Here is a 113,293-nt window from a genome sequence, read left to right on the forward strand (position 1 = left end):
TGGTCCACAACCTTGGCACCAGCAACAACCTCACGCAGGCCACCCTCGAAGTCAGCGTTAGTGGAAACCTTCGGAGTGTCCTTCTCGTCGTCACCAGGGGTACCCGGCTCGTTAGGCTCGGTCGATTCAGAAGGCTCGGTCGGCTTATCCGGGGTCGTCGACTCGCCGTCCGAAGGCTTGTCAGACTCAGAGGTCTCGGAAGCTTCAGAAGACGTGGTCTCTACAGACTCGGACTCAGAAGACTCACTGGACTCAGACTCAGACGGTTCCTCAGACTCGGAAGGCTTCTCACTCTCAGAGTCACCCGGCTCCTCAGACTCGCTGGCCTCGCTAGTCGTCGAGGTAGAGGAATCCTCAGAGGAAGAAGGCGTAGAGGTTTCACCCTCGCCACCGTGACCAGGCTTATCCGGAACCTCCTCGGTAGAGGTGGCGGTCTCCGGAGTGGTGGTCTCGGAAGGCTTGTCAGACTTTACAGTCTGAGCCTCGTCCTCGATATTGGTGTGCTCGGCGATGTCATTCTTCTCACCAGTGGTGGAATCCTCGCCGTCCTTGTTAACAGCAGTGGAGGTCAGGTACTCGAAAGCAACTGCCTCATCAACGGCCTCGGTAACACCCTCATCAACGGTGATCTTGACTTCTACCGTGCCCTCGGAGGTCTTCGGTACGAAGGTCTTCTCACCGTGGCCGATTACCGGGAAGTCACCAGTGGTCTCGTCCTTGACCTTGGAACGCAGCTCTGCATTCAGAGTGTATTCCTTGCCAGGAACCAGGTCGTTGTACTTAACCTTATCGGTAATGACGGTGCCAGCCTTGATCTCATCGCCCTCAGCCTTCTCAGCCTTGGTGCCGATGGATGGCTCCATCTTGGAGGTTACGGTCTGTGCCTCATCATCGATGTCGCGGTGATCGGTAATCTTCTTCTCTTCGTCAGAGTTCGGAGTGTCCTTACCGTTCTCATCGACCTGCTTGGAATAGAGATCCTCGAATGCGACGGCAGCCTTGATAACGCCTTCAACGTCATCGTTGACCTTAATGTCAACAACCTGCTCGCCGGAAGACTTCTTCGGAGTGAAGGTTACATCGCCCTTGCCGACGACCTCGTGCTCACCCTTATCATTCTCAGCCTTGTTACGCAGCTCAGCCTTCAGGGTGTATTCCTTACCCGGCACCAAATCGGTGTAGGTAACGGTGTCCTTGACGGTGACGCCAGCCTTTACCTGCTTAGCGTTGTCAAATTCAGCCTTAGTCTGGATAGACGGGGTCCACTTGGTGTTAACGGTCTGCTTCTCATCGTTGATGTCTTCGTGAGTAGCAATCTCGTTCTCATCGGAGGAGCCAGTGGTCTCGTTGCCATCCTTGTCTACCTCGGTAGATACAAGCTTCTCGAAGGCAACCGCAGCGTCAACAGCAGGATCTGCCTTCTCGTTGACGGTGATCTCAACCTTCTGTTCACCGGCGGACTCCTTCGGAGTCAGTTCCGCAGAGCCTTCACCCAGTACGGTTTCGCCATCTTTCTTGGAGATGAGTTTTGCCTTCAGGGTGTACTTCTTACCCGGAACAAGATCCTTATACGTCACAGTGTCAATAACCGTGGCACCCTTCTCTACACGGTTGCCATCCTTGATCTTGGCCTGCGTGTGAATCTCAGGATTCCACTTGGTATTGACGGTCTGCGCCTCATCATCAATGTCCTCGTGCTTCGCAATGAAGTTGCCATCGCCGGAATCGTTCGGGACATCCTTGCCGTTCTCATCCACCTCGTGGGAGTACAGCTTCTCATAAGCAACGGCAGCAGCAACAGGGTTCTTCACACTGTCATCGACATTGATCTTTACCTCAACGTCCCCGGACTCACCCGTAGCTTCAAAGGTCTCAGAACCGGTACCAAGAATAGCGTGCTCGCCGTTCTCGCCAGCAGCCTTGTTACGCAGCTCAGCCTTTAGGGTGTACTTCTTACCCGGGACAAGCTCCTCGTAGTGAACCTTATCCTTAACGGTAGCGCCAGCAACGACCTGCTGCTTGTCGCCATCAAAGGAAGCTTCAGTCTTAATCTCCGGATTAAGGTCCTTCTCCTGCTCTTCAGTGCCTGGAACCGGAGCGGTCGGCTCAGTCACCTTAGTGGTCTCGTCAGGAGAGGTCGGTTCAGTAGTGGAATCCTTTGGAGTGGTCTCCTCAGTGTTAGACGGCTCAGAATCCGTGGTCGTCTCACTATTAGGGGTAGTCTCCTCACCCGGATTCTCAGGAGTGGTCTCATCGGACGGATTTTCCTCCGTCTTCGGAGTCTCCGGAGAAGTAGTAGGTTCCTCAGTTTCACCTTCATCGTCGGGCAGACCCGGCTGATCCGGCGGCATTACTCGCTGCATGCCTGGAGCCCTTTTCCCATTCTTCTCAACCGGAATAACCACAGTGACGAAATAGTCTGCAGGTTGCTCAGGAATCTCTGAAACCTTCTTGAAAGAAGGGCCCTTATTTCCCGGAGTATAAGCGCTCTCAATCTCAAGACCCGTTAGATCTGTGAATTCTTTCATAGAGCCATTAAAGGTCGGAAAGTTGACTTGATCATAAGGGTTGTTGTACTTGGGCTGTTGCCCGTTAATGGTATAGGCGGCCGCAGTCCTGTTATCCGGACGTTCACTTACCAGCGCTATCATGTATACCACATACGTACCCGCAGCGGCCTTATCCCCAGCCTTAATGGCCTTTTGCCACTCGAGAGCTAACCGAATCACAGCGTCCCGATACTCGGAAGGAATGCTCAATTTTGTCGCGTTGTCCTTCGAGTACAAAACGCTAGTTTTGTTATTTGGGTACTTGTCAAGAGGATCTATACACCAAGCCCACCCCACGTTGTTATTTGGGTTTGCCTTCGTGCCATCCTTAGGGGGACCTGCCCACGTCAGAGAGCCCCATGCCTGGGCGTCCTCGCCTACATTAACCCTACCGCCCATCTCTACGTTCGGCGTAAAGTCGGTAGGCTCAGCAGCCCCTGCCTTACTACCCGGAACGGTGACCATGGCCGCGATTACCGCAATTGCAGCAAGCACTGCGGTAAAGACCATCCACCCCTCTCGGGATATATTTCTTAACTTACTCATTCTTTCCTCTTCGAGCGGTACAAATACTTACATTCGTTTTCCTGTACAGCGAGTGTCTTCGCTGAACAGAACCTGAAATTGAGACTTGAACACACTGCGGTTAATCAGGGTTTTGAACCCGAATCTGGATTAACTCTTATCGTGCCCTCAGCATAGTATCACGGGAAAATTTAAGGCGCCAGCCAGAAAGCTTTAGAAAACTGCAGGTTATGCAGGATTTCTAATTTCATACCCACAGGTGGATGCACTTATTTCCACGGTTAACCTAGGTTTAAATACGTATGTTCAATGTATCCTAGGCCTTTCTTAAGGTCTGGACACCACACTAATGGCTTAATCAATACTAAGATTAGCTTTAACAAGACCTACGTAGATATTTCTTTACGCTGTGCTTTATCTAATTTCTTGCAAATTTTAGAGAGGGGGGATTGCACGCAATTTCTTCGCGTCACCCCGCTACCATCCCCAGAAAGTTGGTGTTACAGGTGTAACTGCATGGCATTCGATAAGAGTGTACGCACGTTCGACATTTAGAAATGTAGTAATCCTTAACCCTTTTGCCTCTCATCTCCAAGAAGGGCTGTGTGAGCGAAAACTCTGCCTAAGGTCGTCACAATCACACTTAGGACCCCCGAATAGGGAGTGAGGGAGAATTGGGCAAAGAAAAATCCGCACGGGCGTCGGCAAGCGGATGCTTTACCGAGGCCGCAGTGCGGATCCTGGAATGAACTAGGCCTTAAAGAACGGCAGTAACCCGGTAGCCCTTTTCCTGCAGGAGCTGGGAAACCGCCTCAAAAGTATCGCCATCCTTGTCCGGGTTGTAGGTCTCCGGGTTCAGGGCAATATGGGCGGTGTCGCCTTCGTAACGGACGCTGATGAAGTCGTAGCCGGCTTCGGCATGGGCGGCGTCGATAAGTGCCTGCACGTCGTCGTTGTTGCCCTGCCCAGCAACGGCAACCTGCTCCTGCTCAGGAGCCGGCGCAGCCTCCTGCGCCGGGGCGCCCAGGCCGAAGAAGCCCATAATCGTGGCTAGCAGGCCGCTCACAAGCTTGATAATCATTGAAGTAACTCCCTGTGTAGTAATACGCGGGAATAGGGCCCGCGAAAGCTGAAAAACTCTCAGTACTTAAAGCAATCTTAACTTTAGCTTAGTATCTAGTTACGTTCAACAGGGAAAGCCTTAATTCACCAAATCATGGGCTTGAGGTGGTTAAGGGGCGCTGAAAACGCCACAGCGCCCGTGCTCCGTCTCAATGACGGGACACGGGCGCTTTCACTCAATTAGGGCTAAATCCTTAAAGGGACCGCGAGCTGGATAGGGGTAGCAACCTTTGTTGTCTGCTTGGAGGGCTAGAAGAAGCATCGTGCAGAGAGCCAGTTCAGCTGTGCTAGAGAGTGGGGCTCTCACCCCAGGCTAATAAGGACTACATCCTTACTGGTCTTCCATGACATCGTGACGCACGATGGTCTGGTCGCGGCCCGGACCAACGCCGATATAGGAGATACGGCAGCCAGACAGCTCTTCCAAGCGCAGGACGTAATCCTGCGCCTTCTGCGGCAGCTCTTCAAAGGTGGAGCACTCCGTGATGTCCTCATCCCAGGCCGGCATGGTCTCGAAGATGGGCTCGGCGTGGTGGAACTCGGACTGGGTAAGCGGCAGCTCGTCGTAGCGCTTGCCGTCGACGTCGTAGGCCACGCAGATAGGAATCTCGCCAATGCCGGTGAGAACGTCCAGCTTGGTCAGGAAGTAATCGGTAAAGCCGTTCACGCGGGTGGCGTAGCGCGCGATGACGGAGTCGTACCAGCCGCAACGGCGCTTGCGGCCGGTGTTGACGCCAATCTCGCCGCCGGTGGTCTGCAGGTATTCGCCCCACTTATCAAAAAGCTCGGTGGGGAACGGGCCAGCGCCCACGCGGGTGGTGTAGGCCTTGATGATGCCCAGGGAAGTCTTGATGCGGGTTGGACCAATGCCGGAGCCCACGGAAGCACCACCGGCGGTCGGGTTAGACGAGGTCACGAACGGGTAAGTGCCATGGTCCACATCCAGCATGGTGGCCTGGCCGCCTTCCATGAGTACGTGCTTACCAGACTCGAGGGCCTTGTTGAGCTCGAGCTCGGCATCGATAACCATCGGGCGTAGGCGATCGCGGTAGCTCAAGAAGTACTCCACAATCTGATCTGCCTCGATGGCCTTGCGGTTGTACATCTTCACCAGCATCTGGTTTTTAATGTCCAGCGCAGACTCCACCTTCTGGCGCAGGATGGACTCATCAAAGATGTCCTGCACACGGATACCGATGCGCGCGACCTTATCGGCATAGGTCGGACCAATGCCGCGGCCGGTGGTGCCAATCGCGCGCTTACCCAAGAAGCGCTCCTGCACGCGGTCGAGCGTCTGATGGTAAGGGGCTACTAGGTGCGCATTGGCGGAAATCTTCAGGCGCGAGGCATTCGCACCGCGGGCTTCGAGGCCATCAATTTCATCAAAGAGCGCCTCGAGGTTAATTACCACGCCATTGCCCAGCACCGGGGTAGCGTTCTCAGACAAAATGCCGGCCGGCAGGAGCTTCAGCTCATATTTATCGCCGCCTACCACGACGGTGTGGCCGGCGTTATTACCGCCGTTCGGCTTGACCACGTAGTCAACCTTGCCGCCGAGGATGTCGGTCGCTTTGCCCTTGCCTTCGTCGCCCCATTGGGCGCCGACAATGACGATCGCTGCCATTGTTTAGTCACTTCCTCATTATTGAAGCCAAAATACTCTCCAACTTTACACTTTCCCGGCCCAAAAAGCGCGCGTAGCATGGTGCGCATGCGTTTTTTGTTCCTCCGCTGCGGCGCCCCGGACATTTCCATGCCCGCTGAGGCCCACGATCTCTCGGCCGTTCCTACCCGCAAAGAGCTCGCGCTTATCGACGCCTTCCTCAACCCCCTCCTCCCCACAGACCCCACTCCCTCGCTCGATGACATCGCCGCCCAACCCGATGTTCGCCACCTCGGCACGCCGGAGCCATCCCCGCAGGCGCCCCACCTCACAGAGCCCGCCCGCATCGTCGTCGCCGGCTCCGATGCTGCGCTTTCGGCCGTACTCACCCGCCTCATGCGCTCCGATCGCCTCTGGGCCGAAGTCGCCTTCATCCCCGTGTCCTCGGCTACTCCTTCCGCCGCCGCACAGAACTGGGGGCTTCCCACCGACCCGGCCGAAGCCCTCGACTTCGCCCGCACCGCCCCGGTCCGCCCAGCCCCTCTCATCCGCAATGATTCCGGCCTCGCAGTCGCTGGCTCTGCCACCATCTCAGATGCCACAAACGGAGCTTTCACCGGCGAAATCATCATCGACGACCACACTCTCGCCGCCTCCTCCCCCAAGACCTTCGGCGCACGCCTGGTCCCGATGACCGATGCCCCCGGCATCCTCGCCGCCCGCGCCACTTCCCCCGTCGAGTCCCAGGGCCGCCTCCGCTCGCTGCTGCGCAAGCCCGGCCAGCTCGCCCCTGAATCTGTACGCACCGGCCGCGCCGTCCAGGCCGGCGGCCCACAGCTGCGCGTCATCGTCGATTCGGTCCCCCACAAGCGGCCGGTGACCCGCGTGACCTTCTACCGCCACCTACGCGATCTCCAGATCGTCCGCCCTTAGCCCCGCGCGACGACTTCAGTCCTCGCGCCCCCACACCTCCGGTGGATAGGCCGGATGCTGCGACGTCGGCACGAGGTGCGCCACGGCCGACTCACGCGAGAGCCCGCACACCATCAGCATATCGACCACAATGGAGCGCGTCTGGCCCAAAATCATATAGGCCGATAACGTGCCGTCCTTGTCGATGATGTCTAGCCCGGCGCGCCCGCCCACGATGCGCAGCCGCTGCACGAGGTCCGGAATCTCAATCGCTTCGTCGTGCCCATGCTGTTTGCCTTGGCCGTAGAGCTCGCTGATGGCGAGCATGATTTCAGAAAGCTCATCGAGCAATTCCACCTGCGCGTCTGAAACCTTGTCGCGGTCCTCCGTCAGGCCTAATGCCTGGCGGGAGAGCACGCGCACGCCGCGCACCGCGTTATCTACCGGCATGAGGATGCGCTCCAGCGAGCGAATGCTGCGCCGCGATGCCCACAACAGTGGCGAGACCTCCGAGGCCTCCCTGCCCGATTGCGCCGCACTCAGCAGGGTATTCACGCTGTCTTGCGTACCGCGCACCGCCTCGCGCGCATCTCGGATAACGGCGGGGTCTTGCTGGCGGATGCCGTACGTGACGTCGGCAAGAATGCTCGAGGCAATCTTGAGCACCTTCGATACCTCGCGCCGCGCCTCCACCAACGGGGAATTGGGAATCAACGCGATGGTTATCAGGCCAATGCCTGAGCCAATCATCGCGTCGATCGCGCGGTGCAGGCCACCCGGGCCCTCCGTGGGTGGAAAAATCGTCGCAATCAAAATCGCGCCAAAGACAATCTGGTTAGTAATCAGCGGCGACTTGGTCAAAAACGAGCCCACCACCAGGCCCGCGCCCACGATGAAGAAAATCTGGAACGGCCCCTGCCCCACAATCTGAAAGAGCAAGTCGCCTACGGCCACGCCGATGATGCCGCCAATCGACATCTCCAGCGCCTTCTTCATCCTGTCCCCACCGGACATCCCTAAAATGATGACCGCGGAAATCGGCGCAAAGAACGGCTGCGGGTGCCCCACCACATCGCCGGCCACCCAGTACGCGAGCGCCGCACCAATGGTCGCCTGCACAATATAAACAAACCGCGAGCGGATGCGGTTTACCCGCGAGAGCACCGAGCGGTCAATCACCCGCAGCTTTTGCCGCGTTGAGACTCTTTCCTTCGCTTCCGACATGCCTTCCAGCATAGAAGACCGCCCCTACCATCGCCGCTGTCCCCGCGCATCTTGGCCGCCGGCTAACCTGTAGACAGCTCTTGCCGACGCCCCCTTTCCCCCACTCATCCACAATTTCTCCCTCCCCGGCCGCGCACCGCTTGTTCAGCCCTCGCGTGCCCTTTAACTTCGGCCGTGTGAACACCGATTTTCTTCTGCTATGCCGCCGCGGCGTCGACCTCGTCGCCGAATTTCGGGGCTGCTCCGAAGACTCGCTTCTCGAAGCCGGAGCCAGTCCCCTTCTGGCTGCCCAACTCGCCCGCCTGCAGCACGTCTACTTCGGCCGCACGTCGAATACCCGCAAGCAACGCCACGCCCGCGAGGCCGCCCGCAGCCGCGGCCATGACCTCACCACGCTCGATAGCATCGAGTCTTATACCCGCCGCGTACGCGATCCCAACCGCGCTTGGGACCTGCGCCTAACGCACTGCCGCACCGAGGCCCGCCTGATTCCCTCCGTGGCCAAGAAGCTACTCAAGCAGCTCAATCCACCTCGCCGCCCCGAGCCCGGTGTGCGCTATACTCGCCGCCCCGACGGCCCACACACCATCTCTATTACGGCCGATCCCACCGATATCGCCGATATCAAGGGCGTGCTCTCCTCCGTCAACAAAGACGATCCCCTCGCCGCCGCCAAGAAGGTGCTCCTCGAGGGCAATCCCGGCGCGCTGCCGGCCGTGCATACCAACGTCATCCTCACCCTAGACCAGCTCGACCGCATCGTCGCCGCGCCTTCCGACGCCTCCGATATCACCCTCCAGCTCACCAACGGCGCCCGCATGACCGGCGCACAGCTGGTTGCCCGCGCTCTCGCCCAGCGCGGCTATGTCAGCCTCGTTCACCCCGAGCACGGCCCGGTAAACCTGTATCGCACCGAGCGCATGGCCACGTGGAAACAACGCATGCTCGCCGCGGCCGAGCACCCCGTGTGCGCGTGGCCGGGTTGTAATACGCCTGCCGACGACGCCCAAGTCCACCACCTCACCGCCTGGTCCACCGGCGGACCCACAAACCAAGAAAATCTGGTCACCCTGTGCGCACACCACAACGCCATCAACCAGGATGACCCCTCCCGACCCACAGAACGCGGCCGTATGGTGCGCGTAAGTGGCCGCATCGCCTGGGTACCGCCGTGGAGCAATACCCCGCGCTTCGTCCCCAGCCCCACCCGGCCACCGAATCGCCACACGCAGCCACCTGGTCCTTAGCCCCTCGGCCCCACCACCCGCCAGCGCCGCCCGCGGAAACCTGGCCCTGGCCGAAGGCATGAAAAAGCCGCCTCCCACGTGGGGAAGCGGCCAGTTCGGCGTGCCTACTTAAAAGGCTGTCGCAGCTTGGAGAGGTTACTTGGAGAGGGACTTGCCCACAGAGTGCAGGTCCTGGCAAGACTCGATGACGCGCTCGGACATGCCCTGCTCTGCCTTCTTCAGGTAGGAGCGTGGGTCATAAACCTTCTTGTTGCCAACCTCGCCGTCAATCTTGAAGACGCCATCGTAGTTTTCCATCATGTGGCGAGCAACCGGGTTGGTAAAGGCATACTGGGTATCGGTATCCACGTTCATCTTGATGACGCCGTAGCGAAGTGCCTCTTCAATCTTTTCCTTCTCGGAGCCGGAGCCACCGTGGAAGACGAAGTCGAAGGCGTACTCGTCCTCACCCAGGCCGAGCTTCTTCTGTGCAACCTTCTGGCCCTCCAGCAGGACCTCTGGGCGCAGCTTCACGTTGCCTGGCTTGTAGACGCCGTGAACGTTGCCGAAGGTAGCGGCCAGCATGTAGCGGCCCTTCTCACCGGTGCCCAGGGCATCGATGGTCTTTTCAAAGTCCTCCGGGGAGGTGTACAGGTTAGCGCCTGCCTTTGCCTGAACGCCGTCCTCTTCGCCGCCGACGACGCCAATCTCAGCCTCGAGGATGACGTGAGCGTTCTTAGCCTTTTCCAGCAGTTCCTGTGCGATGACCAGGTTCTCGTCGATTGGAATAGCGGAGCCGTCCCACATGTGGGACTGGAACAGCGGGTTCTCGCCGCGGTCGACGCGCTCCTGGGAGATAGCCAGCAACGGGCGGACGTACTCATCGAGTACCTCCTTCTGGCAGTGGTCGGTGTGCAGCGCGATATTGACGCCGTAGTGCTTCGCGGCCTCATGAGCGAATGCGGCCAATGCCTGAGCACCCTTGACCTTATCCTTCAGTGCCAGGCCGGAACCGAAGGCTGCGCCGCCGGTAGAGAACTGGATGATGCCGTCGGACTCGGCCTCCGCAAAGCCCTTCAGAGCTGCGTTAATGGTCTCAGAAGAGGTGCAGTTGATAGCTGGGAACGCGAAGCCATTCTTCTTCGCGGTATCCAGCATCTCGTTATAGACCTCAGGGGTTGCAATTGGCATGAATTTCCATCCTTAAAAGTGGGTTTGTGGTCAAACACGTTCCAGCACCCAAGTATGCCCGTTTCACGGAATTTCTGCCGCAAAAACTCTGTGACATTTTCAACCCATCTATGCGCGCCGCACAACTGGCCCGCCCCTGCGGACTATTTAGATAGATGCCGCGTCACGCGAGCGCAGGCCTCCATCAGCATCCATCCGGAAAGTTGCACGGATAAATCGCGCTCGTCCACGCGGATGATGCCTACCTTCTCACTCATGGTGCGCCGGCCGAAGCCGTAGTTATGCGGCAGGCGCGCATCGGACAACCAATCAGAGCCGAAGATCGGCAGACCATCAACCTCTAAGCGGTGCTCCCACACCGACTCGGCCGAGGCCATCACCATGCGCGCGGCCAGCTTCTTCGTGGCACGGTTGGCGGGAGAATCGCCGGGCAGGCGCACGGCGACGTCGGCAAGATAGCGCATCAATATGCCCTTAAACAGGCCCCCATCACCATCGCCGGTCTCCCAGTCCACCACGCCCGAGGGGGTAGCCATGCCCGAAGCCACCGTCTGCACCAGGCCGCGGATGCGGATAATGTAGTCCATCATCTCGGACGCCAGCTCGGCCTCGTGCACGCTGTCGATTTGCTCCAAATCACCGATACCGGCCTTTTCCCGCAGCGCCAGCACAATTTCCAAGCACGCACCTAGAACCACGCCTTGGCAGTAGGGGTGGATGTTTTTTACCACCTCAGGGCCGTCCATGCGCATGCGCACGCCGTCCATGATGTAGCCGTCGTCATCAAGCAGGTGATCGTAGATCCAGTCGATGATGTGGCGCGCTTCCTCAATGCGCCCCATCCGCGCCAACATGATGGCGCCCGGGCCATTGGAGGGCACGTTCATGAAATTCTCGCCGAGGCGCCACGGCAACACGCCGAGCGATTCATCGAGTCCTTCGTGGATATTGCGCTGCAGCTCCGCCAAACGCTTCGGCGTCTTCGCCTTCTTTAGCTCCTCCACGCGGCCGAAGGCCAAGGCGAGCCACCCCTTGTCATCGTAGTATTTATTCTTCGTCAGCTGCGTCAGGTTGCGGATACGAATCCCCCGCATGGTGTCGAAGATGCGCTGTCGGCGCACCTTGGTGTTATTGCGCAGCGCCGCATCAACGAGGCAATCCAAATAATGGGCCTGCCACCAGTAGTGCCAATGGATGAAGAGTTTTTCTTTCGTGGTAGGCGGCCAGCTCACCACCGCAAGATTGGTGCGCGGCAGGCCCCACACAGGGTGCGCGTGGCGCTCATTGATGGCCGCTTCTGCAAGTTCGGCGCGGTGGGCCCATTTTTCTTCCACGATTCCTCTATCACTCCAGTTACGCGGGTAGATATAGCTAGTGTAACGATCTTCCTACCAAGAGTTGGCTAGATCAGCGTGCTGGCGAATCCAGGCGTGCATGGCGATTCCGGCCGCGACGCCTGCATTGATGGAACGAGTAGAGCCGAACTGGGCGATGGAGCAGGTCATCACGGCGGCGTCCTGGGCAGCTTGTGTCACGCCGGGGCCTTCCTGGCCGAAAAGTAAAAGGCTGCGCTCGGGCAGCTCGGCCGTTTCCAGGGGCACGCAACCGGGGGTGTTGTCGATGGCGACGACGGTCAGCCCCTCCTCGGCCGCCCACGCAATAAGCTTCTCGACGCTCTCATGGTGCATCAAGTGCTGGTACCTATCCGTCACCATTGCCCCACGCCGATTCCACCGCCGGCGGCCGACGATGTGCACTGTATCGACGGCGAAGGCGTTGGCGGTACGCACGACGGTGCCAATATTGGCATCGTTTTCAAAGTTCTCGATAGCGATGTGCAGGCTATGCCGGCGCTTATCGATGTCCTTTTTGATCGCTTCCCTGCTCCAGTAGCGGTAGGCATCGACGACGTTGCGACGGTCGCCTTCAGCGAGCAGCTCTGGGTCGTATTTCTCAGCCTCTGGCCCTTGCGGCAGCGGACCTTCCCACGGGCCTACGCCATGGCGGCCCTCGTTCCACTCGGTCGGGCCCTTGGCCTCGTCTGCGTTAGGCAAGGTCAAGGTCGCCCAGGCCCAACAGGGAGCGGTATTCAAGGCCTTCTGCGGCGATGACGTCGCCGGCACCAGTCTCGCGGTCTACGACGGTCGCTACGCCAACGACCTCGGCGCCGGCCTCGCGCAGCGCAGCCACGGCGGTCAGCGGGGAGTTACCGGTGGTCGTGGTGTCTTCTACGACAAGGACCTTCTTTCCTTCCACGTCCGTGCCCTCGATGCGGCGCTGCATGCCGTGCTTCTTGGCTTCTTTGCGCACGACGAAGGCGTCGATATCGCGGCCGTCGGCATGCATGATGGAAGTAGCAACAGGGTCAGCGCCGAGCGTTAGGCCACCGACGGCCGCGAAATCCCAATCGGCGGTCAACTCGCGAAGCAGCGCACCGATGAGGCGGGAGGCCTCGTGGTGCAAGGTAGCGCGGCGCAGATCCACGTAGTAGTTAGCTTCCTTGCCCGAGGACAGGGTCACCTTGCCGTGGACTACGGCCAGTTCCTTGACTAGCTCGGCAAGGCGGGCCTTCTTCTCGGCATCCAGGTTCTGGGCATTCGCGGTGTGCGCATTGGTGTTGTGAGAATCCATAGTCATCTGCTCCTTGTCGTGGTTCGTGCGCGGCGGTTCGCGCGTGGTGGCAGGCCGCCAGTATCGGTCTCTAGGCTACTCTTCCCGGCGGGGGTCCGATTCCTCGGCTGCACGGGAATCGGCCGCGCCGGGGGCGGGCCCACTAGTGGAATCTTCGGAGGGGCCGTCGAAGATGGAGGCAGCGCGGAACTGCTGGCGCGGCAGGCGGGCGGTATGAGAATCGGGGGTGGGGCGCTCGCGGCCGTCGGCAATAGCGTCTACTTCGTCGCCGCCTAGCGCGCTGTGTTCGACCGGGCCGCGGGTTTCGGAGTACGCCCGGGACGGCATGTGCAAAGGCTCTTCCGGCCGCTGGATGACGGGACGCTCAAACACGGGCGCACCGGCAGCCGGCGCACCGCCGACAGCTTCCGCGATGGGCTGGGCGGGAATCTCGCGAGCTGGATCCAATTCCTCTAGTCGCACCACGTGAGTGGCCGAGGAGCGCGGTGGCAAGACACGGGCGGCGTCTGCCAATAACGCAAGCGGCGGTAGCATCGCTTCCCATTCCGCGGAGCGCGCCTGCTTCGTAGTCTGTGCTAGCACCCACTCAGTTTCCATCCACAGTGCGGTGACCGCTTCGGGCATTTGCTGCAGGGCGACGTGAACACGCTCGTCTACCATGCGCTCGGTAACAGCACTATCCGAGGAATACACATCAAACCCCTCAAGAGTCATGGCTAAATGCAGATCCTCGGAGGCCTTCGTGTCTTCGCGGTCGAAGCGACGGAAGTCCACCACCATGTCTGAGGCCGCTCCGGTGCGCATCGCCATGACGTTGACGCCATCAATATCCATCAACAGCATCTCGTGGCCATACACGTTTCCCGCGACAATGTCTTTTGGCGCCGCACCGGTAGAGGCCACTCCCCTCGTCCATTCATCTACGAGGTAAGGATCGGACTTCATAAATTCGAAGTCTTTTGCTTCTGCCCAACTGCGGCGCTCGCGACGCAACGTTCCCGGCAGAATCGGCCGATGGCGGGTGTGCGGCTTGGAGGGCGCGCGGTTCTCGCTCGCGGTCTCCTGGCTCGGATTGTGGCTTCGCTCGTGCTTCGGCTCGTTGCTCGGCTCCTGGTCTGGTCCGCGCTCAGGGGTTGGCTCAGGGTCTTGCTGGGTTTCAGACTCCGGTGCGGACTCTGGTGTGGCTTCGGCATGGGACTCGGGAGCTGGGGCAGCTGGCGAAGACGCTAGGTGAGCTGGGTCGACAGCGGGGGCATCGCTAGAGGTCGAGTCAACGGGAGCGGTATCGGAAGAAGCAGGCTCGGCGGACTCGGTGGACTCGGTCCTGGGCTCAGGCTCGGGGGAAGCGGCGTCGACAGGCGCGGCGTCTGCGGGAGTGGTGTCTGCAGGAGCGGTGTCCGCGGGCGCGGTGTCTGCAGGCGTGGCGTCAGCGGGCGTCGGGTCCGTGTCGGCGGAGAGTGTAGGGGCGGAGGTGCGCTGTTTGCCGTCGTAAAGCAGCAAGGCACCGCCGACAATGCCGAGAAGTAGCGCCAAAGCAAGGATTAGAAAAGCCATCACCCCACGATAGTAGTAGGAACAAACAAGCCCTCAGCGCTCGGCGCGCGGAGGCGGGAGGCTGAGGGCGAGGGGTGAGCGTGGGCGATTAGCCGTTGACGGTAAGGCGGTCGCCGCGCTCGACAGGGTTCTTAGGGTTAGCGGACCACTGCGACCAGCCGCCGACATAGTGGCGCAGGCCGGTGAAGCCGGCGTCGTGCATGGCGGCGAGGGCGAGGGCGGAGTGGTTGCCAGAGCCGGAGTAGATGATGGCGCCTTGGACATTGTCGGGGGTTAGTCCGGCGTCGAAAAGAACTTCGCGGATTTCACCCGCAGACTTCCAGGTGCGCAGGCCGTCGTTGTGGAAGAGGCGCTCCGGCACATTGACGGCGCCGGGGATATGACCGGCCTTAAGGTCGAGGTTTTCGCGGCGGCCGGCAAAGCGGTTGCGGGTGCGGGTATCGATGAGCAGGCCATCGTGACTGCGCACGTCATCGATGGTGGCCACCGGCATCTGGCCGGGGTTTACCGTGGCGCTGGCGCCCACGGCGAAGTTGCCGGGGCCGGTCAGCGTCGTATAGCCCAGGTGGCGCCAATTGGCCAAGCCGCCGTCGAGGATGCGGACGTTGTCCAAGCCGGCCCAGCGCAAGGTCCACCACGCGCGGCCGGCGAATAGGCCGCGCCCCTCGTCATAGACCACGACGGGGCGGTCCTCACGGATTCCCCACTGGCGGAAGTGCTCCTGCAGCTTATCCGGATCCGGCAGCGGGTTGCGGCCTACCTGTGAACCGGGGAGACCGGCGAAGGAATTAGCGGTATCGCTAAACAGTGCCGTAGGAATATGCAAGGAAGTGAACTGGTTATAGCTCTGACGCAGCTGTGGCTGCCAGTGGGTGGCCAAGAGGGTAAATCGTTCGCCGTGATAAATGGATTCGCGGAGTTCTTGTGGGGAGACCAAAATGCTCATGCCCCGAGTCTAGGGGCATGAGCAGGATTTGGCGCGGCGGGCGGTACGCGGCCGACTAGCGGGCGGCGATGTCTAGCTCGGCACCGCCATCTGCGACGTCCACGTGGACAGTGTCGCCATCGACGATATCGCCGGCCAACAGCTTCTTGGCGAGCTTGTCACCAATGGCCTGCTGGATGGTACGGCGCAGCGGACGGGCACCGTAGGCTGGGTCGTAGCCGCGCTCGGCCAGCCAGGACTTGGCAGAATCCGAGACTTGCAAGGTCAGGCGGCGGGCGTCGAGACGCTCGGACAGGCCGCGCAGCTGGATGTCGACAATGCCGCGTAGAAGCTCCTCAGAAAGGGGCTCAAACATGACCACGTCATCGAGACGGTTGATGAATTCAGGCTTGAAGGCCTTCTTCACCGCATCCATGGTTTCCTCCCGGGTGCCGCCGGCGCCCAAGTTGGAGGTCAAGATGATGACGGTATTGCGGAAGTCGACGGTGCGTCCCTGGCCATCGGTAAGCCGTCCCTCATCCAAGACCTGTAGGAGGACGTCGAAGACATCGGGGTGGGCCTTTTCTACCTCGTCGAAAAGCACGAGCGTGTAGGGGCGACGGCGCACGGCCTCGGTGAGCTGTCCGCCGGCCTCGTGGCCGACGTATCCCGGAGGAGCACCAACGAGGCGGGAAACGGAGTGCTTCTCCCCGTACTCGGACATATCGATGCGAACCATCGCGGATTCATCGTCGAAGAGGAAGTCCGCCAGGGCCTTCGCAAGCTCGGTCTTGCCCACGCCGGTAGGACCGAGGAAGAGGAAAGAACCGGTGGGGCGGTTCGGATCGGCCACTCCCGCACGGGAACGGCGCACAGCATCCGATACCGCGGTAACGGCTTCCTTCTGTCCCACCACGCGCTTGCCCAGCACGGATTCCATATTGAGCAGCTTTTCTGTCTCGCCCTGCAGCATCTTGCCGGCCGGAATGCCGGTCCAAGCGGAGACGACCTCAGCGATGGTGTCTGGGCTTACTTCCTCATCGAGCATGGTATTGCGCTGCTCGGTGGCCTTAACTTCGGCGGCCGCAAGATCCTTTTCCAGCGGCGGAATCTTGCCGTAGTTAATCTCAGAGGCGAGTGCGAGGTCGCCATCACGCTCGGCGATTTCTGCTTGTCGGCGCAGGTCATCGAGTTCTTCCTTGATGTTTTGCACATCATCGATGGCCTTCTTCTCATTAGCCCAGCGGGCCTTGAGCTCGCCGAGCTTCTCGCGCTGGTCCGCAAGCTCACCTTGCAGGGTGGCCAGGCGGTCTTGAGAAGCAGCGTCCGATTCCTTCTTCAGCGCGAGCTCTTCAATCTCCATGCGGCGGACGATGCGCTCGAGCTCGTCGATTTCCTGCGGGGAGGAATCGATCTCCATGCGCAGGCGGGAACCTGCTTCGTCGACAAGGTCAATGGCCTTATCCGGCAGGAAGCGGTTGGTGATGTAGCGATTGGACAGCTCGGCGGCCGAAACCAACGCGGAGTCCATAATGCGCACGCCGTGATGCACCTCGTAGCGCTCCTTCAGGCCACGCAGAATACCGATGGTGTCCTCCACGGAGGGCTCGGCAGCATAGACCTGCTGGAAGCGGCGCTCCAGAGCGGCGTCCTTTTCGATGTACTTGCGGTACTCGTCCAAGGTAGTGGCGCCTACGAGGCGCAGCTCGCCACGGGCCAGCATGGGTTTGATCATATTGCCGGCGTCCATAGAGCCGTCACCGGTAGCACCGGCGCCGACGATGGTGTGCAGCTCGTCGATGAAGGTGATGATCTCGCCCTCAGAGGACTTAATCTCATCGAGCACGGACTTTAAGCGCTCCTCGAATTCACCGCGGTACTTAGCGCCAGCGACCATGGAACCCAAGTCCAGGCTGATGAGGGTCTTGCCCTTGAGAGACTCGGGGACATCGCCAGCCACGATGCGGCGGGCCAAGCCTTCCACGATGGCGGTCTTGCCCACGCCGGGCTCGCCAATGAGTACCGGGTTATTCTTCGTGCGCCGGCTGAGCACCTGGACCACGCGGCGAATTTCCTGATCACGGCCGATGACCGGGTCGATCTTGCCTTCGCGGGCGCGAGCAGTGAGGTCAGTGGCGTACTTTTCCAAAGCCTGGAATTGGTCCTCCGGATTCTCGGAGGTTACCTTGGCAGCACCGCGCACGGAAGGGAAAGCGCCCTTGATGGCGTCATAAGTAGCACCGCGGCCGGTAAGCAGCTCGGCGGCATCGGTCTTGGAGGCGGCGATGGCAGCCAGCAGAACCTCGGTGGAAACGAATTCATCACCAAGCTCACCGGCCAGTTCCTGCGACTGCGTTAGGACGTTGAGGCCGTCGCGGTTAAATTGCGGGTTGGCCATATTGGCGCCCTCGGCCTTGGGATAAGAATCAACAAGCTCGCGGGCTTCCTTGAGCACAGTATCCGGATCTACGCCGGTGGCCTTAAGAACCGGAGCGGCGATTCCGCCGTCCTGGCTGAGAATTGCCGCCAGCAGGTGAGCCGGGCGGATATCCGGGTTTCCATTAGAAGAGGCGGTTTGCAGGGCGTCCTGCAAGGCCTCTTGTGTTTTAGTGGTGGGGTTAAATGAGTTCATGTGTGCGTTGCTCCTTCTAAGATTTATTCACCCACTGTAGGGCTTCACTTAGTACAACGCACCCAGAGTTGAGCCTATTCCACTCAACCTAAATATTTTTGAGCGTAGGTCGCTCAACTTTGCACAGGGTGATTAAACCTGCTTGAACTCCTCGTTTTCATGGCCAAGAATCTGCAAGCCATGGGCGATGGCAAAGAAGGACACGGTTACCACCTGGATAAAAAGCGCCCACTTGAGATCTTCATTAAAGCTCTTGAAATCGCCGATGCTGCACAGATGGGCAATGCCATTGGCCCCTGCCCACACGGCCAAAGTGCTGATATAAACCAGCTGGTCGGTGGGAGTAATTCCCATCTCGATGACAAACTTGCGGAGCAGATCCATCATGATGGCGAAGTTCTTGGTCATGCCCTCATGCGAGCTACCATCACCATTGTGCGGAACTACAGAACCGCTGGCCAGCGCAATAATGGAGCTGAAACGCTCTGGGTACATCATCGCGTAGTTAAAGTAGGCGGCCGCAACAATCTGCAGGCGGTCTACCGTGGGGGTGTCATCCGGAAGCTCGGCGAGGCAGGCCTCAAAGATCTTCGCCATCTCTGTGGTGGTGAGAGTTTCTGCCACCTCACGCAGCGCGAAGTCATTGTCCACAATGGTGGTCAGGAAGTCTTTGGAGGTACCAAGCTTTTCGGCCACGTGGTCAAAGAAGCGACGGTCGACGCCGTTGCGACCAGCAACGCGCAGCGCGGCCTCAATAATGACCTTCTTGGCTTCCTCCGGGTCCATTTGCTCGAGGTTATCCGGGGCTACGAAGGGCTTTTCACGTTCGCTACCCATGACCTTTTCTACAATGCCGCGGGCATCGTTCATAATGGGGCGGCGCTGCGGGATCTGCTTATTTTTAAACCAATATTGCAGGGCATCAACCACGAGGCGATCCACCTGCTTCAGGTTAGCGGCGCGAATAACGGCATGCTGCAGGCGCAAGATGCCCACCACACTCAGGTGGCCCATGCCATGGATGAGCGACCAGAGGGCCAAAGTAATGCGGCCGATTTCCAGGGGCGAGATATCTCCGTCTGCCGCTACGACGGCACCCTGCTCTTCGGCAAAGCGCTTGACGACGTTCAGCGCCATGTCCGCACCCGGCGTGCCCGACTTTTCCCCCTTGGCAAATTGGCAGACCCGCTCCTCATCCATGGCATCGTACCGTTCGAAAAGGTAGTGGTAGATGTCGGGCTCGTCTTGCGCGTAGGCAAAGTAGGCCTCCGCCAACTGCATGAGGACATCGCCGCCAGAGTTACCCTCTGGCAGGTGACGTGCAGCCTCCACCATGTATTCAGACATGCGGCAATCCAAAAAATCTGGGATTTCCGCAAGCATGGCAGCACCGCTGCTAAATTCCTCAGAAACCGCCTCCGGCGAGAGGCCAGCCTGGTCTGCCACAGATTCCACGGTAACGGCCTGCTCGCCTTCGCAACCCGCTACATAAACAGCGGCTTCCAGGATAATCACCCGCCTGGAAGCCCCATCCAACTGGTACATCTATTTCCTCATCACGCCAGAGATTGACACCAGCTGATTCTAACAAATTTTAAGGTTTAGGGATAGTCCCAATCGATTGCACTTTTCAAGTATTTTTACCCTCACCGATGTTGACGGTGGTAGCGGGACCGATAGGCCATGGTCACGACCGCAGCCGCGTCCACCCGCCTCGCACTGGGAACCATTTTCTAAGTTTTGGTGCACCCAATCTCATAGTTTTTTAAGGTAGCGATGCGGGAGGGGGGACGTCGGCAAGCGCGGCTATTCCTGCCTTTGTCCTACATGGCCAATACCCTCTTGAAAGATGGTGCCGCGCGGTGGCATAAGACGCATGGATTTAAAGGCGATATAGACGCCGATGGAAATCGCCAAGGAAATGGCGCCGAAAATGCCGGTAAACCCGTACATGACGGCCATTGGCGCGATGATGGTCCACGAGATTTCAAAGGGTCCGAAGCCGATATAGGCCATGCCATATTCAGACAGGGTGCCGGACTTGAGCTTGGGATCCACGATCTTCAGGATGGCAATGCCGGTCGCCACGGTGGCGGTGGCCCAACCCCAGCCAAAGATGCCGCGCTCAATCCAGCGCTCACCAAAGAACTCGGCCGGGAACCACAGCAAGAAGAACACACAGAAGATGGTGCCGAGGATAAAGAGGAGAAGAAGCGCCTGCCAGTAGGAAGCAATGGCGGCCGGAACGATGGCGGCCACGCCGAAGGCAATGAGGTAGTCCGTGGCTGCTCCGGAGATGGAGGAAATGGAGTCCTTATCTAGGTAGTCCTCGGCGCCCACGAAGTTCATAAGCGCGCGGAAGAATAGTCCCACCACCATGGACATGGCAAAGAGCGGCACGGAGACATTCTCCCAGATGCTGCTCAAACCCTGGTTGATGCCGTAGGCAGTCATCACGGTCAGGATGATGAAGCCGAAGTGCAGTGCGAGCGGCTCGATGGACGAGGGATTGGTGGTAGCGCGGCCGAGCGACGGACGATCATCAATGTTTTTGATGTAGCCGCGGCGCAGCTCTTCCGGCAGCTCCTTGGGCACGTGGGAAACCTTGCCCTTGCGGATGCCCCAGTTGCCGGCGATAACGCCGCCAATGATTGCGGCCAGCGTGCCGACGGTCGCCGAGGTAAAGCCCAGCGAGGATGCCGCATCAGCGCCTACACCTTCGAGCGCGCCACCCACGGCCGCGGCGGTACCAAAGCCGCCGGTAAAGCCAACGGGCAGCATCATGCCGAACCAATTTGGGGTATCAAATAGCGGCGCAAAGAGGAAAAGACCCAGCACGATGAACAGGCCCCACTGGCCGGTAAACATCATGGTGGAGTAGCCCCACATATTGCGCGCACCCTTGCCCATATTTCCGCCTACTTCCATGGAGTAGGCCATAGACGCAAAGACCACCGCGATGAGGATGGAGGTGTAGTCACCCAAGTTATCGGAGAAGTTAATCCAACCCAGCACGTTTGGACCAACCAGCAAGCCGATGAGGCCGGCGGTAATCGGGGCAGGTAGCAACAGGTCCTGGAAGATGAACTTCACTTGGTGACGCAGGACATTGCCGATGACCATGAGCAAAGAAATCCAGCCCACATCCAGCATGAGCGTATAAGCGGAAAAATCTTCCATGGAGACCCTTTCTAGCTGTGCAATTATGGCGGCTTGCCCCCGTTAGAGGGCAGACGGATAGGGAATACAATACCTTCCACTAAGTGATCCACAACATAGGCTCCCGTTTTCACCCCCACTACAGCTTTCAGTATGTAGCTCGACCTCCGGTGCGGCACCGACTATTAGGATGATGAGACATGTGGGAATTGGGCGAGCATTTTCGAAATTACGCAAACGAGTACCGCGATGCGGTGCACGAGCATTTCTTTAACGCGGTGCCCGAATCCCGGCAAATATTCGCCCTGTCTATGCGCGATACCCATACCTCTCTGGTCCCCGCGCTGGCGTGGGTGATTGAACATACGGAGCCGGGACAGCCCCTGCTTTCCGAAGTCTCTGCAAAGCTCACCCAACTCGCCCGCGATCACCGCCGGCATGGGTTTCCGGCCGAGATTTATTCTCGTTTTGAACACGCCCTGATAGCGGGCCTGCGAGTCCTGGCACTGACGCAGTATCAGTACGATTTCGCCCGCGATGTCATCCACCGCATATGCACGACGATGGCCCGGGTTGCCGGAGAATCTGATGCCGCCGGCGAAGCACCGGCGCACTCGGCGCAAGTGGTGGCTGTAGACCATCCCACCCGTGATACTTCTATTATTCGCGTGGAAGCCGGCTTAGCCGTGCCCTATCAACCGGGACAGCACTTTCCCGTGACCACGCAGTACTTGCCCGGTCAATGGCGCATGCTTACTCCCGCACAGCCTAGCGACGGAACCGGCCAGTTAGTCTTCCACGTCTCCACCGCGGGTGAGGCCTCTCGGTCCCTCGCGCACGCGCAGCCCGGTGATTGGTGGACCCTTGGCCAGCCCGCTGGTGGAATAAGCCTCCACAACGCGGGCGCAGAAGAGCTAATCATCATTGCCTACGGCACCGGATGGGCCACGGCCCGCTGCGCGGCGCTCGCCGCGCTGGACGACGGCGACCACAATCACGTACCGCGCATCTTTGCCGTAGCGGGCAGCCCCGGTGCTCACTATGACACCTACTTCCAGCAAAATCTGGCAGCGCTAGGAGTCCGAGTGCGCCGCATCGTGCGGGAAGAAAGGGACCCGTGGTTGCTCAACGCCCGCGAATTGGCCCCCGGTGCCGATTATGTGGTCTCCGGAGAGCCGACCGATGTAGTAGTCAACGAGGTGGAGTTATCCACAGGCACTCCCCCGCGCTTCCTGCTCGTCGGCCCCGCCGAAGAGGTTGCGGAAGGTAAACAAGAGTTGGTTAAGAAGGGCTTGAACAAGCAGCAGATCGATGTCCTTAGCTGGGGCCGCGACGGGCGCTGGCAGCCGGAGGATTACGCAGCACTCGCCTAGTCCGCAGGGGTCACGACCGGCAAGGTGCGGCGGGTTTTCGCTACCTCATTCGGATCGATCTCGGCATAGAGGATGTCATCTTCGTAGCCAGCCTCGGCCACGCGCACCCCGTTCGGATCAACGATGGTGGAATGTCCAATGCCCGTCGGGCCGGAGGGATTGCCCGCTTTTGCGTCACCGCCTGGGCGCGATTGGCCGGCCGCCACAATGTAGCTGGTGGAATCCAAGGCACGCGCGGCCGTAAGCAGGCGCCACTGCTCCAGCTTGCCGGGGCCGTCTGCCCAGCTGGTAGGCACCACGATAAGCTGCGCGCCCTGGCTAGCTAGCTCCTTGAACTGCTCCGGGAAGCGAATGTCATAGCAGGTGGCCACGCCCACTACAAGGTCATCAACATCAAAGGCAACCAGCGATTCGCCGGCCAAGACAGTATCCGATTCGCGGTAATCGAAGGCGTCATAGGTATGAATCTTGTCGTACCCACCTAACACGCCAGGCCCTGCAATAAGCGCTGTATTGCTAACCCGATTGATGGTCTTGCCATCGCGCTCAACGGTATCGGCTGGGCAAAACATGCCGGCTACGACGGTAACCTCGAGTTCTTCTGCCAGAGCTTGGATCGCCGTGGCAAACGGACCTTCGAGTGATTGCGCCTGCTCATCAAGACGCCCGGAGCGGAAATTCTGTGACGTGGCCTCTGGCATCACGATAAGTCGCGCCCCGTTTCCAGCGGCTTCACGGATCTTTGCTAGGGCTATCTCCTGGTTTTCGGTGATATTTCCGGTGGATGTTAACTGCACTGCTGCTACCTTCATGCCTTCCAAAGTAATGAAGCGGAACCGAGTTATCCACAGGCTGCCTCTGTGCCCATAGCGCTGAACCGCGAGGTCCATCAGGCTAAAGGGCATGAACTATGTAGAAATTCCCACGCACTTACCCGATTATGTCCGTTCCCTGCTCTCACGGCCTCCGCTGCCACCGCCGACGGCCGCGCTCGATACCGCCTGCCGGACCGCGGACGCGCTGGAGCGAGCCCGGTCAGCTTGGTCCAGCACCGTGTCCGCAACTGAGGATGCCACGGCCGAGCAATTGCGCTCCGTCGCGGACTTCCTCAACACCGCCGCCGGGGTGGATTCCCAGCTAGGCCAATCGCTAGGAGCCGCTCGATGACCCTCTCAGCGGCTCTAAGAAATGGCGCCAGCCAACTGCGCACAGAACGCTCTGAACTGCACGTTCGTTTTATAGATTCGCACCATGATTGGCTTAGTCTATCGCTGGGAGGGCCTGCTGGCGACGCCGCTCGGACCAGCTTGGCAGGCTTTACCGACTTGCTGGCACCGTCGTTGCACCAGATGGAGCACGTTGCCGCCACCCTTGACCGCCACGCCAACCTGCAGGCCCGCCGTGAGGAACTAGAAGATCGCATCATCGCATTCCTAGGTGAGATAGACGAGCATAATGTCGCGGCGGCCAGCGCCGCTGGGCTCCTATTAAGTCAGGTACGAGCATTGGGCGATTCCCTCGATTGGCTCTGTTCCCAAGAAATTGATGCCCTGTGTACGCCTGCTGGTGTTTCTCCTCCCGTGCGGTTTGAAGAATTTTCCGATCTACCTGTGGACACCATTCACGAGATTAACCTAGCCCAAGCCAACGAGCACGTGGCTCAGCTGGCCACGAAAAACCCAGATATGAAGGTATTAGAAGCAAGCGACGGACGGCTTGTTGCCATGGTGGATCCAGGCGAATTCCGGACCACGCCGGCATCGCTCACCACATTTGTCGAAGGAGTTCACTCCTCCGATCCAGAAACCTGGCAGCGCGCGGTGGACCGGGGCCGCAACTTGGCTAAAGCCAGCGGTGGGCCGACCGTGGTGTGGTTAGGCTACCAGGCGCCATCTTCCCTGCCTCGGGCAATTCATGCCGACCCCGCGCGCACCGCTGGCCAAGAGCTCGTCCGGTTTCAGCGCGCGCTTGGTGCGCGTTATCCGCAGGCCAAGCGCACCGTAGTGGGATATTCCTATGGTTCAGTAGTCACCGGGCACGCCGCTAAGGAGGACAAGATTGCTGATGACGTGGTGCTCGTCGGCAGCCCCGGAACCGGCGCTAGCCACTCCTCAGAACTCCATGGCCGCATCTGGGCAGCTACCAACGCGCACGACCCCATCGCCATTGCGACGGGGCCGCACGGCGGCATCCATGGCCCCGATCCCACCACGGATGCCTTTGGTGCCACTCCCCTTCCCGGCGCAGATGGCCTCCCTGGTGACCACGGCACCTATTGGGAGGACCCACGGTTCCTGCGCGGCCTAGGCCAAGTGGCACGGGCGCGCTAGGCCGCACGACATTGTGGAACCGCCTGCACAGATTTACCCGCGGGAGGTGTTTTAGAACAGGCCGGCCGGCTGATCCGAGTAGGAGACCAACATATTCTTAGTCTCCTGATAGTGGCCCAGCATCATCAAGTGGTTCTCACGGCCAAGGCCGGATTCCTTGTAGCCGCCGAAGGCGCTGTGCGCCGGGTAGTCATGGTAGTGGTTTACCCATACGCGGCCGGCCTGAATATCGCGGCCGGCGCGGTAGCAAATGTTTTGACTACGCGACCATACGCCTGCACCGAGGCCAAAGTTACTAGCGTTAGCGATGGCAATCGCCTCGTCATAATCTTTGAACGTGGCTACAGAGAGTACTGGGCCGAAGATCTCCTCCTGGAAGATGCGCATGTCATTATTGCCCTTAAACACGGTGGGCTCAATGTAGTAGCCCTTTTCCAAGCCTTCTACCTTGTTCACGTGGCCACCGATGAGGGTCTCCGCGCCTTCCTGCGGGCCGATCTCCAGGTATTGCTTAATCTTGTCCATCTGCTCCTCGGAAGCCTGCGCGCCCATCATGGTTTCCGTATCAAGTGGGTGGCCAATCTTGATCTTCTTCACGCGCTCAATGGCCAGCTCCAAGAATTTATCCGCAATGTCCTCGTGCACCAGGGCGCGGGATGGACAGGTGCAGACCTCACCTTGGTTGAGGGCGAACATAACGAAGCCTTCAACGCACTTTTCCAGGTAGGAATCATCTTCATCCATGATGTCTTTAAAGAAGATAGATGGGGATTTACCACCCAGTTCCAGGGTGACGGGGATGACCTTGTCTGCGGCGGCTTTGTTGATGATCTTGCCCACTGGAGTAGAGCCGGTGAAGGCAATCTTGGCAATGCGGTCCGAGCCAGAGAGTGCCGCGCCTGCCTCCTCACCTAGTCCGTTGACGATATTGAGCACGCCAGCAGGGAGGAGGTCACCGATAATATCCATGAGAAGCAGGATTGAGGCAGGGGTTTGCTCCGCTGGCTTCATAACAATGCAGTTACCTGCAGCCAGTGCGGGCGCGATCTTCCAAGCGGCCATGAGCAGCGGGAAGTTCCACGGGATAATCTGGCCCACTACTCCGAGCGGCTCATGGTAGTGGTAGGCCACGGTGTCCTGGTTGAGCTGGGATAGGCGGCCTTCTTGGGCGCGGATGGCGCCGGCAAAGTAGCGGAAGTGATCTACGGCGAGCGGAATATCGGCGGCAAGGGTTTCGCGCACAGCCTTACCGTTCTCCCAGGTTTCAGCGACCGCGATCTTTTCCAGATTTTCCTCGACGCGGTCCGCTATGCGGTGCAGGAGCAATGCGCGCTCGGCTGGAGTGGTTTTGCCGAAGGTCTCGAAGGCTTTTTCCGCGGCGTCGATAGCCAGGTTGATATCGGCTTCTTTGCCGCGAGCTACCTGACAGAATACCTCGCCGTTGACCGGACTGATGTTGTCCATATATTCGCCGTCGACGGGTGCTACCCACTGGCCGCCAATGTAGTTGTCATAGCGTTCGCGGTAATCGACGATGGAGCCTTCGGTTCCCGGAGCTGCGTACAGGGTCATGGTGCGTGTCCTTTCCTGGAGAATACGAGGATCATCGGTGGTACATGACACTCGTTATGGTTTATGTGCCATAGGTCACCTTTGTGTTGAATATACTAACCCCAAACTTTGCAACGCGCACTGATTGCAGCTATCCCCTTTGCAAGCCTTAACATCACACCGTCACTGTGCAGGCAGAAGAAAACCCCGCAGCCAGCGGCGACGCTGGCTGCGGGGCGGGATGTACTCGTCTGCAGAGTAAGAATTAGTCCTGACCGTTACCACGGCCGCGGGCGCGTTTACGCTCGCGCGCGGTACGCGGACTCCACATCACCACGGAGGTAGACCGAGGGACATGGACAAGTTCGCCGCTGCGCTGCGGGCGGCGCCCGGCGGCCTGTTCGCGCAGGGTCCGAACCTCTTCAGCTAGGGCGTCGCGCTCGGCTTCAAGGCGATCGCGTTCCTCGGTCAGCTCGATGATGGACTTGATTCCGGCAAGATTGACGCCATCGTCTTGGGATAGCGCTTGAATCTTGCGCAGCAGCTCGATATCGCGGTCGGAGTAGCGGCGGCCGCCGCCACGGGTGCGAGCCGGGGAAACCAAGCCCATGCGGTCATAGGTTCGCAGGGTCTGGGCGTGCATTCCGGATAGTTCCGCGGCCACGGAAATCACATATACCGCGGTGCCGGAATCTTCTGCCTTTCCAGTGCTCATTCCTTAACACACCTCCTACCCTAAGCCTTCTCGGCGCCGGCCCAACCCGCACGCGGGTTGAAACCGGAGTCCTTTTCCGCTTGAGCATAGGTACGCAGGGCACTGGAGGCGGCGGCATCGAGCTTGGTGGGCACGGTGACCTGAACGGTAACCAAAAGGTCACCGGAGTTGCCCCCGCGCTTGGCGATGCCCCTTCCGCGCACCCTCAGCGTTCGCCCATCCGGCGTGCCGGCGGGGATCTTCACGCGTACCGGGTTATCCAAGGTAGGAACTGCGATGGTATCGCCCAAGGCCAGCTCCGTGAAGGAGACCGGGACGGTAACGTGCAGGTCATCGCCTTCTCGAGTGAAGACCTTGTCCGGTTTGACGGTTACCGCCACGAAGAGGTCACCGGCTGGAGTGCCGTTCGGGCCGGCTTCGCCCTGACCAGCAAGGCGAACCTTTTGGCCGTCAATGACGCCGGCAGGGATGCGCACGGTGATATTGCGGGTGCGATGAACCGTGCCGGTACCGTGGCAGTCCTTGCACGGGTCCGTGATGCGGCGGCCGGTGCCATCGCAATCCTTGCAGGGGGCGGAAAAGCCGAAGGCGCCGCGGTTTTCAGAGGTAAAACCGGTGCCACTGCAGGTGCCACAGGTAGAGGTCTTGCCGGATGCAGAACCCGAGCCGTGGCACGTGGTACACGGAGCATTTCCGCTCAGCGCTAGGGGGATGGTGGTTCCCTTGGCGGCCTCGCGGAACTCGAGGGTTATTTCCGTTTCGACGTCGGCCCCCCGCGACGGTTTAGCTGAGTGGCCAGCACCACCGCCGCGGTTGAAAACGCTACCGAAGATATCCCCAACACCGCCGCCCTGAGCCGCTCCTCCAGCGGATCCTCCGAAGAGGTCCGAGAGGTCGAATTCTTGCGCACCTTGTCCACCCATGCGCGTGGATCGAAACCCGCCGGGAAATCCGGCGCCTCCCATCCGTCCAAAGCCCCCACCGTTACGGAGCATGGCCTTGAACTGGTCGTATTCCTTGCGCTCAGAGGCATCGGAAAGCACGTCGTAGGCTTCCGCCACCTTTTTGAACCTTTCCGCTGCTGCGGGGTCGTCGGGGTGGGTATCGGGGTGGTTTTCGCGTGCTAGCTTGCGGTAGGCACGCTTAATTTCATTCTGTTCTGCGGACGAGGAGACCCCCAGATCCGCATAATAATCTTTGTCTGCCCATTCGGGTTTAGCGCTCACTGGGCATCTCCTCCTTTCAAAGAGAATCGATAAAGTTAAGTAAAAGAGCGCCGCGGGAAGGTCAATCGTCAGTTCCCAGGGCGCCCTTTATGTTATTTACTCGGAATCTTCCGAGCCGCTGGACTCATCGCTGGGGTCCGCGATGATGACCAGGGCATTGCGGACGAGCCTGTCGCCCACACGGTAGCCCTTGCGCAACACGGTGCCCAGCACCTGCTCATCGCCTGAAGACAAGTCCTGCACGGCCTCGTGAACCTCCGGGTCGAAGGCGTCGCCTTCTTCGCCAAAGGCGGCAAGCTCGTGCTTTTCCAGCGTGCTGTGGAGCTTATCCGCAAAAGCCTTGAGCGGGCCTTCCAAGTCACCGTGTTCATCGGCCAGTTCCAGGTCATCAAGGACAGGCAGAAAATCTGCGATGACCTTGGCCTTGGCGGTCTCGATTACGGCTTGGCGGTCGCGCTCGGTGCGGCGGCGGTAGTTGGTGTATTCCGCATTCAGACGCTGTAGGTCTTCCGTGCGTTCTGCCAACTGTGCTTCCACATCGCTGACGCCGTTGCCAGCGGGCTCTTCACCCGCGGCCTCGGCCTCTACCTCATCAGCGTTGACGTCTGCCAGCGCTTCTTCAAGGTCAGCATCGAGAGTGGGATCCAGCTCGGCTTCTTCGGTGGCATCAGCCTGCGCTTCCTGCGCGGCCTGGGCCTCCTCAGCCTGCTCGGCAGCAGCCTCAGCGCGGTCAGCCGAGGTAGCCTCCGGATCCGTGTTTTCCGGGTCGCCTGGGTTATGCGGCATTCCGCTGTCCTGAGTCATTACTTATTGCCATCCTTATTCTCATCCTCGTCAACTACCTCAGCGTCGACGACGTTCGGGTCACCCTGAGCAGCGCCAGCATCAGCCGCGCCCTCAGCACCAGCCTCAGCAGCCTGTGCTTCGTAGATCTGCTTGCCCATCTCCTGGGATTCGGTGGACAGCTTCTCCACTGCGGACTTGATGGCCTCGAGGTCATCGCCCTTCAGAGCCTCATCAACGGCGTCAGCAGCCTCGGTAACCTTGGTCTTAACATCCTCGGATACCTTGTCAGCATTGTCGTCCAAGAACTTGCGGGTCTGGTAGGAGGTGGACTCTGCGTTATTGCGCAGCTCCTGCTCCTCGCGGCGCTTCTTGTCCTCTTCGGCGTGCTGCTCAGCATCCTTGACCATGCGGTCGATTTCTTCCTGGGACAGGCCGGAACCATCCTGAATCTTGATGGTGTTTTCCTTGCCGGTGCCCTTGTCCTTTGCAGTCACGTGGACGATGCCGTTGGCATCGATATCGAAGGTGACCTCAATCTGCGGAACACCGCGCGGTGCCGGAGCAATGCCGCCGAGCTCGAAGGAGCCGAGGAGCTTATTGGCAGTAGCCATCTCGCGCTCACCCTGGAAGACCTGAATCTGCACGGAAGGCTGGTTGTCTTCTGCGGTGGTAAAGGTCTCGGACTTCTTGGTCGGAATGGTGGTGTTGCGCTCGATGAGCTTGGTCATCACGCCACCCTTGGTCTCAATGCCGAGGGACAACGGGGTGACGTCAAGAAGCAGCACGTCCTTGACCTCGCCGCGCAGAACGCCTGCCTGCAGGGCAGCGCCTACGGCAACAACCTCGTCCGGGTTAACGCCCTTGTTGGCATCCTTACCGGTGAGTTCCTTGACCAGGTCCGATACGGCCGGCATACGGGTGGAGCCACCAACGAGAACAACGTGGTCAATATCGCCGACGGAAAGGTCAGCATCCTTGATGACCTGGTTGAACGGAGCCTTGGTGCGATCCAGCAGATCCTGGGTGATCTTCTGGAACTCGGTGCGGGTCAGGGTCTCGTCCAAGAACAGTGGGTTCTTATCGGAGTCAACCGTGATGTACGGCAGGTTGATATTGGCCTGCTGGGAGGAGGACAGCTCAATCTTTGCCTTCTCTGCAGCCTCGCGCAGACGCTGCACGGCGCGCTTATCCTTGGTCAGGTCAACGCCCTGGGAGGTCTTGAAGCGGTCTACCAGCCAGTCAACGATGCGCTGATCCCAGTCATCGCCACCCAGCTCGTTATCGCCGGCGGTTGCCATAACCTCAACCACGCCATCGCCGATTTCCAGCAAGGAGACGTCGAAGGTGCCGCCACCCAGGTCAAATACCAGGATGGTCTGCTCCTGCTCGCCCTTTTCCAGGCCATAAGCCAAAGCGGCTGCGGTTGGCTCGTTGACAATACGGAGCACGTTCAGGCCTGCAATCTGGCCAGCTTCCTTGGTGGCCTGGCGCTGTGCGTCCTCGAAGTATGCAGGAACGGTGATAACGGCGTCAGTAACATCCTCGCCAAGGTAAGCCTCCGCGTCGCGCTTCAGCTTCATCAGTGTGCGGGCGGAGATCTCCTGGGAGGTGTAGTCCTTATCGTCAATGTTGATCTTCCAGTCAGAGCCGATGTGGCGCTTGACGGAACGAATGGTGCGATCAACGTTGGTTACCGCCTGGTTCTTGGCGGACTGGCCCACCAGAATTTCGCCGTTCTTTGCAAAGGCAACGACGGAAGGCGTGGTGCGAGAGCCCTCGGAGTTAGCGATAACGGTGGACTCGCCACCTTCCAGTACGGAAACGACGGAGTTCGTCGTACCAAGGTCAATACCTACTGCGCGTCCCATGATTTCTTCTCCTTTTATCTTGGGGTAATTAATAAAGTTGACTGTCAGTGACTCAACTTCTCGTTGTGTCCGAGCGCTACTGTAACAGAACTTTCACACCCAGTCACACAACCTTGAGCCTGTGTCACTCAATCTCTACAACGGGCAGCCTACAAAAGTTATTCCCCAAGACTCAACTTTTTCTCAAATGTCCCACTTTTACCAGCTCACCGCCGCTCTTTCCGACGCCCACTTTCCCACCCCTGCCCATTAACCCCCTCCCCCACACAGCCTCATACCCAAACGGAGATCCTTAAACATCTCTAAGAGGATCCAAAAGTTACCTCAGAAAGGATCCAAAAGAGGATTGGCGGCGCGCCCCCACTGCCGCATACTAGGAATCACAGCAGTTAAGAGCTGCTACCCCAGAGAGAGATTGTAGTTTTACTCCGCCTATCCGAAAGGAATGTATATGTTCGATTCCCTAGTAGACCTCAGCTCCGCCATCGACTTCGAGGCACTCGTCAAGGGCATCAAGGGCCTCGTCGAGGCTTCCTCCGAGTCCAACACCGACTCCGAGGGCCTGGCCTCCGTATTCGAGGGCCTGTCCTCCAAGGATGACGCAGAGGCTGCTGCAGAAGCTAAGTAATTAGCACTCTGCACTCCTTCATGAAGACCAGCTAAACCCCCTCACCTTCTACCTCCGCACGGAACCCACCACAAGGAACCGTGCACGAAGGTGCGGGGGTTTCGCTGTTTTCAATCGCTGTTTCACGTTCGCTGTACCTACACTAGGGAGATAAACCCCATTGAGCCTTAGCATCCAGGAAGCGTGGACAGCACCGTGTCGAAACCTTCACAGCCGCCCCTTCACCAACGCATCCGCGCGGCCATGACCCTGCAGCGAACAGCCGCCCTAACCGCGGTGATTTGTGTAGCACTGACACTACTTGGCGCATTCCTTACCTCCACTGAATATCAATTGTCCGCAGCAGTCTTGGGACTGGCCCTTACAGCCATTGCTACGTCTGCTTACCGCTGGCCGTTGAGCATGAGCGCCGCGTTCGTCATCACTTGGGCGATCGCCACGCTTCTCGCCAGAACCCCTCTTGTTAGCTCAATATTTCTCGCTCCTGTGTTTCTTGCAGTAGTGGCGTATCACGGAAAGCACATACGCACGATCGCAATAGGTTTGGTTCTGTGGCTTTGTGGACTAGTCGATCCTGTGGAGCTCACTTTAAGCTTGCACCCTGCACCAGCCCTTACGTGGGGAATGCTTATTGGAGTCGGCGGCGTTATTGGAGCAATATTCGCGCACTCAGCTGATCGCTACAGATCCGCAATGATGGAGTGGAACGATGACGTGAAGCGTCGTCAATCTGATCTCGCTGAAACCTTGCACAACTCGGTAGTTTCTAATCTGACCGTAAATACGATGCAGTTGGAGGCTCTCAGCCTTGAATACTCCAAACAGCCGGAGCTAGTCCGAAAGCTCGATGCACTCAGTGATTCCATGCGCTCATCAATGTCCGAGGTTCGCGCACTAACAAAGGTCCTGCGCAACAACATTGATGGGGTAAACGATGGCATGAGTTTTGGCACCACGACAAAACCCACGAGTTTTGCTCAACTCATCTCAGAGGAAGAAGAGCGCCTTCAGCGCCTCAACCGGGCGCCCGTAGTAGAAGTACGCGGTGAGGAGTTTGCGCCGGAATTCCCACAGGAGATCCTCGACCCCATCGCGGCTATCACTACGGAAGCATGCCTTAACGCCGTGAAGTATTCACCTCCGGGCGCAGAAATTACGATTTCTGTCCGCCCGCATGTGGGTTGGACTGTCGTAACCATTACAAATCCCATTGCAAAACCCACGAGCAAGACCACCGATATGTCCTCCGGTATTGGAATGTCCTCGATGACTCGGATCGCTGCTACGATCGACGCACGCTTAGAGACAAACTTGGAATCGGAAAGATGGGAGTTGACTCTTTCTCTGCCACCCAGTCTCCATAAGCGGCGTTAGTTCCACCACGTTGTATAGCAAGCGTTTAATTCTTGCACTAAGCTGTCGCTTGTTTCTGGCAAATACAAATCTTTAAAAAGGAGCGCCCTCATGCAGGCCGCACTCGCTAGCTTTCTCGCCCCACTGATGTTGTCTTCTTCCATCTTCGGCGCTGGCCTTACACCCGGCGAGCTGCCGCAAACTACGAAATACGAATCTCCTGTTGATATCGCTTTCGGCTGCCCTGCACCATGGTGCGGGAGGTAAAAACATCCCTCTTGGTCGTCGATGACGACCCACTTGTCCTTGAGGCCTTGGGGCGCTATTTTGCCTCGGCTGAGGACATGGAGGTGCGCGCCACCGCAGAAAATGGCAAGGTCGCTCTCGCGCTTTTGCAGGAGCAGGACTTTGACGTCATTGTCGCGGACATCCATATGCCCGAGATGGATGGCACTACCCTCTTGCGTGAGGTCAATAAGCTGGAAGACCCACCGGTCTTCGTCGCCATGACCGCAATGGACAATGATGAAACCCTCAAAGAGGTCATGGCCAATAAGGCTGCGGCTTATATTCTGAAAAGCTCCAAGCCGGTCTACATTTTGGATACTGTGCGTGAGGCTGTACGCGGCGGCACGGTTGTCACCCCGCAATCCCTCACCCGCCTATTTGAACAGCTTCCTGATTGGAACACTGAGGGCACCGACGCTAATACAGCAGCAGCGACCGCGAAGATTAAGGACAACCACCACATCTCGCCTGCTTTAGAGCAGGTCTTGGACCTGGTCTGCCAAGGCAAATCCAATGAAGAAATTGCCAAGAGCACACACTATGCACCGGGCACAGTGAAGAAGTATGTGTCCACCCTGCTCAGTGAATTCCACGCCAAGTCGCGGCTTGAGCTGGCAGTGAAGGCGCTCAAGGCCGGCTACGGTTCTTAGAACCCAATTGTTGGACAATCCGGGGGTGGGCTACCCCCGGATGCGTCAATACCCCCTCTAAACCCCACATGCTGGGGTTTATTTTTTGTTTTTCTACCCCCGTTACCGTTTTGCAAAGGAGACTAGCATCACGTTTGGTGCTTCCCTATAATTACGACAACACCAAAGTTCATAGTATTTCCTAGGCAACAATCGCAGCCTGAACCTGCAGGGTTGCCGCGAGTCAGAGCGCTATACCGCTCACGTTTCTTCCTCTGCCCCTATAGTCACGTCATAGAAAGCAGGTGAGTGTTGAACACCAACCTGGCGCGCGTTCGTCGCAGCAGCGATAGGCCTCCCGTCCGCATTCGGCCCGCATAAAGGCCCGCTGAACATCGCATTTCACCACGAATCTTTGCGACCCTCACATTGCGTCGCGCGCACCCGCGTGTTCGCTCCTCACCCAGCTGCACCCTGCAGCACCACATAGCTCACCGCTCACCATCCAGACGCCGTATCGCCCAGCAATTCCAGACCGGCGCAGATACATCTACCTTCACTCCCGCGTGAAGGGTGGTGTCTAGGATGTGACCCGTTTGAAATAGAGGTAGAACCCATATGACTTCTCCTGCAAATACCCGCTTGCCCATCTCTGATGATGTGGAAGCAGTCCTGCCCGCAGCGATTAGCCGCGCCCACGACTGGTTGAAGTCCACTGCGGACGAAGAAGATAAGGCCACCGAACAGCTCGCGGACCTACTGCGCGATGAGGACGGAGTGAAGTTCACCATGGACTTCGTCGACCGCGTCATGCGCCCAGAAGATGACAAGGTTGCCGCACACGCGCTGAAGGATATTTCCTCCCACTATGACCCGTCGTTCCTGGGCAGCATCAATGGTGCGCTCGTTGGTGCCGGTGGCTTCTTCGGCCCAATCCTGCCCAACCTGGTCATGCCGGTGGCCCGCCTGTACATGCGCAAGATGGTTGGCCACCTCGTTCTGGACGCCGAGTCTGATGCACTCAACAAGATTCTGGACAAGGCCGCCGAATCCGGCGAACAGCTCAACCTCAACCTGCTGGGTGAGGCCGTGCTCGGTGAGGAAGAGGCTAAGTCCCGCGCGCAGCGCACCCTCAAGCTCATCCAGAACCCACGCGTGACCTACGTTTCGGTCAAAGCTTCCTCCATGGTGGCCCAGCTCAATCACTGGGATATTGATGGCTCGGTAGAGCGCCTCAAGGAGCGCCTGCGCCCGCTGTATCAGGCTGCGGCCGACCGCACCGACAAGGTCTTTATCAACATGGACATGGAGGAGTACCACGATCTCCACCTGACCATCCGCCTGTTCAAGGAGCTGCTCAGCGAGCCGGAGTTCCTCACCCTGGATGCCGGCATCGTGCTGCAGGCTTACCTGCCAGATACCTTCGATGCGCTCAAGGATGTCGCTGACTTTGCCAAGGAGCGCGTGGCTAAGGGCGGCGGCAAGGTCAAGGTGCGCATTGTAAAGGGCGCGAACCTATCCATGGAAACCGTGCAGGGCGAGGTCCACGATTGGCCGCTGGCTACCTACACCAACAAGCTCGACGTTGACGCCAACTACTACCGCCTACTGGATTTCATCCTGCGCGAAGAGTACGCCGATAGCGTCCGCATCGGTGTAGCAACCCACAACCTCTACACCGCAGCTATGGCCTATGAGCTGGGCAAGAAGCGCGGCGTGCTGCACATGATGGATTCGGAGATGCTGCAGGGCATGTCCCCAGCACAGCAGGCAGCGGTGCGCAAGGTCTTTGACGGCCGCCAGATCCTCTATACCCCGGTTGTCCACGCAGAAGACTTCGATGTCGCCGTGTCCTACCTGGTGCGCCGCTTGGAGGAGAACTCTGCGCCGCAGAACTTCCTCTACGCACTCTTTGCCCCAGGCGAGGAGCCGCTTGCGGACCAGGAAGAGACGTTCCGTCGGGCCGTCGCCAAGCGCTGGGACACCTTCGCTGGCGCCCGTCGCACCCAAAACCGCCTCGAGGAGGATGGCCGCCAGGCACCGCGCACCGGCCGCTTTACCAACGAGGCCGATACTGACCCGGCTCTCGCCCCGAACCGCCAGTGGGCGCAGGAAGCGCTCAAGCGCAACCCGGGCGAGCACGGCATCGCGGAGGTCACGGACCCAGCAGCAGTAGAAAGCCACATCGCCCGCGCCAAGGAGCTCGGCACCGAGTGGGGTAAGCGTCCTGCCGCCGAGCGCGCTGCGGCCCTCGAGGCGGTCGCGGACGAGATTGCTTCCCAGCGCGGTAAGTTCATCTCTGTGGCTGCGTATGAGGCCAATAAGACCGTTACTCAGACCGACCCTGAGGTCTCTGAGGCGATTGACTTCTGCACCTACTACGGCCAGTCCGCGCGCCTGCTGGAGGAGTCCTACTCCCAGTTCACCCCGCACACCGTCACCGTGGTAACCCCGCCGTGGAACTTCCCCATTGCCATCCCGACCGGCGGCATTGCGGCGTCCTTGGCGGCTGGCTCGGCGGTTATCGTCAAGCCAGCCCCGCAGGTAGTTCACTGTGGCAAGCTCGTGGTGGAAGCCTTCCGCACCGCCCTCGAGGCGCAGGGCCTGGATCCGGATTTGGTGCAGCTCGTGCTCACCGATGAAGCCGAGGCCGGCAAGGCGCTGCTCTCCCACGATGATGTAGACAATGTCATCCTCACCGGCGCGTCCGATACCGGTGCACTCTTCCGTTCCTGGAAGCCCAAGATGAACATCATGGCAGAGACTTCCGGTAAGAACGCGCTCATTATCACCCCAGCGGCAGACCCCGACTTGGCCATCGATGACCTCTACAACTCCGCTTTCGGTCACTCTGGCCAGAAGTGCTCGGCGGCCTCCCTGGTCATCTTCGTCGGCGCGGCAGGCAAGTCCGAGCGTCTGCGCACCCAGCTATTGGATGCTGTCAAGACCCTTAAGCCGGGCCCGGGCTTTGATATCACCACGACCATGAACGGCTTGGCCGAGGAACCAAGCGAGAAGCTCCTGCGCGGCCTCACCCAGCTCGAACCGGGTGAGAAGTGGCTACTCAAGCCGGAAAAGCTCAACCAGGAAGGCACCCTGTGGTCCCCGGGCATTCGCGATAATGTGCAGCCGGGCTCCTGGTACCACAAGAATGAGTGCTTCGGCCCCATCCTTGGCATCATGTACGCCGATACGTTGGAAGAGGCTATTGCCTGGCAAAACGACACCGGCTATGGCCTGACTGGCGGCATCCACTCGCTTGATGACGCCGAGATTGAGTACTGGATCGACAACGTTGAGGTGGGCAATGCCTACGTCAACCGCGGCATTACCGGCGCGATTGTGCAGCGCCAGTCCTTCGGCGGTTGGAAGAAGTCCGTCATGGGCCCGGGTGCTAAGGCCGGCGGCCCGAACTACGTGGCGCAGATGGGTGAATGGGCCGATGGCGAGCTCAAGCCACGCAATGTGGACATCGCTCCAGCTAGCCTCGCCGCGCTGCACCGCCTGCGCGATAACCTCTCCGGCAAGCTCACCGAGGACGACATCACTTGGCTGTGGCGCGCCGCAGAGCTGGACCAGCTGGCTTGGCAGGAGGAGTTCGGCCGCAACCACGACCGCACCGGGTTGGTCTCTGAGGCCAATATCTTCCGCTACCGTCAGCTACTGACCAAGCTGCGCGTGCGTGTGGGCGAGGGCTACGCGCTGCGCGAAGTTGCTCGCCAGGTGCTGGCAGCCGCCATCACCGGTACTGCAACGGAAATCTCCGCCACCCCGGAGGTTGCTACCCAGCTGCAGGACCTCGGTTTCGATATCAAGGCCATTACCGACGAGGCTTTTGCCACCGACGTGGCCAATGCCCCCTCCTCCCGCGTGCGCGCCTTGGGCACCGTGCCGGATTCCATCTACGAGTCCGCAGTGCGCTCCAACTCCGTGGTGCTGGACCAGCCCGTGCTTGCCGACGGCCGCCGTGAGCTCATCCCTTACCTCCTTGAGCAGGCAGTCTCTGTAACCATGCACCGCTTCGGCATCATCCGCAACGTAGGCAACCTGCGCGAGGAGTAATCTCCCGCCGCATTAAAGGCACTCCCAGGAGGTAGCGTCCCGCCCGTGGGCCGCTACCTCCTTTTCGTATATGCGCTGCACGTTTTATGTGGCATAGTGGTAAGCAATGTCTACATCACATAATTCATCTTCCCGCGACGAGGCCCAGCGCCCGTCTGCGCAGGAACAAGGCACCGCAACGCAAATCCAGAAGCCAGGCGAAGAAGATTCGCATACCCTCGTCGCTTATGATGATGCGCATCTCGGTGCAGAAGCCGCCAGCGAGCACCCCGCTGAGCGCGATGATAAATCTGCCATCCTGGCCAAGGACTTCCGCACCATGGCCAAGGTCTCGGTGGTCTTTATTCTCATCGTCGCCGGCTTGGCCCTGGCGGGCTATTTGCTCAAGTTCATCTGGGTAGGCCTGCTCCCTGTCCTGCTCGCCATCCTTGTCTCCACGGTGCTCTACCCAGTCAGCGCCTGGCTGCGCGGCAAGGGATTCCCGCGCTCACTCGCGGCCGTGAGCACTTTGCTCGGCCTGATCATTATCTTCTGCGGCGTCTTTGCCGCCATGGCCCCAGTGGTCACCAGCCAAAGCCAAACGCTCATTGACCAAGCCGAGGATGGCATTAACCAGCTGACGGAGATGGTGGAAAAATCCCCCATCGATATCCGAAGCGACCAGCTGCAATCCGTGCTCCAAGACGTGGTCAAGTTTGCCAAGGGTCAAGCATCCACCATCGCCACCGGCGTCATCTCTGGTTTCTCCATGGCCAGCTCCATCGTCGTGGCCGCGCTGATCATGCTCTTTGTCACCTTCTTCATCATCAAAGATGGCGACAAATTCCTGCCCTGGCTGCGCAAGTACACCGGCAACTCCACCGGCTGGCATGTCACTGAGCTGGGCGCGCGTATCTGGAAGACCTTGTCCGGCTTTATCCAGGCCCAAGCCGCCGTGGCCATGGTGGACGCTATACTTATCGGCCTTGGCCTGTGGGCTCTGCAAGTTCCGTTAGCACTCGTCATCGCCGTGGTGACCTTCTTCGCCAGCTTCATCCCCATCATCGGTGCCGTAACCGCCGGTGCTTTGGCAGTTATTATCGCTCTGGTATCCAATGGACTAACCAACGCGCTTCTTGCTTTGGCAGTTATCATCATCGTTCAGCAAGTAGAAGGCAACGTCCTCCAACCATTGCTGCAGTCCAAGGCCATGGGCCTGCACGCCACGGTCGTCCTACTCTCTGTGACCGTTGGCTCCACCCTGGCCGGCATTGTTGGCGCGTTCCTCGCCGTCCCCGTGGCCGCAACCATTGCCGTTGTCGTGCGCTACCACGCCGAAATGGCTGCGCTGCGCTCCGGGGAAGTCGAGCCTTCAGATATAGACATCATCACCGGCTCCAAGGATGATCCTGAAGACTTCAGCGACGTCACCTACGAACATGACGAGACTCCACGCGATATGGTAGAGCAGCTCTACCAGTCCATGAGCCCGCTGAGCTAAGACTCAGCGACCACAAGCAGCGCGCCGGCCCTCCGCCGGCGCGCTTTAGTATTTAGCGCAGAAAGCCTAGATCCGTAGCGGCCGAGGCGAGCTGGCGCGCGCCTCGGTCGAGGACGTTGGCCCACGTGCCCTTGGACTCCTCATTCGCGGAATCGGAGACCTGCTTGAGCAGGGTGCAGGGCACGTCGAAGCGCTGGCATACTGCGGCAATGGAATAGCCTTCCATGTCGCAGAGCTGGGATTTTTGGGCCAGCTCAGTGCGCAGGGCGGTATCGGAGACAAACATATCGCCCGTGGCCAGCCCACGAACCGGCAAGCGGCCGGAGGTTTCCAGCTCGATGACCTCTGGCAGCAGGTAGCGGTTGATATCGGTAAGCACCTCGAGCTTGAAGTCGTGTTTGGTGACCTTGCCTACTTCGAAGACGCCAGCCATGCCGTCGACAAGCGCGCCGGCCGTGCCGATATTGACCACGCGCTCGGGAAGGGCGCCATTAGCGCGGGCGTCGGCAAGAGCCTCCGTTAAGGCAATGGCCGCTGGAACCGTGCCGATTCCAGTAATGAGCAGGGGCTCGCCCTCCGGAATGTGCGCGGCCTCCGCATCGACAGCGGCGACGAAAAGGGTACGTCCGTTGAGATTCTCCATGCCTGTGAGAATACCTGCCCGCCCTAATCGAAGTTCAACGTGCGGTTCTTCTGGCGCAGGCGAATCGTAATATTCTTCTGGCCAGCACCGAGTGCGATAATTTTCCCGCTGAGCACGCGCGCGACCGCCAGGTCGGCCTCCGTGGGGGCTTCGGCGGCCACCTGTGCCGTGGGTAGCCAGGCGTCGTGCGGATCAGGCGCGCCAAGGTGAATGAGCCGCTCGCGCTCCACGTCAATCCAATAGCCTTCAGTGGCCATAAAGCGATCGTGGCTCCCATCGAAGGAATCGCGGCGCCACCCGCCCTCGGCCACCCGAAAGACATACGGGCAATAGCCAAAGCGCGAGGGCACGATATAACGCGTCTGGGGGCTGACGCGCCAATGGCCGCGCGCGGAGCTCCAGACTTGGCGGTAGGTATCAGCCAGGCTCATACCCAGCCGCAGGCGCTGTTGTCTGTCCTCGTCTAGCCCCGCATCTTCTACCTGCGTATCTAGCTCACCCAGGCGCGTAGCATCTGCCACGTACATGCCCAGCCATGCCTCTTCCGGCGTCGTATACGGCCCGGTGATATCGCGGTGAAAGGACCCCGGAATTGCCTTGTGCGCGTCCTGGGGCAGGCGCTGGCGCGCGGCAAAAGCCCACAGCCGCGGATGCCCCATGCGGTAGAGCATCACCGTCGCCCGTGGCAGGCGGTCATGCACCTGTTGGCGCGTCAAGTAATCACCAGCACTGATGCGCCGCAGCAGCTGCTTGGCGACGTCCCCCTCCACCTGCTGCTCCATTCCCGGCGCGACTTCCATGTCCGACAGCTGGCTAAGCAGCATCAGATCGATGATGTCTCCCAAATCAAAGACCTGGTTCAATTCCGACTGTGCTTCGGAGCCGAAGGCCTCGATAGCGTCATAGCCTAGAGCCCCACCCAAGCGGCGGATGAGATCCGGGGACACACTCACCCGGTTGCGAGTTGCGTGCAATTCCGCGGCGTTGAGATTGCGGTCCAGCCCCACGAGGGCTCCTTTCTCCCCCTCATTGGGGAAATAATTTTTGGTCATGCTTGGGCTTAAGTCGGACATTGTCCACCGTGCAGGATGGACCCAACCGTTCTGTGTATAGCCTGAATGTTTCCTAGCAAGGTTGTGTAGGCATTTTCCATATCCCAAACTCGCCTCGGTGACTTTTATAGGTCATTTAGATTCATCCATTTATGTCTAGCTTAATCCATTCGGGTTACATTTACTACCATCCGAACTGACTAAACTTACCCCTTCAGGACACCTTTTAGAAGAATTTATGCAACTCCTGTGCCTATAGTATGACGCGGATTGATTCTTAGCTTTCCATTCTCTTTCGCTTTCCTATTTCACCCAACGCACATAGGAGTCCAGCCCTTGACTGATAACAATGCTTGGGGCCGACCGGAACCTTCCTCCTCAAACCCTGGTTCCTCGGGCAACACTCAAACTTGGGGTACACCCTCCTCCCCCGCCTCCCCTACACAGGAGCCAGAGGCAAAATCCACCGGCAAAGGCAAGCGACTAACCATAATCGTGGTTGCGGTTCTCGCCGTACTCGCGCTTGTAGGCGCTGGTGCATGGGCCTTGCTAAATAAACAAGATTCCGGAGACGACCAAGGGGCCGCGACAATGGCCACAACGTCTTCACCTTCAGATTCAGCAACCTCTGAAAAGTCTTCTTCGACCGATTCCGATGAAGATGCGGAAAAGAAGACAGAGGGCAAGGCTAACAACGCCGCTTCGGCGAATGCTCCCACCAAATACGAAAAATGCAATGACTTCGCAGATGAGAAGCTCAGCTCGTGGACAAGACCAATTAAGCAGTACTGCGATGACTCATGGCTTTTTGTCGGTCAGGACGGAACTGCAAACTTCTCCTTGTACTATTGGACCGACAATGCTTGGCACAAATACGATACGGATGGAAGAGCATGGCCTTCCGATATCGGATGCTATGACCAAGACAAGCTTAAAGACGCAGGAGCACCGCTTCCCCTCCTTGACAAGGTCACGCTCTGCACCGATGAAGGCGACACTTCAACAGAAGCTGAAGAAGACGACGAGGAACCAGCAGCAGACGAGTTTGCTTGGGCCGGTAAGTGGAACGGCAAGTGCGATGGTCGCTATATCCTCATTGTCGAATCCGCGCTCATCAGCGGCCCAGAGCCTTATACTGAGACCTCTCGAATTCAAGATAAGTACCCCGGCTCCAAGATTCTTTATGGCGGGGCCTGCAGCTCCCTTCGCAATACGGTGGACGGAAAATCCGTCTACGCCATCTACTACGACGCTGGCTACAGCGTGGACAAAGTCTGTTCCCTCAAAGCACAATATGGCGGCAACGCTCGTTCCCTAAACGATGATGGGGACTTCTCCGACCCTTGCTAGTCCCCCAATATTTCTTCCCTATCACTCTCCTTCCCACATCTGTCACCTCCGATTTACACCTGAAAGGATTCCCTCGTGGCTCACTACAACCTCTACGATTCTCTCTCCCTCGACCCCACCGCAGACTCTTCTCAGCTGGTAGCTGATATCGACGCCAAGCTGGCACAACTAAGCCCAGAAAATGCGGCAGCTCACGACGAGCTCACCACCGCTCGAGAGATCTTCTCTGTTAAAAACCGCCGGACGAAGTACGACGAGGAAATCGCCAACCCCACCGGCCCAGAAGTAGATATCGCGCGCATTCGCAATATCGCTGCTCTACCTCCTGCAAGTGCTACTGATTCCACTAGCCCTGCAGCCAAGCACGAAGCACCATCCCCAAAAGCAACCGGCACCTACACTCCTGCACCCGGATACACCGCCGCACATACACGGCAACCACAACAGGGATGGCCTGCCCACACCGCTAGCCAGCAGGCTTCCTCCAACAACACCGGTTTCAGTAGCTCCAAAAAGCAATTCACCGTCGACTTCAGCAATATGGCCTTCCCGGTCGCCCCCGCCCGCCAACGCTGCCAGTCCATCATGTGGTGCGTAATTTGGGGAATCTTGCTGCTGATGTGGCTGATAGCCGGTATTCGCGGCCTTTCCTTAGCCAACACTGCTGGCGACGCCACCGCGATGAGCCTGCTTTTTGATTCTTCAAATCTCGAAGCGAGAACCGCTGACTTCGCTGCCTCGATAATTAAGACCCTTATCGCGACTCCGCTCCTACTCGTACTGGGCGAGTTCATTTGGTCTATTCGCAAAACCATGGGCCTTAAGGCAGCGGACGATGCCTAAGCGTCCGCTAACGGTATGCAGCTTGCTTGCAGGCCTTGTCCTCACCGCTTGTACTGCAGAATCTCCAGACTCCACGCCACAGGAGCCCTCGATGGCCACTGCGACGACGTCAACAACAAAAGAAGACACAGATGCCCAGCAGGAAGAAACATCCTCTCCCCCTGCTGCGAAGGAAGAAAACTCCACTCGCCCGATGCCACCTAATGTCCTCTTAGACGACGAAGAACCCGCTTCCAAACCGGAAGCCGCACCAGAGTCCGACACGTCTTGCGGTTCTGGTGATGCACAGTCCGCCTTTTCTCAGGGCGTATCGCAGGTGCCCCTGTGGGGCACCATTGGCTGGGAGCTTTTCGACTCCTCCGGCTACGACCCCTGCGCTTCCCTATCGTGGGAGACTCTGATGATTGAAGGAGGAAGCAGTTCCTCACCTTTCCATATCATGCTGTTTAACCACGGCGAATACTTGGGCACAGCAACGGCTAAGCCCTATGGCTTCGCCCCCACCATTGAGCGGGTGAGTGATTCCGAAATCGCGGTGACCTACCACTGGCCGCGTGAGGGCGAAGGAAGTGCCAACCGCTCGGGGACTACCCAAGCGGGCTTCCGCTGGGATGAAGGTGCGCAAAAAGTGATTATGTCTGGAGATGTCCCGCCCACGGGATAGAAGGAAGCTCACAACGGCATTTCGGCGTTTCTTGATGGGAGCTGTTGCTACTCTCGGGAGTAACACAGCTCCCTACGATTAGCTCCGTGGAAGGAAGCCAGATCATGCTGAATACCCGCCCCCGCTTCATACGTCATTCGCGCTCCGCCGCAACATTAGCTAGCGTCGGCGTCCTCTGCCTTTCTTTAGCAGCTTGTGGAAGCGGTTCCGGAGATTCAGGGGATTCACCAACCTTCTCTGCCGCGAGGGAAGCCACTTCAGAAGCGGATGGAGCTACTTCTTCTGCTAACGAAAAGACCGAAGAAAAGCCCTCCCGAAAGACCACTACCGTCACGGAAGTTCCTCCAGAGGAGGAGCAGGAAGAGAGCACGCCGCGTCGAGGTAAGGGCAACGACGGGTCTTCTGAGTGCGGCTCAGATACTGCCGAGACCGCCTATGAAAAGGCTATACCGCAGGTAGAGCCTTATCCGGGACTTGATGCCCCGTGGGGTCCTTTTTCCTCTCAATACGATCCATGTGCAGCTCTTTCATGGATTACTGTAACGCTTGAAGGGGCAACTGTTTCCTCGCCGTATCACATCCTGCTTTTCCACAATGGTGAGTATCTGGGAACGGCAACAGCTAAGGCATATGGCTTTTCTCCGCGAATTAGCCGAGTAAATGATTCCGAAATTGCAGTTACCTACCGCTGGCCAAAAGATGGTGAGAGCAACGCTGCAGCATCAGGGAAGAGCCAAGCCGGTTTCCGCTGGGATGAAGGCGCGCAAAAGGTAATTATGTCTGGGGACGTACCACCGTACTAGGCCGAGGCGAAGCGTGCTTGTTTAAGTCCAAGAGCGGCCAGCGTTATGTTGATGCGAAGCCTCCACGGGTGTGCGAGCCCATTTAGTGGACACGTTATGGGCTTTCGCGGAAAGCTGGCGGTAGTTAGCGTGGCCGTTTTGTGGCGGAAGGAGAGGTAGGAATGAAGGAGATGACGTTTCAACAGAAATTTGGAGTCTTCGCGCTGGTGGCGGCGGTTCTTCTGCTGATCGTGAACCTAGTCGTAGTGGGGACTACGGTGCTGGGGATCTCCTCGCCACTGCTGCTCGGAATCACGGGCATCATTATGATGCGCGGTGACAGAAGTGAGAGCAGCAGCGGCACGAAGAACAACTAACGCAGGCGGTGGCCCACGAATCCGGCGGCGAGGGTGTTGCCGGAAGATTGGTCGATGAGCAGGAAGTTGCCCACCGCACCACGGGCGGCGTAGTCCTCGACGGGAAGCTCCGCCTGGGTCTGGATGGTGATGTGGGCGATGTCGTTCATAGCGACGGACTCGGGGTTCTCAACATCGGAGACGCCATCGAGGTCCAGGGTGCGGGTGATGGCGGCGATGCGGGCTTTGACCAGGGAGGAGCTGTAGCGCAGTTTGAGCATCTGGCCGGGCTTGATGTCCTTTTCGGTCAGGCCAACGACTGTGGCATCGAATTCGCGGGTGGCCGCGGGGCGTTGGGACCCGGCGATGAGATCGCCGCGGGCGAGATCGATGTCGTCGGCAAGCAGGAGCGTCACGGAGTCGCCGGTGGTGGCGGAGTCGGCGGGGCCGTCGGCAGTGTCAATCTGGGTGACGGTGCTGGTGCGGCCTTCGGGAAGGCCAACCTCATCGCCCACGGAGATGGAGCCTGCCTTCACGCGGCCGGCGTAGCCGCGGTAATCGGAGGCGTGCTCGCGGATGACGTACTGAATGGGGAAACGGAAGTCCAGCTCATCGGCGCGGCCAGTGGCCACGGGGACGGTCTCGAGCACCTCGAGGACAGTCGGTCCGGTGTACCAGGGCATATTAGAGGAACGCTCGACCACGTTATCGCCCTTGAGCGCGGAAATCGGCACCACGGTGGTATCGGTGATGTCTAAGCGCGCGGCGATCTGGTTGAACTCGGACTCAATATCGCGAAAGACCTGCTCGTCATAGTCCACGAGGTCAATCTTGTTCACCGCGAGGACCACGTGGCGCACACCAAGGAGGGCGGCGACGTTGAGGTGGCGGCGGGTTTGTTCGACGACGCCATGGCGGGCGTCGATAAGAAGCACCACTACCTGGGAGGTAGACATGCCGGTGACCGTATTGCGGGTGTACTGCACGTGCCCCGGGGTATCGGCGAGGATAAAGGTGCGCTTATCCGTAGCGAAGTAGCGATAAGCCACGTCGATGGTAATTCCCTGCTCACGCTCGGCCCGCAGGCCGTCGACAAGCAAGGAAAGGTCCATGCCGTCGAAACCGCGGTCAGTGGAGGTGCGCTCCATGGACTCGACCTGGTCCGCGAGCACGGACTTGGTGTCATAGAGCAGGCGGCCGACGAAGGTGGACTTGCCGTCATCGACGGAGCCGGCGGTGCACAGGCGCAGGGTATCGCGCTGCTTGAGGGCGCCGACATTCGGCGCGAGGGTGGTCGTCATCAGAAGTAGCCTTCCTTCTTACGGTCCTCCATAGCGGACTCAGAGAGTTTGTCATCGGCGCGGGTGGCGCCGCGCTCAGAAAGGGTGGAAATGGAAATCTCCGCCAGCACCTCATCCGGCGTCGATGCGGTAGATTCCACGGCACCGGTGCAGGACATATCGCCCACGGTGCGGTAGCGCACGGTGCGGGTTTCTAGTTCCTCGCCCTCGGCCGGGCCACCCCATTCACCAGGGGCTAGCCACATGCCATTGCGCTTGAATACCTCGCGCTCGTGGGAGTAGTAGATGGAGGGCAGCTCCAGTTCGCGGGCGCCGATGTATTCCCAAATATCGGACTCGGTCCAGTTGGAAATAGGGAATACACGGACGTTTTCGCCGGCCATCTTGCCGCCGTTGTATAGATCCCAGAGTTCAGGGCGCTGGCGGCGGGGATCCCAGCCGCCGAAGGAATCACGGATGGAGAAGATGCGCTCCTTGGCACGGGCGCGCTCCTCATCGCGGCGGGCGCCGCCGCATACGGCGTCATACTCGCGCTCGGCGATGGTCTCTACCAACGGCACCGACTGCAGCGGGTTGCGGGTGCCATCGGGGCGCTCCTGCAGGTCACCGCGGTCAATCCAATCTTGGACGCGGGCCACGTGCAGGCGCGCGCCGGATTCTTCTACCAGGCGGTCGCGGAAGTCGATGACCTCGGGAAAGTTATGCCCGGTATCGACGTGGAGGAGCTCGAACGGAACCGTGGCCGGAGCGAAGGCGCGGCGGGCTAGCTCGAAAACAACAACGGAATCCTTGCCGCCAGAAAAGAGGATGCCTACCTTGTCGAATTGGCCGGCCACCTCGCGCAGGATGTGGATGGACTCGTTTTCAAGGTCTTTGAGGTGTGGGGAAAGTGTGCTCATTATTCGTGTAACCCGCATTCTGTCTTGCCGTCTGCAAATACGCGCCCGGATCGGGCATCTTCGCCTTCGCCAACTGGGAAGGTCAGCGGGGCGCAGCCGATGGAGCGGTATCCCTGCAGGGTGAGTGGGTGGATGATGAGGTCGTTGTCCTCGATATAGCGGTCTGTATCGTCTAGATCCCAGGTGATGATGGGCGATATCTTCAATCGTCCGGTGCGATCCAAGCTCAGCGCCGGGGCGGTGGCGCGGTGCTCGGAATCGGCGCGGCGCAGGCCGGTAACCCAGCCGGCATACGGGTCCATCGCCATATTGAGCGGCTCGACCTTGCGCATGCGGTTATAGGCCGCGGTATCGCGGGCATACAGGCGCGGGCCGTAGACCTCATCTTGTTCTTCTGGGCTCAATAGCGGCATCACCCGGACTAGGGGCAGGTCCGAGTAACGCTTTTCTACCTCATCGGCCACCTGGAGGGTTTCCGGGAAGTGCCAGCCGGTATCGATGAAAAGCAGATCCGCATCGAGCCCGGCGCGGTGGGCGAGCTCGGCCAATACCGTATTTTCCATGGACATGGTCACCGCAAGGCGGCCGGGAGCGTGCTCGGCGGCCCATTCGGTGATGGTTTTGGCAGAGGCATCGTGCAGCTTATCCGCCCACTGGTCTACCAATTGCTGGTTGCGCGCGGCTACCTCGGCGTCCAGCGGCGCGGTATCCCGCGTGCCTTCCGGGGAGATGCTGGGGTCACGGTAGTTCTTGCCACCGTCCAGCAGGTTCGTTGTTGGGTTCATGCCGTCACACATTAGGCAAAACCCCAAGGCGGTGCAGGAGATTATGCGCGAAAAGCCGCTGAGCTTGGCGGGAGGTGCGAATAAAAAGTTTCCAATCCGTACTAAGCGGACTAGATTTACAGACAAGACAGTCTATTGCGGGGTATTTGCGCCCCACCCAAGGAGGCACTTCCATGCAGCGTATAGCCATCATCGGGGAGGGGCCGTCCGCCCTATCCACCGCCGAAAAGCTTATCAGCGCTGGCATGTGTGTGGACCTCATTACTCAACGTACCGCACCATTCGGTCTACTTCGACGCTTTGCCGGCCTCGCGGGCGTGCTTGCCGACGCCGTCTCAGGATCCCACTGCGGCCCCGGCACCACTCCCCGGCTCCGGCTGATCGGCAACGTGCGCGTAGGGTCCGACGGCGATATCACCCATAACGAGATCCATCGCCTTGCTGCCGCTGGTGACCGCGAACTGCTCCTGCTAGAGCTCAAGGCCCGGGGCATCGCCGTTACCACTTGGGAAGGGCTGTGCGCTCCCCTCGAAAACTTCGAGGATTGGCACAGCGTCATCACCCGCGCGCAGCTGGCGCATGTGGGAATTTAAGCCCCGCCCAGCCCTAGCGCCGCCGCGCAAAGCAGATATAAACTTGCACAGCTAGATAGCTTCAGTATGAAAGAGTCGCAAGTTTATGGATTTGCTTCGCATCCTTTGGACACGGTCCGCGCCGTATGCACCATATGTCATAGCGGTTCTAGTGTTTCAGGCTCTATCCACGGCCGCCACGCTGTACCTCCCATCGCTAAATGCCAAGATCATTGATGAAGGTGTGTCTCAGGGCGATGTGGACTTCATCTGGCGCACCGGCGGCATCATGCTGGCCGTAGCCTTTGCCCAAGTCATCACCGCCATCGGCGCAGTTTGGTGCGGCAGTCGCACCGCTATGGGGGTGGGCCGGGATGTGCGCAGCCAAGTCTTTCGCCACGTTAATTCCCTGTCCACTGAGGACATGAGCCGTTTTGGCACACCTACGCTTATTACCCGCGGCACCAATGACGTCCAACAGGTGCAAATGGTCTACATGATGATGCTGAACTTCATGGTGACCGCACCCATCATGTCCATCGGCGGCATCATCATGGCCGTGCGCGAAGACGCCGGGCTGTCCTGGCTGGTGTGGGTGTCCGTGGCGGTATTGCTCGGCACGATTTCCGTCATCATTGCCCGCCTCATGCCACTCTTTCGCTCCATGCAAGACAAGCTGGACGCCATCAATGGCACGCTGCGCGAGCAAATTACCGGCATTCGCGTGGTGCGCGCCTTCGTGCGTGAGTCTTATGAAACCGAGCGCTTCACCGAGGAAAATAAGAACATTACCCGCCTGTCCTTGAACATCGGCCGGCTTTTCGTGGTGATGTTTCCGCTCATTACGGTGATCCTCAACGTGGCCACGGGCGCGGTGCTGTGGTTTGGCGGTCACCGCGTGGATGACGGCCTAGTCAATGTCGGCTCGCTAACCGCATTCTTGCAGTACTTACTGCAGATTCTCGCTGCGGTAATGATGGGAACATTCATGGCTATGATGCTTCCGCGCGCTATCATTTGCGCCCGCCGCATCACTGAGGTTCTCAACCATGAGCCGTCCATTACCCCACCGGAGTCCACCACAACACCGGCGACGTCCGCCGGCACAGTGGAATTCCGCAATGTCAGCTTTTCTTATAGCGGCGCAGAGGCACCGGTGCTAGAGGATATTTCCTTTACCGCCCAGCCCGGCACCACGACGGCCATCATCGGTTCGACCGGCGCGGGCAAGACCACCCTCATTTCCCTTATCCCGCGCCTTTATGTCCCAACCGAGGGCCAAGTGCTTATCGACGCCACCCCTACCACCTCCCTGGCCCGCCAGGACATCGTCCAGCGCGTGTCCATCGTTCCACAAAAGGCCTACCTATTTAGCGGCACGGTGGCCTCCAACCTGCGTCTTGGTCGCCCAGAAGCTACCGATGAGGAGCTCTGGGAGGCGCTGCGCGTAGCCCAGGCGGATTTCGTGGAGGACCTAGACATGCCTATCGCTCAAGGTGGCACCAATGTCTCCGGCGGCCAACGCCAACGCCTATCCATCGCGCGCATGCTGGTCGCCCGCCCGCTGGTCTATCTCTTCGACGATTCCTTCTCTGCCCTTGATGTGGCTACCGATGCCAAGGTGCGCGCCGCAATGCAGGCTTCCTTCGCACAGCGTGAGCAACCGGTGACCAGCATAATCGTCGCCCAGCGCGTGGCCTCTATCCGCTATGCCGACCAAATCCTGGTACTCGATGCCGGACGCATTGTTGACCGTGGCACGCACGAAGAACTTCTCGATCGCTGCGCGGTGTACCAAGAAATTGTTGATTCCCAAGAAACCGCCGCTGCTGCAGGAGGCGAGAACTAATGGCTGAAAATACCGCCTCCACCGCCGAGCCCACGGATAACGCTCCTGACGTCATGGGGGAATCTGCACCCCGCCAAGCCAAGAATTTTTGGCCCTCCATCAAACGCCTCTTTTCCTTGCTTGCTCCATTTAAGCGCAGCCTATGGGCCGTGGCAGCTATGAATGTTGTCTGCATTTTCTTAGCCGTTGTGGCTCCAAAAATCATGGGCAAGGCCATGGACGTCATCTTCGCCGGAGTTATTTCCCGTAACCTTCCCACCGATATAACCGCCCAACAAGCCATCGATGGCATGCGCGCTCAAGGACAGGACCGCTTCGCGGACATGGCTTCCGCCATGGATCTCATCCCTGGCGAAGGCATTAACTTTAACCGCTTGGGCACGCTCATCATCACCGTAATCGCGATGTACATCGTCTCTTCCGGCTTCCAATGGTGGCAGGGCGCCATTCTCAACAAGGTGAGCATGGATACCGTATTTGACCTGCGTGAGCGGGTAGAGGCCAAGATTAATGCGCTGCCGTTGAATTACTTTGATTCCCAGCAGCGCGGCGATATCCTCTCACGCACCACCAATGACATCGACAACGTGCAGCAGGCACTGCAGCAAGCACTCTCGCAGCTGTTTTATGACGCTCTGTTGGTCATCGGCATCACCATCATGATGTTTAGCGTTTCTTGGCAGCTCGCGCTGGTTGCTCTCCTAGCTCTGCCGCTTACCGCCCTAGTCATCGGGGTCATCGGCGGCCGCTCACAGCGCCAATTCAAAACGCAATGGCGCTCTACCGGCCAGCTCAATGGCCAGGTAGAAGAATCCTTCTCCGGCCATGACCTTGCCATCGTCTTCGGCCGCACAGAAGCTATGACGGAGGAATTTGATAAGCGCAACGAAGAGCTTTACCGCTCCGCGGCAAAAGCACAATTCCTCTCCGGCAGCATGATGCCAATCATGCAGTTCCTGTCCTATCTGTCCTACGTTGCCATCGCGGTCTTGGGTGGCCTGCGCGTGGCTAATGGCCACATGACTTTGGGCGCAGCCACTGCTTTCATCCAGTATTCTCGCGAGTTCAACCAGCCGCTGGGCCAGCTTGGTGGCATGATGCAGCAGGTCCAATCCGGCGTGGCCTCGGCCGAACGCGTCTTTGAGCTTCTCGACGCCGAAGAACAATCCCCCGACACCACCGACGAGGACCTCCCCGGCCGCGCTCGCGGACTCGTTGAGTTCCAAGACGTTGATTTCTCCTACTCGGAGGATAAAGAACTCATCACCGGCCTCAACCTGCGCGTGGAGCCCGGCCAGACCGCGGCCATTGTCGGCCCCACCGGAGCCGGCAAAACAACCTTGGTCAACCTGCTGATGCGCTTTTATGAATTAGACGGCGGTCAGATTCTCATTGACGGGCACGATATCGCCCGCATGCCCCGCCAGACGCTGCGCTCCCAGGTGGGCATGGTGCTCCAGGACGCCGTGCTTTTCAAAGGGTCGATCATGGACAACATTCGCTACGGCCGCTTGGACGCGACGGATGAGGAAGTCATCGCCGCAGCTAAAGCGACTTATGTGGACCGCTTCGTCCACGCGCTGCCCGAGGGCTACGACACCATTATCGATCAAGACGGCGGCGCCATCTCGGCCGGCGAGCGCCAGCTCATCACCATTGCCCGCGCGTTTTTGGCCCAGCCCGCGCTGCTCATTCTCGACGAAGCCACCTCTTCGGTCGATACCCGCACTGAGGTACTCGTCCAAGAAGCGATGAACGCACTGCGCGCAGATCGCACCTCCTTCGTCATCGCCCACCGCTTGTCTACTATTCGCGATGCCGATCTCATCCTCGTCATGGAAAACGGCACCATCGTCGAACAGGGCTCGCACGATGATCTCCTTGAAACCCAGGGCGCCTATTGGTGCCTGCACCAATCGCAGTTCAATAAGGCTTAAATGGAAGCTGCAGCGTGGTTACTGCACGTTGAGCTGGACCTGCGGGGCGTGCAAATTAGCGCCCTGCAGGTTGACCAGCTCCATGGTGACATCTTGTAGCGAAATGTGCTCCATCAAAACGTTGGGGATAGGAGCATCGGGCACCACGTGCGGGTCGGGAACGCCCAATTGATCAAGCACCGCGTTGAGATCGCCGTTGGATAAATCGACGTTTACCGGAATGGTGGGGTGATCCACCACCGCGGGCGTTGTCTGTAGTCCAGTGGTCAGGACGGTGACCGGCCCGTCCGTGACGGTGGTTTCCACGTCACCAGTGGTTAGCTTGCCTTGCCCCACAGCCGCGGGCAGGGTCAACGCGAGGTTTCGCGCGGCCAACTTGTCACCTACGAGTTTCAGTGCTCGTTGTTCACCCTGTGCGGTAGGCACAGTAATAAGCGAGGCGCTTACGTTTCCAGTCAGGGTGACATTATCAGCAGTCACCGTGCTGAGTTCAGATTGCGCTAAGGCCAAGCCTTCCTGCGCACGGGTTTCCTCAGGTTGGTTCACCGCACACACCGCGGTAAAAGCGCAGAGCACTGCGAGCACACTACCTTTTACCACACGAGCGGAGCGACGACGCGGTAGTGAGCTCAGCCTGAATAGCTTCATACTGAACCCGCCAGCTCTTTGGCCTGGGATTTTTTCTTCTTCTTGTGCTTCTTTGGAGACTTCTGGCGATCCTGTGGCTGCCAAGCAAATGAGAGCGCACCACCGATAATGCCTAAAAGGCTGCCGATCACGAAGCCGCCCAGGTTCGTGGTGGGAAGCGCGATGATCGCCACCAAGATGGCTAAAACACCCAGGTAAGACGAGGTCTCCTGCCGAAACCAAGCTCCAAGGCCGAACATGATAAGTGCCGCACCAATAAGGAGCGTCGAAACGCCCGACACCGTGGAAATCATGACCAACAGATCAGAAATGCGCACAGTAATATAGGCCGGCGCTGCGATGGCGATGCCGGACAAGATAAGCAACAATCCACCCGCGAACGGACGACGCTTACGCCAGTGTTTAAACCGCTTCCACCAGCTCTCTTTAGGAGCCACTCGGGTTACGGCTTTGTCATTTTTGTTATTCGCTGCGGAGTCCTGCGATTCACCAGCGCTTTTAACCGCATCCGCTACCGACTGCGATGCGTTGTCTCCATCGCTTTCCGCCGCGGCCGTGGCTTCAGCGCCAGCCTTAGCGGTGTCGTCGGCCTTCGTCTCCGCAGCACTAGCGTGATCAGTGCCAGTGGCGGCCTCGCCAGCGGTTTTCTCGGCCGGCTCATGGGTGGAATCTTGGGCGCTGCGTGCAGCTTCGCCGTTATCGGCACCGGTTTCGTTCACCGCAGGCATGCGCAAAGTCTCATCATCAGAAGACTTAGCAGCCATTGTTGTTGCTTCCCCTCTTCACCGTCACATTCACACCAGAGGCAGCGAGCCTTTCTGCTCCCACCGAGGTCGTACGAATATCGTCCGCGCTCAGGGTCACCTTCTGCGCGTACAATCCCCACGAACCTGGATCTGCCTTGTCATTAACCTGGCTGGCGTCAACACCCACGTTGGCATTCGTCAGATCCAGCTGACCCTTAATATCGGTAGCACCAACCAAGAGATTCTCTACCTCCACACTGTCATCACCATTCGCACGGAGGGCGAAGGTGGTCTCGCCAATGCCTGGGACATCAGGAAGATTGGCGGACAGGCACAAATTGGAAGCCACGGCGTGCTCAAACTTCAAGCGCGCGGCGGGGATGGTTTCTTCTCCCATCTTGTCCCTATCAACGAAGATCGACAATCCTTCGCCCTCTAGGTGGCTCATGTTCACCTTAAAGAAGGTTCCTGAAAGTGCGATATTAGCGGTCAAGCCACCTTGGGCTACCGCAAAACCTGTTACACCAAAAGCTGCAAGCCCGGCAGCCAGTGCGGTTGCAAACTTTGGAATACTAATCCTGCCCATGAAGGAACCTTTCTGTGGAATTGAAAAGGCGGGGTAGCTGCCTGTTTTAGCAGCGTCCCCCGTCTACGGTGAATTTTCAGCCCACTCTTTACCGCGGCAAGAGATATACAAGCCCACGATGAGAAATAGACTTACGCAATCCACTGATAAAATGAGCTTGAACACACGTTAGCACTACCTGAGACACGTCACACAAAAAGGGGTGCAATTAAATACGCCCGCAACGGTGTAGCCCAGATCATGTGTTTAAAGAAGATTATCGCACTCCTGCCATTGTCAACTTCCAATCCCCCACTAAACCTGCAGCACACAACACTGTACCCCCAAATTTGTGCGCCATGTAATAAGTGTGCACCGGTGTGTGTTACGCTTCACAACCATCAGATTTTATCGACTACGGAGGGTCGAATTGTCCAACTCACTGAAACCCGAAAATGCACAGGCAAACGAAGAAAATACCCACATTGATTCCACTCAGTCCGGTGCGGAAGAAGTAAACGCTCAGGACAAGAAGGAAGAAAAGCGCGAGCTGCGCCGCGCTCCTTTGGGCCCGGATTCCCTGTTGTGGAAGTGGGGCTCGGATAACCGCCTGCAGCTATTGCGCGGCTACACCGGCATTTTGCAGAATATGCACCCAGCGATTGGTCAATCCCTTTTGGACCACTCGAAGTTCTTCGACGAGCCTTTCGCTCGCCTGCAGCGCTCTACGCCGCAGATTATTGAGTCCATCTACGATGATGGGGACATCGGTGAGCGCATCCGCGACTACCACGTCACCATTAAGGGCACGCTGCAAAATGGCGAGCGTTACCACTCCCTGAACCCGGAGACTTACTACTGGGCACACGCTACCTTCGTCTACCGCGTTATCTACGCCCAGGAACTCTTCGGTACCCCGTTCACCAAGGAAGAGCGCGACCAAATCGTTCGCGAGGGCGTGACTTGGTGGGATAAGTACGGCATGTCTGAGCGTCCGGTCATCGATAACTACGATGACTTGATCAAGTACATGGATGACATGGCAGACACCGTGCTCGAGCGCAACCAGACCGTTGACTTCGCACTGCGCACCGCACGCGTAGAGCCGGTCAAAGCTCCGGAAGGCGTTCCAGAGGCAGTATGGAAGGTTATCTGGAAGCCCATTATGCGCAGCGCCATCTGGTTGACTGTGGCTACCCTGCCGCAGAAGTACCGCGACATCCTGGATCTGAAGTGGACCAAGCGCGACCAGAAGCGCTTCGACCGCATCGCTAAGTCCGTTCGCTTCATCATGGACCACCTCCCTGAGGACAAGCGCTACATGGAGCCGGGTCGTTCCTTGATGATCAAGAACGGCATGATCGAGGGCAAGTACAAGGAGCCGAAGAAGATCCAAGGCTACAACGCCGCCCAGGCTAAGGACTCTGCTGCCACCGCGGAATCTACCGACAAGCCGGATTCCGATGATGCAGTAGCCGCACGCCGTGCAGCCGGCTGCCCGTTCTAAAACACACCGGCTTCCCAATTGTTCGTGAGCTTTTTAGCTCACGAACCTTTTCATTGATCTTTCTGGAGCGTGCATTACATGTCTTTACCACGCCGTCTACAAGAACGGCCCTTGCCACAGCAATTACTAACTGAGCTACAACATCTCACCACTAACTACTCCACCGGCTCGCTGGATAAAGGCGAACGCAAAGCGGTCCACTCCCCCTTATTTGAAGAAGAATTAGGCTGGGTTGGAGTAGGTTCCGAAGAAGACGTAGATGAGGCTTTCCGCCGTTCGCGTCAGACCCAAAAGGCCTGGGCCGATACCGACGTTAAGCAGCGCGTAATGGTAATGAAGCGCTTCCACCACCTCGTGGCTAAACACCGCGAGCTGTTGGCGGACTTCATCCAATTGGAAACCGGCAAGGACCGCACGGCCGCCTTTGATGAGGTACTCGATGTACTAAATAACGCGCGTTATTACTCAAATAATGCGCCAAAGCTACTGGCCACTCAGAAGCAGCCGGGCGCATTTCCGCTCATCACCAAAACTCACTTGCAGCGAGTTCCTAAGGGTGTTGTGGGGCAAATCAGCCCATGGAACTACCCATTAGCACTGGGCATTTCCGATGCCGTTGCGGCACTACTTGCCGGCAATGGCGTTGTGGCCAAGCCCGATGGATCCACCCCGTTTTCTAACCTGATTTCCCTCTACCTCTTGAGGGAAGCAGGACTGCCGAAGGATTTGCTGCAGATCGTTACCGGCTCCGGTCGAGTCGTCGGCTCCGCTATCTCCGAACGCTGCGATTACCTGATGTTTACCGGTTCCACCAAGACCGGCAAGATTTTGGGTACCACTGTAGGCGAGCGCCTCGTTGGATATTCCGCAGAACTGGGCGGCAAGAACCCTATGATCATCGCGCCGGATGCGGACATCGACAAGCATATTGACACCATCGCTACCGCTTGCTTTTCCAATTCGGGCCAGCTGTGCGTGTCGATTGAACGCATCTACGTACCCGATGCCATCTTCGATCAATTCATTAACGCATTCCGCCGGGCAACCGAGTCCATCAAACTTGGTTCCGGTTTGAACTGGGACTACACGATGGGTTCACTCATCGGCCAAAACCAATTAGATGTGGTGCAGCACTTTGTCGACGATGCGGTGGATAAGGGTGCCACCGTTATTACTGGCGGCAAGCCCCGCCCGGATATTGGCCCCTATCACTTTGAACCCACGGTTCTCACTGATTTGGGTGAAGGCGCCGAGCTTGCAGAGCAAGAGGTCTTTGGCCCTGTGGTGTACGTGCAACGCGTGCGCGATGTCGAAGAGGCCATCGAGCAGGCAAATAAATTGCCCTACGGCCTGAACTCCTCTGTATTCGGCCAACCCGAGACCGCGCAGGGCATCGCTGAGAAAATCGATGCAGGCAGCGTGACCATCAATGACGGCTACGCCTCCACATGGGCCTCGATTTCCACCCCGTTGGGTGGCGTCAAGGAGTCCGGTGTTGGCCGCCGTCATGGCCACGAGGGTCTGACCAAATATACAGAAGCGAAGAATATCTCCTCGCAAAGGATCATGCCGATGCGCGGGCCAAGCTGGCTTCCCAATAAGTACTACGGCACTTTGCTGAGCTCCGCATTGCGCTTAGGAAAGGCCTTGCGCTTCCTCCCCTGAGTACTGCGCAGCATAAGCAGCCACCTTTTAAATTCAGTAACTCACTTCACATTCAAAGGGTATGTGTGTACGATCACAACATACTCAGAAATGTGTTCTGCTGAATGCATAAATTGCACAACACACAGCGGCCAGTAAGCGCCCTGTGAAACTCGAAAGGAACAGTATGTTCAAGCCATACCGCCGACCGACTGTCGCAGTGGTTGGTGCCGGAGTAGCCGGATGCGCCGCAGCTTCTGAATGCGCATTCTCTGGATTCGACACCGTTCTTTTTGAACAAGAACCACACATCGGCGGTCACTTCAATTCCGCTGAAGCCACTGAGGTTTCCCGGAAGTACCACTTCCGTACCCCGTACCTCCGTCTCACCAAAACTGATGGCTCGCCAGCTTCTGTAATACGCCACCTTGAAGAGGCTGTTGCTGCCAGTGGCGCCGAGTTCCGCGGTTCCACCGCCGTTACTGGTGCCGAGTTCGACCGAGCAGAAGGCAAATGGGAAATCTCCTACCTCGGTGATTCCGGTCAGGAAACCCAAGCTTTCGATGTGTTGATTCGCGCCACCGGCGAGGAATCCCCGTGGATTTCCGTACCGGGACGGTCAAAGGCCAGCGTCGATGACATGTACCTCCACCACGGTGTAGAGGTATTTGGGCTGCCTAATGCCCTCTTTGTTGACGGCCCCACCCCGCGCGACTCTTACCTCAAGCGTCGCCCACTAGCTGTCATCGAAGCCCGCGCCGATCACTGCCGCCGCTACGTCCGCCAGCTCGAAATTCGTGGACCAGGCGAACTAACCGTCAAGCACGATAAATGGTTGGTTCAGCCCGGCACTGTACGCGGAATCCGCGAAGTGCTCGCAGGGTTCGATGCACCGGCCCATGATTTCAAGCGAGCATCCAACTACGCCCCTGAGTCCGCCTCGTCCGAACGCCAGAAACATCAAAAGTCCGCTACTGCCCTTAAGGAGGCGTAATGACTACTCTGAGCAATCCTGAAAGCACTGTAAACGACAAGCACACCCAGACTGCAGATAACAACACCGATAACCTGCCTGAGCTGGGTCCGGATTCCATCCTGTGGCAGCGCTTTGGTGACTGGCGCTCCGCATTCGTCGCACTGTCTGCTGGTCTTTTGCAGATTGCCCAGCGTGACATCAGCCGGTCTCTAGTGCAGCACTCCAACGTTTTCGATAACGAGGTTGCGCGCTTGGTTCGCTCCGCCTTCCCGATCATCCGCACGATCTACGAAGGCCCAGAAGTTGGCGTCATGATTCGTGACTTCCACAAGGACATCAAGGGCACCCACCCAGATGGAAGCCGCTACCACCCGCTGAACCCGGATGTTTACTACTGGGCACACGCCACCTTCGCTGCTATGCCGTACCAGCTGGCCGGCAACTTCATGGATCCTCTGACCCCAGAGGAGCGCGAGCAGCTCTTCCAGGAGACCCGTACCTGGTACACCTTCTACGGGGTTGCAGAGCCCGACGATGCGCCCAAGACGTACGCTGAATTTGAAGAGTACGTGGACAACATGATCGAAAACCTCGATATCAGCGAGACCATCGAGCGCTCCCGCATCATCAACGGCCTTACCCTCGACACCCCAGATCCCAAGGTGCCCAACTGGCTGTGGAAGCCCGTTGCACCTTACGCATCCCGCCTGCTGTTGTGGGTTGCAATCGGCATGATTCCAGACAAGCTGCGCAACAAGATTGGCTGGGAGTGGACCAAGAAGGATGAGCGCAAGCTCAAGATCTTCTCCCGCGCCGTCCGTGGCGTCTTCTCCATCCTCCCGCGTAAGGCACGCATGGTTCCTATTGCTACCCGCGCCTTTGAGAAGGCGGAAGCTGAAGGCGGCTTCCACTACTAAGGCCTTTATCCCTTCACTCATAGTTACTGAATACTGACTCCCATGATTGCGCCTTGAGGCCTTAAGGTAGATAACAACGTGGAGCATCAGTAGTGAAGGAGCACGAATGACAACCGTGTCCGGTTGGATCGCTATAGCCACATCGATTCCGGTGTGGCTATACTTTTTCGCCCGCATAGGCGCGCTCATTAAGTTCATCCGCTCGGGCGGACCAACCCAACTAGAGCGCACCAACAGCCCCGTAAAGCGCGTCGGGCGCGTGCTGGCAGAGGTCTTTAGCCACTCCCATTTCAAGGGAAAACCTCTGGTCAATGCCGCCCACTGGCTGGTGATGGTGGGCTTCCTTTTCGGCATCCTGGTGTGGTTCGAGGCCTATATCCAAACCTTCGCACCGAATAAGGGCTGGCCGTGGCTCAGCCACTGGCCGGTCTACCACTTTGTGGAAGAAGTCTTGGGCATCGCGACGGTGCTCGGCATTGGCTTCCTCATCGGTGTGCGCCTCAAGCTCGGCGATACCGAGCGTGGCAGCCGCTTCTTCAACTCCCAGACCGCCTCCGCACGCTGGGTAGAGTTCATCGTCTTTTCCGAGGGCCTCGGCATGATCTTGGTAAAGTCCACCAAGATCGCCACCTACGGCGGCGGTTCCGCCTGGGCGGATTTCTTGAGTATCCACTTGGCCAAGCTCTTCCCCGAGTCACCGGCCCTGGTGAGCTTCTTCGCCCTGTTCAAGCTGCTGTCCGGCATGCTGTTTATCGTCTTTATCTCCCGCAATTTCCAGTGGGGCGTCATGTGGCACCGCTTCACCAGCTTTTTCAATATTTTCTTCCAACGCAATGCCACCGGTGAAAAGGCACTGCAGTCCTTGCCCACCCCGGACTTGGAAGAGGACATCACACCGGGCAGCTGGAAGATGCTGCTGGATTCCACTTCGTGTACCGAGTGCGGCCGCTGTCAGGAGCTATGCCCAGCCTGGAATACCGAAAAACCGCTCAGTCCCAAGAAGCTCATGATGGATCTGCGCCAGGGAGCGCTGGATAACTACAACCCGCATGAAGGCGTAGATGTGCTGTCCATGGCCGGAGTTATCGATGATGATGTGCTGTGGTCATGTACCAACTGTGGCGCCTGTGTGGACCAGTGCCCTACCGATATTGAGCACATCGATCACATCGCGGACCTGCGCCGTTTTAAGGTGCTAGCGGAATCGAACTTCCCATCTGAGCTCACCGGCCTATTCAAAAACATGGAAAACAAAGGCAACCCGTGGGGCCGGAATAACTCTGAGCGCCGCGCCTGGATCGATGAGGCCCAGGCCGATGGCATCGATGTGCCCATCATCGGTGAGGACGAGACGGACTTCTCCGATATGGAATACCTACTCTGGGTAGGCTGCGCCGGTGCCTACGATGATGACGGCCGCCGCACCACCCGTGCGGTCGTAGACCTGCTGCATACAGCTGGTGTGAAATTCGGTGTGCTCTCCACTGGCGAGACCTGTACGGGCGATCCTGCCCGCCGCGCCGGCAACGAGTTCCTTTTCCAGATGATGGCGCAGCAAAACGTAGAAACCCTCAACAATGCTTTTGACGGCGTACCGGAGGGCCAGCGCAAGATCATCACCACTTGCCCGCACTGCTTTAACACCATCCGCAACGAGTACCCGGACTTTGACGGACATTTTGACGTCTTCCACCACACCCAGCTGCTCAACCGCCTGGTGCGCGAAGGATTGCTCAAGCCGGTGCCGCGCACGCCGGAGAACCGCAAGCCGATTACCTACCACGACCCTTGCTTCCTCGGCCGCCACAACAAGGTCTTCGATCCCCCACGCGAGCTGCTCGAGGCCACCGGCGTGGAACTGCGTGAGATGGACAAGAACCGCGACGAGGCCTTCTGCTGTGGCGCCGGCGGTGCCCGCATGTTCATGGAAGAAAAGCTTGGCACCCGCATCAATGACTTCCGCACCGAACAGGCTTTGGAAACCGGCGCGGAAGAAATTGCCACCGGCTGCCCCTTCTGTAATGTCATGATGACCGGCGGCGTGAAGTCCTTGGCGCAGGATTCCACCCCCGCCGCCAAGGTCAATGACGTGGCAGTTATGCTGCGCAATTCCATTTCCCTCGATGAGGCCGGCACCCTGCCAGAGCCCCACCCCAAGGCCTTCCTTGCCACTCCGGTGCGCCACCAGAAGTCCACCGGCACCAATAATGCCCCGCTTGCCGACGCCCCCACTTCCGACGCTCCTAACGCTCCCGCCCCCTCCGCCTCGGCACCGGCAGCCCCAAGCGCACCCGCGGCACCCTCGGCACCAAGCGCGCCCGCCGCCCCTGCGGCACCGGCTGCGCCTGCGCCAAGTGCACCTTCTACTCCATCAGCGCCGACACCGCCAGCTGCACCGCAAGCTCCCCAAGCACCGGCAGCTCCCGCAGCACCTGCGCCACAAGCACCAGCCGCTCCAACACCACCAAGCGCTCCAACGCCGCCGAACGCACCCGCAGCGCCCGCAGCACCCGCGCCAAGCGCACCTTCTGCTCCATCGGCACCGACGCCGCCAGCTGCACCGCAAGCTCCCCAAGCGCCGGCAACTCCCGCCGCACCGACCGCGCCTACCCCACCGAGTGCCCCAGCAGCACCTGCACCGAAAGCACCAGCCGCTCCAACGCCGCCGAGCACACCCGCAGCGCCTGCAGCTCCAAGCGCACCGGCTGCGCCTGCGCCAAGTGCACCTTCTGCTCCGTCGGCACCGACGCCGCCTGCAGCTCCGGCACCGCCGGCGTCGGAAAGCGCGCCACAGCCGCCTGAATCTGAGTAGGCGCGCAGGGGCATGGGTGCGTACGCTGTAGTCCATGCATTTTAATGCGGGACTCCCCACCGATGCCCTACTGCTAGCAGCAGGCGCGACCGAAAATACACACTCCCTCGTCTCTTTCGCTTGGATCATGGCCGCCGCCCTGCTGGCGCCGCTGATCTCTTATATGCTGGGCTACCGTCTTCCATCGGTAGCCCTCTTGCTGATTTTCGGCATGATTATTGGTCCTTCGGTGCTCGACCTCGCTGCCGAGGACGAAGGCATCGAAATGCTCAAGGAGCTCGGCGTGGGAGCGTTATTTCTCCTCGCGGGCTTTGAAATTCAAATCTCCACCCTCAAAACAAAGGAAGCCGGAACGGCATTATCCACTTGGGCAATCTGTGCCCTCGCCTGTGGGGTGGGTGCCTACTTCCTGGTAGATAATGTGCCAGGTGCCATCGTGGTCGCCTTGGCACTGACCTCAACGGCGCTGGGCACGCTCACGCCGATGCTGAAGCAGGACCGCATTCTGGGCACCAAGGTGGGCAACTCTGTGATGATTCACGGTGCCATTGGTGAGGTCGCCCCCATTACCGCAATGGCACTATTGCTGGGTACTCGTTCCACGCTGACGACGATGATCATTTTGTTGTTCTTCATCATCATCGCCGTTGCTGTCGCCATCATGCCAGCGGCTATCGCATCAACGATCCCTTGGGTAAAGACCGCCTTTATCTCTGGTGCAGGTTCAACCAACCAAACGATTCTGCGTCTTATCATCCTTATTCTGGCCATTCTTATGGCCGTTACCGCAGTCTTTGAACTCGATATTGTGCTCGGTGCTTTTGCTGCCGGCATCATTTTGAACCGTATTATCCCGGATGAGTTCCACCGCCGCCTAGAGCACCGCCTCGATGTGGTGTTTTATTCGATGCTTATTCCGGTCTTCTTTGTGGTCTCTGGCATGAGCATTAGCTGGGACACCATCGCTCATAATCCGTGGAAGGTACTGGGCATTCCAGCTCTCATCTTGGTGACCCGTGGCCTGCCCGTCTTCTTGCGCGAAAATGTTGGGCATACCGGATCTGATATTGAAACCTTCCGCGAGCGCCTCCAAGTAGGTTTGTATTCCGCCACCGGTCTGCCGATCATCGTGGCGGTAACGTCCCTGGCGGTCAATTCCGGAATCATGGAGCCGGAGAATGCCTCGATCTTCGTCTCCGGTGGAGCGCTTACCGTCGCCATCTTCCCCTTCTTGGCCAGCTTGGTGGGCGGGAACCAGCAAGAAAAGAAGGACGAGAAGACTCCTGACGCTGAATCCAAGGACCTATAGGCTGCGTTCGCTGAGAGCACGTCCCTGGAAGGGCAGAATTTTCCTAGACTGGAAAACGTGAGTAATAACTTTGGTTCTTCCCCTGTCAATCGGACTCTGCGCCTGTCCGATTCCGAGCGCAACGATGCCATCAATGACCTCGCCCGCGCCGTGGGTGAAGGCCGGTTAACCATGGAGGAGTTCGAGGACCGCTCGGACGATGTCATGCGCGCTAGCACCCACCAAGACCTCGTGCCCGTCTTCCAAGATATTCCGGCGCGTGGTTCCCACGAGGTCAAGATTTATTCTCGGGGAGACGTCACCCGTGCGCATAATGCAGGAAAGAAACCAAAGTTTGCCACTGCCCTTTCCGGCTCTGTGGTGCTTGCAGTAGCAAGCCCCACTCTGATCTTCTTGAGCGCTACCATGAGCAACCCATGGCTTTTACTCGGGGGCGCGGTGGCAGCCGCCCTCATTCCAATTTTGTGGATCATGCTCTACGTCGCCAAGGTCGGCCCCTCCTCGTGGCACGCCCCATCCGTGCGCCAGATTGAGCGGCAGCAGCTGCGCGAGATTCGCGCTCTCACGGCGCATGAGCGCGCGCAGCAAAAAATGATCGAGGAAAAGATGTGGGCCGATCGCCGTATGCAAGCTGGCGAAATCACCGGCCAAGCCATGGATCTGGCCAAGCGGAAATTCAGCGAGTGGAATAAAAAATAGTCATCGCCGGTGTTGAAGCATTTTGTGCAGCTGTGAATCGTGGCACAATATTCCCATGACTTCTCCCAAACACCGCATCTTTGACCAATCCGACAAACTCAAGGGCGTCGCGTATGACATCCGCGGCGAGGTCTCTGCGGAAGCGGAACGCATGGAGCTCGATGGCCACACCATCTTGAAACTCAACACCGGTAACCCGGCCGTCTTCGGCTTCGAAGCACCCGATGTCATCATGCGCGATATGATCGCCGCCCTGCCTACTTCCCAGGGCTATTCCACCTCCAAGGGAATCATTCCTGCCCGCCGATCCATCGTTACCCGCTACGAGCTGGAGGATTTCCCACCCTTCGATATCAACGATGTCTTCTTGGGCAATGGCGTCTCCGAGCTCATCAGCATGACCACCCAAGCGCTGCTTAATAACGGCGATGAGGTTCTCATCCCGGCACCGGATTATCCATTGTGGACTGCGGCTACGTCCCTGGCAGGTGGTACCCCAGTGCACTACTTGTGTGATGAGGAGGATGATTGGAATCCATCCATCGAGGACATCGAGTCCAAGATTACGGATAAGACCAAAGCCATCGTGGTCATTAACCCGAATAACCCAACGGGTGCGGTCTACTCGCGCGAAGTACTGCAGAAGATCGTCAACATCGCCCGCGAGCATAATCTGCTCATCTTGGCCGATGAGATCTATGACCGCATTCTTTATGACGGCGCGCAACACATCTCCATCGCTTCGCTAGCCCCTGACCTTCTCACCATCACGTTTAATGGCTTATCCAAGGCCTATCGCGTGTGTGGCTACCGTGCCGGCTGGATGGTACTTACAGGCCCTAAGCACCACGCCCGTGGCTTCATCGAAGGCCTTGAGCTTCTGGCCGGAACTCGCCTGTGCCCGAACGTACCGGCGCAGCACGCTATCCAGGTGGCATTGGGTGGCCGGCAGTCCATCTTCGAGCTCACTGGTACCGGCGGGCGTCTTTTGCGCCAGCGCAATATCGCCTACGAGAAGCTCAATGAGATTCCCGGCGTTTCCGCGGTAAAACCCATGGGCTCGCTCTACCTCTTCCCGCGCCTGGATCCGAATGTGTATGAAATCCATGATGATGCCAAGCTCATGCTGGATATTTTGAAGGCGGAAAAGATCCTCATGGTTCAGGGAACCGGCTTCAACTGGCCGAACCCAGATCACTTCCGCGTAGTCACGCTGCCGTGGGCATCCCAGATCGAAAACGCCATTGAGCGCCTTGGCAACTTCCTGGTGAGCTATAAGCAGTAGCTTTCTTCCCCGCCAGTTGCTAATGATAGTAATAATCCATAACAATATGGTGCATGGGAAGACATTCTGCGGCACCTAAGCCTCAGCCGACTCGAAGTTCATGGGGTCGGCTCTCTACTTCGTTAGCTCACCATCCATGGCGGTTAGCCTTGCTCGGCGTGCTCGTCACAGCGCTTATAGCCACCATTGCGGGCATGGCATTGCTGTGGCCTCAGAGTCCAGCTTCCGAGCACACCTCCACCGATTTTCAGCAAACCTATGCCCTCAACCACCCACAGGTCGAGGGCACGGTCGACACGACAGATCACTCTGCTTGCCAATCGGAACTTACTGGACAGGCCTTTGATAAACCGCCGCTCATTCCTGGGTCTGAGGAAGTGCAGTGCGACCGCGCCTTAGTCAATATCACCTCCGGCGAGGACGAAGGACGCATGACCCAATTGGTCACCTACGGCAATGCCGGCGATCCGCAGCTTAAACCGGGCGACAAGATTGTTCTTTCTAAGGCAGATGACCCTTCCGGCGCTGTGTCCTATGCTTTTGCTGATTATCAGCGCACCGGAAGCCTAGCTCTGTGGGCGGTTATCGTCGCCGTCGTCATTATCGCTTTTGCGGCGTGGCATGGCGTACGCGCCCTTATCGGCTTAGCGCTCAGCCTAGGCGTGATCTTTGCGTTCCTCGTCCCCGCTCTTATCGACGCTCATAATCCCCTGTGGTCCGCCCTTGTAGCCTGCTCTGCCATCATTCTGCTCGCCGTTCCTCTTGTCCACGGCCTGAATTGGAAATCGGCATCGGCGGTGGGTGGTTCCCTCACCGCTCTCATTCTCGCAGCGGTGCTGGCATGGGCCACTATCGATGGTTCGCAGTTGCAGGGCTACAGTTCTGAGGACAACCTCAAGCTACTTCTTTATATGCCTGATGTATCCATCGTGGGCGTGCTCTTGTGCGGCTTTGTAGTTGGCGCCTTGGGCAGCCTTGCCGACGCCGCCGTGGCCCAAGCATCCACCATTACCGAACTCCACGAAGCGGATCCTGATGCCCGCCCTACACAGCTTTTCCTCTCCGCAATGAAGGTGGGCCGCGACCATATTGCCTCCATGGTCTATACGCTGATTCTCACCTATACCGGCGCGACCTTGCCGCTGCTCATGCTGATTACCGCAGCAGAACGCCCTGCCGGACAGATTTTGAGCAGCGATCTCGTCGCTACTGAGCTGCTGCGTTCTGGAGTGGGCGCGATGGCATTGACCCTCGCGGTTCCCATCACTACGGCCATTGCGGCCTTCACGGTGCCAAAGCGTACAAAAGCTTAAGCCTAAGCGGAAGGCTGAGCCAGCATCGACGCTGCTCAGCCTTTCGTATCTAGGCAGTTGAGAACCTAGAGGGTGCGGCCTAGGGCCTCAACCTTCCAGCCTGCCTGCTGCCAATCCGCGACAGGCAGCACATTGCGGCCGTCGATAATGTGTTTATTGTCCACGAGCTGGCCCGCTTGCTGCGGATCCAATTCCTTGAATTGCTTCCACTCGGTAGCCAAAATCACCAGCTCGGCCTCGCTCAGGGCGTCATCAGTGTCTGCGGCGTAATCCAAGGTGGGGAATACCTTTTTGGCGTTGTCCATACCCTCTGGGTCATAGACGGTTACTGCCGCACCGGCCAAGGACAAGGAACCGGCCACGGAAAGGGCGGGCGAATCGCGCACGTCATCGGAATTTGGCTTAAACGCGCAGCCCAGCACGGTCACGCGGTGACCAAGCAGAGAACCATTGAAGGCTTCCTTGGCAAGGTCTACCACGCGGTCGCGACGGCGCATATTGATAGCGTCTACCTCGCGCAGGAAGGTCAGCGCTTGGTCGGCGCCAAGTTCGCCGGCGCGGGCCATGAAGGCGCGAATATCTTTAGGCAAGCAACCGCCACCAAAGCCGAGACCGGCGCCTAAGAACTTGCGGCCGATGCGTTCGTCGAGCCCAATGGCGTCGGCAAGCGCGGTCACGTCCGCGCCCGCAATCTCGCAGATTTCGGAGACTGCGTTGATAAAGGAAATCTTGGTGGCTAGAAATGCGTTAGCGGAGACTTTGACCAGCTCCGCGGTCTGCCAGTCCGTGACAATAAATGGGGTGTCTTGCGAGAGCGGCTGGGCATAGACTTCACGCGCGACCTCTTCAGCTCGACTTTCATTGTTGGTTTCACCAACGCCGAGCACGATGCGGTCTGGGGTGATGGTGTCCTTGACGGCATAGCCCTCGCGCAGGAACTCCGGGTTCCAGGCAATTTCCACGGTGGTGCCTTCTGGGGCAAGCTCATTGGCTAGTTCCTGGAGTTCCGCGGCGGTGCCGACCGGGACGGTAGATTTACCGAAGATGATGTGATCGCCCTTGAGCTTGGGCACCAAGTCCGTAATAACGGCCTTAACGTAGGTCATATCCGCCGCGTAGGAACCACGGCGCTGCGGAGTTCCGACGCCCAAAAAGTGCAGGTTGCCGAACTCGGCTGCTTCTTCGTAGTCCGTGCTGAAATCGAGGCGTCCGGCCTCGATATTGCGCCCCAGAACCTCGGGCAAGCCCGGTTCATAGAATGGAACCTGGCCCGATTTGAGAGCGGAAATCTTATTTTCATCTACGTCCACGCCTAGTACTTCGTGGCCGAGCTCGGCCATGCACGCAGCATGGGTTGCACCCAGGTATCCGGTGCCGATTACAGTCATACGCATAAGGCCTTATCTTAAAGGCCTTATGTGAATACCGGTTTAAGCCTATCGAAAATTCAGGTAAGACTTCGATGGAGTCGGGCCACGCTGGCCTTGGTACTTCGACCCCAGCGAACCCGTGCCATAAGGGCTTTCAGCTGCTGAAGTCATCTTGAAAATCGCCAGCTGTCCCACCTTCATGCCCGGCCACAGGGCAATGGGCAGGTTGGCGGTATTAGAAAGCTCGAGCGTAATGTGACCGGAAAAGCCTGGGTCAATAAAGCCCGCGGTGGAGTGGGTCAACAATCCTAAGCGGCCGAGCGAAGACTTGCCCTCCAAGCGGCCAGCCAAGTTCGCAGGCAGGGTGAACTTTTCCAACGTAGCACCGAGGACGAACTCGCCTGGGTGCAGGATGAAGGACTGATCTTCTTCTACCTCCACCAAGGTGGTGAGATCCGGCATTTCCTCTTTGGGGTCAATATGCGTATACCGCGAGTTATTGAAGACGCGGAAATATTTATCCAGGCGCACGTCTACCGAGGAGGGCTGGATAAGCTCGCTGTCGAAGGGCTCGATGCCCAATTCTTCGGCGTCAATGGCGGAACGGATATCACGATCTGAAAGAAGCACGGCCCCAATTCTACTCATGCCGAAGGCCAAGGTGTATAGTAGGCCGGAGCGCACCAGCGCGCAGTGCCGACGTAGTTTAATGGTAGAACTGCAGCTTCCCAAGCTGCTAGCGCGGGTTCGATTCCCGTCGTCGGCTCCACACAAGAATAGGCCCGCCACCTGCCTAAATAGTTAGGCAAGGGAGGGCCTATACTCACCATGTACTAAAGACGTGGTAGCTGCAATGGTAGCTACCTCACCCGAACACTAATGATGGGCGAATCATCCTCACGGGGCTGCACAGCGCAACTCCAATCAGATCGAACAGTGCTGCCAAAATCATTCTGAGAGTCAACGTGCCCCCGGATGCGCCAGACTGTTCCGTCCATTTCTTTTTCTGAGGTGTATTCAGAGTCCTTTTCAAACTCAGCCGTGGATGGGGATTTCAATTTATCGGCTACTCGTTCGTGGCATTTATCGCGGGCCTCGCTTGCCGTCCAGTCGAGGATCGAATCTTCTGGGGTGAAGCACCCGGTGAGGATTGGGAGCACTGAAATGAGGGAGAGAGTGAAGGTTGTCTTTTTCATACTTTAAGTATAAGGGCTTACGGTGACGTGGGTAACATTAGGATACCTGTTTAGGGGATTTATGGAGGTATCGAGAGTAGGGGAACTTTCGTCACCCTGACGGTATCTGCGCCAATTTTAACGCCAAAAAGACCCCCACCCGCGTGGGGTGAGGGTCAGCCTAAAAATCATTCTCCAGCTCGTTGGGTATGGGCATATCGGCGACGCTTTCAGGGTGCTTTAGCCGCCACTGGCGGATATGGTTCACGGCGATAAAATACCGGCTTTTCCACACCTCCAACTTGTCGCGTAGCTCAGCAATCTCCACCCGCATCTCATTGATGGACTTATCGCGGGCTTCCAGCTGCTCATTCGTCCACTCACGAATGGACTTGGTAAACGATTCCCACTCCGGGCCGCGAGTTTCTAGCTCTGCTTTCTTCTTCTGGTTCTTCTCGGTCAGCACGCTACCAATTACAGTTCCAGCCACGCCGATTACGGCGACGATGATGGTAGCCAATGGCCCGTCTACGGGCATCATCGTCACCTCCCGTCAACGATTTTCAGCTCACCGGTCTGGCCGCGTCCGTAGGCGTAGAGGGTCATGGTTGCGATGCCGATATAGCCGAGGGAGGACACCCAAGCGCGAGGCAGGTCACCGAGAATCGTAGCGAAAATAAAGCTGAGCGCCCACATGGAATGCAACCCCACGACGGCCCCAACGGCGGCAGGAACCAGCTTGTGCCACTTTGCCGCGCACACGCACAGCACACCCATGAGCAGCCACACCACAGCCCACGAGGGCGGGTTAAGCACGCTCTCCATAAAATGCGTCGGCTTGCGCTCTGGGTTCACCAGCAGCGGTGTGTAGGACATGCCGCGAGCGATGGAGATACTGCCCAGAATCATCAGCCCGGCAGCGTCTGAGACGAGCCACCGTGCGGCGCGGCGCTTAAATCTTTTCCAATCCATGCTCATTCCCCTGCTGTGGTGGGGCCTGTGTAGACCGGCAGGGAGGCGGGCGTGTTGGCAGTCTCGGCGCGGTCGGCTTGGTCTGCTAGGCGCGGTGCCATGGACGGGGTGACACCATCAACCGTTAGCCGGTTAGTTAGCGTGGTGACGAAGAAACCAATACCGCCCACGAGCAGAATCGTCCATTCCGGCGCGTCTGCAAGGTAGACAGGAATCACGCCCGCAACCCACGCCACCGCCTGCAACACCAGCATGATGGTGCCCTTGTAGCGCAGCCACCACGGCTGCTCCTGCAGCTCCACCGCCACAGCCTCAGCCACGTGCTCGGACACGGAATTCAGAACCGTCTGATTGTAGTGCTTACCCATTTACTTCTTCCCCTTTTCGTCTAGCTTCTTCTCAATGCGGGCCACGTCAGATCGGAGCGCGGCCACCGCGTCCACCAACGTGAGGTTCTGGCCCTTGCTGTTCTGCCCTAATTGCTCCCAGCCGTTACCCGAGGGTCCCCTTAATTGCCGCCATATTTCCTGAATCGCATCAAACTGCGGCCCGAAAAACCCACTGATAAAAGCCGTGAGCTGCTTGTAGAGTTTGTTCATTTCTTCCTCCGATGGTTCCTCTTCTGGTGCCGGTTTTCCGGTGAATAACGCTTGTAGTTGCGCCTTGCTGCCCCTAAAGGCGTTGATGTCCACGGTGTAGCCAGCGACCTGAGCATTACTGCCGTATTGCCACATGACTGGCTTTTGATTGCCTAGCGGGTAGTCCCATTGCTGGTGCTGGTCGCCGGGGTAAATTGTGCGGGGTGTGCCGGTGCGGTTCTGCCCGTAAGCAGCTACCCAAAAGGCCCCAAACTCGTGGGAGTCCGGCTCGTGTGGGGAGATGCGGCCCTCCCAGTAAGGCACGTAGGAATAACAGCCGATAACACGCACCCCGCGCTTCTCAAACTCGGCCTTGCACTGGCGGATATGGTCAACATGCAAACCAGCCGGGGTTTCCACGTCAATCCACACCGGGCGTTTCTTATCCCCCATGACCTCAAGGGAAGCCTGCACCTGCTGAGCCACCGTCGTGCCCTCGCTGGGGTTACGCAAGTAGTGATAAGCAGCGGTGACAAGACCGGCTGATTCCGCATCCTCAAGGTGGGAGCGGTAGCACCTGTCCTTGTAGGTGCCGTCCGTGGTGCGGATAATCGCGAAGTCAATCCCCTCACTGGCGGCGCGTTTCAGGCTCATGCCGTCTTGATGCTCAGATAGATCCACCCCGTGCAGCGTGCCGCCCTGCTTCCCCACAGGACGAGCCACAGCTTCGCCGGGCTGTGCCGCGCCCGCGAGATACGGGGCTGGGTCTTGGTGAGCGCCGCCTAATCGTCCCGGCGACCCCCATGTTTCAAAATGAAGATGAGCCCCGGTGGACTGGCCCTCGTTACCTACAACACCTATCTGCTGCCCTGCACGTACACGGTCGCCCGCCTTAACCATGATGCCGTCATGCTTCACGTGACCATAGATAAAATCCTTACCCACGCTGTCTTGGCAGTCGAGCCATATCCACGACCCGAATCCGGACACGTTGTATCGCTCCCGGCCCTCCACCACGACACCATCAGCCGCCGCATAAATCGGCGTGCCAATAGGCGCGGCGAAATCTAGCCCGGCGTGAAACGTGCCCCAGCGTGGCCCATAACCACTAGACACCTGGTAGGTGCCCTGTTTCATTGGGTGAGTAACCATATTTCGCCCTCCTTTGGGCAAAATTAAAGCGCCCCGGAGGGCGCGGTCGGTTGGTGTGGTTTAGAGTTTCTTCCAACCTTGCGGGTAATCAGATGGCGACCACACATTGTTTGGGATGGTGGACTCGTAAACCGCGCCGTTGTAGGTAACGCGGTCACCTTGCTTGTAGGCATCGTGGCTGCCGGAGGGTTGTTTGAATGCGGGGGCCGCTGGTTGCTCGGTGGAAATCTCCGGTTCGGTTTCTATGGTGACAATCCACGATTTCAGCTGGGCGAACTCCTCGTCAGGGAGGGCCCTAATAGTATCTTGCAGAGTCACGATTTTCTCCTTATTTGATGGTGAGGAATGGTTCGCGGGTTAGGCCGGATTCGGAAATCATTGAGCCGGTGTTTGCGTCCTTGCGCTTCACCGTGAGGGCCACGTTGCCGTCGGTCAACGACTTGCAGCCCCAGAACATGTTGCTCATGTCCGTGACCTGCGCCGTGTCCAACTGGGGCACGCTGGTCAACGACTTGCAGATGTAGAACATATAGGACATGTCCGTGACCTGGCTGGTGTCCAACTGGGGGACAGTGGTCAACGACTTGCAGACGTTGAACATGTTGCTCATGTCCGTGACCTGGCTGGTGTCCAACTGGGGCACGCTAGTCAACGACGAGCAACCGTAGAACATATTGCTCATTAAGGTGGCCTCGCCCGTGTCAATATCGAACGGCAACTCCGTGACAGTCTGGTAGTCAAGCCCGTACTTCTGCACCATGGCGCGCAGCCAATCCCTCGCGTCGTAGCGCCCCGGTGTGGTGGGCATGACCTCCATAGGCTTACGTGACCCGGTCGGGGCTAGCTCCGTGAAAATATACGTTCCTGCCGTGCCGGTAAGTTGCACTCCCCTAGGGATTAGCTCGCCTGCGCGGACGGCAGACCCATTCGCGGACAGTCCGCTGGTTCCCCCGTCGGTGCGGGTGTAGGTGGCGTTCTCCGTGAGATACAGGCCGTTTTCTGTAATGGACTGCACGAGCGTGCTGTCGCCGGTGACGGAGCCAGTGTCCCACGTAGGGGAGGAGAAAACCCCTCCCGGTTTCATGGTCACTGTGACCACGCGGATCTTGAACGACGTGTAGATTTTCCGCCCCATGTGCCAGACTTCCTTGACCTTGCGGCCCTGGTGCCACACCTCTTTGGCCTTGCGGCCTTGATAATAAATAGGCATTCCTGCTCCTATTCGTAGACGATGTGTAGCTTGCCGTCTTTCGCGTTGGTGTTCCCCACGACGATAAGAGCATCCGTGTATGCCTTCGCCGTACCCAGCGCAGTATCCACGTAGGATTTATTCGCGGCATGACTACTGGAAGCCGGTTCGCTAACGTAAAGAGTGCCGTCTGAGTTCCTTTGTGCGATTGAGTGAGCTGACGCCCCCTTCGAAACAGAGGGGAGGTCACTAATGTCAGACATCGTGTGCTTGTGACCGTCCTGGGAGACCTTAACCCAGCTTGACCATTTACCGTTATAGAGACCACGCGTCCATATGTTGTTCTGGACACCGTAGTCAGTGTACCGCTGGTAAGTCATCCCAGTTTTTGGGTTGAATACTTCAAGTAGGCCCGCTCTGTTGTTCGGGTTGTTATTACTCGCCTTGGCGTCACGGTCTAGATCCCAGTGATACAAGCCGGTTTCCTTGTAGTCGTCTAGGTCCACCGCTCCCTTAATCGACTTAACCTCACGCGGGAACGCAACTTTGTCTACGTACGCCTTGCGTGTTAGCTGGTTGTCCTCACTTGGGTCGTTCACGTCGTGAAGGTGCCCAGTGGGGTGAGTTTTAACCAGTCGGTTAGCGAATGCTGGTGAGCCAAAATAGTTCGCAGCGTCAGTAATGTCTGCGGACGTGTGCTTGTGGTCCTCGGGTGGGAAAGCTGCGGGCTTGTCCTGAACATCCTCCCAGGTGCTTGCACCATCTGCGCCCGGCTCACCAGGAGGGCCTTGCGGGCCAGCCGGGCCAGCCGGGCCAGACATAGCAGACACGTCCGAGCCGATGGCCCAGACAATAATTCCGCTGTATTCCACCCCTGGTTTTAGTCCTACCCACGTAACCATTCCCGTTGGCATAACGTTAACGTGTGCGGTACCGCCCGCGTCGGCGAATACAGTTCCATAGACGGGCTGCGCGGGACGTATATCCTCCGGCAGGTACTCATCACCAATCACTAATCCATAAGGTGAGGATTGCGAGGTTTTAATAGACTGCACAGTTAATACAGCTGCTCCGCCGTTCCACTGTAAATACCAGCCGACTTGAACATCAGGGTTAGAATCGGGAATCATTTCACCACGAGGTAGTGGCACAACTTCGCCAGGCTCTACTGCTCCCTTGGGGCCTTGTATGCCTTGCGGGCCAGCCGGGCCACGCTCACCCTGCGGCCCGGTGAGTGATGGGCTGGTTTGTCCGTTGACGGTGAGCTTGTCGCCATCCCACGAGGTGGAGTCCGCAATGTTCGCAACTCGGTCAGCATCCTGCTTAGCGCTGGTGGCGCTGCCTGCCGCATCATTAGCGGACTTAGCCGCCTTAGACGCGCTAGACGATGCCGCCGTAGCGCTAGACTCAGCAGCCGTTGCACTATCCTTTGCGGCACCCGCGCTATCTTCTGCGCTGGATGCTTGGGCGGACGCGTTCTGCTCCGACTTTGCAGCACTAGCCGCAGATTCACCAGCTTTACCCGCCGCTGTCTCAGCACGCTGGGCACCGTCCTGTGATTTCTGGGCGTTACTAGAAGCATGCCCCTCAGAATCAGCCGCCTTACCAGCACTAGCCGCAGCAGCAGAAGCCGAGGATTTAGCCGCAGAAGCATACTTGCCGGAAGCCGCCGCATCCTTAGCAACCTGCTTCACCTGGTCCTCAAAAACGTTCATCGTTTTATCAAACCCGGTAGGCACCGGGATATGCAGAAAATCGAAACCGTCAATCTCTACCCACGCCCTGCCGGTGCGGACTAGATCATCATCGTCTACAAACCGCCCGGTTAGCTTAGAGCTAATTTCGTGCTCCATTCTCACACCCCTTTTGTCTCTAATACGCTCATGGGTGAGATATTGACCTAAGTAGGGGGTGCGGTCGGAAGCGGCTGGTAAGGCGGTGCTTTAACACCCTATGGACGAAGTTTTGAGACTGGAAAATACTGCACGGTCAGCCACATAACAGAAGACGATAATCACCCCACCTCTATCTCGCAGTTGTGACCGCACCCTCCGCATGGGCACGCACCCACACCTCATTAACCTGCGCCGCACGAGACGACACAAACAACAAATTACCCTCAACAGTTGGCATTAGAACTCCTCAATCAGCTAGCTAAGCTCTGGATATGACAATTGGCGCACGGAAAACTCGGTCAGCTCAGGGCCAGTATCCGACGGCCACCACTTAGAGTTACCGGAAGTCGTAGATGCGTATCCCTCGGCATACACGTAGCACCCGGATTCAGGGATGGAAGCAGTCAAATAAACAGTCAGCGTCTGATCAAAAGCATTATTGTAACTATAAGATGTAGCCCTATCGGTACTAGCGCTGCCATCTTTCGGCATGACCGTCAAGCGTAATCCGGTAGTAGTACCAACAATCGCTTCACCATCCGGGATATTAACCCGCAGTCGAATGTCCCAATCCCCCGGTGACAAAAATTCGAAACCTGTACCAGTCCCGCCAATTCCGATTTTTCTACAGCCCTTAAGCTCACCTCGCACGCCACTAAAATCTAAAATCGTCCACTTCCTAGCAGGAAGCACATACTTATCCTGAATGTACAAAGCACCGTGATTCTGCAAAGCAAGCAAATTGATGGCGCGCTTATTGGACTCCGCGAGTTGGCGAGTTAGCTCAGCCTGCTTCGACTGCGCAGCATCCAACAAACGCTGCTGCTCATTAATCTTCTGCTGCTGAGCATTGATTTGCTCCTGCTGTGCATTCCACGCGTCCTGCGATACCCACTTAATGTTGTTGACATCGTTGTAAGCATCCTGAGCGGACAAGGTGAGTTGCACAGCCTGGTTAAAGTAATTCTGGTTCTCTTCCGACCAGAAATCCACCACCTTCTGAGTAGCAGGGTCAACATAATCCTTAGCGTCTTTAACCAACTCGCCGTATGTTTGCAGCTCCGTGCTAAAAGACTCAGACAGGTCACTAATGGCCTTCTGTCGGTCACGAGCTTCACCCTCAACGGCTTCACCAAGACGCTCTTCCAGCTGGCTCCGCAGGTCTGTGCCAGCCTGCTCCCGCGCCAACTGCTCTTTACGCAAGGCCTCCACACGGGCCTGCTGCTCCGCGCTTAAGCCATCCTGAAGCTCCTGCCGCCACTCATTACCAAGCTGAGTAAGCCGCTCAGAATACCGCTCATACGACTCGTTAAAAGACTTAGACAATTTATCGGCAGAATCATCCACAATCTCTTGTACCGCACGCTTCGGCACCTTACGAGATGGAGCCAACAAAGCCTTACGGCCCGCCTTCTCCTGAGCCTTAATCTTCCGCTCCAACGAAGCCAGCACGCCATTAACTTCGCGGCCTAAAATAGGCTCCACCCTCAACGCATCATTAGCAGACGACTTAAGCGAGTAGCCCATAATTACCTCGGACACCCGCGTGGTCTTATCCACAAAGCTCACACGATCGCCGGGCTTCCAACCGGGCACTACGCGCCCATCCGGTAGGCGAATATCATCGCCAAACACCACCGTCTCATGGTGTCCAGGTGCCAAACTCATAGACGTGGTTCCCTGCGAGCGCGCCCACTCGCGAGCAATCTCAGCCGTTGGGTTAGCACCACCCATAGAAGATAGATTCATGTACTTCTCACGGAAGAAGAACGGCCCTGCCTGGGAAATATCCACCCTGCCGCCAGCCTTGCTAAACGACACCTCAGTACCGTCAATTGTGGCGTGAGGCTGAACATCAATGTCTAGCTTCTCAACCTCGCTAGGGAAGCCAGCAGCCCCCGGCAGGTAAGCAGCGGCACTATCTGCATCAATCGTCCCCACGGTACCCTTGGGCTTCAGAACACCAGACTCAAGCGCGGCAATAGTCTGGGCATCCAACTGCCCACCGCCAATAAGCATTGCACCATCCGGCCCCGTCTCAGTAGTAGACCACTTCAGCAAACCACCACCGGGGGCGGAAGAAAAGACCACACCACGACGGTCACGGCCCTGGTGCTGCCACACGAAAGTTCCCGGTGTTTGCTTCTGGTTCTCACCCTCGGCCTCGTACCGCTTATTGTCCTCAGCGAAATCAGCAGGGTTGGCGAGTACCCACTCCACGCCATCTTTCCAAGCGTAAGCAGCACCGTCACCAATGTATGACAAGGCTGCACTGTAGGATAGTTTCTCACCATCCACAGTACGCAGGAGACCAGTAGCAGCGCATGGCTTGAGCTTCCCCACACGCCCCTCGACAAACGTCCCCGGCTTCCACTCGGTAACGAAATGCGGGCGGTGAGCCTGAGCACCCGCCAAGTCCGGCACCTCACCACGAGACACCACAAATACTTTCGCAGGGTCAACCATCTCATAATACCCAAGGGGCCTATTGACCACTGTTTCAAAAGGAATCCAGCAAATGCCCGACGTATCCTTATCCTCAAGATCGCCAAACCGGATACGACCGTCACCATTCCACGAATGATCTGGCATCGCAGGTGACTCAACCGGCAGCGAGTCACCAAAAATACGGGCATTAGGTTGAGCGTTAGGCCACCGACCCTTACCCAACTCCTGACGCATCCACTGGCGCTCCATAACACCCGTGTAGAAACGCACAGTACCCACACCCGGCACCTCCTGGCCCGGCAGGAGTTTACGCACCTCAACAAACGAATCAGAACCCGCCAGCGGCTCGTCAAGAATATCGGCCACATAGTCCTCAGTACGAACCTCAACCTCAACCGGGTCACCATTCGACTCCACCAAAATATAGGTGGGTAGACCAGTGCGAACAGCACCCCGAGACACCAGCCGGTGCGTCAACTCGCCAATATGAGACGTGACAGTTTCAGCGGAAGAATCAGCCGCAGAAGCCACCGTAGAACGAGCCAACATGCGGTGAAAGTGCTTATGCTCAGACCACAAATTAACCTGAGCGTACTGAGTACCATCTTCATTCTGCCCGGTCTCAACCGACTCCACGTACCCGTCCCAATGCACGCCGTTAATCGTGAACGTCACCGGCACCGGCACGTGGCGGCACTGCCTCAGCCGTGGTAGCTGAGGATGGTCAGCAGATAGAGTTAACGAGCCGGTATCCACAGACCAATCCGCCCGCCCCTGCAAGCTGAGCTCTTGCCACGGGGCGAGCGGCCACCACCTCGACATGAACGCGTCCCACACGCGGGCATCAATCTGTTCATGGCGGGGGGTGTGCTTTACTACCATGCTCGGCTAAACTCCGGTATCCACTCGATGGTTAGACTGAAATCATTACCGGGGCTAGTCGCCTCGACCTGCACCTCCCCCATGTTCTTTTTGACCTCCACGGGCATCGGCCAGAATGGAACCACGGCGCTAAAGTCCGGGTTTCCGTAAAGGTCGGTCACGTGGCGGCGTTGGGGGTGCGAGTCAATAGCCCAGCCCTCGGCTCGGTACGGCAATTCTTGCCACTCGTCCTCAGCGGTCAGGCGGACACGAACACCGCCGTGCTTGCCCTTGACGGTGAACTTAGGCCACACGGGTTGGTCACCATCAACGCGGAACCGCACCGCCCCAAATTCACTCCCCTTGGTGAGTTCCAACCGCTCGGTGAACCGCCGCGACACATCATCCGCAAACTCCAACTGAACCGCCAAGACGGCGAACTTAGCCCCGCCCGGCGACTGAAACCATTTCACATCGGATACCTGAGACAAGCGCATTTTGAACCAGCGGTAGCCCCACTCGGCCGACATGACAGACAATCCCACCGGCTGGGAACCATCGCCCAGAGAGCTGAGAAGCCTATCCACCGTCGTGCGAACATCGGAAGACTTGACCCTAATCTCAAGCTTCACGCTATTGGTATCCACACGGGTGCCGCGCCATACACCGGCAGCCTCGTCCCAAATATGCGACTTGCCGAAGCCCGATAGGTTATCCGGCACCTCAGCTAGGAATATACCTTCACGCTTCTTACGGGGGCGAGAAAGCGCAACCGGCTCCCCGTCCACACCCCACAGGGTGATGCGAAACTTACTGTCCCAAATACGGCCCATTATCGTCTCCTAACGTTGCTTAACCATGCTGGACAACCCAGCCATAACCTTGTCCTCCAGCTGGGCGTTTACCGTCACGGCACCAGTGAACTGAGTATCAATATTGGTGGTGTCGCCGCCCATGCTGCTGAGTACTCGGCTTGCCGCATCCTGATAAGCGGCTTGGCGGCGGGCCTCCTCATTAGCCATGCTGGAACGCCGCGCCGCATCCAACGCACCCGGCACCACATCCGACCCGGATAACTGGCGGGCATACAAACCATCAACAACCGTTTCCGGCAGTCCCTCAACAATGTCACGACCAGCCGCCGCAGCATCAGCAGCCGTATCCGCCACGGAATCAACAATCGGACGCATAAGACCATTCGTCAGCCACCCGTTCTCCACATTCAGGGAAGACCACTCGCCAACATCCTCACGGCTGATGTTGCCGAAGCCCTGCTCACGCTTGGATAGCATCATGCCCCCGGTCGCGTCGGCACCCCAGCCGGAGCCGCCAATTGACATGAGAACCGACTTATTACCCTGATCTAGCTTGTCATTAACCCCAGCAAGCTGCTTATTCTCCTGCTGCAACTCGTCCAGCTGACGCTGCAAAGTATTCTGCATTTCAGCCAGCGCCTCAGCCTGCGGGTCATTCTCCTTGTGTAAATCAAACTCGGCGCGGGCCTTTTCAATCTCAGCCTTACGCTCCCGACGATCCAGCTCAGCCTTAGCCTTATTAGTCAAAAGCTCAGCGGCCTCAGCACCATACTTCTGCTCCATCTGCTTCTTATACAGCGGCAGATTAAACGCGCCGGATGTCGCATCAAACATGCTTCCTACATCATCGGAAGTGCCACCAGCGGCACCAATACCACCACCGGCTAATGCACCAACCACCAGACCGGCACGGGCCGCATCAACACGTCGTTTATCATCACGAGAAAGTTTGTCATATTCCTCCCGTGCCTGTTCCTTATACGCCTTTTCTTGCGACCGGCCCTCAACAATGCTGGTACTACCCTGCACAAGGGATGCCAAACCAGCAACACCAAGACCTATCGCAGCCGGTACTGCGGCACCGCCCGACGCGGCGGTTATAGCGCCAGCGCCAGCCAACTGAGCCAAACCAGCAATAACACCAGCCGCACCCTTAGCCTGCTTCTGCTTACCCTGCTGCTCACGAGCCAAAGCGGAAGCCGACGCGCCCAACGTGTTCGCGGCCTCAGCGGCAGCGTTCGCCATCTCGCGGGTAGCTACCTCTAGGCGCTCATGCTGAATGCGGGCCATTTCTTCCTGATAATTCAGCTCATACGTGGCCTCTTCAATCTGCATGCGCCGGTTAAACTCATTCTGTGCCGCCTGAGCACGGGACAGCTCCAACTGCTTCTCAGCCACAGCCACCGACGAAGCAGAAATCATCGCCAGCCGGTCAGTATCCAGCGCCCGCTGAGAAACATCCAGAATGCCCTTGGTGCGCAACTCCGCCAGATTGATTTCTAGGTCGGCATACTCGGAGTTGTAATCATGCCGCGCCATAGCTAAATCAAACTCGGCCTGCTGCTGGTTCAGGGTCTCGGCGTGACGCTCATTAGCCCCCTCGCGCTCCAACTCGCGGAGCTTAGAGGCCGCGTTCATAGCGGAGCGCTGCGCGCTAATGTTATCCAGCTCAGACTTCTGCCGAGCATCAGCCACAGAATTAGCGTGCTCCATATTCTCGGCCATGATGCCCAACGTGTCCGCAACAGTGCCCAACCCGTCAGCAATATGGTCAGTGAGGGAAGCCACAGCCTTAATCGGGGCCATAGTCAACGCCGTGTTGTATTGCAGCTGCGCCTGCTCAACCTCACGGATAGCGCGCTTCTCTTCCTCACGAGCATCAACCAAATCCTGCTCAGCTTCGGCAATCTGCTGGGCGGCCTTAACCTCATTCTCGGAGGTCTTGTCCTTGAGTTCGCGGATCTTCTTCTCCGCCTTCTCAATATCCTCAGCCTTTTTATCGGCTGTATAGGACTTGGTGAGTTCCTTACCCTTCGCCTTGTCGAGGTTCTTATACGCCTCAGCCAGTTTCTCGGTCGATTCTTCATCCGACTTGGAGGCCTTTTTACGAAGCTCAGCCAGCTTCTCCTCCGCCTCGGTAATATCCATCGAGGCGTTCTTACGGTCAGCCTGCGCCTCACCCAGCGCGTTAAACGCATCCAACGTCTCATCATTGACGCGCAGCCACACATCCCAGTTAGGGGTCTTAGCGTCCAGTGCGGACTCAACCTGCGCGGCGATACCACCCCGCCCGATAGTCTTTTCCAACTGCTTCGCAATAGAAAGGACTTGCTTGGCGGCAGGCTCACCCATCTCCTGGCGGAACGACTGCTGCCCCACAAACGGGTTAGCAAAATCCAAAGCACCATCAATCTGAGCTTTACTCAACCCGGCCTGCTGACCATACGCATAGGCCTGGGCGCGCTGCCCACGGCTCAAACCACCGCCAACAGTCGCGCCCGGCACATTAGACGCGAAACCAGGCGCATCAAACATCTTCCCCACAGACGGTGCGGACACCGACTTGTGAGAAGCGCGCTTACCGCCGCCACCACCGGAAGCGCCACCAAAATCACTGATACTCAGGTCGGTGCCGTTACCGTTCATTGTGACGCCACCGTCACCCGTGAGTTCACCATCATCAGAACCCGGCAGGTACATAAAGTTCGTGAAGCCACGACCGTCCAAAGGCCCGGCAGCACCACCAATAGTGAAGCCCTGGCCCGTGTTACCGCCAGACTCAATGAACGTGCCGTCAGGCAGCATCATCGCCGTGTGGCCGTTAGCGCCTCCGCCGTAGTCATACCAGCCGACAACCAGCTCGCTACCATTACCGCGCCCATTCTTAAAGCCCTTAGCTGCCAGCCAAGAACCCTCGGTCACGGTAGACATGCGAGAATCGAACGGATTAAGCCCCAGCCATGTATTCACAGCGGCAGACACCGCGCCGGAGCAGTCCATAGACGACGGGGAGAAGCCGCCCATGACATACGGCCCGTTGTTGTAGGGCTGTAGTTGCTCAATAACCTCAGCGGACTTAGTACGGCCACCATCCGCCAATGCGGGTAGTTCGGTAGCCAGACCGGCCAGAATCATCCTCGGGTTACCCGCGTTAATTCCTTGCAGGGTGCGGTTGTAGTCCTCGGAAGAGTTATTGTTGATTACCCACTCACCAGCGTTGACACGAGCCACAGCCCGCCCCATATTGTCCACGCCGAGGAAACCATCAACCTGCTCAGTACCCGGCCCGGTGGTGGGGAGTTTATAGCCCGCATTGTTTCCTACGGTGCGGGCCGCGTTCGGGAACCCGCCAACAGCAAGCCCCGGTATCTCACCACCAGCAGCGAAGCCCGGCAGGCCAATGCGTCCACCGTGCTCATGGCCGAATAGACCGCCAACCCAGTTGCCGACCTTTTCACCAATGAACCTGACTACCTTAACCGAGGGCACGGAGTTAATCAGGTTAATTGCAGTATTGACCTTGCTAGAAAGGTCACTGTTATTACCCCTAATATCCGAGGTGGTGTTGTGATCGTCCACGCCCTGCAACTGGGAATGGGCAGTATTCACACCGGCATCCAACAGGGTCTTATCCAAATCAGCGCTAGGGTGCGCAGACTGCTGGTTTAGATACTCCAAATCGCCACGTGCGATTTGACCATTAGCCAACAGTTCATCAATGACCAGCTGGGCAGTTGGGGACGGATTCTGAATATCCAAGTCCCTCAGTAGGGCATCCGCCTCAGATTTACCAATCTGAATAGGGGTGGTGTCCATGATGGTCTCGATACTGATTGATTCATCATCAATCTCAGCCATCTTGGTGGTGATGGACTGCAAATCAGCCATAACCTCATCATTGGGGGCGGTCACCTTGTACTGAATGACCTCGCCAGCATCATTCTTAATTTCCTGATACTTGATGCCCAGTTCATCCATCGCCGCCAAGACGGCAGGCTCAGGCGGGTCAATGTTGACCGTTGTGCCCTCCTCCAACGGGTACATGGCAGCCCACACATCACCCAAGGACTGCACAGCCTCACTAGCACCATCCAGCTCCACCAGCGTGTGAATAACGTCCGGCGCGAGGCCATAAGACTCCAGAACGTGGCTCCACTGTTCGTCGAACTCAGCGCCAGCAAGACCCATCTGCTCGCGTAGAGTATCGAGCTGCGGCCCCATCATCTCCCAGATGCCCTGAACGTCACCATTAGCAATAGCAACGTTCATAAGCTCGTCAGACATGCTACTCAGCGTGTCCGACAAGGCGCGGGCATTTTCGTTGGTGTAATTCAACTTGTCGCCGTCAAACAGCTCGGAGCCGATGCCAATATCCTGATTGACCAGCCCCTCCATCTTATTGCCCAGCTCTTCAATGGACTCCGCCGCCTGCATATTCGCCTCGTCCGCAGTCTGAGCCATCAGGCCCATAGCTTGCATGGTGGACTTCAGCGCCGAGAGCTTATCCTCGGCACTAGCCGACGAGTCAGCCAAGGTAGAGATACCGGCAGCGGCCTGAGCTGCCGCAGGGTCAAGTTCACGCGCCGCCTCAACAGACTGGCGGATATTATCGCGGGCCTCACCAAGCTGATCCGCAGCAGCCTGAGAAGCATCACCACCAGACCGCAGCGAAGCCATGAGCTTGTCGTACTGGGGGCCACCCTCAGCCACGACACGGTTCAGATCCTCCATCGGAATCTTCAACTCGCCAGCGGCCTTTTCAATAGCCGCATACGCGTCCTTAGACTCATTAACCTGGTTATTGTACTCGCGCCACTCACTAGACCAGCGGCCCTGCTTCCACCACGACAGGTCGGGGGCCTCAACAGCGTTAATGAAGCCGGAGTACTCCTCAGCCATTGTTTTCATCTGGCCGAGGTCTTTCTCCACCATCGTGGAGGCCATCTTCAGCTGGGTATCGTTTAGCTTCTCAGATGTACCCGCCAACGAAGCGTTAAGCTGATCCTGAGCCTGAGCCGCATCCCTAGTGGACTGAGAATAGGCTTCCTGAACCGACTTGGCTTTATCATGCGCACTAGAAACAGCGGACACCGTAGCCGCAGCGCCCATGAAAGCCACACCCCACGGGCCGCCAAGCGCACCCATGACCCCATTTGCGGCAGTTTTAATTCCTGCCATACTGGCCTTAACGACACCAGTAGTCTTAGCGAATTTCTTACCACTAGTAGCGGCGGCGGTGTACGCACTTCCCATAGTGGAGCCGAAATCAGAAATAGATTCCTTAAGGGAAGTAACTTTAGATATGGCAGATTGCCCCATCTGAGAGTTAAGGGCCGCTTGAGCTACCTTTAGCGCCACAAAAGCCTTAGCCAAATCATTAACAGGCCCCGGCAGGCTAGTAACAGCCTCACCCATCTTAACCAAAGGGGAAACGTCAACATCTTTAATCCAAGCGGTAAGATTCTGCGCCCCAACACGAACCTTATCCGCTCCAGCCTTAATAGCAGGCGACAGCTTCTCAAAAATAGCGGCAGCCGTATTATTCAGCTCAGCGCCCATATTCTTCAACGTGCCGGACGTGGTCTCCGCCATCTTGCCCATAACACCAGACAGGGACTCAACCTTGCCAGCAGCACCATCGGAACCCTTAATGATTCCGTCCGTGAGAGCCTTAATGCCCTCCTGGGCTGGCACCGCGCCCTTGGAAATCATCTTCTGCATTTCATCGGTCGTGACACCGAAATGATTAGCCAGAATCGTGAGGCCCTGCACGCCACCGTCGGCAAGACGGTTCAGAGTCTCCATGGAAATATTGCCAGAGGCGGCAGCCTGACCAAACGCGTCGGACATGCTCAAAAGGGCTTCCTCGCCCTTACCTGTAGCGGCGGCGGCCTCACCCAAAGCGGTGACCGTGTTACTAGCCTGCTCAGCATCAACACCGAAAGCGACAAGGGTCTTGCCTGCATTAGCCCACGCATCAAAAGAATATGTAGACTTCATGTTGGACGCGACGAGCTTGTCCATGAAGCCAGAGGCTTTATCAGCCGACCCCATCATCACACCCAATGCTTGGGTCGTGTCCTCAATAGAGGTGACCTTAGCAAAGCCGTTCTGCATGACCTCGGCTGCGCCAGCAACACCGGCAACACCGGCAGCAAAACCGCCTAATTTACCTACCGTGCCACGCAGCTTAGAGGCAAACCCGTCGGTAGATGAACCAGCCTGAGAAAAAGACTCACTAGCTTTATCGGCGGAAGCGGCGGCCTTATCAATATTCGAAGATGCGTCGTCCGCAGCCCTGCTAGTACGCTCCAACGGAGCCGAGTCAGACTTAGGCGAAACCTTTTTACTAGACGCTTTATCCAGCTCAGAAGAAACCTTAGACGCGGCAGTGCCAAGCGTATCCAGACCAGAGGCATCACCTCTTGGGGTCACCTTTTTACTACTGGTCTTATCCAGAGCGGAATCAGCTTTACGGGCCGAACGCTCCACCTTATCAATGTCGGAGGTGTCAGCCGTGGGCTTAATCTTCTTGTTACCAGTCTTTTCCAGCGACTGGTCAACCTGCCGGGCCTTGCGCTCAACCTGGCCCATCTTGCTATCAAAATCGCCGGTATCAACCTTGATTGTGAAACCAAGATCACCTAGATCAAGCGCTGCCATACGTTACTCCTTTTTCAGCGTTGGTTGCTTCCTCAGCCCCAGCCCCCGCGCAATAGCGGTATCCTCACTTAGGAGCCTTACTAGGCGTATTCTGAACCAACGCCACTTGCGGTTAGACAGAACACCTGAACCAAAATCAATGCCAAAAAAGTGTTGGAAGTCCGTCTCAATATCATCCCAGCGGGACAACATTGACGGCCACGTCAGGGCAGATTCATCAACGTCCGGCTTGGGCTGCACCTGCTCAGCCCACCACTCGCGGACGTATTCCCCAAACGTTTCTAGAATGTAGAGGTCTGGCGGGCCACCACCCGGATCACTTTCGGAATAAGCGCCGGGATATGGGTTGTACCACAGGTCACTATCTGGCGCGTATGCCCAACCATCAGGGTCACGCCTGAGCCTGTCCCACTGGTCACGCCAGCACCCCTCCGGATCGTCTAATCGTCCTGGGAGTCGTTGCTCTTGCTCTTTAGGTGCTCCACTGCTTTTCCCAAGTCGCCGGTCGAGAAGTATGCCTTAGCCAAATCATCGCCCTGCACGTACTTGAAATGTACAGCGGACACTAGGCGCTCCATCTGCGAGTAGGAGGCACCATTCTCCATGACCTCAGCAAGAATACCGCCAGTAATCTTCGCAGTCTTGGTGTTGAACTTGGAACCAAGAAGCGGGGCGACACGAGACCACACACCCATGCCATCATCGTCACCCTTTTTGCGGGCATTGAAATAGTCCCGGTGGAACTCCAGCACCTGCTCAGCGCTTGGGGTGATGTGGTATTCCTCGCCCTTAAAGGTGAAAGAAATGTCGTATGCGTCTAGCTGCTCGTCGAGCTGGCCGAAATCGGTCATGGGTTGCCTCCCTGTGTGTTGGTTGTGTTTACGACGTGGAATAGTGTCGCCTGAGTGGTAACGCGGTCAACCGTGTGGGCATGAAGAAAGCGCCCCAGCAAACCATTGTGGGCTTGCGGGGCGCTGACTAGCGCGAGATGCGGGGTTAGGCGGCGGCACCTGGTTCGGAACCGGCCTCAGACTCGGCTACACCGGCCTCAGAACCGCCAGCGGACTCACCAGCGGCACCAGTCTCAGAATCCGTTTCGCCAGACTCATTATTGGAACCCTCCTCAGCCGGGACACCCTTGGGGTGAATAACCGACAACAGTTCCTCAACATCCACCGGCTCGGACTCCTTACGCTCAGAACCCTTAGCCACGGAGTGGATACGGGTCGGTTCACACGAGGACTTAAGGTCAGAGGTGAACGTGCGCAAGTCATTAGCGCCACCGGAACCAGAGGTGAAGCTGTTGGTGGCGGTGCCCTCCCAGCCCTCGTCAATGTCGGTGCGCCATACGCGGAAGTCAACCTTGCCGTCCGCGCCCAGCTCCTCACCGGTCATCTTCAGCAGCTGCTGGTCCTCAGTCAGAAGGTCGAGGTCACCCTTGCGGGCGAACTGGCCCTCAACCGACACGGTGAGGGAACGGGAGGTCTTTTCTTCGGAAGTCCAGCCGTTGGAGTCAATATCGGACGCATCAACGGTGGAGGTTTCAATGTTTGGGGAGAGGGAAGTGACGCCACGAACGAACTTGTATTCTGCCGGGTCAGCGCCTACCGGCTTAACCTGCAATGCCCAATTACGGTTGAGCTGCTTGTTCAGCTCGCAGGAATTGGGTGCAGTAGCGAACTTAGTGTTAGCCATGCTGTGCTCCTAGTGAGTAGTAGGTGGTGCCAGCAGTGTGGCCGTGTAGGTGTCTACGGCGTGCCAGCGATCGTTGGTGTCCAGTAGTGGTGGATCATTTATGACCCGCCTACAAGATAGAAAGCCGCTGGTTGCGGTCAACTTCACGTCGGTGAGGTCGTGGAGGTGCTTGTACGCTAGGGCCGCATCCTCCACTGGTGTTATCTGGTCGCGGGGAGCGCCACGGAACACGAGACTGAACCGAACTGTGGGGTTAGAGTCCGACGCCTCCTCGTCAACCGTAATATTGAACACCGCCATTGCCCTATCAGGTTCATCCTCCAGCCTGTAGGCAAACACCGCAGGAAGATCACCCGGCGCACGCTGGTCACCATCAGGCGATGCGCACACCCCACACGACGCTAAATACTCAGCAATGTCATACACCAAACCCTGCCGGTACGATGGCCGGTGCAGGTTATCCTGGTGAAACTCGCCCATCTAGAACGCCCCCCTAATATGGTTCGCAAGAATCTGGGCCACCCTATCCGCGTTCTCATTCTTAGCCGTCTCCAAGTACTTAGCTTGGCCCGCTCGCGGGTGGTTCCACGTGACCTCCTCATGCTGCCGACGAATATACGGCAGGCCCGAATAACGCACACCACCAGCAACTTCCCGGCCCTGCTTCTCAGCCGGAATGACACTAGCCGACTGGCGGAGGTTACCCGTCTCACCAAGCGGGGTGAGGTTCACAGCCGCCGCCTCAACAACATGAGCCGCCGAGACAACACCCGCCCGCGTCGAACCCTGAATACGGTTCTTAATACTTTCACCATTCCACTCAAGACTCATACAATAGTCACCTCCACATGGTCAGGGGTTAGTCCAGTACCCGTGTAGGCACGCCGGGCGGACACAACCTCCCGCTGGGTCTTAGCCCCAAAATCTTCCGGTAGGGTGAGCACGTCACCCGGCTTGGGTAGTGGCCCGTCAACATCCCAGTTGATGGTGCCAGCCGCCACTATCTCCTCCCCGTGCTGGTTCAGGGTGCGGCGATTCTCCATATTGATGGAAGCCTTAACAGTCTCGCCCGGCTTAAAGGTGGTGCCCCGCATGGTGCGGATCTCCTCGCCCTGTAGTTGTACTTCGTGGCGGAACCATAGGTCGCGGAGTGTGTCACTCACTCGATTATTACGTCCCATCTGCTACACCACCAGCCAAGGCTTGCCACTGGTAAGGCCCGCATCTTCAAGAAGCAACAACGCCCCTAACGCGAGACCACCACTCAGCAGATGCTCACGTGCCTTAGTAGACTCGGAATAATCCATCGTCACCGACGAACCATTATTAGACGAGGAAGCCACCAGCGCCTCAGACGTGGCCCCGCCCGTACTCAGCTGGTCGGTAATATCAGCCTCCACCCACGCCTGAACCTGAGCGCTAGTAGCGTACTTGAACGCGTCAATAATCCGCTCATTGGTCGGCATACCAGCCTCGTCAACGGCGTATAAAGCGCCACGGGTTTCACGCCGCATAATCGCAGAAGCAAGGCTGATCATCCGGTCGAGCTGGGCATCATCCAACCCATCGTAGAAACCATCCGGCGCGTCATTAAGTAGCTCAGTCCGGTCAATGTAGTTCATATACAGGCGCATCAGGCCCTCCTAAAAAGAATAGTCAGTAAATACAAAAAGGAGGGGAGGGAGAATAACCCACCACACCACACGCCACCCCTCGCAGGGTCACCTAACGGCGTGTAGGGCAGTAAATTATCCTCACCTCCCCCAACACCCACACAGGCAGTTCAGTGCTACTGGACAATCACCAAACCACCAGCGGGGCGGGATTCAAGGGCTTAGGCAGCCGGGCTTGCGGTAGAACCGCCACCCAAAGTGCCGCCCTTAACGTCAGCCTCCAAGGTGACGATGCCCTTGGGGCGAACAACGGCAGCGCCAGAAACCATGAGGCCACGAACCAGGTCACCGAAACGATCCGGGTCACGCAGAGCCTCAAGAGTGCGGAGCTGAGAAGCGTAAGCCAAAGCACCAGGCACACCAGCAATGATGGTTTCACGGCCAGCGGTAACCGGAGCGTTAACCGACTGGTAGATGTTCAGACCCAGCTGAGGCAGGGAAGAAACCAGGCCGTTACGGGCCACAATGTCAGTGCCAGCGGCGTGAGCCTGAGTTACACGACGGTCAGCCAGCAGTGCGGAGCCAAAGTTCGGGCCGACAACAACCCAACGCTGGGCGGTAGGTGCGGACACCTTATCCAGCTCCAGGGCCATGCGGCGCAGCGCATCCCACGCGGTGATCTGGTCGGTGTCCGGGCGGTAGAAGTCGGCACCGTCAAAGATGGCGGTGGAGCCGATCTTCTTACCTGCGCCGTCCTTGAGCTTTGCTGCAATGTCGGTGTCAACCTTGTTTGCCATTGCGGAGCCGTGCTCGTTGGTTGCGGCGGAGCGGAAGTCACCAGCGGCCTGTACAGCATCAACGTCGTTGACGCGGAAGCCGTAGTAACGCTCGGTGTCCATCACCAGCTTGACGTCGGTGGTTTCCACATCATCGTAGACAAGATCCTTGGTACGGTCGTGAACCTTGATGTTCGCCGCACCAATGGAGTTGATGTGTACCGTGTCGCCGGAGTTCTGCAACAGCGGCTGGAAACGAGTGTCAGCAATACCAGGCTGGGCGTAAATGAGGGAGTTCTGGTAAGGCACCTCAAGGGTTGGTGCCCACAGCTTAGGGATAAAGGATTCAACAGACATGCGTGTCTCCTACTTCTTGTAAAGGTGTTCCAGTTCGCCCTTCTCAGTCAGCTCGTAGATTTTCTGAGCGCTCATGTCGTTCAGGTCATCTACGGTGTACTTGCGGGGGCCACTGTTATTGGTCGGGTTGGACGTGTTTCCGGAAGATACGGGCGCCGCCTGGGCGCGTAGCTTCGGGTTAGCGTCCACCGTCTCCTGAACAAGGTCGGCCACCTGGGCCGCGTAATTCTCAGCGGACGGGTCGAGGTTCGCCAAAGCATTGGAACCTCGTAGATACGGGATTGTGAGGGCAGGGTCGCCCTTGGCCTTAGCCACCGCATCATTAAGCGCGGTGGTTTCACGCAACTGGCGATTCTCCTGCTGCTGAGCTTCCAGCTTCTCCTTGTAGCTTTCGATTAGCTGCTCCGGGGTTGCTTCCTCCTCGGCACCAGACAGCTTGGCGAGAAAGCCACGCATCTCCTCAAACTTAGAGTTCAAGGATTCATACTTGCTGGTTAGCTCAGCGTTCTTTTTCTCCTCGTCACGTAGGCTGGTACGACGCGCCGCCGACTCCTTACGCAGCTTCTTCAGTTCCTTTTCCACGTCGAAGTTTTCACGCTCAGACTCGTTGGCCTGTTCGGTTTCTTCTTCGTGGTGGGTGGTGGTTTCCTGCTGGTCCTCCTGGGTCTCAGCGGTTCCACCGCCCTGGGGATTGTTGTTCTGCTGGTCGGTGGTCGTGTTTTGTACTTCGCTCACGTTGGTGTCCTCCCGTAACGGTTAAAAGAATCGTCGTGGACGGCTCCTGTCCGCTCCACGGTTGGGAGTATCACCTAACGAGCTGTGCGGTCACCGGTACGCACCTGCTCGCGGTGCGGTAGACGGGTCAGGTAAGAATGAGAGTTGACGTGGGCGCGTTGCTCCGCCTGCCACTGGCGCACCTTACTCTTAGCCGACCGGGCCTCACTATCATCTAGTGCTACTGATTCTCGTTTCTTCCACTTGCGGATGTTCCGCTCAATCTGGCGTTGGCGTTGACTAGCCTCGTACTGGCGAGCGTTCTCTTCCTCACTCGCCTGGGGTGCGGTGGGTGTTGGGTCGCCGGGGGTGTAGGCAGAATCTCTGTGCTTGCAGTTACAGTGGTGATATCCATTAGCGATTGCTTTATCCAGCCGCTCTTTCACCTCAACCGTGATTGTTTCGCCAGTAGCCGGGTCAGTCATTACACGCGGCCCCGCATCACCCGTGATAGCCAACAGTTGATTCTGGTACGGGAAGCACTGGGGTGCTGAGGCCGGGTGCCACGAAGCCCGCACAAGCTCAACCCCAGCCGAACGGTACCCGTCAAGGTGCCCCTGCTGCTTCACGTTGTTGCGCATGGTGCGCACAGCCATATCGGTGTACACGTCCATTGACCATTTACGGCCAGCCTTGTCCACGAAGCTGGTTATGCCTTTGTCGGCAAACCTGTTCAGGGCGGACTGCATCGCTTTGACGTGCGATTCGGTTCCTACCTCGGCCGCCATAATGGTGGTGGCGGTTACTTGCTGGTACACGTCACGAACCTGCCGGGCAACCATAATATGCTGAGAGCGCAGCGCCTCCACGGTCTCGCCAGCGGCGGAGGATGCGACAATCGAGGCGGTAACCTCGGGCGGGGTTTTCGCCACCTCCTCAAACACGTCCTCAATTGCCGTCACGTACTCCCCCAACGCCACCAGTTCAGCCTGGTCGCCTATTAGCCTGCCGACACGATTGAGGCGGGCCTGCGCCTTATCTAGTAGCCTATTCAGCTCCCGCTGCCGCGCTACCGGGTCAGATGACGACAGTGAGGCCTGCACAGCATCCCGAACCGCAACGAGAAGAAACATCTCAGTCTCCTCGTACAATTCAACGAGACGCTGAGCATCCACCGCAGTCTGTTTAGGATTCGCCACCATCATCACCAGTACTAAACGCCTCGTCGCCCGGAGCTAACGCCAGCGGGTCGAAAGCGTTACGGGAGCGTTCATCTTCCCTAATCTTCTGAACCTCCTCCTCGACCTGTTCAGGAGTCCACTCGGGGTGCTGCTTACGCACAGCGGTCTCCAACGACATGATGCCAGCCGCATACGACTGCGAGGCCGCGTTGATTAGCTCGTTCTCATTGACCTCAATCTGGTCAGGCAAGGACACCAGCACCGGCTGGGTTGGCGGAGCATACCCGTTCAAGTCAGCGTCCAGCTCAAGATAGGCGGTGATGATAGCCGACAAGTGAGCACGCTCCATACGAGACTTGGTAGCCGCCGTGGCACGTGTCCGCTTAGTGCGGGCGCGGGTCTCCGTCGCGGTCATATCACCCGACGCCTGCGGATCCATATCAACCGTGAACGGTGACAAGCCAAGCGCCGACACGGCCTTACGAATATCCGAGTCGATAAGCGTCAGGTACTGCTCCACGCGCATATCAAACTGCACCTGCTCAAACGTGGGCTTTTCCTCAGCCGTGATACTCGGGCGAGTCTTAAACACGTCACGCATGAAGTCAAAGAACTCACCACGTCCCGGCCCTTCCGTGTCGAGTAGTTGCTCGTCTACGAATAGGCGACCACGGGCCGCTTCCACCTCATGCTGGAGCTGAGACCAGTTGTGGTCAATGTCCTCAAAGATCTGGGCACCACGTGCCACATCCGATGTGGAGTAGTAGCGCAACAGAGTGTCGTGTCGCCACTGCCGCTTGGGGTGGTAGTTCGCCAGCATGTGGGCGGTTGGGGACTCCGCACCAGTCTTGAGGATAGTGCCGTCCTGTAGTCCCTCAATCTCCATGAGGTGCTTAGCGCACTCATGCTGGCTGAAGTCTACAGCGAAGCCAACATTATCCTCGGAGCCTTTATACAGTTGGTATTCAATCTGGCCTGGGGTGTGCTCCTGGAAAAGGCGGAACACAGTATCGCCCTTATCCTCCTTGTAGGTGTCCCAGAACAGGATGGAGGATTGACGCCCATTCTCAAACTGGCACATGCCATTATCGGCATCGACCCATTCAATCCACGGGTGCGGCTGAACATTCTGATTCCACACCACACGGCCAAACACCCAACCCAGTGAGCCTGCACTGTACACAGCGTTCCACCATTGGGCGGCGAACTCGTCGGAAGTCACGAGGCGGTTCAGCGCCTCCGCCGCCTGGGTGTTGTCCGCATCCTCGGCGGCTAGTTCAGCCTGCGGTGGTTTACCCGCCATGTAGTCAGCAAGGGCGGTGGTTAGCTCCTCAGCTACCGGCAGGTGGTGGGTAACCAGGTGAGACTTAGCCCTATCTGCTGGGGGTCGGCCAAGGAAAGCGCGGGAGGTTTTACCCACAATTCCACCGTTATACTGCGAACGATGCTGGTAAGGTTCCGGCCCGTACTGGCGAGCGCGGCGTTGGTTAATCACATCCAACTGGCCGTTGAGTAGCGCATCGTCGCGGCGGATGGATTCAATAGCCGCCTCGTATTCCTTTGGCGGCCAGGATGATTTAGGTTCGGGCATGCTCATGTGCTTGTGCTTCTCCCTGGGTTTATTGTGGCCGAGTGATGCGCTTAGTGTCGCCCTGCTGTGAGGGCGGTCAGCTGAGCGGGTTATCCCGGTCGTGAACCGTGTGCGGCGAAGATACGGCACCTTTAGGGTGATTCTTTAACTACTTCCGAAAGGTGCAACCATACGGATTGCAAACCCCTCCACAATATCCAGCACCTGCCGTATCAGCCCGCAAGATAACCCCTGTGGGGTGCAGACAACAACACCCCCTATTGCTGATGCCGCAGTATCCATCAACCGCCAGTGCTAAGCGGAATACCACCCAACCGAGTCTCAGCACAACACATGCGCAACCACTGGGAAGCCCGAGCGCCTTTGTAGTGACAACCCTCCGGCGCGGGCGGTTTCCCCAGCGGCACCACATTGGCTCCCACGTACTGAGAATCGGCGAGCATAAGCGCGGGTGGTATAGGAAACTTACTGACTACAACACAACCACGTGAAGCCAAACGGCAGTGGGGTGTTATTGCCTGCGGGTCACATTATGGGGCCAGCCGATGTGCGGTCACGCATCGCTTCAACGTGACGTATCCAGAACTGGCGGGAAGAAAATGTGCAATAGCGAGCCGCGTCGACGTGATCGTCCTCTTCCTTAATAGGAGCATCGTTGCCCCGCTCCGTTGCTTTCGGATCCCACCTATAGCCAGGAATCTCATTAATCAGGCGGGGACAATCCTCAGCGACGGTTAGAACCCCGTTGGTGAATAGGGAGTCTAGGGTGCGGATACCGTCCACAACTTTGTTCTTCGCGGCGGCGACGGTAAGGCGGCGGCGGTGTAGTTCCTCTTTGAATGATGCGGCGGCAGGGTCAAGATAGATGGCCTTGGGTTGGTTAGGAAGCTCGCCTAACCACTCTTCCAGACTGTCCGCCAGCTCCATATCGGTAAGGCGTGTACGGCCACCCATCCCGTTCGTCTGTGGTGACCATTCATGCGAGAGTTGTAAACCATCATCGGTGACGGTGAGAGCATAGCCTGCGGTGGGGTGATTCGTACCGTAGTCGACACCCACCGCCAGAACAGTACCCTCAGCGCGTGGCGTAACCATCACGTCCGGATCCCACGACTCAAACACGGCCCCCTCGGCAGACACCCACTCGCCTTGAATCATGCGCCGGTAGAACAGTCCACTGTAGGAGGCGTACATGCGCTCAATGTATTCACGAGTGAGGCCCGGGTTGTCCTCCATCGTAAAGAGCTCAGCATACGTGTCAGTCTGGACTGGTTTATCAATGTAGTCCGTCTTGAGGAAGTGCGCTGGGGTTGCGGGGTTGGTAGTAGCAAACACCCGAGGGGGCTTGGGGTTGCCAGTAGCGCGCATACGAGACCACAGCATCTCCCACACATTCTGCGGGCATAGTGTCAACTCGTCATAGAACAGGAGCTGGAACGTGCCACCACGGATGCGTCCCTCAGCGCCCTTGTCGTTCACGCCAATGACCATGACTTCACGCCCGAATATCTTAGCTGTGGGGTTGCGGCGCGTGTAGTGAATATACGGGGCCGCTGTTGCGAAGATAGGCTCAGTCATAAGCGGGTAAAAGATATTCTGGTACACCGTATCCAGCGTCTTGCCCGCAATGACAATAGCCCCGTGCTGGCCTGCCTGCTTAATCTCAGCCAGCATCATAATCAGCCACGCCAAGGTTTTACCCGAGGAGACGGAACCGTACCACACGTTCAGCGCGTGGGTGGACTTCCCAATCGCCGTGATCTGTTTACGGCTCAGCCGGAAGCTAGGCGAGGTCATCGTCCCCATCCGCCACCTCAGCCTCAGCCGCAATCGTCTGGCGAATGTTAGTAATCATGGAGGAGAACTCTTCACCGCCAGTAACCTCAACGTCCAGCTTGATTGCACCCTCAACACCCCACAAGGCTGCGAGCTTAGTATTCACATCAATAATCAGCCGTGCTGCTTTAATGTCACCCTCCAACGCTTTCTTCCAGTAGGCGGCGTGGAGACGATTGTAGCGGCGGTCAAGTTTAGCGAACACGGTTCGGGCCGCGTCGGGTTTCGCCTCGTCCATTGCTTTGTCGTAGTCGAGGCGGGCTTGGGTTCTGCTGATTCCTAGCTGCTTGGCGATTACTTCAAAGGTGGCTCCGCCATCGTGGAGGGCGACTACTTTGGCGGCTCGTTCGGCGCGTTTGGGGGTCATTCCTCTACGTGGTGGCATGTTGTCTCCTTTGGGTTTTATAGCTGGGGGCAGTGGTCTAAGCGAAAGGTGCCCTATTATTTGGACTTGGTTCCTTGCCAGATGCGTTGCAGTCCACCGTGGCGTGGCGTGTGTCGGGACTGGTGGTAGCCGACTGGCCGTATCACTCCTCGTTTCCGCCAGGCGATTAGGAGGCCTCCCCAAGCGTTGTTGTGCTTGGGTGTGAGGCCGTCGGGGATGTGTTGGCGGATGTCGTCGGTTGTGAATGGTTTGCCGGTTGCGGCGAGGTGTTTTACTGCCTTGTCGGCGTGTTGTGCCCAGTCTCCTAGTATGTGGGTTTCTTTCATGTAGGGGGCTTGGATTAGGGCGGTTTGGTTGTGTTGCAGCGTCATGGTGGTGATTGTTGTGGGTGTGGCGCTGCGGTCAGGTGGTTAGTTGTCCTGGGGGAAGATGGTGGGCGATACGGTGTGCAGCTGGTCTTTGGCTAGTCGCATGACTTCCTGCATTTCAGCGTCGGCATCGGGCTGAGTACGTCGCTGGATTACCTCATGCCAGGCGCGGAGGTTTCCGGTGACTACCATGCGGGTCTCTACACAGTTTGGGAGGATGCCGCGTGCTGCTTCGTTGCGTTGCTTCTTCGGCAGGTGGTCAAGGCCGCTCTTAATGATGACGTAGTCATAGATTGCTGCTTCGGCGGAGATGCGGCAATCCTCCTGTAGCCCAGGGATGTTTCGCACCGCTGGCGGGAGGACTATGTTTGCGTCGTTTGCGTTGATGAAGCGCTGGGATTCGACACTGAATGACAGGTGGCGGTGGCGGGTTAACTCGGTGAGGAATGCGCGGGACACGCCGGTGAAGTACAACGTGGCGGTGGCGTGCTCGGCAATCGACCAGTGGCCTTGGTCGCCTAGTGTGCGGCGTAGGTAGTCCGCATCGTCATAGGTTGCTTCATTAGGGCGGTGGAAGCTCCGGTAACAGTTCCGCCCGGCCATCGTGAGCAAGGTTTCCGCGTCGGTGGATGCGTCCTGAATGCCCATCCACTCACTGATTGCTTTCTCATCAATCTTGGTATGAGCAAGCAGGTGGACTTGTGGGGTGACGATGTTGGTCATGGTGTGGTGTTTCCCTTTCTGTGTGGGCGCTACCAGTTTTCGGGGTGGGTGTACTTTTGCCTAAGTAGCGATGTGACTGTTCGGCGGAGTAGGTAGGCCTCAACCCTGCTGATTTCCAGCTCAGTTGTGAGTAACCAGATAGCGATAGTGCTGATGGTGGCCCCTAACCCCTCAAACGATGGGTCGATTATGAGGAGTATCAGGGTGAGTAGGGCGGTTGCCCCAAGGACAATGATTAGGGCTTTGTCTACTGTTCGCATGTAGGGCCAGTGTTGGCGTAGTTGTTTCACGGTCGTGGTTTGCTTTCTTCTCGTTGGATTTCGCGTTGGAGGTAGTAGAGGGCTTTGTGGAGGTCTTGTAGGCGGTTGTCTTTGCGGCCTGCGCGGGCGCTGTATTTGATAACGTTGCCGAGATTGAAGCCCACGTGTTCGGCAATGTCGATGGGTTGTGCCCCGTTGCTGAATCCTTGGTAGTGCTGGGGGTTGATGGCGTTCACGGCTACCACGCCCAGTCCTCGTCGGTGGTGTCCTCAGCGGTACCGATCACGTAGGAGGAGCCGGAGCCGGAGAAGAAATCATGGTTCTCATCTGCCCCCGGGTTGAGGGAGGTCATCACGGCAGGATTGAACTGGCACATGTCAGACGGGTAAATAGCGTCGTACCCCAGGTTGTTGAGCGCCTTGTTGGCGTTGTAGCGGAGGAATGCAAGCACGTCCTCAGTCCAGCCCAGCGGGTCGTAGAGTTCGCGTGTGTAGTGTTCCTCGTTGTCCATGAGGTCTAGGAGGAGGTCTACCACTTCGCTTTGTAGCTCAGCTTGCTCAGCTTCTGGTAACTGCTTCACGGCTTGCTGATACTTGTATCCGATGTAGTAGCCGTGGACGGCTTCATCACGGATGATTAGGCGGATGATGTCAGCGGTGTTAGTGAGCTTAGAGTGCGCCGCCATACGTAGCGGAAGGTAGAAGCCGCTGTAGAACAAAAAGGATTCTAGGAGGGTGGATGCAGCCTTGCGCATGTTGGCGCCGCCGCGCTTGTAGAAGTCCAGTACGCGGTGCGCTTTGTACTGTAGGTGCTCATTCTGACGACCCCAGTTGAATGCTTTATTAATCGTTGGGGTGTCTGCCAGCGTCATAAAGATATTGGAATAGGACTTAGCGTGTACGGACTCCATGAAAGCTATGTTGGTGTACACGGCTTCCTCATGCGGGGTTGTTGCATCCGGCATGAGGCTCAGCGCACCCACAGTGCCTTGCATGGTGTCGAGCATGGTGAGGCCGGTGAATACTTGCATGGTGGCCCAGTGCTCCGCTTCGTCCATGAGCTTCCACGCGGGAATATCGTTCGATACGGGCACCTTTTCTGGAAGCCAGAAGTTACTGGTCAGCCTGTCCCACACGTCCTTGTCTACCTGGTCACCAATAGTATTCCAGTTAATCGCGTCGATGGTGTCTTGTGGTGTGGCATGGTTTGGGGTTGTGAGTGTCACGGTATTACCTCCCATGTGGTTGTGCGCTTAATGATTTTCGGGCTGGTGGCCCCGCCTGCTTTGTGGTGGGGTAGCGTCCCGCGTGCCTGCTTAATCGTCTGGTGCTCAGACAGGATGATGAACTGGCCGGGGCGGGTTTCTTCCGCTACGCACCACGCGGTGCGGCTCCTCATTCCGTGGTGGGGCCGTGGTCTAGTAGGTGCTCTAGGGCTTCCTCAGCACTGTCGAATGCCATGCTGTGCGCCAGCCATTGCTGTGCGAGGTGTGGGGGTAGTTGCAGTCGAACAGTGATGAAGTCCGCGTAGGGTGTTTCTTCCGGCGTGTCCTCGTCGGGTAGTTCCTCAGTGGTGTTCAGCCCGTCGAGGAGAGCATCTAGGTCGGCTTGTTCGTAGCCGGTGGCGGTGAGGTCTGGGAGCCAGTCGAGGAGGTCTGCCAGGGCTTCGTTGTTGTAGGTGGCCTCGTCTGAGGTTTTGTTGTCTACGAGGACAATCTCAGCGGCCTGGGCTTCGTCTACGTCTACGATGTAGCACGGCACCATTGGGTGCGGGGGCTGTAGTCCCGCGTCTTGCGCTTCCTGGTTGAGTTCCCGCATCGCGGCGAGGGTGTGATTACCGGCGAGGACGGCCCATTCTTCCCCTGTTTGTGCCCCAGTATTCACGAGGAGGGGTTTGAATAGGCCGTGCTGGTGGAGGCTTTTCTTGATTGCGGGAATGTTGCCCTTGCGGGGGTTGCGGGCGTAGTTGTGGAGCTGCTCGATGGGTAGGTGTTGCAGCTCGCCGGTGATGTGGTTGTGTGCTGGTTGCGTTGTGCTCATGCCGGGTAGTGTGCGGCATGAGCCGGTGCGGTCAGATTAGCGATCTGAGTGGCGGTTATTGTTCATCGTCGGAGCAGAAATCGTATTCTTTGCCATTCCGCTTGGGGAGCGTTCCTGTAAGTTTCTGGAATCGACGGCAAATAACGTCAGCGTATTTAGGGTCTAGTTCAACAAGTCGAGCCTTTGAACCATGCTGGTGTGCGGCCACCATCGTAGAGCCAGATCCACCGAATAGGTCTAGGACTATCCCTCCACGGGGCAGTGAATTGTTGAGCATCGCCACAATCAGCTCTGGGGGCTTCATGGTTGGGTGGTCTGCGTTTCGGCTTGGCTTGTCAAAGTTAAACACGGTGGATTGACTATCATCGCCATACCACCTGTCACCACCTCGTCCCAGTCGTCCCTCGCCTCCTGGGGTGAATCCATACAGGATGGGTTCATGCTTGTAGTGATAATCACTACGTCCCAAGGCGATAGTATTTTTAGCCCAGATCAGATTTTGTCGAACGATGATGTTCGCTTCAATCATCGCCCCCTCAAAAGTGACTCTTTCAGTATCGGCATGGGCGACATAGATGGGTGCGCCTGGCTTCGACACTTCCACAGCACAATTAAACGAAGCCATAAGTAGGTCTGGAAGATCGGTGGTCTCGTCATTCTGAATGGTGAGCGCATCTTTGGTCTTGCCGACGTAGTTCACTCCGTATGGCGGATCTGTCCAAATGCAGTCCGCTCGATCGTCGCTCATCATGTCTTTTACTGCATAAACGTCAGTAGCATCTCCGACGAGAAGTTTATGAGGGCCAAGAACCCACACGTCGCCTGTTTTTGAGATTGGGTTAGCCGGGGGAGCTTCCGGTTCAGCATCTTCATCGTTGGGATCTTGGGTGGAGTTTTCTAGTTCGACTATTTCTTCCAGGCTGTCTAGGTATTCTTCGTCGTATCCTGTGCCGTCGAGGTCGCCGTCCATCATGTTCAGTAACCCCAGCAGCTCCTCGTTGTCGTATGAGCCGAGGTCGGCGGTGCGGTTGTCTGCTAGGACGATGCGGGCGGCGCGCTCTGCGTCAACGTCAACCATCCAAACCTCTACTTGCTGCCAGCGGCGATCGTCTGGGTTTTCCTCGGCAAGCTCGCGGATTGCTTTCACGGTGTGGTTACCGGCCAGAATCTCGTTCGGCTTGTCGGTGTAGGTGCCCTTATTGACGATTACGGGGCGGAAGATTCCGTTGGCGACGATGCTGCCTTTAATGGCCTGTACGTCGCCCCGGCGTGGGTTCTTGGAGTAGTGGTTGAGGTCGAGGAGTGGGACGGTTTGGTGCTCCCCGATGTTGGCTGTGTCTTTTGTTGTCATGGCTCAGAAAGCTACCCACCCCGCCGGGCGGTCAGTTCTCCTTAAGTGGCTCCCGCTTTGCCCTTGGGTTCCTCACGCCGTGGGTTTGATACTGCCGCTCATCCCTGCGATCCCACGTCTTATACGGGTTCCGCATAGCCGAGGTGGCCACCTGGGATGCTTCCCGGTTCACGCGACGTTCTTCACGGGCTATTTCGCGTAGTTCGCGCTCGTACTGCTTCCTCTCGCGGGCAAGGATCGCCTGCCACTTCTTTGCGGCTTCCTCATTACGGGCTGCGCGGCGGAGGTTAGCTTCAAGCTCAGCCTGCGAGCGGCGAGTGCGGATATGGTTAAACCATTCATTCAGCTCATGGAGGCGCGCCACGGCTTCGTCTTTATCGGCTCGTGTTGTGGCTGTATTTAGTCGCTGTACCCACTTTTGCTGCTCCGAGTAGTACCGATCCTCCATCTCGGCGTTGCGATCTTCTAGGCGGCGTCGTAGGGCTTCTTCGCGTTGCGCAGGGGAGGCTTTACGAGGACGGCGGGTTCGGGGTTTCATGTGTCTAATCTTTCCATGAGTTCTCTTATGGCAGTCAGGCTGATTGTTTAGCTGCCTGAACCTTCACCATGTAGGAGGCCACATACACCGACATGATGTAGCTCATGGTCGTGTCATGCTCGTATGCCAGCCAGCGTAGGTGCTGCAACACCTTTTGCGGGATGCGGACTCTCCTACATGTACACCCCTCCGCATTTCCCACCACCAACCCGTGAGAAACAGTCGGGGGCACATTCGTGGACATGCCCCACGTAAGCAGCTCAATCATCATCGCGTTTATGGATACGCCCCTGTGCTCAGCTAGACGCTCAATGAAGTCTAGGTGGTAGGGGTGAAACCAGATGCTGGTATCTACTTTTTCGGCCACGTCTGGGTCAGCGCTGAGGCGGTTAAAGGCCCGGTGTTTCTTGTGCAGGTTGTTGATTTCTGTGGGGCCGTACTGCTTAGCCGGGTACACTATTCGCCGCACGTTATGTACACCTCGTTAATGTCGGGTCGGTATGCGCCGTGGGTGAGGCGTTTGCCGTTTAGGTAGAAGTCTCCGGTGAGTGTGCCGGTGGGGTGTTTTCCGGTGGGTATAAAGGTGAGGCCGGGCGATACGGTGTAGAGGTTTGGGGTGTCCACTGTGGCGTTTCCTTTCCGATGATATGGGGCGCTTGCAGGCGCTTATACGGTCTCTGGCTAGTGCTCAGCTAAGCGAGTAAGTAGGGCTGCGCACGCCCCAGCGATAATGATTACGCTCATGCTTCCTCCGGGCGGTATGCTTCCGTGAGTAGGAAGCGTGCTAGTGGTTTCCATTCGTGGGGCGCGAGGATAAAAGTATCGTCGCCTGCTTTGAGGTGGATAAAGTGTTGGTCGTTGTAGCGGTTGTTGGCTTTAGCGGTTAGGTCGCAGAATTCGCCACTGGGGTCTTTGATGGTGATGATGTTCGGGGATTGTTGGGCTTGATGGGTGGCGTATTCCATAGCCATGTGCCATTCAGAAAAGCGGTGGATTTGAAGTTCCTCCCCCCAATTCTCGCGGGTGGGTATCGCTACCCATTGAGCCCATCGCCATCCCTCATCCTCACTGTCTTTGTAGACTCGCCAGCGTCTCATGCTTCCTCCAAGTAATTAGCTGCTGCTAGTAGGGCTAGGGCGAGTTCGCGGACATGGCCGGGGCTTGGTGCATTAACCCAGTGATTATCGAAGATGATTGATATTCGTTCGCCGTCTTCATCCAACAGCACACTCGCTAGTCTGGTCCACCAGTCGATCATGTCGCGTACATCCGGCTCTGGCAGTTCCGGCGCTATTAGGCCCGCGTCTGCAAGGTCTTGTGCAATGCATTCCGGCTCTCGGCAAGGGTCAAAGCCGTGACGGTCGATTACTTTCGCTGCCTTAGCCGTGTTATCCATTCGACGCTCCTTTTTCTGAATAGTCGGCTGCTGCAAATAGAGCGTGGGCGAGGTTGCGGGCTTGGTCGGTGGTCATTGATTTTCCCCACCCGTGACTATCTGTTATCCAGACCTTATTGATGAATGCGGATACCCATTTATCAGGAAGCTCTGGAACTTCCCATGCTGGTTTATGTACGTCTATAGGTGGATTAGGGTGTGGGGCTTTTTGCTCTGGCGCGAGTAGGTCTAATTCTTGTAGAAATTCGGCAATTTCTGTGGGGTTTTGTCCAGCTCGGAGGCCGAGAGCGATGGCATTTGCGGACTGGTGAACATTACTCATCGTGGTCTCCTTGGATTTTTGCGACGGTGGTTTTTATGGCATCGGCTACTCTCTTTTGGACTATTACATCCTGGCTATTTTCGGCGGCGAGGCGTGTTTCTTCTACGAGGTATCCGAGCGCGTCGCGTAGGTTGATTACTTCTTGTGCGAGTTGTGGGGCTAGGGCTGCGAGTCGCAGGTTACCGGGGCACTCTACAAGAGTCTTGTCATTGCCAAGACCAAACAGGAACTTCCCGTCGCCGTCCTCCACGATGTGCTCGTCGTAGGTAAGCATAGGGGGATACCCCGGCCCTGCTACATACTCCCATTCTTGCTTTTCGTCGAACTTCCACAGCCCCGGTGTGGATTGATCAAGTAGGTGTTTCAGGTGGGTGGTGGTGAGGTCAGTCATTGGTGGTCTCCGTCTAATAGGTTGGTGAGCTGTTCGGCGCAGTAGCCGAAAGCGACGACTGCGCCTGCGCGCACAGGCGTGTCCTGGAATGCGGCATCGCGCTCCAGTAGGCACATTTCCCGCAACTGCTCCACACCAGCGCGCAGCCGGTCGTAATCAGTGCTCATTCCTCCACCTCCGTGAGTATGTAGCGCTTACCAGTCGGGGTAAGGGTTTCTCGTTCGACCGCGAGGCATCTTTTCGTGTGGTCAGAGGAGGTGAAGAAATCAATTAGGCCGTGCATCTCTAAGCCCAGCATGATTACTTTCCCGTAGTCGGGGTGTTCTGCCTCCGCGAGATAGTGCAGGTCATCGTCCCATTCAATGTCGGCCATAGTTTCAGGCGGTTTAGGTAGGAGGGCCTTTTCAATGACGCTCATGGTGTATTTAATGGTGTCAGAGTCAAGATCTCCCTTAGCGTTTAGGAAGATTCTGAGGTCATTAAGCGTCTTATACGCTCGGATGATTTCTTGGCGGGTTGGTTGGGTCATGGCGTTTCCTTTCTGGTTGCCGCTGAGTGACGCGGCGGGATGGTAGCCAATTGCAGTTGGCTTTGTGCCCATCCGGGGGCTTGAACCCCGGTGCCTGCTAGTCGGGCTGATGTTGGGTTAAAATACCTCGCGGATTACTTCATCCAGTTCTTCTTCCGTGTCGCAGGGCACGGGGGAGATCCTGTACTCTCCCTCAGCGGTGATCCTGGTGATGTGGGCGGTGTGGCGCGGGGCGTTGTGCCAGGCGTATCCGACGATGTTTCCGTCTTTGTTGATTAGTGTTCGGGAGTCGGTGGCGGGTACGGTTCCTTGGTCGGTGATTTTGTAGCTTGGTTGGATGGTGTATTCGCCGGTGTAGGGGGCGGTGGGTGCGTAGGTTGGGTTGCTCATGGTGTTTCCTTTCTAGTGGGCTTGCAGGCCCTTGCTCTCTTGCTTACATGTATTACTATACACCACTGTTTACTGTTTGTAAAATTATGGGGTTAGTTCAGTCCCGAACCAGTAGAACCAAACCCATTCTCGCCCCGCGCAACATCACCAAAAGAATCAACCCCCACCAACTCAGCGCCCGCCAAAGGCTCAACCACCAACTGAACCACAAACTCCCCCTCACGAAACCACACCGGCTTATCGCCCGTATTATGCAAACTCGCTTTAATTGTCCCCGTGTACCCCGCATCAATGATCCCCGTGCCATTAGACAAACACACGTGACGCTTCACACCCACCGACGAACGCACAAACAGCTTGCCCACATATCCAGCCGGGATATTTACCCGCACGCCGGTATCCATCATCACGTGACCACTACGAGGAACACGCACCTCCTCCAATGTCGCCAGGTCAAACCCAGCATCCTCATAGTGAGCGCGGCGCGGGGGCTTAGCCCCATACTCCAACATGTAAGGCACGGAAATCATTAGTTGGTATCCTTTTCTTTCTAAAAAAATTAGCTTGCGATGGAAACAGTGACGTGGGACTGAGGCTCAGGATCGGCCTCCTCCAACGGGAACCCAGCCGCCAAGCGGCGGAGCTTCACCTCGTTACGATTAGCCCGAACAACATTCTCAGCGTTCATGCTGTCCCTGCTGGGGCTAATAGCCCACGTATCAAACCACATTCCGGCCCGGACTATGCCGTAATTATTGTGCTCCAGAACATCAGCAGCGCACTCAGCAATGACCGGACAGCCCTTGCATAGCTTGTAGGCTGCGTATTCCTTGTTGGGTGTTCTGGTGCGCCCCAGGTCGTACTTTTCTGGATCGTCGCCGTGGCATTTAGCTTCGTTCCACCAGTTCTTGCGGAGGGGTTTCACTTCGGTGTTGTATGGGTTGTTCATGGTGTGGTCTTAATCGTCGAATACGGTGTTCATCTCTGGCACGAGCCAGGCATCTACCCCGGCATCACGTAGGGTTTTGAGGTGTCGTTTAGCTCTCCACCTGTGACGGTAGATGCGTAGCTCTTTGATTTTGCCGTCAGTTTCGCAGAATACGGCGGTGCGTCCGGTGGGGATTCTCCTTGTTGGCATGTTCCCTCCTTTCCTTTTCCGTGCAGATTAGCCAGCTGGTGAGGGTGTGAAATTCTTCCTCACTGAGGCGTTGTATTGCTGGTTTCAGCTCGTTGATGCTCATGGGCTTTGAGGGGTGATTATGTATGCCCGTGCGGGGCGGTTAGGCGCGTGATTGTCTTGTGGTGTTGCAGCTAGTGGTGTCTTAGAATTAGCTGGTCGCCAGTCGTGGGTATGCGCGCCCCACCCGTGCGTGGATGATTCAACGTGCGGTCATGCAGGCTCCCCCACCGGCATGGGCTGGCCATAGACGCGAGCTACAACCCGCACCCGCTTTCCTGGATACTTTTCAGTGGCCAGGCGTTCAGCCGTGGAGGCAAGCGCATACCAGCGGGCACGGTGGGGCTTCTCCCACAAACCTAATGACCCTGGGAATAGCCACTTTCCGATGAGAGGACGCCATATTTGGGCGGCGTACTCGTATCGAAGGCCAGCCACATCTTCTAGTGCGGCGATTGCAACGTCTTGAGAGACGCGGCCCCCAGCGTCTGCCTGGGCGAGATGCTTTCTAGCTTCCAACGGGGTCATGCGGACTCACCACACAGGGTTTCAATCTCAGCCCTATAGAGGGCGATGAGTGTTAACGCTGATATGGGGTTGGTGATGTTGTGTGCCCAGTGGCGCCCATTATGGTTAAACATGGGGTGTTTCCTTTCTGAGTGGAGAAGTTGCAGCTTCTCTTTCTCTGTACGTTTATTAGTATATACCCTTGTTTACTTTTTGTAAAATTAGTTGGGTTGGTTAGCTTTCATACGGAGCCGGAGGCCCATCAGCCACCCATAAATCAACCCACATCGCGCCCCGCTCACCACGAACAGCAGGCCACAAAATAGGCTCAGGCTTACCCATAAAATACGGCGTATCATCATCCACCAAACCCAAACCGGGAATACGCTTAGACCCGCCAGAAAGCGCATCCATCAACGGCTTGCTCGAAGCGGTCACATTATCGGTATCCCTGCGGCGCTTATCCGGCACGCGATAATTCATCTGCACTAAAAGGTACCGTTTGCCCTCCGGCATACTCAGCCCACGACCAAGAAGATGAAGCAACTCCTGAACCTCACGCTTCTTCGCCGCCCGGCCATACACCGCACCACGAGAAGCCGGGGCCGCATCATTCATAGACAAAGGCGGCTTAGTCCACGGCAGCTCAATACGCTTCCAGAACTCTAAATCATCTGGATACCGCATAATCATCGGTGGGTAGCCGCTCATGCCCCCACCTCAAACAATGCTGGCTGGACGGTAATGACGCGGTTCTTTTTAGCCGGGGCGCTGTGCCGCTTTCGGTCGATTGGTTTCCGCAGCCCACGATGTGCTGAGGTGATGTTGTTTTCCTTTTTCCAGCGCGTGTAGGCAGCACGGCAGTTCGTACAGAAGCCCCTCGCGTAGTGCTTCACATACCCTTCTGGGGTGATCGCCCGGTGCCATTGAACCATCGGCTCGTGGCAGTTACGGCAGTGGTCTGGGGCCTGATTGCGGTGCTCAACTCCACCTAGTTGGATTGCGTGCCCAGCAACCTGACTGAGCTTAACGGTGGTCTCGTAGTCCCCATAACACACTACCCCGCCTTGAATAACGTCGGAGGCTGGGAGTACTGAGCCGTCATTGAGGCTACTGCCAGATGTGAGGGCGTCTTGTGCGCATTGCTTTTTGATTGGGCAGTGCTCGCACATTTTGAGGGCGGCAGCTATAGCGTTAGGGCTAGCTGAGGTTGGGTTGATGAATGCAAGGTTTTTGGTTTTGTGGCAGGCAGCTCGGGTTAGCACGGTTGCTCCATGATGGTGTTTGTGGGGTTACCGTGCCTATTGTTATGCGTCCGCACCTGTGTACCAATTGACACCGCGCAGGTGTACGGAACGGCATTCTACCGAACAGGTTGGGGGTGCCCTCGGCTACCCCACCGCCAGAAGATTCTCCTGCAAGGCATCAATCAACTGAGACGCTTCCTTACGGCTGAGGTCATACTGCGCACCACCAGCATCAAGCGTGATAGTGGAGTACTCGTCGCCGGGCGTATCATCCATGAAGTTAGAAACCGTAATCGTTCCGGTAGGGGTGCTAATATGGGCCATGCTTCGCTCCTAATCATCGAACAGGGACACGAATGAGAATAGAACACCCTAGCGACATGCGCCGGGTGTTCTACCCCCACTAAAAAGTGTTTACGCCGCTCAGAACGGAGGTTCCTGTCCCCCTCCACCGAAACCACCGGTCTCGGACCGTGGCTGAGAACCCCACGGGTCATACTGCTGGCCGTTTTGTTGATTGCCCTGCTGGCCCCCACCCTGCGGGGAGGACTTACTAATCGCCACATCCTGGCCAATCAACGACGCACCCACATGATTCGCCAGCATCGTGAACACGGTTTGCTCGCCCTGGTCAGAGTTCCATAGTTCCGGTTTCAGGTCGCCGGTGGCGATGACCCTCATTCCCGTGGAAAATGTGTTGCAGGCGTGCTCCGCCTGCTTACCAAAGACAGTGACAGAGACCCATACGGTCGGCCCGTCAAAATACTCGCCATTACGGTCGCGCTGCCGCTCACTCCACGCCACATTGAGGCGCGTCATGGGCTTGCCTTGATTAGTCTGCTTTAGTTCTGGGGTCTTGCCCAGATTTCCTTGAATGGTTGTGTGTGCCATGTGTGTATCCTTTCTGAAATGGTGCGGCGGTCAACTCCCGCCTGGTTGGGGTTGCAGCCCCATAATGGTTTTTACCTGTCGCCTGCCAAGATGCGGGTTACTAACGGGGCGGAAATATCCAACCGGCGCGCCAAGGTAGTCGCCGGAACCCCAGCAACCTTAGCCCTGCGGAATGCCGCCGTCCGGCGCTTCTTCGCTTCAATGATCTGATTATGTAGCTCGACGATTTCCTGATGCGCGGCCACGGCTTCATCCTCAGCCCGCTGCTTCTTCGCCTGCAATTCCTGCTCACTCATGCTCATACCTCCTATCTTTTCACATCGGCAGTCGTGGGTATCTGTCTCCATGCGTTACGTATCCAGCGTTTTTCTATCTCCTCAATGCGTGATGTTCCTTTCTCAATGCGGGCGAGTAACTGGTGGCTCATGCCTACAATCTCGCCAACCGTCTTATAGTCGCCGTGGTATGCAACTAGTTCACGAATACGAGACTGGACTAGCGGGGTGGGCTGCTTCGCTGTGAGGCGGAGTCGGTTGCGCTCAGGCTCGTGCGATTCGTGCGGATCGTCAATATCCACCCACTCCATCGGCAACGCCCACGCCCGGTATTTAATGCTGGTCGTTACTGGCTTCACTGGCCTGCCGCTCAGCTTCTCGTAAGCGCTTTTAATAGCCTCAGCCGTGGCGGGGTAAACGCCCTCCTTGTTCCTAAAGGCGATGTTCTGAATGACGCTGATTGATACGCCGGACGCCTCAGCTATTTCCCTCGTTCTCACCCCGGCAGCGAGCAGGGCTTGAACCCTACGCCTAACCGGCCAGACTTCCTGCGCCGGTTCTTGTACCCTATCCATTTTGCTAAGCATGTCGTAGGTATCGCGTCTAAGTCCTTTTTCCTCTTGGTTGTTGAGGTGGCTTAGCGTGGATCGGTTAACGCCGGTTATTCTGGCTATTTCCGTGAGGGTGAAGCCACGGTCTATGATTTCTTGCAGGCGCTGGTGGGCTTGCGCGGCGGGTACTTTCTGCTTATGGATATTCAGGGCGGCTACGTGCTTATGGCAGTAGCCGTGTCCGGTGAGCTTGGGGACTCGTTTGCAGCCGGTTACCCTGCATTCTTGTTTCATCTCTAATTATCTCCGCGATTAGCTCAGCATGACCTCTTCTGGGCGGAGGCCAGCAGCCATTCGGTTGGCGTAGTCGAGGGCCATGTGCCATTGGGGGAAGCGCCGACCTTGGGGTTTCTCCCACCATTCCGCGTGGATGGGTATGGCGAACCACTGCCGCGCCCTATCCTCGCGGTCTTTGTAGACATACCAGAGGCTCATGCTTCCTCCCATTCCCCTACCCATCGGCGTGTGGACTCTCCTAGGGCGGGGATGTGAGCGTGCTCCCATTCCCCTGCTGGCGGCTGTCCGTCTGGTGCCCAGGCGCGGGGTAGGTCAAAGCGCGGGGCGAATGCTGCGAGTGGGGCTTCGATGGTGCAAGGTTCCTGGGGGTTGATGAATGTGCCCATTGGTGCGCCGGTTTCTTCGTCGTGGGCGATGCTTAATGTTGGTGTTCCCAGGTAGACGAATAGGTCGCCGTGTATGTCTTCGCACCACAAGCCTAGGCATTGTGCTCTTTCCTGTGGGGTCATGTCTGCGAGGGGTTTCATTCTTCCTCCGCGTATTGTGCTGCTGCGAGTAGGGCGTGGGCGACACCACGGGCTTCTTCGGGGGTGAGGTCGCCGGGTTCGATGCGCCGCACCTTGACTCTGCCGCCGGGTCGTGCCCATACGCTTGGGCCTGTGGGGCCGCAGGGTAGCCAGAGTTTTTCGTCAGGGGCGGAAATGTCTAGGTCGTTCGCCTCCGGCAGGTCTGGCGCGAGTAGTCCTGCTTGGTTGAGGTCTCCTGCGAGGTTTTGAGCGGCCCAGTCTGGGTTGCTATCCATCACGTTCTTATGCCGCTGCTGCCATGTGCGGATTACTTTTGCCGCCCGGTCTTGCTTACTCATCGTGGTCTCCTAGGATTTGGTTGATGGTGGTGTCTAGGGCGTCGAATACCCGCTGTGCGGTTGGACCGGTTGCGTGGATTTTTGCTGCGGCGCGTGCTTCTTCTTGGAGATTCGTTAGCTCGTTCCGCATGCGTAGGACCTCTTCCGCGAGTTCCGGGGCGAGGGCCGCGAGTTGTGGGTCGTGCTTCTTGTCTCCGGCCTCGAACTTGAAGCGCACCTGGTCTCCCCACCCCATGCGGTGGCCTTCAGCGTTGCCGACGATGATGTCGTAACCGTCGTCCTCTACGGTCCACGGGCCTGGGGTGGCTTTCTCTAGTAGGCACTTGAGGTGCATGGTGGTGAGGTCAGGCATCGTGTTCTCCTAATGCTTCTTTGATGTGCTCTACAACTTTCGCAGCAAGATTCTGCTCCATTGGGGTGCGGCGAGGGTCAGTGCTGACGTACCGCCAGATTTCGATAACGTCCTCCAACGCGTCTCTAAGGATGATCAGTTCACGGGCTAGTTCGGGGGCGAGTGTATAAAGACGGCTAACCTCCATCTCCTCCCTCACCCCATATATCTCTTCGTGTTTGCTGGGGTAATCGTGGTAAATACTGCTGGCGGCGGCACCCTTGTACGTCCACCGCACCTTGGGGAGTCTGCGCCGCTCCTCAGCCAGTAGGTGCTTTAGGTGGTCGATGCTCAAGTCAGTCATTGGTATTGCTCCCATTCATATCCGAAATCAGTTTTGGTGATTTCCAGTTTGCGGAGTAGCTCTTCTACTGTGCAGGTTTCGGCGCTCTCTAGGACGTTGGCGATCTTCCACATGTCTTGTTGGATATCATTTCCGTCCAAGGAGGAATACTCCCCTTGTGCTGCTTCTGCGTAGGCGTATAGCGCTTGGATTACTGCCTGTACATTTTCCTGCCTCATTCCTGTACCTCCGTGAGTGTGTAGCGCTTGCCAGTCGGGGTGAGTGTTTTCTCTTCTGCGGCCTGCCAAGTGGGTTCATTTTCTTTGGCGCGTGCAAAGCGTATAAACCCGGGGCAAGCGCTCCTTTCAAGCATGATGACCTTGCCGAATGTAGGGTGCTCTGCTTCTGCGAGGTAGTGCTTATCATCGTCCCATTCAACCTCGGCCATTGTGGGGCGCGGCTTGGGTGGGAGGGCAGCGATAATTTCGCTCTTCCATGCCAAGTAATTCTCCGTGTCGCCGCAGAAGTCGGCTGCGCTCAGCGCTACGTTCTTTAGTTCCTCTAGCGCTTCGTGCGCGTTGATGATTTGTTGGCGGGTGGGGTTAGGCATGGTTTGTGTCCTTTGCTTGGTCTGCTAGGTGGCGGGTTTCTGCTTCGACTTCTTCCCATGTCCAGACGTGTCCACGAAAGATGGGCGACACTAGATCGGCAAGCTCAGCTTCGGGGTGGTGTCCATCCCCAAAGTGATTGGTGTCGAAGCCGATTACGCGGCCTTCGTGGTAGGTGATTCCGCCGTGAACTTCGATGTCGGGGTGCACCTCGATCATGTCGGGGGAATTAAGCCATGGGTGGTTTTCTGGCAGTTCGATGTAGCCGTTGATGGTGAACGGACCCATCTGTGTCATGCAGTTGATGCCCTGGTGGGTGAAGTAGCGGGCGGTGTTGTTGGCGATGCAGTCAAAAAGGTTGGTCATTAGTTTTTCTCCTTGTTGGTGGTGTTGCCAGCGGTGGCGTCCGCTGGCTTAGGGGAGGCGCTTTACTGGTTTTCTCGTTGGGCGCGGATCTCGAGGATCAATTTGCTGGGTGGGTAAATGCTGTCGAACTCGTCGCTGACTCCGTCCCAGTAGTCCAGTTCGCCCAGTTCTGGCTGGTCACTCATGGCAGCGTTGAAAGCTGCTGGGTCTGCGGGGGTGTAGTAGCCCTCGTCCCATGCTGTGATGAAGTCGGGGCGGTCATCTTCCATTGGGGCGCTCATAAGTAGTCCGTGGGTGGTGTCGGGGCCGTCTTCGTGCCAGAGGGTGGCGATAACTTCGCAGTTGTGGTAGTTGTCTTCGCTGCGTGCTGCTTGGTCGAGGTGGAGGGCGCTGCTACAGGTATAAGCATCCATGTGTGTTTCCTTTCTTTTTGAGAAGTTGCAGCTTCTCTCTTTCGCTTACATTTATTATCATACACCAGTGTTTACAGTTTGTAAAATCATGGGGTGGACAATGGCTAAATATCTTCCACCACCCCCAACAAAGACCTCAAAGCAAACGCCGCCTGCAAAGGCACCACACCATTACCCAAAGCCTTAATCTGCTGAGTGCGAGTAAGACCGGGAACCCCAGTAACCCACCCCTCCGGCAAACCCATCATGAACTCAATGAACTCAGGATTAGTCGCCGCACGGGCCTCAGCAAACCGAGGATGCAAACACCTATCAGGGCTATCAATCACCAGTGGCGGAATATCACGGTTAAGAATGCAAGCCCACGCCAAACAGGCAGGGCCACTATCACCCCATCGAAGCCTTAGCTCATGGTCGATGTTGGTGGCATCGTTAAGCCCGGCCAGTGTGTCGAGCAGGTCGTTATCCCAGGTGATTTCCGGCGCTGGTCGGCGGGTGAATCTGCCCTCTTGCTGTCCGATGCTGTCGGGGTTGGTAGCAAGGATAAACAGCCGCTCCCGGTGGTGCGGGGCACCAACATCTGATGCTCGTACACATGCCCACCGTGCATTCCACCCGATGCTGGCAAGGTCTTCCAGCACTTCGGCGAGTCCCAATGTGAGGTGGCCTCGGACGTTTTCAAAGAATGCGAATCTTGGTCGAAGATGCTTAATTGCGTCGAACACATAGGGCCAAAGGTGCCTTTCATCGTTGGTTCCTTTACGGTGCCCGGCCTGAGAGAATGGTTGGCACGGCTACGGATAGCCAGCGGTAAGAATGTCGATTGGCTGGCTATCTCGAACCTCCTCCCAGT

The 113,293-nt window shown here is 57.7% G+C and carries 112 protein-coding genes, 1 tRNA gene and 1 pseudogene (1 of these 114 cut by a window edge); 28 read left to right on the plus strand and 86 right to left on the minus strand.

Annotation, left to right across the window (positions count from 1 at the left end):
* The 3 genes from WMQ00_RS08640 to WMQ00_RS08650 all read right to left on the minus strand — a co-directional run.
* Positions 1-3,095, minus strand: a 3,095-nt coding sequence (locus WMQ00_RS08640; protein WP_340440892.1) for a VaFE repeat-containing surface-anchored protein, incomplete at its 3' end; no start/stop codon positions are given.
* A gap of 736 nt (positions 3,096-3,831) precedes the next feature.
* On the minus strand, positions 3,832-4,155 hold the full coding sequence (locus tag WMQ00_RS08645) for a hypothetical protein (RefSeq protein WP_023019986.1): 324 nt from the start codon (positions 4,153-4,155) through the stop codon (positions 3,832-3,834).
* 372 nt (positions 4,156-4,527) lie between these two features.
* Entirely contained in the window at positions 4,528-5,820 is a 1,293-nt protein-coding gene (locus WMQ00_RS08650; protein ID WP_023019987.1) for an adenylosuccinate synthase, read from the minus strand.
* 87 nt (positions 5,821-5,907) lie between these two features.
* Here WMQ00_RS08650 and WMQ00_RS08655 point away from each other — a divergent pair, with 87 nt between their 5' ends.
* Positions 5,908-6,732 (plus strand): hypothetical protein, encoded by an 825-nt coding sequence (locus tag WMQ00_RS08655; protein ID WP_340440893.1) that lies wholly within the window; start codon positions 5,908-5,910, stop codon positions 6,730-6,732.
* A 15-nt stretch (positions 6,733-6,747) separates the two neighbouring features.
* Here the strand turns inward: WMQ00_RS08655 and WMQ00_RS08660 are convergent, their stop codons facing one another.
* On the minus strand, positions 6,748-7,947 hold the full coding sequence (locus WMQ00_RS08660; protein WP_200288594.1) for an FUSC family protein: 1,200 nt from the start codon (positions 7,945-7,947) through the stop codon (positions 6,748-6,750).
* 164 nt (positions 7,948-8,111) lie between these two features.
* On the opposite strand from WMQ00_RS08660, the gene WMQ00_RS08665 reads away from it, so the two are divergent.
* On the plus strand, positions 8,112-9,182 hold the full coding sequence (locus WMQ00_RS08665; RefSeq protein WP_340440894.1) for an HNH endonuclease signature motif containing protein: 1,071 nt from the start codon (positions 8,112-8,114) through the stop codon (positions 9,180-9,182).
* A gap of 135 nt (positions 9,183-9,317) precedes the next feature.
* Here WMQ00_RS08665 and fbaA read toward each other — a convergent pair whose 3' ends face one another.
* The 9 genes from fbaA to WMQ00_RS08710 form a co-directional block, all read right to left on the minus strand.
* Positions 9,318-10,352, minus strand: a complete 1,035-nt coding sequence (fbaA, locus tag WMQ00_RS08670) for a class II fructose-bisphosphate aldolase (RefSeq protein ID WP_023019991.1) — start codon at positions 10,350-10,352, stop codon at positions 9,318-9,320.
* A gap of 143 nt (positions 10,353-10,495) precedes the next feature.
* Positions 10,496-11,686: a glycoside hydrolase family 76 protein gene (locus WMQ00_RS08675; protein WP_023027775.1), complete on the minus strand. Its 1,191-nt coding sequence runs from the start codon at positions 11,684-11,686 to the stop codon at positions 10,496-10,498.
* 54 nt (positions 11,687-11,740) lie between these two features.
* Positions 11,741-12,406 carry a TrmH family RNA methyltransferase gene (locus WMQ00_RS08680; RefSeq protein WP_200288592.1) on the minus strand — a complete coding sequence of 222 codons (666 nt, stop codon included), beginning with the start codon at positions 12,404-12,406 and terminating at the stop codon, positions 11,741-11,743.
* Positions 12,399-12,983, minus strand: a complete 585-nt coding sequence (pyrE, locus tag WMQ00_RS08685; protein WP_023019994.1) for an orotate phosphoribosyltransferase — start codon at positions 12,981-12,983, stop codon at positions 12,399-12,401. The genes WMQ00_RS08680 and pyrE overlap by 8 nt, the downstream gene beginning before the upstream one ends.
* A 75-nt stretch (positions 12,984-13,058) precedes the next feature.
* Positions 13,059-14,537: a hypothetical protein gene (locus WMQ00_RS08690; RefSeq protein ID WP_340440895.1), complete on the minus strand. Its 1,479-nt coding sequence runs from the start codon at positions 14,535-14,537 to the stop codon at positions 13,059-13,061.
* A gap of 88 nt (positions 14,538-14,625) precedes the next feature.
* Complete coding sequence (locus WMQ00_RS08695) at positions 14,626-15,483, minus strand: sulfurtransferase (protein WP_023019996.1); 858 nt, start codon at positions 15,481-15,483, stop codon at positions 14,626-14,628.
* A 55-nt stretch (positions 15,484-15,538) separates the two neighbouring features.
* Positions 15,539-18,094 carry an ATP-dependent chaperone ClpB gene (gene clpB / locus WMQ00_RS08700; protein WP_316331018.1) on the minus strand — a complete coding sequence of 852 codons (2,556 nt, stop codon included), beginning with the start codon at positions 18,092-18,094 and terminating at the stop codon, positions 15,539-15,541.
* A 132-nt stretch (positions 18,095-18,226) separates the two neighbouring features.
* A complete protein-coding gene (locus WMQ00_RS08705) occupies positions 18,227-19,639 on the minus strand; it encodes a TetR/AcrR family transcriptional regulator (protein WP_023019998.1) in 1,413 nt (470 codons plus the stop codon).
* 261 nt (positions 19,640-19,900) lie between these two features.
* Complete coding sequence (locus WMQ00_RS08710) at positions 19,901-21,274, minus strand: sodium/glutamate symporter (RefSeq protein WP_023019999.1); 1,374 nt, start codon at positions 21,272-21,274, stop codon at positions 19,901-19,903.
* 179 nt (positions 21,275-21,453) lie between these two features.
* Here WMQ00_RS08710 and WMQ00_RS08715 point away from each other — a divergent pair, with 179 nt between their 5' ends.
* Positions 21,454-22,626, plus strand: a complete 1,173-nt coding sequence (locus WMQ00_RS08715) for an FAD-binding oxidoreductase (protein WP_316331017.1) — start codon at positions 21,454-21,456, stop codon at positions 22,624-22,626.
* Here the strand turns inward: WMQ00_RS08715 and WMQ00_RS08720 are convergent.
* Complete coding sequence (locus WMQ00_RS08720) at positions 22,623-23,438, minus strand: carbon-nitrogen hydrolase family protein (RefSeq protein WP_284835488.1); 816 nt, start codon at positions 23,436-23,438, stop codon at positions 22,623-22,625. The two genes, WMQ00_RS08715 and WMQ00_RS08720, sit on opposite strands and share 4 nt — an antisense overlap.
* Before the next feature lie 91 nt (positions 23,439-23,529).
* Here WMQ00_RS08720 and WMQ00_RS08725 point away from each other — a divergent pair, with 91 nt between their 5' ends.
* Entirely contained in the window at positions 23,530-23,793 is a 264-nt protein-coding gene (locus WMQ00_RS08725) for a hypothetical protein (protein ID WP_284835489.1), read from the plus strand.
* Entirely contained in the window at positions 23,790-24,956 is a 1,167-nt protein-coding gene (locus WMQ00_RS08730) for an alpha/beta hydrolase (protein ID WP_316331016.1), read from the plus strand. Before WMQ00_RS08725 ends, WMQ00_RS08730 begins: the two co-directional genes overlap by 4 nt.
* A gap of 51 nt (positions 24,957-25,007) precedes the next feature.
* Here WMQ00_RS08730 and exaC read toward each other — a convergent pair whose 3' ends face one another.
* The 5 genes from exaC to dnaK all read right to left on the minus strand — a co-directional run bounded on the left by exaC (position 25,008) and on the right by dnaK (position 31,102).
* Positions 25,008-26,528 carry an acetaldehyde dehydrogenase ExaC gene (gene exaC / locus WMQ00_RS08735; RefSeq protein ID WP_340440896.1) on the minus strand — a complete coding sequence of 507 codons (1,521 nt, stop codon included), beginning with the start codon at positions 26,526-26,528 and terminating at the stop codon, positions 25,008-25,010.
* 244 nt (positions 26,529-26,772) lie between these two features.
* On the minus strand, positions 26,773-27,222 hold the full coding sequence (locus tag WMQ00_RS08740) for a heat shock protein transcriptional repressor HspR (protein ID WP_023020004.1): 450 nt from the start codon (positions 27,220-27,222) through the stop codon (positions 26,773-26,775).
* Positions 27,223-27,242: 20 nt separating this feature from the next.
* A complete protein-coding gene (gene dnaJ / locus WMQ00_RS08745; RefSeq protein WP_023020005.1) occupies positions 27,243-28,448 on the minus strand; it encodes a molecular chaperone DnaJ in 1,206 nt (401 codons plus the stop codon).
* Between the two features lie 96 nt (positions 28,449-28,544).
* Positions 28,545-29,252: a nucleotide exchange factor GrpE gene (gene grpE / locus WMQ00_RS08750; RefSeq protein WP_034655552.1), complete on the minus strand. Its 708-nt coding sequence runs from the start codon at positions 29,250-29,252 to the stop codon at positions 28,545-28,547.
* A complete protein-coding gene (dnaK, locus tag WMQ00_RS08755) occupies positions 29,252-31,102 on the minus strand; it encodes a molecular chaperone DnaK (RefSeq protein ID WP_023020007.1) in 1,851 nt (616 codons plus the stop codon). Before dnaK ends, grpE begins: the two co-directional genes overlap by 1 nt.
* 451 nt (positions 31,103-31,553) lie before the next feature.
* Between dnaK and WMQ00_RS08760 the strand changes: the two genes are divergently transcribed.
* The 5 genes from WMQ00_RS08760 to WMQ00_RS08780 all read left to right on the plus strand — a co-directional run bounded on the left by WMQ00_RS08760 (position 31,554) and on the right by WMQ00_RS08780 (position 39,542).
* Complete coding sequence (locus tag WMQ00_RS08760; protein ID WP_023020008.1) at positions 31,554-31,730, plus strand: hypothetical protein; 177 nt, start codon at positions 31,554-31,556, stop codon at positions 31,728-31,730.
* 693 nt (positions 31,731-32,423) lie between these two features.
* Entirely contained in the window at positions 32,424-33,104 is a 681-nt protein-coding gene (locus WMQ00_RS08765; RefSeq protein ID WP_232212556.1) for a sensor histidine kinase, read from the plus strand.
* Positions 33,105-33,361: 257 nt separating this feature from the next.
* A complete protein-coding gene (locus WMQ00_RS08770) occupies positions 33,362-34,021 on the plus strand; it encodes a response regulator transcription factor (protein WP_234288155.1) in 660 nt (219 codons plus the stop codon).
* Positions 34,022-34,618: 597 nt separating this feature from the next.
* On the plus strand, positions 34,619-38,062 hold the full coding sequence (locus WMQ00_RS08775; protein WP_340440897.1) for a bifunctional proline dehydrogenase/L-glutamate gamma-semialdehyde dehydrogenase: 3,444 nt from the start codon (positions 34,619-34,621) through the stop codon (positions 38,060-38,062).
* 106 nt (positions 38,063-38,168) lie between these two features.
* A complete protein-coding gene (locus WMQ00_RS08780; RefSeq protein ID WP_200288581.1) occupies positions 38,169-39,542 on the plus strand; it encodes an AI-2E family transporter in 1,374 nt (457 codons plus the stop codon).
* 52 nt (positions 39,543-39,594) lie between these two features.
* On the opposite strand, the gene WMQ00_RS08785 is transcribed toward WMQ00_RS08780, so the two are convergent.
* Both WMQ00_RS08785 and WMQ00_RS08790 read right to left on the minus strand, forming a co-directional pair.
* Positions 39,595-40,185 (minus strand): nucleosidase, encoded by a 591-nt coding sequence (locus tag WMQ00_RS08785; protein WP_200288580.1) that lies wholly within the window; start codon positions 40,183-40,185, stop codon positions 39,595-39,597.
* Positions 40,186-40,208: 23 nt separating this feature from the next.
* Positions 40,209-41,237 (minus strand): hypothetical protein, encoded by a 1,029-nt coding sequence (locus WMQ00_RS08790; RefSeq protein WP_316331015.1) that lies wholly within the window; start codon positions 41,235-41,237, stop codon positions 40,209-40,211.
* Between the two features lie 336 nt (positions 41,238-41,573).
* Here WMQ00_RS08790 and WMQ00_RS08795 point away from each other — a divergent pair, with 336 nt between their 5' ends.
* From WMQ00_RS08795 to WMQ00_RS08815, 5 genes are all read left to right on the plus strand, one after another.
* The gene (locus WMQ00_RS08795) at positions 41,574-42,587 is read left to right on the plus strand and encodes a hypothetical protein (RefSeq protein WP_023020016.1); all 1,014 of its coding nucleotides are present in this window, start codon (positions 41,574-41,576) and stop codon (positions 42,585-42,587) included.
* 75 nt (positions 42,588-42,662) lie between these two features.
* Positions 42,663-43,430 carry a hypothetical protein gene (locus tag WMQ00_RS08800; protein WP_316331013.1) on the plus strand — a complete coding sequence of 256 codons (768 nt, stop codon included), beginning with the start codon at positions 42,663-42,665 and terminating at the stop codon, positions 43,428-43,430.
* A complete protein-coding gene (locus tag WMQ00_RS08805) occupies positions 43,423-44,094 on the plus strand; it encodes an LppP/LprE family lipoprotein (protein WP_316331012.1) in 672 nt (223 codons plus the stop codon). The genes WMQ00_RS08800 and WMQ00_RS08805 overlap by 8 nt, the downstream gene beginning before the upstream one ends.
* A 104-nt stretch (positions 44,095-44,198) precedes the next feature.
* On the plus strand, positions 44,199-44,897 hold the full coding sequence (locus tag WMQ00_RS08810; RefSeq protein ID WP_023020019.1) for an LppP/LprE family lipoprotein: 699 nt from the start codon (positions 44,199-44,201) through the stop codon (positions 44,895-44,897).
* 161 nt (positions 44,898-45,058) lie between these two features.
* Positions 45,059-45,253 (plus strand): hypothetical protein, encoded by a 195-nt coding sequence (locus WMQ00_RS08815; protein WP_301716264.1) that lies wholly within the window; start codon positions 45,059-45,061, stop codon positions 45,251-45,253.
* Here WMQ00_RS08815 and WMQ00_RS08820 read toward each other — a convergent pair.
* The 3 genes from WMQ00_RS08820 to WMQ00_RS08830 are packed head-to-tail and all read right to left on the minus strand — an operon-like array spanning position 45,250 to position 48,217.
* The gene (locus WMQ00_RS08820; protein ID WP_316331011.1) at positions 45,250-46,533 is read right to left on the minus strand and encodes a sulfate adenylyltransferase subunit 1; all 1,284 of its coding nucleotides are present in this window, start codon (positions 46,531-46,533) and stop codon (positions 45,250-45,252) included. The two genes, WMQ00_RS08815 and WMQ00_RS08820, sit on opposite strands and share 4 nt — an antisense overlap.
* Positions 46,533-47,432, minus strand: a complete 900-nt coding sequence (cysD, locus tag WMQ00_RS08825; RefSeq protein WP_086588811.1) for a sulfate adenylyltransferase subunit CysD — start codon at positions 47,430-47,432, stop codon at positions 46,533-46,535. Before cysD ends, WMQ00_RS08820 begins: the two co-directional genes overlap by 1 nt.
* Entirely contained in the window at positions 47,432-48,217 is a 786-nt protein-coding gene (locus WMQ00_RS08830; RefSeq protein WP_316331010.1) for a phosphoadenylyl-sulfate reductase, read from the minus strand. The genes cysD and WMQ00_RS08830 overlap by 1 nt, the downstream gene beginning before the upstream one ends.
* A gap of 173 nt (positions 48,218-48,390) precedes the next feature.
* On the opposite strand from WMQ00_RS08830, the gene WMQ00_RS08835 reads away from it, so the two are divergent.
* The 3 genes from WMQ00_RS08835 to WMQ00_RS08845 all read left to right on the plus strand — a co-directional run bounded on the left by WMQ00_RS08835 (position 48,391) and on the right by WMQ00_RS08845 (position 52,575).
* A complete protein-coding gene (locus WMQ00_RS08835) occupies positions 48,391-48,810 on the plus strand; it encodes a methylenetetrahydrofolate--tRNA-(uracil-5-)-methyltransferase (protein WP_316331009.1) in 420 nt (139 codons plus the stop codon).
* A gap of 85 nt (positions 48,811-48,895) precedes the next feature.
* Positions 48,896-50,638, plus strand: a complete 1,743-nt coding sequence (locus tag WMQ00_RS08840) for an ABC transporter ATP-binding protein (protein ID WP_340440898.1) — start codon at positions 48,896-48,898, stop codon at positions 50,636-50,638.
* Positions 50,638-52,575 carry an ABC transporter ATP-binding protein gene (locus WMQ00_RS08845; RefSeq protein ID WP_340440899.1) on the plus strand — a complete coding sequence of 646 codons (1,938 nt, stop codon included), beginning with the start codon at positions 50,638-50,640 and terminating at the stop codon, positions 52,573-52,575. Before WMQ00_RS08840 ends, WMQ00_RS08845 begins: the two co-directional genes overlap by 1 nt.
* Before the next feature lie 18 nt (positions 52,576-52,593).
* On the opposite strand, the gene WMQ00_RS08850 is transcribed toward WMQ00_RS08845, so the two are convergent.
* Genes WMQ00_RS08850 through WMQ00_RS08860 form a run of 3 tightly spaced genes read right to left on the minus strand, consistent with a single transcriptional unit; the run spans position 52,594 to position 54,555 of the window.
* Positions 52,594-53,160 (minus strand): hypothetical protein, encoded by a 567-nt coding sequence (locus WMQ00_RS08850; RefSeq protein ID WP_238801341.1) that lies wholly within the window; start codon positions 53,158-53,160, stop codon positions 52,594-52,596.
* Positions 53,161-53,219: 59 nt separating this feature from the next.
* Complete coding sequence (locus WMQ00_RS08855) at positions 53,220-53,987, minus strand: DUF6114 domain-containing protein (RefSeq protein WP_200288568.1); 768 nt, start codon at positions 53,985-53,987, stop codon at positions 53,220-53,222.
* Positions 53,977-54,555 (minus strand): DUF6230 family protein, encoded by a 579-nt coding sequence (locus WMQ00_RS08860; protein WP_200288567.1) that lies wholly within the window; start codon positions 54,553-54,555, stop codon positions 53,977-53,979. Before WMQ00_RS08860 ends, WMQ00_RS08855 begins: the two co-directional genes overlap by 11 nt.
* Before the next feature lie 409 nt (positions 54,556-54,964).
* Here WMQ00_RS08860 and WMQ00_RS08865 point away from each other — a divergent pair, with 409 nt between their 5' ends.
* The 9 genes from WMQ00_RS08865 to WMQ00_RS08905 all read left to right on the plus strand — a co-directional run bounded on the left by WMQ00_RS08865 (position 54,965) and on the right by WMQ00_RS08905 (position 66,996).
* Positions 54,965-56,041, plus strand: coding sequence for an oxygenase MpaB family protein (locus WMQ00_RS08865; RefSeq protein WP_200288566.1), 1,077 nt, complete (start codon positions 54,965-54,967; stop codon positions 56,039-56,041).
* Between the two features lie 78 nt (positions 56,042-56,119).
* Positions 56,120-57,706 carry a succinic semialdehyde dehydrogenase gene (locus WMQ00_RS08870; protein WP_340440900.1) on the plus strand — a complete coding sequence of 529 codons (1,587 nt, stop codon included), beginning with the start codon at positions 56,120-56,122 and terminating at the stop codon, positions 57,704-57,706.
* Positions 57,707-57,872: 166 nt separating this feature from the next.
* Positions 57,873-58,679 (plus strand): NAD(P)-binding protein, encoded by an 807-nt coding sequence (locus WMQ00_RS08875; RefSeq protein ID WP_200288564.1) that lies wholly within the window; start codon positions 57,873-57,875, stop codon positions 58,677-58,679.
* Complete coding sequence (locus tag WMQ00_RS08880) at positions 58,679-59,578, plus strand: oxygenase MpaB family protein (RefSeq protein WP_200288563.1); 900 nt, start codon at positions 58,679-58,681, stop codon at positions 59,576-59,578. The genes WMQ00_RS08875 and WMQ00_RS08880 overlap by 1 nt, the downstream gene beginning before the upstream one ends.
* A 106-nt stretch (positions 59,579-59,684) precedes the next feature.
* Positions 59,685-62,390, plus strand: a complete 2,706-nt coding sequence (locus WMQ00_RS08885; RefSeq protein WP_340440901.1) for a (Fe-S)-binding protein — start codon at positions 59,685-59,687, stop codon at positions 62,388-62,390.
* A gap of 34 nt (positions 62,391-62,424) precedes the next feature.
* Entirely contained in the window at positions 62,425-63,699 is a 1,275-nt protein-coding gene (locus WMQ00_RS08890) for a cation:proton antiporter (protein WP_340440902.1), read from the plus strand.
* A gap of 96 nt (positions 63,700-63,795) precedes the next feature.
* A complete protein-coding gene (locus tag WMQ00_RS08895) occupies positions 63,796-64,398 on the plus strand; it encodes a DUF1707 domain-containing protein (RefSeq protein ID WP_316360738.1) in 603 nt (200 codons plus the stop codon).
* Positions 64,399-64,453: 55 nt separating this feature from the next.
* Positions 64,454-65,683: a pyridoxal phosphate-dependent aminotransferase gene (locus WMQ00_RS08900; RefSeq protein WP_239206587.1), complete on the plus strand. Its 1,230-nt coding sequence runs from the start codon at positions 64,454-64,456 to the stop codon at positions 65,681-65,683.
* Between the two features lie 149 nt (positions 65,684-65,832).
* On the plus strand, positions 65,833-66,996 hold the full coding sequence (locus tag WMQ00_RS08905) for a YibE/F family protein (RefSeq protein ID WP_316360744.1): 1,164 nt from the start codon (positions 65,833-65,835) through the stop codon (positions 66,994-66,996).
* A gap of 65 nt (positions 66,997-67,061) precedes the next feature.
* On the opposite strand, the gene WMQ00_RS08910 is transcribed toward WMQ00_RS08905, so the two are convergent.
* The gene (locus WMQ00_RS08910; RefSeq protein WP_340440903.1) at positions 67,062-68,390 is read right to left on the minus strand and encodes a UDP-glucose dehydrogenase family protein; all 1,329 of its coding nucleotides are present in this window, start codon (positions 68,388-68,390) and stop codon (positions 67,062-67,064) included.
* 42 nt (positions 68,391-68,432) lie between these two features.
* Complete coding sequence (dcd, locus tag WMQ00_RS08915) at positions 68,433-68,996, minus strand: dCTP deaminase (protein WP_034656041.1); 564 nt, start codon at positions 68,994-68,996, stop codon at positions 68,433-68,435.
* Positions 68,997-69,061: 65 nt separating this feature from the next.
* Between dcd and WMQ00_RS08920 the strand changes: the two genes are divergently transcribed.
* A tRNA-Gly gene (locus tag WMQ00_RS08920) sits at positions 69,062-69,135 on the plus strand.
* A 91-nt stretch (positions 69,136-69,226) separates the two neighbouring features.
* Here WMQ00_RS08920 and WMQ00_RS08925 read toward each other — a convergent pair.
* The 57 genes and pseudogenes from WMQ00_RS08925 to WMQ00_RS09205 all read right to left on the minus strand — a co-directional run.
* Complete coding sequence (locus tag WMQ00_RS08925) at positions 69,227-69,562, minus strand: hypothetical protein (RefSeq protein WP_340440904.1); 336 nt, start codon at positions 69,560-69,562, stop codon at positions 69,227-69,229.
* A 160-nt stretch (positions 69,563-69,722) separates the two neighbouring features.
* Positions 69,723-70,082, minus strand: coding sequence for a hypothetical protein (locus WMQ00_RS08930; RefSeq protein WP_340440905.1), 360 nt, complete (start codon positions 70,080-70,082; stop codon positions 69,723-69,725).
* 2 nt (positions 70,083-70,084) lie between these two features.
* Positions 70,085-70,513, minus strand: coding sequence for a hypothetical protein (locus WMQ00_RS08935; protein ID WP_340440906.1), 429 nt, complete (start codon positions 70,511-70,513; stop codon positions 70,085-70,087).
* A gap of 2 nt (positions 70,514-70,515) precedes the next feature.
* Positions 70,516-70,881 (minus strand): hypothetical protein, encoded by a 366-nt coding sequence (locus WMQ00_RS08940; RefSeq protein WP_340440907.1) that lies wholly within the window; start codon positions 70,879-70,881, stop codon positions 70,516-70,518.
* Positions 70,882-72,243 (minus strand): peptidoglycan DD-metalloendopeptidase family protein, encoded by a 1,362-nt coding sequence (locus WMQ00_RS08945; protein ID WP_340440908.1) that lies wholly within the window; start codon positions 72,241-72,243, stop codon positions 70,882-70,884.
* A 60-nt stretch (positions 72,244-72,303) separates the two neighbouring features.
* Positions 72,304-72,561: a carbohydrate-binding protein gene (locus WMQ00_RS08950; RefSeq protein WP_340440909.1), complete on the minus strand. Its 258-nt coding sequence runs from the start codon at positions 72,559-72,561 to the stop codon at positions 72,304-72,306.
* A 10-nt stretch (positions 72,562-72,571) separates the two neighbouring features.
* The gene (locus tag WMQ00_RS08955) at positions 72,572-73,453 is read right to left on the minus strand and encodes a BspA family leucine-rich repeat surface protein (protein WP_340440910.1); all 882 of its coding nucleotides are present in this window, start codon (positions 73,451-73,453) and stop codon (positions 72,572-72,574) included.
* Positions 73,454-73,461: 8 nt separating this feature from the next.
* A complete protein-coding gene (locus WMQ00_RS08960) occupies positions 73,462-75,285 on the minus strand; it encodes a hypothetical protein (RefSeq protein ID WP_340440911.1) in 1,824 nt (607 codons plus the stop codon).
* A gap of 297 nt (positions 75,286-75,582) precedes the next feature.
* Entirely contained in the window at positions 75,583-78,597 is a 3,015-nt protein-coding gene (locus WMQ00_RS08965; protein ID WP_340440912.1) for a hypothetical protein, read from the minus strand.
* Between the two features lie 53 nt (positions 78,598-78,650).
* Entirely contained in the window at positions 78,651-79,469 is an 819-nt protein-coding gene (locus WMQ00_RS08970) for a hypothetical protein (RefSeq protein ID WP_340440913.1), read from the minus strand.
* A gap of 9 nt (positions 79,470-79,478) precedes the next feature.
* Entirely contained in the window at positions 79,479-86,114 is a 6,636-nt protein-coding gene (locus WMQ00_RS08975) for a tape measure protein (protein ID WP_340440914.1), read from the minus strand.
* A 440-nt stretch (positions 86,115-86,554) separates the two neighbouring features.
* The gene (locus WMQ00_RS08980) at positions 86,555-86,965 is read right to left on the minus strand and encodes a DUF7426 family protein (protein WP_340440915.1); all 411 of its coding nucleotides are present in this window, start codon (positions 86,963-86,965) and stop codon (positions 86,555-86,557) included.
* Between the two features lie 145 nt (positions 86,966-87,110).
* On the minus strand, positions 87,111-87,809 hold the full coding sequence (locus WMQ00_RS08985) for a phage tail tube protein (RefSeq protein ID WP_340440916.1): 699 nt from the start codon (positions 87,807-87,809) through the stop codon (positions 87,111-87,113).
* A gap of 9 nt (positions 87,810-87,818) precedes the next feature.
* On the minus strand, positions 87,819-88,289 hold the full coding sequence (locus WMQ00_RS08990; RefSeq protein ID WP_340440917.1) for a phage tail terminator protein: 471 nt from the start codon (positions 88,287-88,289) through the stop codon (positions 87,819-87,821).
* Complete coding sequence (locus WMQ00_RS08995) at positions 88,290-88,640, minus strand: hypothetical protein (RefSeq protein ID WP_340440918.1); 351 nt, start codon at positions 88,638-88,640, stop codon at positions 88,290-88,292. It lies immediately after the preceding gene.
* Positions 88,637-88,972, minus strand: a complete 336-nt coding sequence (locus tag WMQ00_RS09000; RefSeq protein ID WP_340440919.1) for a hypothetical protein — start codon at positions 88,970-88,972, stop codon at positions 88,637-88,639. Before WMQ00_RS09000 ends, WMQ00_RS08995 begins: the two co-directional genes overlap by 4 nt.
* A gap of 21 nt (positions 88,973-88,993) precedes the next feature.
* On the minus strand, positions 88,994-89,443 hold the full coding sequence (locus tag WMQ00_RS09005; protein WP_340440920.1) for a hypothetical protein: 450 nt from the start codon (positions 89,441-89,443) through the stop codon (positions 88,994-88,996).
* A 200-nt stretch (positions 89,444-89,643) separates the two neighbouring features.
* Positions 89,644-90,555 carry a phage capsid protein gene (locus WMQ00_RS09010; RefSeq protein WP_340440921.1) on the minus strand — a complete coding sequence of 304 codons (912 nt, stop codon included), beginning with the start codon at positions 90,553-90,555 and terminating at the stop codon, positions 89,644-89,646.
* A gap of 9 nt (positions 90,556-90,564) precedes the next feature.
* Positions 90,565-91,290 (minus strand): hypothetical protein, encoded by a 726-nt coding sequence (locus WMQ00_RS09015; RefSeq protein ID WP_340440922.1) that lies wholly within the window; start codon positions 91,288-91,290, stop codon positions 90,565-90,567.
* 74 nt (positions 91,291-91,364) lie between these two features.
* A complete protein-coding gene (locus WMQ00_RS09020; RefSeq protein WP_340440923.1) occupies positions 91,365-92,402 on the minus strand; it encodes a phage minor capsid protein in 1,038 nt (345 codons plus the stop codon).
* A 52-nt stretch (positions 92,403-92,454) separates the two neighbouring features.
* Positions 92,455-94,047: a phage portal protein gene (locus tag WMQ00_RS09025; protein ID WP_340440924.1), complete on the minus strand. Its 1,593-nt coding sequence runs from the start codon at positions 94,045-94,047 to the stop codon at positions 92,455-92,457.
* Between the two features lie 519 nt (positions 94,048-94,566).
* Complete coding sequence (locus tag WMQ00_RS09030) at positions 94,567-95,838, minus strand: PBSX family phage terminase large subunit (RefSeq protein ID WP_340440925.1); 1,272 nt, start codon at positions 95,836-95,838, stop codon at positions 94,567-94,569.
* On the minus strand, positions 95,825-96,262 hold the full coding sequence (locus WMQ00_RS09035) for a hypothetical protein (protein ID WP_340440926.1): 438 nt from the start codon (positions 96,260-96,262) through the stop codon (positions 95,825-95,827). Before WMQ00_RS09035 ends, WMQ00_RS09030 begins: the two co-directional genes overlap by 14 nt.
* A 410-nt stretch (positions 96,263-96,672) precedes the next feature.
* A complete protein-coding gene (gene thyX, locus WMQ00_RS09040; protein ID WP_340440927.1) occupies positions 96,673-97,353 on the minus strand; it encodes an FAD-dependent thymidylate synthase in 681 nt (226 codons plus the stop codon).
* Between the two features lie 286 nt (positions 97,354-97,639).
* Positions 97,640-97,858: a DUF3310 domain-containing protein gene (locus WMQ00_RS09045; protein WP_340440928.1), complete on the minus strand. Its 219-nt coding sequence runs from the start codon at positions 97,856-97,858 to the stop codon at positions 97,640-97,642.
* Positions 97,852-98,853 (minus strand): class 1b ribonucleoside-diphosphate reductase subunit beta, encoded by a 1,002-nt coding sequence (gene nrdF / locus WMQ00_RS09050; RefSeq protein WP_340440929.1) that lies wholly within the window; start codon positions 98,851-98,853, stop codon positions 97,852-97,854. Before nrdF ends, WMQ00_RS09045 begins: the two co-directional genes overlap by 7 nt.
* Before the next feature lie 154 nt (positions 98,854-99,007).
* Positions 99,008-99,652, minus strand: coding sequence for a ParB/RepB/Spo0J family partition protein (locus WMQ00_RS09055; protein WP_340440930.1), 645 nt, complete (start codon positions 99,650-99,652; stop codon positions 99,008-99,010).
* Positions 99,653-99,707: 55 nt separating this feature from the next.
* On the minus strand, positions 99,708-101,003 hold the full coding sequence (locus WMQ00_RS09060) for a DNA methyltransferase (protein ID WP_340440931.1): 1,296 nt from the start codon (positions 101,001-101,003) through the stop codon (positions 99,708-99,710).
* Positions 101,004-101,034: 31 nt separating this feature from the next.
* Positions 101,035-101,541, minus strand: coding sequence for a hypothetical protein (locus tag WMQ00_RS09065; protein WP_340440932.1), 507 nt, complete (start codon positions 101,539-101,541; stop codon positions 101,035-101,037).
* A gap of 34 nt (positions 101,542-101,575) precedes the next feature.
* Positions 101,576-102,010 carry a hypothetical protein gene (locus WMQ00_RS09070; protein ID WP_340440933.1) on the minus strand — a complete coding sequence of 145 codons (435 nt, stop codon included), beginning with the start codon at positions 102,008-102,010 and terminating at the stop codon, positions 101,576-101,578.
* Positions 102,011-102,281: 271 nt separating this feature from the next.
* Positions 102,282-102,638: a hypothetical protein gene (locus tag WMQ00_RS09075; RefSeq protein WP_340440934.1), complete on the minus strand. Its 357-nt coding sequence runs from the start codon at positions 102,636-102,638 to the stop codon at positions 102,282-102,284.
* Positions 102,635-102,937 carry a hypothetical protein gene (locus WMQ00_RS09080; RefSeq protein ID WP_340440935.1) on the minus strand — a complete coding sequence of 101 codons (303 nt, stop codon included), beginning with the start codon at positions 102,935-102,937 and terminating at the stop codon, positions 102,635-102,637. The genes WMQ00_RS09075 and WMQ00_RS09080 overlap by 4 nt, the downstream gene beginning before the upstream one ends.
* Positions 102,930-103,259, minus strand: coding sequence for a hypothetical protein (locus tag WMQ00_RS09085; RefSeq protein ID WP_340440936.1), 330 nt, complete (start codon positions 103,257-103,259; stop codon positions 102,930-102,932). Before WMQ00_RS09085 ends, WMQ00_RS09080 begins: the two co-directional genes overlap by 8 nt.
* A complete protein-coding gene (locus WMQ00_RS09090; protein WP_340440937.1) occupies positions 103,252-103,650 on the minus strand; it encodes a hypothetical protein in 399 nt (132 codons plus the stop codon). The genes WMQ00_RS09085 and WMQ00_RS09090 overlap by 8 nt, the downstream gene beginning before the upstream one ends.
* A complete protein-coding gene (locus WMQ00_RS09095) occupies positions 103,647-103,817 on the minus strand; it encodes a hypothetical protein (RefSeq protein WP_302258293.1) in 171 nt (56 codons plus the stop codon). The genes WMQ00_RS09090 and WMQ00_RS09095 overlap by 4 nt, the downstream gene beginning before the upstream one ends.
* Positions 103,814-104,179, minus strand: coding sequence for a hypothetical protein (locus WMQ00_RS09100; protein WP_340440938.1), 366 nt, complete (start codon positions 104,177-104,179; stop codon positions 103,814-103,816). Before WMQ00_RS09100 ends, WMQ00_RS09095 begins: the two co-directional genes overlap by 4 nt.
* 117 nt (positions 104,180-104,296) lie before the next feature.
* Positions 104,297-104,569: a hypothetical protein gene (locus tag WMQ00_RS09105; RefSeq protein ID WP_340440939.1), complete on the minus strand. Its 273-nt coding sequence runs from the start codon at positions 104,567-104,569 to the stop codon at positions 104,297-104,299.
* A 92-nt stretch (positions 104,570-104,661) separates the two neighbouring features.
* Entirely contained in the window at positions 104,662-105,099 is a 438-nt protein-coding gene (locus WMQ00_RS09110) for a dUTP diphosphatase (RefSeq protein ID WP_340440940.1), read from the minus strand.
* Between the two features lie 29 nt (positions 105,100-105,128).
* A complete protein-coding gene (locus tag WMQ00_RS09115) occupies positions 105,129-105,494 on the minus strand; it encodes a WhiB family transcriptional regulator (RefSeq protein WP_340440941.1) in 366 nt (121 codons plus the stop codon).
* 33 nt (positions 105,495-105,527) lie between these two features.
* Entirely contained in the window at positions 105,528-105,707 is a 180-nt protein-coding gene (locus WMQ00_RS09120; protein ID WP_340440942.1) for a hypothetical protein, read from the minus strand.
* Between the two features lie 252 nt (positions 105,708-105,959).
* The gene (locus WMQ00_RS09125; RefSeq protein WP_340440943.1) at positions 105,960-106,274 is read right to left on the minus strand and encodes a hypothetical protein; all 315 of its coding nucleotides are present in this window, start codon (positions 106,272-106,274) and stop codon (positions 105,960-105,962) included.
* A 213-nt stretch (positions 106,275-106,487) separates the two neighbouring features.
* Positions 106,488-106,964: a hypothetical protein gene (locus WMQ00_RS09130; RefSeq protein WP_340440944.1), complete on the minus strand. Its 477-nt coding sequence runs from the start codon at positions 106,962-106,964 to the stop codon at positions 106,488-106,490.
* Positions 106,961-107,518 (minus strand): WhiB family transcriptional regulator, encoded by a 558-nt coding sequence (locus WMQ00_RS09135; RefSeq protein WP_340440945.1) that lies wholly within the window; start codon positions 107,516-107,518, stop codon positions 106,961-106,963. Before WMQ00_RS09135 ends, WMQ00_RS09130 begins: the two co-directional genes overlap by 4 nt.
* A 126-nt stretch (positions 107,519-107,644) precedes the next feature.
* Positions 107,645-107,824 (minus strand): hypothetical protein, encoded by a 180-nt coding sequence (locus WMQ00_RS09140; protein WP_340440946.1) that lies wholly within the window; start codon positions 107,822-107,824, stop codon positions 107,645-107,647.
* A gap of 99 nt (positions 107,825-107,923) precedes the next feature.
* Complete coding sequence (locus WMQ00_RS09145; protein ID WP_340440947.1) at positions 107,924-108,391, minus strand: single-stranded DNA-binding protein; 468 nt, start codon at positions 108,389-108,391, stop codon at positions 107,924-107,926.
* A gap of 71 nt (positions 108,392-108,462) precedes the next feature.
* Positions 108,463-108,687 carry a hypothetical protein gene (locus tag WMQ00_RS09150; protein WP_340440948.1) on the minus strand — a complete coding sequence of 75 codons (225 nt, stop codon included), beginning with the start codon at positions 108,685-108,687 and terminating at the stop codon, positions 108,463-108,465.
* Between the two features lie 11 nt (positions 108,688-108,698).
* Complete coding sequence (locus WMQ00_RS09155) at positions 108,699-109,511, minus strand: helix-turn-helix domain-containing protein (protein WP_340440949.1); 813 nt, start codon at positions 109,509-109,511, stop codon at positions 108,699-108,701.
* An 18-nt stretch (positions 109,512-109,529) separates the two neighbouring features.
* Entirely contained in the window at positions 109,530-109,712 is a 183-nt protein-coding gene (locus WMQ00_RS09160) for a hypothetical protein (RefSeq protein ID WP_340440950.1), read from the minus strand.
* Complete coding sequence (locus WMQ00_RS09165; protein WP_340440951.1) at positions 109,709-110,041, minus strand: hypothetical protein; 333 nt, start codon at positions 110,039-110,041, stop codon at positions 109,709-109,711. Before WMQ00_RS09165 ends, WMQ00_RS09160 begins: the two co-directional genes overlap by 4 nt.
* A complete protein-coding gene (locus tag WMQ00_RS09170; protein WP_340440952.1) occupies positions 110,038-110,379 on the minus strand; it encodes a hypothetical protein in 342 nt (113 codons plus the stop codon). The genes WMQ00_RS09165 and WMQ00_RS09170 overlap by 4 nt, the downstream gene beginning before the upstream one ends.
* Positions 110,372-110,731 (minus strand): hypothetical protein, encoded by a 360-nt coding sequence (locus WMQ00_RS09175; RefSeq protein WP_340440953.1) that lies wholly within the window; start codon positions 110,729-110,731, stop codon positions 110,372-110,374. Before WMQ00_RS09175 ends, WMQ00_RS09170 begins: the two co-directional genes overlap by 8 nt.
* Complete coding sequence (locus tag WMQ00_RS09180) at positions 110,724-111,074, minus strand: hypothetical protein (protein WP_340440954.1); 351 nt, start codon at positions 111,072-111,074, stop codon at positions 110,724-110,726. Before WMQ00_RS09180 ends, WMQ00_RS09175 begins: the two co-directional genes overlap by 8 nt.
* Complete coding sequence (locus tag WMQ00_RS09185; RefSeq protein WP_086588854.1) at positions 111,071-111,292, minus strand: hypothetical protein; 222 nt, start codon at positions 111,290-111,292, stop codon at positions 111,071-111,073. Before WMQ00_RS09185 ends, WMQ00_RS09180 begins: the two co-directional genes overlap by 4 nt.
* Positions 111,289-111,663, minus strand: a complete 375-nt coding sequence (locus WMQ00_RS09190) for a hypothetical protein (RefSeq protein ID WP_340440955.1) — start codon at positions 111,661-111,663, stop codon at positions 111,289-111,291. The genes WMQ00_RS09185 and WMQ00_RS09190 overlap by 4 nt, the downstream gene beginning before the upstream one ends.
* A complete protein-coding gene (locus WMQ00_RS09195) occupies positions 111,656-112,027 on the minus strand; it encodes a hypothetical protein (protein ID WP_340440956.1) in 372 nt (123 codons plus the stop codon). The genes WMQ00_RS09190 and WMQ00_RS09195 overlap by 8 nt, the downstream gene beginning before the upstream one ends.
* A gap of 62 nt (positions 112,028-112,089) precedes the next feature.
* On the minus strand, positions 112,090-112,440 hold the full coding sequence (locus WMQ00_RS09200) for a hypothetical protein (protein ID WP_340440957.1): 351 nt from the start codon (positions 112,438-112,440) through the stop codon (positions 112,090-112,092).
* 104 nt (positions 112,441-112,544) lie between these two features.
* Positions 112,545-113,293 (minus strand): annotated as a pseudogene (locus WMQ00_RS09205) (DNA cytosine methyltransferase); it runs 151 nt beyond the window's last position.

Origin of the sequence: Corynebacterium sp. KPL2825 (genome assembly GCF_037908445.1) — a bacterium.
Lineage (GTDB): Bacteria > Actinomycetota > Actinomycetes > Mycobacteriales > Mycobacteriaceae > Corynebacterium > Corynebacterium kefirresidentii.

What these genes read in the sequence shown, in the direction of transcription:
- WMQ00_RS09110 (WP_340440940.1), bottom strand. Translation starts at nt 105,099, where the DNA reads ATGATTTCCGTGCCTTACATGTTGGAGTATGGGGCTAAGCCCCCGCGC.
- WMQ00_RS08720 (WP_284835488.1), bottom strand. Translation starts at nt 23,438, where the DNA reads ATGAAGGTAGCAGCAGTGCAGTTAACATCCACCGGAAATATCACCGAA.
- WMQ00_RS08935 (WP_340440906.1), bottom strand. Translation starts at nt 70,513, where the DNA reads ATGGATTGGAAAAGATTTAAGCGCCGCGCCGCACGGTGGCTCGTCTCA.
- WMQ00_RS09175 (WP_340440953.1), bottom strand. Translation starts at nt 110,731, where the DNA reads ATGCCTGACCTCACCACCATGCACCTCAAGTGCCTACTAGAGAAAGCC.
- WMQ00_RS09145 (WP_340440947.1), bottom strand. Translation starts at nt 108,391, where the DNA reads ATGGCACACACAACCATTCAAGGAAATCTGGGCAAGACCCCAGAACTA.
- WMQ00_RS09095 (WP_302258293.1), bottom strand. Translation starts at nt 103,817, where the DNA reads ATGAGCACTGATTACGACCGGCTGCGCGCTGGTGTGGAGCAGTTGCGG.
- WMQ00_RS09005 (WP_340440920.1), bottom strand. Translation starts at nt 89,443, where the DNA reads ATGCGCCTGTATATGAACTACATTGACCGGACTGAGCTACTTAATGAC.
- WMQ00_RS08715 (WP_316331017.1), top strand. Translation starts at nt 21,454, where the DNA reads ATGTGGGAATTGGGCGAGCATTTTCGAAATTACGCAAACGAGTACCGC.
- WMQ00_RS08815 (WP_301716264.1), top strand. Translation starts at nt 45,059, where the DNA reads ATGAAGGAGATGACGTTTCAACAGAAATTTGGAGTCTTCGCGCTGGTG.
- WMQ00_RS08970 (WP_340440913.1), bottom strand. Translation starts at nt 79,469, where the DNA reads ATGGGCCGTATTTGGGACAGTAAGTTTCGCATCACCCTGTGGGGTGTG.
- WMQ00_RS08725 (WP_284835489.1), top strand. Translation starts at nt 23,530, where the DNA reads ATGAACTATGTAGAAATTCCCACGCACTTACCCGATTATGTCCGTTCC.
- nrdF (WP_340440929.1), bottom strand. Translation starts at nt 98,853, where the DNA reads ATGGGAGGTAATACCGTGACACTCACAACCCCAAACCATGCCACACCA.
- WMQ00_RS08965 (WP_340440912.1), bottom strand. Translation starts at nt 78,597, where the DNA reads ATGTCGAGGTGGTGGCCGCTCGCCCCGTGGCAAGAGCTCAGCTTGCAG.
- WMQ00_RS08995 (WP_340440918.1), bottom strand. Translation starts at nt 88,640, where the DNA reads ATGAGTCTTGAGTGGAATGGTGAAAGTATTAAGAACCGTATTCAGGGT.
- WMQ00_RS08925 (WP_340440904.1), bottom strand. Translation starts at nt 69,562, where the DNA reads ATGAAAAAGACAACCTTCACTCTCTCCCTCATTTCAGTGCTCCCAATC.
- WMQ00_RS09020 (WP_340440923.1), bottom strand. Translation starts at nt 92,402, where the DNA reads ATGTTTCTTCTCGTTGCGGTTCGGGATGCTGTGCAGGCCTCACTGTCG.
- WMQ00_RS08870 (WP_340440900.1), top strand. Translation starts at nt 56,120, where the DNA reads ATGTCTTTACCACGCCGTCTACAAGAACGGCCCTTGCCACAGCAATTA.
- WMQ00_RS08650 (WP_023019987.1), bottom strand. Translation starts at nt 5,820, where the DNA reads ATGGCAGCGATCGTCATTGTCGGCGCCCAATGGGGCGACGAAGGCAAG.
- WMQ00_RS08835 (WP_316331009.1), top strand. Translation starts at nt 48,391, where the DNA reads ATGCAGCGTATAGCCATCATCGGGGAGGGGCCGTCCGCCCTATCCACC.
- WMQ00_RS08940 (WP_340440907.1), bottom strand. Translation starts at nt 70,881, where the DNA reads ATGGGTAAGCACTACAATCAGACGGTTCTGAATTCCGTGTCCGAGCAC.
- WMQ00_RS08845 (WP_340440899.1), top strand. Translation starts at nt 50,638, where the DNA reads ATGGCTGAAAATACCGCCTCCACCGCCGAGCCCACGGATAACGCTCCT.
- WMQ00_RS08975 (WP_340440914.1), bottom strand. Translation starts at nt 86,114, where the DNA reads ATGGCAGCGCTTGATCTAGGTGATCTTGGTTTCACAATCAAGGTTGAT.
- WMQ00_RS08900 (WP_239206587.1), top strand. Translation starts at nt 64,454, where the DNA reads ATGACTTCTCCCAAACACCGCATCTTTGACCAATCCGACAAACTCAAG.
- WMQ00_RS09055 (WP_340440930.1), bottom strand. Translation starts at nt 99,652, where the DNA reads ATGAGCACAACGCAACCAGCACACAACCACATCACCGGCGAGCTGCAA.
- WMQ00_RS09075 (WP_340440934.1), bottom strand. Translation starts at nt 102,638, where the DNA reads ATGAGACGCTGGCGAGTCTACAAAGACAGTGAGGATGAGGGATGGCGA.
- WMQ00_RS08705 (WP_023019998.1), bottom strand. Translation starts at nt 19,639, where the DNA reads ATGTACCAGTTGGATGGGGCTTCCAGGCGGGTGATTATCCTGGAAGCC.
- WMQ00_RS09125 (WP_340440943.1), bottom strand. Translation starts at nt 106,274, where the DNA reads ATGACCCCGTTGGAAGCTAGAAAGCATCTCGCCCAGGCAGACGCTGGG.
- WMQ00_RS08760 (WP_023020008.1), top strand. Translation starts at nt 31,554, where the DNA reads ATGTTCGATTCCCTAGTAGACCTCAGCTCCGCCATCGACTTCGAGGCA.
- dnaK (WP_023020007.1), bottom strand. Translation starts at nt 31,102, where the DNA reads ATGGGACGCGCAGTAGGTATTGACCTTGGTACGACGAACTCCGTCGTT.
- WMQ00_RS09140 (WP_340440946.1), bottom strand. Translation starts at nt 107,824, where the DNA reads ATGGCCCATATTAGCACCCCTACCGGAACGATTACGGTTTCTAACTTC.
- WMQ00_RS08985 (WP_340440916.1), bottom strand. Translation starts at nt 87,809, where the DNA reads ATGGCTAACACTAAGTTCGCTACTGCACCCAATTCCTGCGAGCTGAAC.
- WMQ00_RS08855 (WP_200288568.1), bottom strand. Translation starts at nt 53,987, where the DNA reads ATGGCTGCTAAGTCTTCTGATGATGAGACTTTGCGCATGCCTGCGGTG.
- WMQ00_RS09150 (WP_340440948.1), bottom strand. Translation starts at nt 108,687, where the DNA reads ATGAGTGAGCAGGAATTGCAGGCGAAGAAGCAGCGGGCTGAGGATGAA.
- exaC (WP_340440896.1), bottom strand. Translation starts at nt 26,528, where the DNA reads ATGACCCTGTACGCAGCTCCGGGAACCGAAGGCTCCATCGTCGATTAC.
- thyX (WP_340440927.1), bottom strand. Translation starts at nt 97,353, where the DNA reads ATGACCAACATCGTCACCCCACAAGTCCACCTGCTTGCTCATACCAAG.
- WMQ00_RS08820 (WP_316331011.1), bottom strand. Translation starts at nt 46,533, where the DNA reads ATGACGACCACCCTCGCGCCGAATGTCGGCGCCCTCAAGCAGCGCGAT.
- WMQ00_RS09025 (WP_340440924.1), bottom strand. Translation starts at nt 94,047, where the DNA reads ATGAGCATGCCCGAACCTAAATCATCCTGGCCGCCAAAGGAATACGAG.
- WMQ00_RS08765 (WP_232212556.1), top strand. Translation starts at nt 32,424, where the DNA reads ATGATGGAGTGGAACGATGACGTGAAGCGTCGTCAATCTGATCTCGCT.
- pyrE (WP_023019994.1), bottom strand. Translation starts at nt 12,983, where the DNA reads ATGGATTCTCACAACACCAATGCGCACACCGCGAATGCCCAGAACCTG.
- WMQ00_RS08980 (WP_340440915.1), bottom strand. Translation starts at nt 86,965, where the DNA reads ATGACCGATTTCGGCCAGCTCGACGAGCAGCTAGACGCATACGACATT.
- WMQ00_RS09085 (WP_340440936.1), bottom strand. Translation starts at nt 103,259, where the DNA reads ATGAGTAATGTTCACCAGTCCGCAAATGCCATCGCTCTCGGCCTCCGA.
- WMQ00_RS09120 (WP_340440942.1), bottom strand. Translation starts at nt 105,707, where the DNA reads ATGCCAACAAGGAGAATCCCCACCGGACGCACCGCCGTATTCTGCGAA.
- WMQ00_RS08775 (WP_340440897.1), top strand. Translation starts at nt 34,619, where the DNA reads ATGACTTCTCCTGCAAATACCCGCTTGCCCATCTCTGATGATGTGGAA.
- WMQ00_RS08990 (WP_340440917.1), bottom strand. Translation starts at nt 88,289, where the DNA reads ATGGGCGAGTTTCACCAGGATAACCTGCACCGGCCATCGTACCGGCAG.
- WMQ00_RS08785 (WP_200288580.1), bottom strand. Translation starts at nt 40,185, where the DNA reads ATGGAGAATCTCAACGGACGTACCCTTTTCGTCGCCGCTGTCGATGCG.
- WMQ00_RS08885 (WP_340440901.1), top strand. Translation starts at nt 59,685, where the DNA reads ATGACAACCGTGTCCGGTTGGATCGCTATAGCCACATCGATTCCGGTG.
- cysD (WP_086588811.1), bottom strand. Translation starts at nt 47,432, where the DNA reads ATGAGCACACTTTCCCCACACCTCAAAGACCTTGAAAACGAGTCCATC.
- WMQ00_RS09160 (WP_340440950.1), bottom strand. Translation starts at nt 109,712, where the DNA reads ATGAGCCTCTGGTATGTCTACAAAGACCGCGAGGATAGGGCGCGGCAG.
- WMQ00_RS09010 (WP_340440921.1), bottom strand. Translation starts at nt 90,555, where the DNA reads ATGTCTGTTGAATCCTTTATCCCTAAGCTGTGGGCACCAACCCTTGAG.
- WMQ00_RS09155 (WP_340440949.1), bottom strand. Translation starts at nt 109,511, where the DNA reads ATGAAACAAGAATGCAGGGTAACCGGCTGCAAACGAGTCCCCAAGCTC.
- WMQ00_RS08830 (WP_316331010.1), bottom strand. Translation starts at nt 48,217, where the DNA reads ATGAACCCAACAACGAACCTGCTGGACGGTGGCAAGAACTACCGTGAC.
- WMQ00_RS08880 (WP_200288563.1), top strand. Translation starts at nt 58,679, where the DNA reads ATGACTACTCTGAGCAATCCTGAAAGCACTGTAAACGACAAGCACACC.
- WMQ00_RS09180 (WP_340440954.1), bottom strand. Translation starts at nt 111,074, where the DNA reads ATGACTGACTTGAGCATCGACCACCTAAAGCACCTACTGGCTGAGGAG.
- WMQ00_RS09035 (WP_340440926.1), bottom strand. Translation starts at nt 96,262, where the DNA reads ATGCCACCACGTAGAGGAATGACCCCCAAACGCGCCGAACGAGCCGCC.
- WMQ00_RS08930 (WP_340440905.1), bottom strand. Translation starts at nt 70,082, where the DNA reads ATGATGCCCGTAGACGGGCCATTGGCTACCATCATCGTCGCCGTAATC.
- WMQ00_RS09190 (WP_340440955.1), bottom strand. Translation starts at nt 111,663, where the DNA reads ATGCCTAACCCCACCCGCCAACAAATCATCAACGCGCACGAAGCGCTA.
- WMQ00_RS08805 (WP_316331012.1), top strand. Translation starts at nt 43,423, where the DNA reads ATGCCTAAGCGTCCGCTAACGGTATGCAGCTTGCTTGCAGGCCTTGTC.
- WMQ00_RS08875 (WP_200288564.1), top strand. Translation starts at nt 57,873, where the DNA reads ATGTTCAAGCCATACCGCCGACCGACTGTCGCAGTGGTTGGTGCCGGA.
- WMQ00_RS09090 (WP_340440937.1), bottom strand. Translation starts at nt 103,650, where the DNA reads ATGACTGACCTCACCACCACCCACCTGAAACACCTACTTGATCAATCC.
- WMQ00_RS09060 (WP_340440931.1), bottom strand. Translation starts at nt 101,003, where the DNA reads ATGACAACAAAAGACACAGCCAACATCGGGGAGCACCAAACCGTCCCA.
- WMQ00_RS08710 (WP_023019999.1), bottom strand. Translation starts at nt 21,274, where the DNA reads ATGGAAGATTTTTCCGCTTATACGCTCATGCTGGATGTGGGCTGGATT.
- WMQ00_RS09100 (WP_340440938.1), bottom strand. Translation starts at nt 104,179, where the DNA reads ATGACCCAACCAACCCGCCAAGAAATCATCCGAGCGTATAAGACGCTT.
- WMQ00_RS08690 (WP_340440895.1), bottom strand. Translation starts at nt 14,537, where the DNA reads ATGGCTTTTCTAATCCTTGCTTTGGCGCTACTTCTCGGCATTGTCGGC.
- WMQ00_RS08945 (WP_340440908.1), bottom strand. Translation starts at nt 72,243, where the DNA reads ATGGTTACTCACCCAATGAAACAGGGCACCTACCAGGTGTCTAGTGGT.
- WMQ00_RS08890 (WP_340440902.1), top strand. Translation starts at nt 62,425, where the DNA reads ATGCATTTTAATGCGGGACTCCCCACCGATGCCCTACTGCTAGCAGCA.
- WMQ00_RS09165 (WP_340440951.1), bottom strand. Translation starts at nt 110,041, where the DNA reads ATGAAACCCCTCGCAGACATGACCCCACAGGAAAGAGCACAATGCCTA.
- grpE (WP_034655552.1), bottom strand. Translation starts at nt 29,252, where the DNA reads ATGACTCAGGACAGCGGAATGCCGCATAACCCAGGCGACCCGGAAAAC.
- WMQ00_RS08730 (WP_316331016.1), top strand. Translation starts at nt 23,790, where the DNA reads ATGACCCTCTCAGCGGCTCTAAGAAATGGCGCCAGCCAACTGCGCACA.
- WMQ00_RS08860 (WP_200288567.1), bottom strand. Translation starts at nt 54,555, where the DNA reads ATGGGCAGGATTAGTATTCCAAAGTTTGCAACCGCACTGGCTGCCGGG.
- WMQ00_RS08810 (WP_023020019.1), top strand. Translation starts at nt 44,199, where the DNA reads ATGCTGAATACCCGCCCCCGCTTCATACGTCATTCGCGCTCCGCCGCA.
- WMQ00_RS08790 (WP_316331015.1), bottom strand. Translation starts at nt 41,237, where the DNA reads ATGACCAAAAATTATTTCCCCAATGAGGGGGAGAAAGGAGCCCTCGTG.
- WMQ00_RS08740 (WP_023020004.1), bottom strand. Translation starts at nt 27,222, where the DNA reads ATGAGCACTGGAAAGGCAGAAGATTCCGGCACCGCGGTATATGTGATT.
- WMQ00_RS08695 (WP_023019996.1), bottom strand. Translation starts at nt 15,483, where the DNA reads ATGAGCATTTTGGTCTCCCCACAAGAACTCCGCGAATCCATTTATCAC.
- WMQ00_RS09200 (WP_340440957.1), bottom strand. Translation starts at nt 112,440, where the DNA reads ATGGATGCTTATACCTGTAGCAGCGCCCTCCACCTCGACCAAGCAGCA.
- WMQ00_RS09105 (WP_340440939.1), bottom strand. Translation starts at nt 104,569, where the DNA reads ATGAGCAACCCAACCTACGCACCCACCGCCCCCTACACCGGCGAATAC.
- WMQ00_RS08645 (WP_023019986.1), bottom strand. Translation starts at nt 4,155, where the DNA reads ATGATTATCAAGCTTGTGAGCGGCCTGCTAGCCACGATTATGGGCTTC.
- WMQ00_RS08655 (WP_340440893.1), top strand. Translation starts at nt 5,908, where the DNA reads ATGCGTTTTTTGTTCCTCCGCTGCGGCGCCCCGGACATTTCCATGCCC.
- fbaA (WP_023019991.1), bottom strand. Translation starts at nt 10,352, where the DNA reads ATGCCAATTGCAACCCCTGAGGTCTATAACGAGATGCTGGATACCGCG.
- WMQ00_RS08910 (WP_340440903.1), bottom strand. Translation starts at nt 68,390, where the DNA reads ATGCGTATGACTGTAATCGGCACCGGATACCTGGGTGCAACCCATGCT.
- WMQ00_RS08660 (WP_200288594.1), bottom strand. Translation starts at nt 7,947, where the DNA reads ATGCTGGAAGGCATGTCGGAAGCGAAGGAAAGAGTCTCAACGCGGCAA.
- WMQ00_RS09195 (WP_340440956.1), bottom strand. Translation starts at nt 112,027, where the DNA reads ATGACCAACCTTTTTGACTGCATCGCCAACAACACCGCCCGCTACTTC.
- WMQ00_RS09065 (WP_340440932.1), bottom strand. Translation starts at nt 101,541, where the DNA reads ATGAAACCCCGAACCCGCCGTCCTCGTAAAGCCTCCCCTGCGCAACGC.
- WMQ00_RS08840 (WP_340440898.1), top strand. Translation starts at nt 48,896, where the DNA reads ATGGATTTGCTTCGCATCCTTTGGACACGGTCCGCGCCGTATGCACCA.
- WMQ00_RS09170 (WP_340440952.1), bottom strand. Translation starts at nt 110,379, where the DNA reads ATGAGTAAGCAAGACCGGGCGGCAAAAGTAATCCGCACATGGCAGCAG.
- WMQ00_RS09030 (WP_340440925.1), bottom strand. Translation starts at nt 95,838, where the DNA reads ATGACCTCGCCTAGCTTCCGGCTGAGCCGTAAACAGATCACGGCGATT.
- WMQ00_RS09185 (WP_086588854.1), bottom strand. Translation starts at nt 111,292, where the DNA reads ATGAGGCAGGAAAATGTACAGGCAGTAATCCAAGCGCTATACGCCTAC.
- WMQ00_RS08955 (WP_340440910.1), bottom strand. Translation starts at nt 73,453, where the DNA reads ATGCCTATTTATTATCAAGGCCGCAAGGCCAAAGAGGTGTGGCACCAG.
- WMQ00_RS08960 (WP_340440911.1), bottom strand. Translation starts at nt 75,285, where the DNA reads ATGGAGCACGAAATTAGCTCTAAGCTAACCGGGCGGTTTGTAGACGAT.
- WMQ00_RS09080 (WP_340440935.1), bottom strand. Translation starts at nt 102,937, where the DNA reads ATGGATAACACGGCTAAGGCAGCGAAAGTAATCGACCGTCACGGCTTT.
- WMQ00_RS09130 (WP_340440944.1), bottom strand. Translation starts at nt 106,964, where the DNA reads ATGAGCGGCTACCCACCGATGATTATGCGGTATCCAGATGATTTAGAG.
- WMQ00_RS08780 (WP_200288581.1), top strand. Translation starts at nt 38,169, where the DNA reads ATGTCTACATCACATAATTCATCTTCCCGCGACGAGGCCCAGCGCCCG.
- clpB (WP_316331018.1), bottom strand. Translation starts at nt 18,094, where the DNA reads ATGAACTCATTTAACCCCACCACTAAAACACAAGAGGCCTTGCAGGAC.